The sequence below is a fragment of the Streptomyces sp. NPDC054842 genome, assembly GCF_053611025.1.
The window spans coordinates 1-115343 of the sequence record NZ_JBSGZN010000015.1 but is presented as its reverse complement, the minus strand read 5'-3'; the positions used below and the strand labels follow the sequence as shown (position 1 = coordinate 115343).

Genomic DNA, 115343 nt, shown 5'->3' with positions numbered 1-115343 from the left:
TCGGCAACTGGATCTTCGCGGTCGGCGGCGCCAAGGACGCGGCCCGCGCGGTCGGCGTCCCGGTCGACCGGACCAAGATCGGCCTCTACATGGGCGTCGCCTTCGCCGCCTGGATCTCCGGCCAGCACCTGCTGTTCTCGTTCGACGTCGTGCAGTCCGGCGAGGGCGTCGGCAAGGAACTGATCTACATCATCGCGGCCGTCATCGGCGGCTGCCTGATCACCGGCGGCTACGGCTCGGCGGTGGGCTCGGCGGTCGGCGCGTTCATCTTCGGCATGACCGACAAGGGCATCGTCTTCGCCGAGTGGAACCCCGACTGGTTCAAGTTCTTCCTCGGAGCGATGCTGCTCCTCGCGACCCTGCTCAACGCCTGGGTCCGCAAGCGCGCGGAGGCCACGAAGTGACCGACAAGACGGCAGTCGCGGAACGCACACCACTGGTGGAGCTGGCCGACGTCAGCAAGTACTACGGCAACGTCCGCGCCCTGGAGGGCGTGTCCCTGGAGGTCCACGCGGGCGAGATCTCCTGCGTGCTCGGCGACAACGGCGCGGGCAAGTCGACCCTGATCAAGATCATCGCGGGGCTGCACCAGCACGACTCCGGTGTCTTCCGCATCGAGGGCGAGGACACCCGGCTGTCCTCCCCGCGCGAGGCCCTCGACCTCGGCATCGCCACGGTCTACCAGGACCTCGCCGTCGTCCCGCTCATGCCGGTGTGGCGGAACTTCTTCCTCGGCTCCGAGCCGACGAAGGGCGCCGGACCCTTCAAGCGCCTGGACGTCGAGTTCATGCGCAGGACCACCCACGCGGAACTCCTGCGCATGGGCATCGACCTGCGCGACGTCGACCAGCCCATCGGCACCCTGTCGGGCGGCGAGCGGCAGTGCGTGGCGATCGCCCGCGCCGTCTACTTCGGCGCCAAGGTCCTCGTCCTGGACGAGCCCACCGCCGCCCTCGGCGTGAAGCAGTCCGGTGTGGTCCTCAAATATGTGGCTGCCGCACGGGACGCCGGACTGGGTGTTGTGTTGATCACCCACAACCCCCATCACGCCTACCTCGTGGGCGACCGCTTCGTGCTCCTCAAGCGCGGCGCCATGTTCGGCAGCAACACGCGGGACGAGATCACCCTCGACGAGCTGACCCGCCAGATGGCGGGCGGCAGCGAGCTGGACGATCTCCGCCACGAGCTGGAGCGCGCTCCGGTCCCGACCCACCTCGGCGGGCACTCCAGGAGCGACGTCCCCGGGGAGTGACGGACAGTTGTCAGGGCGCCGCCATGCGGGGCCGCGGAGGTGTGAGGCAGAATCGGCGCGATGAGCACCTACCGCGACCTCGCCCTGCCCCGGGCTCTCGGCTCCGCTCGAGCAGGGAACGCCCCCATCGGTTCCCGCCGGGCCACCGTCCTGACCGTGGGCACGCGTGAGCGCCGATCCCACCTGACGGCGCCCCGCGTCCCCACCGTGGGCATCGACATCGGCGGTACGAAGGTGATGGCGGGCGTCGTCGACGCCGACGGCAACATCCTGGAGAAGGTCCGCGCCGAGACGCCGGACAAGTCCAAGAGCCCCAGGGTCGTCGAGGACACCATCGTCGAGCTGGTGCTGGACCTCTCCGACCGGCACGACGTGCACGCCGTGGGCATCGGCGCGGCCGGCTGGGTCGACGCGGACCGCAACCGCATCCTGTTCGCGCCCCACCTGTCCTGGCGCAACGAGCCCCTCCGGGACCGCATCGCGGGGCGCCTCGCCGTCCCCGTCCTGGTCGACAACGACGCCAACACCGCCGCCTGGGCCGAGTGGCGCTTCGGAGCGGGCCGCGGCGAGGACCACCTCGTCATGATCACGCTCGGCACCGGCATCGGCGGCGCGATCCTGGAGGACGGCCAGGTCAAGCGCGGCAAGTTCGGCGTCGCCGGCGAGTTCGGCCACATGCAGGTCGTGCCCGGCGGACACCGCTGCCCCTGCGGCAACCGCGGCTGCTGGGAGCAGTACAGCTCCGGCAACGCGCTGGTCCGCGAGGCCCGCGAACTCGCCGCCGCGGACTCCCCGGTGGCGTACGGGATCGTGGAGCGCGTCAAGGGCAACATCCCCGACATCACCGGACCGCTCATCACCGAACTCGCCCGCGAGGGCGACGCGATGTGCATCGAGCTCCTCCAGGACATCGGCCAGTGGCTCGGCGTCGGCATCGCCAACCTGGCCGCCGCCCTGGACCCGTCCTGCTTCGTCATCGGCGGCGGCGTCTCGGCCGCCGACGACCTGCTGATCGGCCCCGCGCGCGACGCGTTCCGGCGGCACCTCACGGGCCGCGGCTACCGCCCCGAGGCCCGGATCGCCCGCGCCCAGCTCGGGCCCGAGGCAGGCATGGTCGGCGCCGCCGACCTCGCCCGGCTGGTCGCCCGCCGCTTCCGCCGCGCCAAGCGCCGCCGCGTGGAGCGCTACGAGCGCTACGAGCGGTTCACGGAGTCCCGCCGCACCACCACGGACTCGATGTGACCGCCTCGCTGCCGCGCCAGGCCACCCCGCCGGACGAGCCGCCGACGCCCCCCGAGGACCGGCGCCACGTCATCCGCAGGCGCGCCCTGACGTTGCTGATCATCGTGCTCCTGATCGGCGTGCCCGCCGGCTACCTGGTGATCTCGGCCGACCAGAGCCGCAACAGCGGCAAGGACAAGGAGGCCAAGTACTCCGCGACCGGCCTCACCGAGGGCTGGCCCTCCCGCGTCCAGCGCCGCCTCTACAAGGTGCCCGTCCCCGGCAACTCCACCGACGTCGCGTACTACGAGACGAACAACTGGAAGACCAGCCGGCTGTACGTCCAGTTCCGCACCAGCGACGCGGAGCTGACCGAGTTCTTCCAGAACATCGGGACCAGCCGCAGCGAGCTGGAACTGGACGACATCACCATCGGCGCACGCGACCGGCGCGTCACCGGCTGGGAGTTCACCGGCCCCGGCCCCTGGTCGGGACTCGTCCACAAGACGAAGAACCCCGCGCCCAACCACGACGTCGTCGTCAACCGCTCCGACCCCGAGCACCCCATGGTGTACGTGGTCTCCCGCACGACGCCTTGACGTCCTGGCGCCCCTGGGCCCGGAGGGCCCTGTCGGGCGCGGGCGGACGCCGTGACGGGCGGACGGCGGAGAGGCTGGGCGGGGGAGAGGCGGACGGCTGAAGGCGGGACGGGGGAGTGGGCCCGGAAGTCGGCTCGGCCCGCGCGGCGGGGGCCGACGGCGGCTCTCGTCGCGGCGGTCAGGGTGGCGGCTGACGCCCCGGCCGCCGGTACGCCGGTGAGCCGCCACGTCGGCTCCCCGCTTCCGGGCCCTCGGTGACCGCCCGGACCCCGGTGCCCGTGGCTGTGTGTACCGCCGGGTCCGGGCGAAGCGGCGTGTGTGGGGGCCCGTCTGATTCGGCCTGTACGTGTGCGGAAACCCGCTCTAGGGGTCCCCGAGTTCCTGCCGGTCCCGGGTCTGCAAGGGGCCGCATGCGTGTCGGTCCCGGGTTCGCGGGGTCCGCGAGTCCCGTCCGTCCCGGGTTCGCGGGGTCCGCGAGTCCCGTCCGTCCCGGTTCCGCGGGGTCCCGCGCATGCTCGTCCGACCCGGCGCATCGGGGTTCGCGGATGCCCGGACACCCCCGGGCCGGGGCCCGTCGGTGCTGGTGGCGGGGTCGGTTGTCAGAGGTCGCCCGTAGAGTCGAAGACATCGGAATCGACACGGGGCGGGAGGTGACCGGGCCTATGAGTGGTGGGGTGCTGTCGGCGGCCGTCGGCGCGGGCCCGGGCTCCCTGGGTGACGCCTCCGCGGGCGACACGGCCGGGAGCGGCCCCGCCGTGTCCGTACGCCTCGCCGCCGTCTTCCTGCCCGCGCCCCTGCCGCGCGACGGCCGCATCGCCTTCTGGGACCCGGACGAGGACGACACCGCGCGGACACCGGCCGGGCACGAGCCGGAAGGCGCCGGGGGACCGGCCGCCGAAGAGGCAACCGGCGCGGCCGGACGGGGCGCGCGGGAAGCAGTCGCGGACGCGCCCCCCGTCGGGCGGACCGAGCTGACGGTCGTACGGCGCCACGGCTCCGGAGTGCGGCGGGCGACCGTGCCCGCGCTGACGCTGGGGATCGCCGAAGCCCTGCCGCTGCTCACCGACGCCCGGCGCCACCCGGGCGCCCACCCCGCGACCGCCTGCTGGGGAGCCGCCGCACTGCACGCGCTGCGGCTGGTCGCGCGCGGGAGGCTGCTGCCCGGCCTGACGGCCGACGCCCACGACGCCTGGCGGGCCGGACCGCTGGACCCGGACGACATCGTCCACCTGAGGGCGGTCGCCGCGGCCCTTCCCCCCGAGGGCCACGCCGCGCCCCTCCCCGGCAAGGGCCCCCTCCGGCTGCCCGAGCCGGAGGCACTGATCCGTTCGTTCCTGGACGCGGTCGCCGACACCCTGCCCCGCACTCCCGCCGCGCCGTACGCGTCCGGCAGGCCCTTCGCCGCCCGCGGCCCCCAGCGCCTGACGGGCGCCCACGACTGGGCGGCCGAGGTCGCCGCGGGCATGGACGCGGGCGTGCGGATCTCGCTGCGCCTGGACCTGTCGGCCTACCAGCTGTTCGACGACAGCGAGGACGCGCGCCGCGCGGGTGCGGCCGTCGTCCAGGTGCACAGCCTCGCCGACCCGACGCTCGTCGTGGACGCGGCCGAGCTGTGGGCCGGCGCGGCCGACGCGACGTTCGGTCCACGCGCGCGCGTGGACGCCGCTCTCGCCGTCCGCCGCGCGGCCCGCGTCTGGCCGCCCCTGGACCGCCTGTCGGAGCAGGACACACCCGACGTCCTCGCCCTGTCCGAGCAGGAGCTGTCCGACCTGCTCGGCGTGGCGGCGACCCGGCTGGCCGCGGCGGGCGTCGCCGTCCACTGGCCCCGGGACCTGGCGCAGGACCTGACCGCGGCCGCCGTGGTGCGCCCGGCGCCCGGCTCGGCGACCGACGGCACGGGCTTCTTCGAGAGCGAGGACCTCCTCCAGTTCCGCTGGCAGCTGGCGCTCGGTGGCGATCCGCTCAGCGAGGCCGAGATGGACGTCCTGGCCGAGGCCCACCGCCCGGTGGTGCGGCTGCGGGACCAGTGGGTGCTCGTGGACCCGGCACTCGTCCGCAAGGCGCGCAAGCGGGAGCTGGGCCTGCTCGACCCGGTCGACGCCCTGTCCGTCGCCCTCAGCGGCAGCGCGGAGGTCGACGGCGAGACGGTCGAAGCGGTGCCCGTCGGCGCGCTCGCCGCCCTGCGCGACCGGCTCACGGCGGGCGTGCCGCCCGTGCCCCCGCCGCCCGGCCTCGCGGCCACCCTGCGCGACTACCAGCTCCGCGGCCTGGCCTGGCTGGACACCATGACCTCGCTCGGGCTCGGCGGCTGCCTCGCCGACGACATGGGCCTCGGCAAGACGATCACCCTGATCGCCCTCCACCTGCGACGCGCCCGCAGCGAGCCGACCCTCGTGGTCTGCCCCGCCTCCCTGCTCGGCAACTGGCAGCGCGAGATCACCCGTTTCGCCCCCGGTGTGCCCGTACGCCGCTACCACGGACCCGACCGCACCCTGGACGACCTCGGCGGAGGCTTCGTCCTGACGACCTACGGCACCATGCGCTCGGCCGCGACCCGGCTCGCCCAGCAGCAGTGGGGCATGGTCGTCGCGGACGAGGCCCAGCACGTCAAGAACCCGTACTCGGCGACCGCCAAGGCCCTGCGCACGATCCCGTCCCCCGCGCGCGTGGCACTCACGGGCACCCCCGTGGAGAACAACCTCTCCGAACTGTGGGCGCTCCTCGACTGGACCACCCCCGGACTCCTGGGCCCCCTCAAGTCGTTCCGCGCCCGCCACGCCCGCGCCGTGGAGAACGGCGAGGACGACGAGGCCGTGGCGCGGCTCGCCCGGCTCGTCCGGCCCTTCCTGCTGCGCCGCAAGAAGTCCGACCCCGGCATCGTCCCCGAGCTGCCGCCCAAGACGGAGACCGACCACCCTGTCCCGCTCACCAGGGAACAGGCCTCGCTCTACGAAGCCGTGGTGCGGGAGTCGATGCTCGCGATCGAGGACGCCCAGGGCATCGCCCGACGGGGCATGGTCCTCAAGCTCCTCACGTCCCTGAAGCAGATCTGCGACCATCCGGCGCTGTTCCTGAAGGAGGGCACGGCGGCTGCCGCCCAGGGTCTTGCCGCCCGGTCCGGGAAGCTGGCGCTGCTGGACGAGCTGCTGGACACGCTGCTCGCGGAGGACGGTTCCGCGCTGGTCTTCACGCAGTACGTGGGGATGGCCCGGCTCATCTCCTCCCACCTGGCCGCCCGCGCGATCCCCGCCGAGCTGCTGCACGGAGGCACACCGGTCCTGGAGCGCGAGCGCATGGTCGACCGTCTCCAGAGCGGTGCCACGCCGGTCCTCGTGCTCTCCCTCAAGGCGGCCGGTACCGGGCTGAACCTGACCCGCGCCGGGCACGTCGTGCACTTCGACCGCTGGTGGAACCCGGCCGTGGAGGAGCAGGCCACCGACCGCGCGTACCGCATCGGCCAGACCCAGCCCGTCCAGGTCCACCGCCTGATCACGGAGGGCACGGTCGAGGACCGCATCGCGGAGATGCTGGAGGCCAAGCGCGCCCTCGCCGACGCCATCCTGGGCACGGGCGAGGCCTCCCTCACCGAACTGACCGACCGGGAACTGTCCGACCTGGTCTCCCTGCGGAGGCCCGCATGAACGCCGCCACGGACGAGCCGGGCCCGGACCACGGCACGGAAAGGGACACCGCGAGCGACCCGCGCGCGGCGGAGGACGCCGGTCAGACGTCCGTGGCCAGTACGTCCGGTGCATCGTCGCTTGGGGCTGGGGCTGGGGCTGGGGCTGGGGCTGGGGCCGGCGCTCGGGCCCGGACTGGCGCAGTGTCAGGGGCAGAGGCGGAGACAGGGGCAGAGGCGGAGGCGGAGACAGGGGCAGGGGCAGAGGCAGGGAACGAGGACCAGCCGCCGGTCGTTCGCGAACCGGACGACAGGTCTTCGGCGCCCGAGGGTGTCCGGCCCGCCGACGAGGCTCGACGGGCTCTGCGGGCGGCCCGGGAGCGTGACACCCGCGCGTCCGAGGCGTTCGGTGACCGCCCGGACGCGCACCAGGCGCGGGCGACTCGGACCCCGGCGCCCGCCGAGGCGCCGGCACACGGCACCCGCCCGGGCGATGCGGCTCGTGAGGCCCTGCGCCGTGCCGCCGCGGTTGGTACGGCGGCCCCCGTCGCTCCCGAGGCGGCGGAGACGGGAGAGGACGGGGCCACCCCGGAGGACCCCGCGGGCGAGACGCCGACTCCTCAGGGCGGGACGGCCACGCCCTCGGAGGCACCGACCGGTGCCGACCAGACGGACGGGACCGACGGGACTGACGAACCCGTCGGCGGGCGTCCCGCTGACATCGCCCGGGAGGCCCTGCGTGCCGCACGCGGGGCGCAGGACCGTGAGCGGAAAGCGGCCTCCCGCCGAGACGTCGAGCGCGGGCGCCGGGCCGTCGGCGGAGCACGCGCCGGCGACCGGGAGCGCCGGCCGACCCCACATCCCGCGCCGGGGAACCGCGCCCAGGACCTGAGGGCCCTTCTGGCGGGAGCCTTCCAACTCCCCAGCGGAGAGCCCGAGTGGGAGGAGCGAAGCGGTACGGAGGAGCGGCCCGCTCCCGCCGACGGCCACGCCTCCGACGCCATGCCTGCCGAGGAACCGTCCTCGGGGCGGGCCCGGGCTCGCGCCTCCACAGAGCCCGCGGAAACCGAACCGACGGCGGGCGACGAGACACGCGGCGGAACCTCGCCCACGGACGCGGACACCTACGCGGGCACGGACGCGGACGCCTACTCGGGTACGGGTACGGGCACGTACGCGGACTCGTCCCCGAACGGCGACAGGGACCCGTACCCGAACGGGGGCAGGGACTCGTACCCGAACGGGGACCCGTACACGGACGCTGAGACGCCCGCCGACGTCGAGACGCCCGCTGACGCGGAGGCCCACGCCCGCGCGGAGTCGCCCGCCTTCACCGAGACGCCCGCTTACACCGATACGCCCGCCGACGTGGAGGCAGGGGTCGACGCTGCGAGCGTGGGACGGCGTGCCGGGCGGGTGTCCGCTCCGCGCACGCGGCAGGCGACGGCGCCCGTCGGTGAGTCGCCCGTCGGCGACGTCCGCGCCGCGCGACGCGGTGACGGCGACACGGATGCCGAGCCGGTGCCCGCGCGCCCGGCACGGCGGGGAAGCGACGGACAGGGCACGCACGCGGGGGCGGCGGGCCGGCGCTCGATGGCATCGCCGGGCCGGGACGGAGAGCTGCGCAGGACGTTCCCGGCGTTCCCGGCGCGGTCGGCGCCCGCGTCCGAGGCGTTCGCGGAGACGTGGTGGGGGAACGCGTGGGTGACGGCGCTGGAGGAGGGGGCGCTGGACCCGGCGCGGCTCGCCCGCGGGCGCGGTTACGCCGGACGGGGCCACGTGGACGCCATCACGGTCACCCCGGGAGTCGTCCTCGCCTACGTGCACGGCACGCGGGCGCGCCCCTATCGCGTCCAGGTGCGGCTGCGGACACTCACCGACGCCGACTGGGAACGCTTCCTGGACATCGCGGCCGAGCGGCCCGGGGACATCGCCGCGCTGCTCGACAAGGAGCTGCCCCAGTCCCTCGCCGACTGCGGCGTGGCCCTGCTCCCCGGCCCCGGGGACCTGCAACCGCAGTGCAGCTGCCCCGACTCCGGGCATCCCTGCAAGCACGCGGCGGCCCTCTGCTACCAGACCGCCCGCCTGCTGGACGAGGACCCCTTCGTGCTGCTCCTGCTGCGCGGCCGCGGGGAACGGGAACTGCTCGACGCGCTGTCCCGCCGCAACGCCGCACGCGCGGCCCGTGCGGCCCAGGACCGGGAACCGGCGCCGCTGCCGGGCGTACGGGCCCGCGACGCCCTCGCGCCCCGCTCGCTGCCTCCGCTGCCGGCGCCGTTGCCCGCGCCGCCGCATCCCGAGCAGCCGCCGACGTACCCGGGGGCGCCGGGCGGCCCCGACCCGTTCGCGCTCGACCAGCTGGCCACCGACGCGGCCGCCCGCGCACACGCGCTGCTCACGGCGGGACGCGATCCGGTCGGGGACCTGACGCTGTGGCAGGACGCGGTACGGCTCGCCGCCGCCCGCCCGGGTTCCGGGCTCACGGCGGGCACCCGCGCCCTGTACTCGTCGCTCGCGACCGCGACCCGGCGCACCCCGGCCGAGCTGGCGCGTGCGGTGGCCGCCTGGCGCCAGGGCGGCATCGAGGGGCTCGCGGTCCTCGAAGAGCCCTGGGACCCGCCCGCGGGCCGTTTCGACCGGGCCCGCCCGCTGCTCCTCGCCGCCGACCTGCCCGCCTTCCGGCCCTGGCGCAACCACCTCACGCACCCGCGCGGCCACGTGCAGCTCCGTCTCGGCAGGGACGGCCTCTGGTACGCGTACGAGTCAGAACCGGGCCACGACGACTGGTGGCCCCGCGGCACGCCCGACCTCGACCCGGTGGGCGCGCTCACCGGCCTGGGCACCCCGGACGACCTCTGAGCGTGAGGCGACGGGACATTCGACGCGTCCGGGCTCACCGAGCCTCTGTCACCGCCGAGTTGGTACGGGCATGGCCCGGTGCCCGTCGTCCCCGACCTCGACCCAGGTAGGCGCGCTCACCGGCCTGGGCACCCCGGACGACCTTTGAGCGTGCGGCCGTCCGGCTCGGCGGGTGTGGGCGTCCGGCTCGCCGACTCCGTACGCCCCGGCGAGTTCCGGGGTCCGGCCATCAGCTGTCCGGGGCGTCCACCCTGAGACGATCCGGGCCTCCGCCGACGAACGCCGCACGCGTCTCAACTCCACTCACCGCCAGCCGCCCTTTTCCCTCCTCGCCGCTGGACTCGGCCGTTTCCGCGCCGAGTTGACGCGTCGGCTCGTACCATGGCGCCCATGATTCTCAGCAGTCACCGCCTGGCTCCGCGGTCCCGCGCGCTTCTGTCGCGCGGCTGTTGTTGATCCTCCTCACCGGCGCGACGCGCGTGACGAACTCCGAAGTGGCCCCGTAGCAGGCGTACTTCGACGCGGTTGCAGGTGACCGGGCCCCCTGAGCCCGCCTCCGCTACCACCCGCTCGCCCCCGGCGGATTCGTCACGCGCCCCCCGCGCCCCGCGCCCCGCGCTCCCCGTCCCGGGAGCGACCCGGCGCGCCCGAAGCCGGAGCCGACCGAGCCGACCGGGCCGACCGAGACGGCCGCCCCGGACCGCTCCCGGCGTGCCCGACCGCTCCCACCGTGCCCCGCCACACCCCCGTCGCGTCCGTGGACAGTCACCGCCGCACCACCGCCCCGAAAGGCAGGTTGCCCATGTCAACATCCGAACTCGCCTACGACCGCCGCCGACTCCGCCAGTGGCTGGCCGGAGACGCCCGCGCCGACGGGGTCGCCCGGCGCGACATGCTGAGGCTGCTCGCGGCGGCCGGACTCACCGCCGCCGCCCCCGCCGCTCTGGCCTCGCCGGCGGCCGCTGCGGACGCGGCGAAGCCGGCGTCCGCCGTCGTGGACGGGACGGCCGGGGGCACACGCCTCGCGGCGACCGCGCCGGGCATCGTGAAGCCGCTGCCCGAGGAGTGGTTCACCGTCCGCGGCACCAACGCCGAGACCAGGTTCGCCGCCCTCGCTGGCACCGGCCTGCACACACCCCGGTCGAGCGCTTCTTCGTACGCAACCACACCTCCACCCCGGTCCTGGACGCGGACACCTGGACGCTCACCGTGCACGGGGACGGCCTCCACCGCGCCCGGCCGTCGGAGTTCACGCTGGACGACCTGAAACGGCTGCCGGTGACGACCCGGACCGCGTTCGTGGAGTGCGCGGGCAACGGCCGCAGCTACTTCGCCTCTCAGCAGGGGCAGACCGTCACCGGCACGGCGTGGACGCTCGGTGCCGTCGGCACGGCCGAGTGGCGCGGGGTCCGGCTCGCCGACGTGCTGCGCCGCGCCGGGCTGAGCCACCGTGCGGTGGACGTCATGCCCGTCGGCCTCGACGCCGAGTACGTGACCGCCGACGGGACGAACCTCGGGCACGTGCGGCGGCCCTTGCCGGTGTCGAAGGCCCTGGACGACGTCCTGCTCGCCTACGAGATGAACGGCGAGCCGTTGCCACCGGACCACGGCCACCCGGTGCGGGTGCTCGTGCCGTCGTGGGTCGGTATCGCCTCCGTCAAATGGGTCGGCGGCATCGAGGTGTCCGCGCGGCCCCTCTACTCGCCCTGGAACACCGACTTCTACCGTCTGTTCGGCACTGCCCACCCCGCCGAGGGCAGCGCGCCGCTCACCCGGCAGACACTCAAGAGCGCCTTCGAACTGCCGTGGGACGCGAGCGTTCCCGCCGGGGTCGAGCGGCGGCTGACCGGACGCTCCTGGTCGGGAGCGGGCGCCGTCACCCGGGTCGAGGTCAGCACCGACGGCGGCGCCCACTGGCGTCCGGCCCGGCTGCACGACACCCCCCGCCGCGCCTCGTGGGTCCGCTGGTCCACCGACTGGCGTCCGTCGGCACCGGGCCCGTACACGCTCCTGGCCAGAGCCACCGACACGACGGGCCGCACCCAGCCGGACACGACGGTCCCCAACACCCAGGGCTACCTCTTCGACGCGGTCGTCCGTCACCCGGTGACGGCGGTCTGAAACCCACCCCCGCGTCCCCTCCGCCGGACTGGGAGGGGACGTGCGGGGCCAACGTCCAATCCGTCGAACCCCACACAGGCCTTACACAGAGGCCCCCGCCCGAGCCCTCCACCCGAGCGCTGCACCTGAGCCTCGCACCCGCCCCTCCTCCGCCTGAGCCCCCTGCAACGCCCTCAACTCCCGGGCCACGCACCCGTTTCCCCGCATCCGCCCTCGCACGCGCCCCCCCGTGATCCCAGTTACCTGCAACGCCCCAAGTCCCTGGCCACGCGCCCCGACCGGCCCACGTCCGCGCGGCCCCCGTCATGGGGTCGCCGTGAGATGTGAGACCGTGCAGGGCGTGAGTGAGACACCGATGAACACCCTGCAATACCGCTTTGACGGGCCGGAAGACGCCCCTGTCCTGATCTTGGGTCCCTCACTGGGTACGACCTGGCACATGTGGGACCGGCAGATCCCGGAGCTCGTGAAGCACTGGCGGGTCTTCCGGTACGACCTGCCGGGACACGGCGGAGCGCCGGCCTACCCGTCCGGTTCCGTCGCCGAGTCGGCGGCCCGGCTGCTCGCCACCCTGGACGCGCTGGGCGTGCAGAGGTTCGGTTACGCCGGTTGCGCGTTCGGCGGTGCGGTCGGGGTCGAGCTGGCGCTGCGCCACCCCCAGCGACTGGCCTCTCTCGCGGTCATCGCCGCCTCGCCCCGGTTCGGCACGGCCGACGAGTTCCGCCAGCGCGGAGTCATCGTGCGGACCAACGGGCTGGAGCCGATCGCGCGTACGGCCCCCGAGCGGTGGTTCACGGGCGGGTTCGCCGCGGCCCAGCCGGCGATCACCGAATGGGCCGTCCAGATGGTGCGGACCACGGACCCCGGCTGCTACATCGCGGCCTGCGAGGCGCTCGCCGCGTTCGACGTACGGGCGGAGCTGGGCCGGATCGGTGTGCCGACCCTGGTTTTGGTCGGCTCCGAGGACCAGGTCACCGGGCCCGCCGAGGCACGCACCCTGGTCGCCGGCATCCCGGACGCCCGGCTCGCCGTCGTACCCGGCGCCTCGCACCTGGTCCCGGTGGAGCAGCCGGCGGCGGTCACGGACCTGCTCGTCCGCCATTTCTCCACGGCCTGGCAGACCACGTACGAACCGGGGAACGGCCAGCCGGCCGTCATCCCGGCGGCCCCGGTCAAGCCGGTGCTGACTCCGCCGCCGCCGGTGGCGCCCGTCGCCGAGATCGCGTCCGCCGTCGCACAGCCGCAGGCGCTCGGCCGTCCCGACCCGTACGACGCCGGGATCAAGGTCCGCCGCGAGGTGCTCGGGGACGCGCACGTGGACCGGGCGCTGGCCTCGGCGGACGCGTTCTCCGGGGACTTCCAGGAGTTGGTCACCCGGTACGCGTGGGGCGAGATCTGGGACCGCCCGGGGCTGGACCGGCGCTCGCGCAGCTGTGTCACGCTCACCGCGCTGGTGGCGGGCGGGCACCTCGACGAGCTGGCCTTCCACACCCGTGCGGCCCTGCGCAACGGCCTCACCCCGGACGAGATCAAGGAAGTGCTTCTCCAGGCGGCCGTGTACTGCGGCGTCCCGGCGGCCAACAGCGCCTTCAAGGTGGCGCAGGCCGTCATCCGGGAGGAGACCACACCCGAGGAGTGACGGCTGCGGTGCCGTCATCCCCGTGGCCGCACGGGCGGGGCAGGGGCGGGGTGGTCGGCGGACGCACCGGCTCCGGTCCCGCCTCCTCGTGGCCACCCGGGCGCACTGGACAGGGGCCGGGCGGGTGGCGAACACACCAGTTCCGGTACCGGGTCCGGGCGCCCTCCGCCATGCGCGCGGAGGCAGGATGGGACGCATGAAGCTCACGAAGAAGTCGCACTCCTGCATCCGACTCGAGAAGGACGGGCGGACGCTCGTCCTCGACCCGGGCGGGTTCACCGAGGAGGACGCCGCGGTCGGCGCCGACGCCATCCTCGTCACGCACGAGCACCCGGACCACTTCGACGAGGGCCGGCTGCGGGCCGCCATGGAGGCCGGCCCGGGCACCGAGATCTGGACCCTGCGGTCCGTCGCGGAGAAGATCTCGTCCGCGTTCCCGGGCCGGGTGCACACCGTCGGACACGGCGACACCTTCACCGCCGCCGGCTTCGACGTGCAGGTGCACGGCGAACTGCACGCGGTGATCCACCCGGACATCCCCCGCATCACCAACGTCGGCTACCTGATCGACGGCGGCCGGGTCTTCCACCCCGGCGACGCCCTCACCGTGCCCGGCCGGCCCGTGGAGACGCTGATGCTGCCCGTGATGGCCCCCTGGAACAAGATCTCCGAGGTGATCGACTACGTCCGCGAGGTCGAGCCGCAGCGCGCGTACGACATCCACGACGCGCTCCTGACCGATCTGGCCCGGCCGATCTACGACAACCAGATCGGCGGCCTGGGCGGCTCCGAGCACCTGCGGCTGGCGCCGGGGGCGTCGGCGGAGGTCTGAGCGACGGCGTTGTCGTACCCGGCCGGTAGGTTGGAGGGCATGCGCATCGCCACCTGGAACGTGAATTCGATCACCGCCCGACTCCCGCGGCTGCTGGCCTGGCTGGAGAGCAGCGGCACCGACGTGCTGTGCCTCCAGGAGGCCAAGGTCTCCGAGGAGCAGTTCCCGGTCGACCAGCTGCGTGAGCTGGGCTACGAGGCCGCGGTCCACGCGACCGGCCGGTGGAACGGCGTGGCGGTGCTCTCCCGCGTCGGCCTGGAGGACGTGGTCAAGGGCCTGCCGGGCGACGGGGGCTTCGACGGCGTCCAGGAGCCCCGCGCCGTCTCCGCGACCTGCGGCCCGGTCCGCGTCTGGTCGGTGTACGTGCCGAACGGGCGCGAGGTGGACCACCCCCACTACGCCTACAAGCTCCAGTGGTTCGAGGCGCTGAAGGCGGCGGTCGCCGGTGACGCGGCGGGCAGCCGCCCCTTCGCGGTGCTGGGGGACTACAACGTCGCGCCGACGGACGACGACGTCTTCGACGTCGCCGCGTTCGCGGGCGCCACCCACGTCACCCCCGCCGAGCGTGCCGCCCTCGCCTCCCTGCGCGAGGCGGGCCTCTCGGACGTGGTCCCGCGCCCCCTGAAGTACGAGCACCCGTTCACCTACTGGGACTACCGCCAGCTCGCGTTCCCCAAGAACCGCGGCATGCGCATCGACCTGGTCTACGGCAACGAGCCCTTCGCCAAGTCCGTGACGGACGCGTACGTGGACCGCGAGGAGCGCAAGGGCAAGGGCGCCTCGGACCACGCGCCCGTCGTGGTCGACCTGGACGTGTAACCGCCGGGCAGCGCCCGCCTGACCGTGCGCCTGCCCCACCGTGCGCCCGCCCCCCCCGTGCGTCCGGTGCCGTCCGTCCCCGCTCGCGCCCCGGGACGGGCGGCCCCCGGGTCCTACGGCTCCAGCAGCCCGAGGTTGGGTCCTACGGCTTCAGCAGCCCCAGGTCCACGGAATCGGCCAGCGCGGCCAGGCCCGCGTCCCCGGGATGCAGATGGTCCCCGCTGTCGTAGGCGGGAAGCAGCCGCGCGGGCCGTGCCGGGTCCCGCAGCACCGCGTCGAAGTCCAGGACGCCGTCGAAGTCCTGACCACCGCGGATCCACTCGTTCACCGCGACCCGCTGGGCGTCGGCCGCGCCGGTGCACAGCGACTCGCCCTCGCAGGGCGCGACCGTCGCGGCGAGGACCCGGATGCCGCGGGCGTGGGCCCGGCCGGCGATCTCCCGCAGCCCCGCGATCACCTGCTCGGCGGTGGCGCCCCAGCGCACGTCGTTCACGCCCTGGAAGACGACCGCCGTACGGACCGAGGTCTGGGCGAGGACGTCCCGGTCCAGGCGGTGCAGGGCGCTCACCCCGCCGCTGTCGGTGGACACCCCGTCGCCGGGATAGCGGTCGGTGACCACACGGTTCGCCGAGATACCGTGGTTGAGCACCCCGTAGTGCGGGATGCGGGATGAGGCCGCCACCCGGTCCGCGAGCAGGTCCGGCCAGCGCCGGCCGGCGTCCGTCGCCGACTTCTCGCCGTCCGTGATGGAGTCGCCCAGCACGACGACGGAACCCGGACCGCCCCCCACGTCGACCCCGGTCAGCAGTGGCCAGTTGGTGATCGTGGAGGTGTACGCGTCGGCCGTCCCGTCGCCGGCGTGGTCGCCCGGCTCGCTGACGTACGAGCGCTGCAGCGCGAGCCGGTGCACGGGCGCCGCGGTCACCGTCCCCGGCAGATGGAAGCTGACGAGCAGGTCGGCGTCCGCGGGCACGTCGAAGTCCAGGGCGTCGCTGACGGCCTGCGCGCCCGCGGGGACCGTCGTCCCGGCCGTGCCCCGGAAGGACAGCGGCACTGGTGCCGCGGCCGGTCGCGCCCCCGCCTCCCGCACCGCCACCGTCGCACTGCCGATGGTCACGGGCCCGGACGCGAACGTGTTGTCGAGCCGGATCCGCACCCGGGGACCGCCCGCGGAGGTGTGCACCGTCAGCCGCAGCGTCCGGTCCGTCCAGGGACCGACGGCCTGGTAGCCGGACGTCGAGGCGGCCCAACTGCCCGTCCAAACGCGCGTCGGCGGCCGTACCGCCAGGGCGAACACATGCAGCGCCCGGTCGCGGGGGAGCCGCACCGAGGCGACCTCGCGGCCCCGCACGAGCGGCACCGTCACCACGTACAGCCGTGCCTTCTCGGCGAGTTGGCCCTCCGGGGTGTTGACGTGCGGCAGCGCCACCGCCTTGGTGGCGAGCGGCCCGGTCCGCCAGTCCGGCGCGGTGAGCCGGTACGAGGAGACGGAGCCGTCGGTGTATCGGACCGTGCCCCCGCCGGTCACGTCGCCGCCGCCCGTGCCGGCGACGAGGAACGCGAGCGCGTCCCCGCGGCCCCGTACGCGCACGGCCTGTCCGTCGGCGCGCACGTTGTCGGGCTCGCCCGGTTCCCGTCGCGGCCATGCCAGCCGGGCCCCCTGGACGGTCAGGGCGCGCCCCGGGGTCCAGCCCGCGGCCGTCAGGTCCCGCGCGGACAACGAGCCGCCGGAGCCGTCGAAGTCGGCCTCACCGGGCCGCGTGTCGTCGCTGACCGCGGTGTTGTCGAAAAGCCGCTCCAAAGGGCGCGGCCCGGCTTTCGGGGCTGAAGGTACGGAGGCGGACTCGGCGTGGGCGACGGGTGCGCCGCCCAGCGTCAGGCCCAGCACCACGACCACTCCCCACAGACATCGGCGCACGCCCGGCTCCTCCCAGAGCGGTGACAGACGGGATGACAGGTGCCCCATGAAACTAGGGAGACCGCCGGGAGGCGTCAATGAGCCGCGGGTGAACGGGCGCCGAACTCACCACGCCCGCAGGCGATTCCAGCCGGCGGAGTCCGGCGGTTACGGCGTGCCCGCGCCCCGGCGGAACCACGTGATCCGGCGCACCGGTTCACCTCACCGGTTCCCGCGGCGCGCACTGCCCGCTCCCGGCGGTCGACCGCCCACCCGCGGTGCGCCCCGCCCGCTCCCGGCCGTCGCCCTCCCTCCCTGCGCCCGCCCGCAGCCGGCCGCCCACCCCTACGCCCGCAGGAACCGGGATCCGGTCATTTGGATGATTCCGTGATCAACTGCCGCAAGATACATTCGTGACACGCCGGGAACGCGGGCCCTTCGGCGATCGTTCCCTCATGGAGAGGCCGGTGATGAACATCCCCTTCTTGGACAAGTGGCGCAGACGGCACCTCGCGGGGCGCGGCCAGGTGCTCGCCGTGGCCTTCGAAAACGACCCCGAGGGCGTGACCGAACTGCTCTCGGAGTGCGAGCTGCTCCGCTCCCACGCCGCGATGGCAGGGCTCGAACTGGACGACACCCCCGCCTCGTTGACCGCGCTCGACCAGCTGCTGCCGCGCTGGCGGGACGACCCGGAGGCACTGCCCTGGCTCGCCAACGACGCGGGTCTCTACCTCGGCACGGTCGTCGTGCGCACCGTCCCCGGCGCCTCCTGGCACGTGTGGCCCGGCGGCAGCCCGGTGGTGCGCCTGACGTCGGGCCGCGAGATCCCGGTCGTCGAGGCGGGCCTGGACTGGGCCGTGCAGGGCGCCCCGCAGCTGTCGCAGGTCTACGCGGAGGCGGCGGAGGCGTAAGGCCGTCCCGTCGGGGCGCGGAAGGGCCGCGAGGGCGCGGAATCGGCGCCCGGCGCGGTGGTGCGCCCTCGTCGTGGCGCCTCAAATACGGTTAATCGCGGGCCTGGCGTGTCGTGGGGTGCGTCCCCTCCCGCGTGGATAGTTTGCGCTGACCGACACAGCTGAGAGTGGGCAGGTCCGGGATGGCCGTCGATCCGCTGATCGAACTGCGAGACGTCAACAAGTACTACGGCGAGCTGCATGTCCTGCAGGACATCGACCTCACCGTCGGCAAGGGGGAGGTGGTCGTGGTCATCGGCCCTTCGGGGTCGGGCAAGTCCACGCTGTGCAGGGCGATCAACCGGCTGGAGCCGATCCACTCCGGATCCATCCGGCTCGACGGTCAGCCGCTGCCCGAGGAGGGCAAGGACCTCGCCAGACTGCGCGCCGAGGTCGGCATGGTCTTCCAGTCGTTCAACCTCTTCGCCCACAAGACGGTCCTGCAGAACCTCTCGCTGGCCCAGGTCAAGGTCCGCGGCCGCAAGAAGGCCGAGGCCGACAAGCGCTCCCTGGAGCTCCTCGACCGCGTCGGGCTCGTCTCGCAGGCCGCCAAGTACCCGGCGCAGCTCTCCGGCGGACAGCAGCAGCGCGTGGCCATCGCCCGCGCCCTCGCCATGGACCCCAAGGCCCTGTTGTTCGACGAGCCGACCTCGGCCCTCGACCCGGAGATGATCAACGAGGTGCTGGAGGTCATGCGGCAACTCGCCCGGGAGGGGATGACGATGGTCGTCGTCACCCACGAGATGGGCTTCGCGCGTTCGGCCGCCAACCGCGTCGTCTTCATGTCGGACGGCCGCATCATCGAGGACCGCACCCCCGAGGAGTTCTTCACCGACCCGCGCAGCGACCGCGCCAAGGACTTCCTCTCCAAGATCCTCGAGCACTGAGCGGGGTGCTCGGCATGATCCGGAGGACACGTGCGTGCCGCGTGCCCGGCGGGCGCCGGATCCTGTCCGGTCCCCGCGAGCCGGTGCGGCGCGCCGTGCGCGCCCTACTGCCCGCCGTCGTGGGCCGGTTGACGGCCACCCTGACCGATCCCTCACCCGGCTCCCCGGTCAGCTGCGAGGAGTTCCTCCGCTCCGGGAGGCTGATCGTGTCGAGTCTCGACTACGATTTGCCGTTCATCCCGGTGGTGACGGTGATCCCGCCGCTCCGCACCGGGGTGTGCGTGCCGCTCCTCCGGTCCGCCCCTCGGGTGTACCGGCGCGAGCGGCGCAGTCCCAAGACCGAGGCCGTGGACGTGGCACCGGCCGAACCAGGGACGCTGCTGCCGGGTGTGCAGTAGCTGAGAGGGCCAGAACCCGCCCGGCAGCAGCCGGAGATCACTGCTCGCGCAGGGGCACCGACACGTACGACGGGTCGTGCTCCGGTGAGGAGAAGGTCAGCTGCGCGCCGGACGGGTTGTGCTCGATGTACAGCGGGTCGACCGTGTCGACGACCAGGGCGAGGCGATGCCCCGCCGGGACGTCGTAGGCCGTGGAGAACAGCTCCAGGTCGACGCCGAACGGCTTGCCGGGCGTCTGCCCGTGGAAGGTGTACGGCGCGTTGCTGACCAGCTTGCCGAGGCCGAGCGGGCCCACGTCGTAGAGGTACGCGACGAGGGTGCCGCTCTCCTTGGTGCCGGTGACCGTGGTGTGCAACTCGGCCGTCCCGCGCACCTGCTGGGCGGTGGAGTACCTCGGCGACTGCCACACGGCGGCCCAGCGGCGCGGCAGCAGCGGGATCGACGCGGTGGGCGGCAGCTGCGCGAGCTGGTCGAGGATGCTGGACAGGAAGATGGTCCCGCCGTTCGCGCCCGAGTCGACGTTCGTGTGGATGGTCGTCTCGCCCGCGAGGGAGATCTTCCTGCTGGTGGCGCTCACCGACTTCCAGTCGGGGTAGCCCTCGTAGCCGCCGGAGGAGCGGGGCTTGAGCCGGACCGGCTGCTCGCGGTCGACGCCGTTGTCCTCGCCCTTGAGGTAGTGGTCGAACCACCGTCCGGTGTCCGTCCACACGTCGTTCGGGAGTCCGAGCAGGCCGGTCGCCTCGGCGGTGGCGTGGTCGCCGGGGCGGAACTGCAGGCGCTTGGGGCCGGTCAGCCGCTCGTAGAAGTCGGCGTACTGGTTGGGCGCGAAGATGGTGTCGCCCCAGGCGTTGGCGAGCATGACGGCCGTGCCGTTGGCGTTGAACCGGTCGACGGCGTAAGCGGCGGAACGTTTCTTCCCCCACTCGATCATCTCCTGCTCCTTCGACAGGTCCGAGCCGAGGAAGTTCTTCAGGGTCTCCTGGAGTTCGGCGCTGGGCCGACCGGTGAGGTAGCCCGTGCCGCCCAGCATCGCGGCCGCCTGGACGTGCTGGGTGCGGCCCGAGTAGATCGAGTCGATGAGGTCGGCCCAGCCGCTGAGGGCGGCCACCGCCTTGACGCGCTTGTCCTGGGCGGCGGCGAGCAGGCTGATGCCCGCGCCGTACGACACGCCCGCCATGCCGACCTTCGCCGCGTCGGCCGGGGTGTTCGCCAGCGCCCAGTCGATCACCCGTGAGGCGTCGGCGGTGTCGGGCGGTCCGGCCACCTCGATCCGCCCGCCCGACTGCCAGAAGCCGCGGGAGTTGTAACTGACCACCACATAGCCGGAGTCGGCGAGCTTCCTGGCCTGCGCCAGGTACTCGATCTGCGGCAGGGACCAGCTCGTGGGCAGCACGATCAGCGGGTAGCGCCGGGTGCCGTCGGCGCCCGCGGGCGTCACGACGTTCGCCTTCAGCACCGTGCCGCCGTCCCCGGTGATGTCGACGAAGCGGATGCCCGCCGTGCCGCTCGCGACCGGCGCCGCCTGCGCGGTGGGGGCGAGGCCGAGGGCGGTGCCGGCGATCAGGGTCGCCGAGACGGCTCCTGCGGCGGTCGTTCGCAGTGCCTTGCGCGGGTGTCCCACGGGTCACTCCTCACTCGTGTCAGTGCAAAGTGACCCGACGGTAACCTCGGGTGCTTACTGACGGTAACCCGTCGGTAAGTTACGTGCGAGTAACGATTGTTGAAGTGTTCATTTCGGGTGCGCCGCGGTGGCCGAAGTGTGCGGTCCGCCTGCCCGGAACAGAGGTCCGGGGAGAGGGCGCCGGGGGCCGGCTCACTGCGCGCGGTGCGAGGTGCGGGCCGTCGTCACCGGCGCCGGGGACTGCGCGGCCCGGGTCACGTCCGCGACCAGTTCGACGACATCGGGGCCGTACGCCTGGGAGTTGACGACCTTCAGCAGCAGGACGAAGGAGTCGCCGCGGTACTTGCGGGCCAGCCGCTCGTGATGGCGCGCGAGATAGCGGGTCGCCGCCTGGTTGGTGATCGCGCGCTGCCCGCAGAACAGGAAGACGGGCCGCGCCGCCCGGCCGAGGTCCGCGGTGAGCCGCGCCAGGACCACGTACTCGCCCTTGCCGGACTCCAGGCGGTAGCGCTCGCTGCCGATCTGGAAGGCGCCGCGGTCCGGGCCCGGTTCGGCGTCGGTGTTCACCCGGATGCCCGGCAGCAGCGAGGACAGGTGGGCGGCCATGCGCCGGTTCGAGGCGGGCCCGCCGACACAGAACTCGGTGCGCTCGCCGAATCCCTGCTGCGCGGCGTCGTGGGCGACGACGTGGGCGTGCGCGCCGCAGTCCTTGATCAGGGCCGAGAGCTCCAGCAGGGCGAAGACGTCGTGGCGCATCACGGTCAGTTCGGGGCCGCCGGCCTCCCGGTTGACCACGAGCAGCGACTCGGAGTTGTCCGGCAGCCCGAAGAAGGCCTGTTTGCGGCGGAGTCTGCGTTTCCACAGGTAGGTGCGGGCCAGCCAGCCCAGGCAGGCGCTGATGCCGGCCGCGAGCACGCCCAGGACGATGTTGCGCACGTCGTCATTCATGGGCGCGCATGCTAGCGGTCGGACCGAACGGTGTTCGAGGGGTACCTGACGGGAGCGGGAAGGGAAGTTACGCTGCGCGGACGACTGTTGACTGGAGGTACGGATGCGTCGCCCTGTCCCGCGGAGTCTGGCGGTCCTGGCGGTCTCGGCCGCGATGGTGTCGGTGGGGGCGGCGGCGCCGCCCTCGGCCGGAGCCGTGAAGAAGGTGCCGGTCGCCGTCGGCTACGGCGGAGCCGTGGCGAGCGTCGACGCGGACGCCTCCGCCGCCGGGATCGAGGTGCTGAGGAAGGGTGGCAACGCGGTCGACGCGGCCATCGCCACGGCGGCGGCGCTCGGCGTCACGGAGCCGTACTCGGCGGGCATCGGCGGTGGCGGCTACTTCGTCCACTACGACGCCAAGTCCCGTACGGTGCGCACGATCGACGGGCGGGAGACGGCGCCGCTGACCGCCGACGAGAACCTGTTCGTGGAGGACGGCAAGCCGGTCCCGTTCGCCGACGCCGTCACCAGCGGACTCGGCGTGGGCACCCCCGGCACCCCGGCCACCTGGCAGGCCGCGCTGGACCGCTGGGGCAGCAAGCCCCTCGCGTCCCTGCTGAAGCCCGCCGAGCGGCTCGCGCGGGACGGGTTCACGGTCGACGGGACCTTCCGCTCGCAGACGGAGGCGAACCAGGCCCGCTTCAAGGACTTCCCGGACACCGCGGAACTCTTCCTGCCCGGCGGCTCGCTGCCGGTGGTCGGATCGACCTTCAAGAACCCCGACCTGGCGCGCACCTACCGGGAGTTGGGCCGCCACGGCGTCGACGGGATCTACCACGGCGACCTCGGCCGGGACATCGTCGACACCGTGAACGACCCGCCGGTGGACCCGGCGTCGGGGCGCGTGGCCCGTCCGGGAGAGCTGTCGCTCAAGGACCTGGCGGCCTACGAGGCGAAGTCCCAGGCGCCGACGAAGACGTCGTACCGCGATCTGAAGGTCTACTCGATCGCCCCCTCCTCCTCCGGCGGCACCACGGTCGGTGAGGCGCTCAACATCCTGGAGCGGACCGACCTCTCCCGGGCGAGCGAGGAGCGGTACCTGCACCGCTACATCGAGGCGAGCCGGATCGCGTTCGCCGACCGGGGCCGCTGGGTCGGCGACCCCGCCTTCGAGGACGTACCGACGAAGGACCTGCTGTCGCAGCGGTACGCCGACTCGCGGGAGTGCCTCATCGAGGACGACGCGGTGCTGACCAGCCCGCTCGCCCCGGGTGACCCGAGGCATCCGGCGGACTGCTCCACGGCGGGAGCGGCGGCGCCGACGACGTACGAGGGCGAGAACACCACCCATCTGACGGTGGCCGACAAGTGGGGCGACGTCGTCGCCTACACCCTGACCATCGAGCAGACCGGCGGCAGCGGCATCACGGTCCCCGGCCGCGGCTTCCTGCTCAACAACGAGCTGACGGACTTCTCCTTCACCCCGGCGAGCCCCGGCGTCCACGACCCGAACCTGCCGGGGCCGGGCAAGCGCCCGCGTTCCTCGATCGCGCCGACGATCGTGCTCGACCGGCACGACAGGCCGGTCGTGGCGCTCGGTTCGCCCGGCGGCGCGACCATCATCACCACGGTGCTGCAGACCCTCACCGGGTTCCTCGACCGCGGGCTGCCGCTGGTCGACGCCATCGCGGCACCCCGGGCCAGCCAGCGCAACCAGACCACGACGGAGCTCGAACCGGCGCTGTGGAACAGCCCGTTGCGGGCCCGGCTGGAGTCCCTGGGGCACGGCTTCCGGCTGAACCCCGAGATCGGCGCGGCGACGGCCGTCCAGCGGCTGCCCGACGGCAAGTGGCTCGCGGCGGCGGAGAGGGTACGCCGGGGCGGCGGCTCGGCGATGGTGGTGCGGCCGGCGAGGTAGCCGGCGGCCGGGCGCGACGGGCCCGCGTGGCGCGCGACCCCTCCTCGGGTCGCGCGCCACCGGGTTCCGCCCGGGCCGGGTCGACTCGGCCTCCTCGGGTGCCCCGGGCCGGTCCCCGAAACCGGCCGGGCACGGACGTGGCGCCGGGCACCGCGCTCCCGCCTGGTGCACGGTCGGTCCCGTACGGGGCGCGCGCCTCGTGACGTGCTCCGGCGGAGCGCACTGCGCACCGCCGGAAAACTCGCTGTAGCCGTCCCGTAACACGGCTGGTGTTCGCTACCGGGTCGGAGCACTCCAGTCAGGGCGGGGAGTTGGGTGATGGCTGTAGGACAACTCCCGCATGACGTACGGGAGTTCACTGCCTTTCTGAACGGGCTGCTGACGCGTCTCGACCAGGGCGCCGGCTGGTGCGCGGTCTTCTGGCAGCGCGATCCCGAGGGGATGCGGGCCTGCCTGGACGGCTGGGAGGTGCCGCCCTGGGACGTCATGGAGGCACTCCTTCAGGACCTCGCCGCCCAGTACGGTGCCGCGGTCGCCGCCGGTGAGGCGGAGCGGACCCGTGCCCTGCACGACGCCGCGCTCGCCGCCCACGACGCCCGGCCCGGAGGCCGCGACGCCCTCGGTGACCGCCTCGACGTGATGCTCCGCGAACAGCGCTACGCGGCCGAACGCCAAGCCGAACTCGGCCGCCTGGCGGACGCGTCGGCCTCCGCGGAGGAGGCCGACGCGGTCCGCCTCGACCTGGCCTGGGCCCGCGACGACCACGAGCGCGCCACGGCCCGCTGCGCCGAGCTGCGCCGGCGCATGGCACGGCTGGACCGCCGTGCGGCGGCCGGCCGGGCACGGGGCACGGCGGGCTTCACGGGCGGCGCGCGTGGAGGCGTCCTGCGGGCGGGCGAGCCGGCGGACGGCACGGGCACGCCCTGGTCGGCGTTCGCGGCACAGCGGGCGCCCGGCTCCCGGGGCGGGCCGGCGGGTCCGGCCGCCCGGGAAGCCGCCGGCCCCGCTCCCGGCGACGCCACCGCCGCCCTCAGCGCCGAGGCGCCCCACCGGGACGCGCCCGCCGGACGCCCCGCCCCTGCGGACCCGGCCGCCCCCGCGCCCGCCCTGCCCAAACAGCGCGCCAAACGGCGTCCGCGCGGCGGCGCCCGGTTCGCCGGGATGGTGGAGGCCGAGGAGGCTCCCGCCGCCCCCGCGGTGGCCCCCGTCGTACCGGAGCCCCGTGTCCAGGACCGCACCCCGCGCGGCGCCCGCTTCGCCGGCGCCGCCGAGGAGCCCGTACGGCCCCAGCCGCGCAGGCAGCCGCTGGACGACGAGGCGCGGCGGGACACCGTGGAGACCGTCGTGGCGCTGGTCCGGCTGCGTGGCGAGGGCCGCAGCGGCGAGGCGCACGCCCTGCTCGTGGAGGTGGCCCACTGGCCCGCCGCCCGCTTCCCGCTACTCGCCGCCGAACTGCACCGCGCCGGGCTGGACGCCGACTGGGCCACCCTGCTGTGGGAGGCGGCCTCCCTGCCCGCCGACCGGCTGGTCGCCGCGGCCGACGCCCTCGTCGCGGCGGGTCGCGTCGCGGACGGCAGGCAGATGCTGCGCCAGGGCGTCGCCCGGCCCGCCCCGGAGATCGGTGCCGCCGTACTCGGCCTGGAGGCGGCGGGCCGGCACCGCGACGTCCGCGTGCTCCTCGACGCCTACGTGCGCGTCCGCACCCCCGAGGAGGCCGCCCGGAGCGTGGAGGCGGACCCGCCCCACCTCGTCCCGCTCCTCCTGGAGTCCGCCCGCGGAGCCTCCGAGGAGCGGTACTGGGATGTCGTGCACGCCCTGCGGGTCGCCGGGTTCGCCGCGTGAACCCGGCGCCGGGCGGACCGCGCTCACCCACAGGAGTGTGAAACATGATCGACTCAGCGGGTTGACGACAATGGTCTTGGCAAGCCCGCGATAGAGGCTTAGTTTCAAGCCTCTACGGCCATCGTCTACGGGCGTAGAAGCTCTCTGACGTCCTGTCGAAGGAGCACCTCATGGCCAACGTCGTACGCGCCGCCCTGGTCCAGGCGACCTGGACCGGCGACACCGAATCCATGATCGCCAAACACGAGGAACACGCGCGCGAGGCGGCTCGCCGGGGCGCGAAGGTCATCGGATTCCAGGAAGTCTTCAACGCGCCCTACTTCTGCCAGGTGCAGGAGCCGGAGCACTACCGCTGGGCCGAACCCGTGCCGGACGGCCCGACCGTCCGCCGGATGCGGGACCTCGCCCGCGAGACCGGCATGGTGATCGTCGTGCCGGTCTTCGAAGTGGAGCAGTCCGGCTTCTACTACAACACCGCGGCCGTGATCGACTCCGACGGCAGCTACCTGGGCAAGTACCGCAAGCACCACATCCCCCAGGTGAAGGGCTTCTGGGAGAAGTACTACTTCAAACCCGGCAACCTCGGCTGGCCCGTCTTCGACACGGCGGTCGGCAGGGTCGGCGTCTACATCTGCTACGACCGGCACTTCCCGGAGGGCTGGCGCCAACTCGGCCTGAACGGCGCCCAGCTCGTCTTCAACCCCTCCGCCACCCACCGCGGCCTGTCCTCGCACCTGTGGCAGCTGGAGCAGCCCGCGGCGGCCGTCGCCAACGAGTACTTCATCGCCGCGATCAACCGCGTCGGCGTCGAGGAGTACGGCGACAACGACTTCTACGGCACCTCGTACTTCGTCGACCCCCGCGGGCAGTTCGTGGGCGACACCGCGAGTGACAAGACCGAGGAACTCCTCGTCCGGGACCTCGACTTCGACCTCATCGAGGACGTGCGGCAGCAGTGGGCGTTCTACCGCGACCGCCGCCCGGAGGCGTACGAGGGGCTGGTGCAGCCGTGACCGACCTGTACGCACGCCACCGGGCCGTCCTGCCCGACTGGCTCGCCCTCTACTACGCCGACCCCCTGGAGATCACCCACGGTGAGGGCCGCCACGTCTGGGACGCGGACGGCAACCGGTACCTCGACTTCTTCGGCGGCATCCTCACCACGATGACGGCGCACGCCCTGCCCGAGGTGACCAAGGCGGTCAGTGAGCAGGCCGGGCGGATCATCCACTCCTCGACGCTCTACCTGAACCGGCCGATGGTCGAACTCGCCGAGCGGGTCGCCCAGTTGTCCGGCATCCCGGACGCGCGGGTCTTCTTCACCACCTCGGGCACGGAGGCCAACGACACCGCCCTGCTGCTCGCCACCGCGTACCGGCGCAGCAACCAGATCCTGGCGATGCGCAACAGCTACCACGGGCGCTCGTTCAGCGCCGTCGGCATCACCGGGAACAAGGGCTGGTCGCCGACCTCGCTGTCGCCGCTCCAGACGCTGTACGTGCACGGCGGCGTCCGCACCCGCGGCCCGTACGCCCACCTGGGCGACGCCGAGTTCATCGCGGCCTGCGTCGCCGACCTGCGGGACCTGCTCGGGCACGTCCGTGCGCCCGCGGCCCTGATCGCCGAACCGGTCCAGGGCGTCGGCGGGTTCACGGCGCCGCCCGACGGGCTGTACGCGGCCTTCCGCGAGGTGCTGGCGGAGCACGGCGTCCTGTGGATCGCCGACGAGGTGCAGACCGGCTGGGGCAGGACGGGTGAGCACTTCTGGGGCTGGCAGGCGCACGCCGCCGCGGGCCCGCCGGACATGCTCACCTTCGCCAAGGGCATCGGCAACGGCATGTCCATCGGCGGGGTCGTCGCCCGCGCCGAGATCATGAACTGCCTGGACTCCAACAGCATCTCGACCTTTGGCGGCTCCCCGGTCACCATGGCGGCGGGCCTCGCGAACCTGACGTACCTCCTCGAACACGACCTCCAGGGCAACGCCCGGCGGGTCGGCGGCCTGCTCATCGAGCGGCTGCGGGCCGTCGCCGCGCAGGTCCCGGAGGTGCGGGAGGTGCGCGGACGCGGGCTGATGATCGGCGTCGAACTGGTCAAGCCGGCCACGGGCGAGGCGAATCCGGACGCCGCCGCGGCGGTCCTGGAGGCGGCCCGCCGGGAGGGCCTGCTGATCGGCAAGGGCGGCGGGCACGACACGAGCGTGCTCCGCATCGCCCCGCCGATGTCGCTGACCGTCGCCGAGGCGGAGGAGGGCGCCGCGATCCTGGACCGGGCGCTGAGGAGCGTCCTGTAGCGGTCACCGGCCGTGGGAGGGCGGCCCTTCGGCGGCCTCGCTCGTCCGTCCGGCGGCCGGCGGCCACCGCGGCCGACGACAGCTTCGTCGGCGCGACCGACCGGGCGGGCGTCGAGGAGCAGGGGGCGACGCCATCTTGTGGGAGGTCGTCGCTCGTGGACCCGGAGGCACGGTGCGTCGGGGAGGTGGCGAGCGGCAGGTGAGCGGACTCGGTGTCCGTGGTCCCGGCCCAGCCCGGCGAGGTCCGGGACCGCCGGTGGTCACCCCGCTACCGGACGCCGCCACCGAAACCGGCCGCGACGACGCGTCCCACGGCGGCCCCGTCCGGCGAGGGCAGCGGCCCCGGCGGTGTCCCGCCCGGAAGCAGCGCCGGCCCCGGCGATCAACAGCAGCGGCACCGACCCGGTGCGCACGGACCCAGCGGTCCCGGCGCACCCGGGCCAACCGGAAGGAGAGGGAGCATGAGCCGTACCGTCATCCGCGGTGGCCTCGTCATCACGGCCTCCGACGAGATCCACGCCGACGTCCTGATCGAGGACGGCCGTATCGTCGCCCTGGCCGCCTCGGGCACCGCCGCCGCCGAGGCGTGGACGGCCGAGCGGCAGATCGACGCCACGGGGAAGTACGTGATCCCGGGCGGCGTCGACGCCCACACCCACATGGAACTGCCCTTCGGCGGCACGTTCGCCTCCGACTCCTTCGAGACCGGCACCCGGGCCGCCGCCTGGGGCGGCACCACCACCATCATCGACTTCGCCGTGCAGAGCCCAGGCCACTCGCTGCGCGAGGGCCTGGACGCCTGGAACGCCAAGGCCGACGGCCGGTGCGCCGTCGACTACGGCTTCCACATGATCGTCTCCGACGTGAACCAGGACACGCTCAAGGAGATGGACCTGCTGGTCGAGGAGGGCGTCACCTCCTTCAAGCAGTTCATGGCCTACCCCGGCGTCTTCTACAGCGACGACGGCCAGATCCTGCGCGCCATGCAGCGCTCCGCCGAGAACGGCGGCCTGATCATGATGCACGCCGAGAACGGCATCGCGATCGACGTCCTCGTGGAACAGGCGCTGGCCCGCGGCGAGACCGACCCGCGCCACCACGGCGAGGTCCGCAAGGCCCTGCTGGAGGCCGAGGCCACCCACCGCGCCATCAAGCTGGCGCAGGTCGCCGGCGCCCCGCTGTACGTCGTCCACGTCTCCGCGCAGGAGGCGGTCGCCGAACTGGCCCGCGCGCGTGACGAGGGCCTGAACGTGTTCGGCGAGACCTGCCCGCAGTACCTGTTCCTGTCCACCGACAACCTCGCGGAGCCCGGCTTCGAGGGCGCCAAATACGTCTGCTCCACCCCGCTGCGGCCCAGGGAGCACCAGGCCGCCCTGTGGCGGGGACTGCGCACGAACGACCTCCAGGTGGTCTCCACCGACCACTGCCCGTTCTGCTTCACCGGCCAGAAGGACCTCGGCCGCGGTGACTTCTCGAAGATCCCCAACGGGCTGCCGGGGGTGGAGAACCGGATGGACCTGCTGCACCAGGCCGTCGTCGACGGGCACATCTCGCGCCGCCGCTGGATCGAGATCGCCTGCGCGACCCCGGCCAGGATGTTCGGCCTGTACCCCAAGAAGGGCACGATCGCCCCGGGCGCCGACGCCGACGTCGTCATCTACGACCCGCACGCCGAGCAGGTCATGTCCGTCGAGACGCACCACATGAACGTCGACTACTCGGCCTACGAGGGCAAGCACGTCACCGGCCGGGTGGAGACGGTGCTCTCGCGCGGCGAACTCGTCATCACCGAGCGGGAGTTCACCGGACGTGCCGGACACGGCGTCTACACCCCCCGCTCCACCTGTCAGTACCTGAACTAGGAGCGGCCACATGGACTTCGGACTCGTCCTGCAGACCGACCCGCCCGCCTCCCGGGTGGTCAGCCTCATGAAGCGGGCCGAGCGCAACGGCTTCAGCCACGGCTGGACCTTCGACTCGGCCGTGCTGTGGCAGGAACCCTTCGTCATCTACAGCCAGATCCTCGCGAACACCGACCGGCTCAAGGTCGGCCCGATGGTCACCAACCCGGGCACCCGCACGTGGGAGGTCACCGCCTCCACGTTCGCCACCCTCAACGACATGTACGGCAACCGCACGGTGTGCGGCATCGGCCGCGGCGACTCGGCGATGCGCGTCGCCGGACGCAAGCCGAACACCCTCGCCCGTATCAGCGGGGCGATGAAGGTCATCCGCGCCCTCGGCCGGGGCGACGAGGCCGACCTCGGCGGCACGGTCGTCCGGTTCCCGTGGGTGCGGCCCGGCGCCGAACTGCCCGTGTGGATGGCCGCGTACGGCCCCAAGGCCCTGAAGATGACGGGAGAGGAGGCCGACGGGTTCATCCTCCAGCTCGCCGACCTCTATCTCGCCGAGTACATGGTCAAGACCGTGAAGCAGGCCGCCGCCGACGCCGGACGCGACCCCGCCGAGGTGACGATCTGCGTCGCCGCGCCCGCGTACGTCACCGAGGACGACTCCCCGCAGGCCCTCGCCCACGCGCGGGAGCAGTGCCGGTGGTTCGGCGGCATGGTCGGCAACCACGTCGCCGACCTGGTCTCCCGATACGGCGACCACTCGGGCCTGATCCCGGAGGAACTGACCGCCTACATCAAGGCCCGCGAGGGCTACGACTACGCGCACCACGGGCGCAGCGGCAACCCCGACACCGCGTTCGTGCCCGACGAGATCGTCGACCGGTTCTGCCTGATCGGGCCGGTCGAGCGGCACATCGAGAAGCTGGGCGCCCTGCGCGACCTGGGCGTCGACCAGTTCGCCCTGTACGACATGCACGACGCGCAGGAAGCCGTCATCGACACCTACGGCACGAAGGTCATCCCCGCCGTCAACGGCCGCTAGACAGACGCCAGTTGCCAGTGCCCGGACGCCGGCCGGCGTCCGCACGGCAGCGGCGACGACCGGGCTGTCGAGCCCTCACCCCGAACTCCCCCTTCCCGCCGTCCCGGGAAGGGGGCCAGCGCGCTCCCCGCGCACCCCCGAGCCCGCACCCGCACGGCCTTTCCCGACACTCCTCACTGATGGGCCTGCTCATGACCGAAACCGTTCCCACCGACAGCCCGCCACCCGCCCAGATCACCCTCCCCGACGGCCGGGTGGCGATCGCGCCGGGCGCCCCCCGGCCGACCGGCCCCTACGCCAACGAGGACCTCCTGCCGGTCCCGATCGAGAAGCGCACCTGGACCACGTACAACTTCTCGGCGCTCTGGGTCGGCATGGCCCACAACACCGCCTCCTGGACCCTCGCCTCCGGGCTGATAGCCGTCGGCATGGACTGGAAGCAGGCCGTCCTCACGATCGCCCTGGCCAACCTGATCGTGCTGGTGCCGATGCTGCTCACCGGCCACGCCGGACCCAAGTACGGCATACCCTTCCCGGTCTTCGCCCGCGCCTCCTTCGGCATCCGGGGTGCCAACCTGCCCGCCGTCGTACGGGCGTTGGTCGCCTGCGGCTGGTTCGGCATCCAGACCTGGATCGGCGGCGAGGCGATCTACTTCCTCGCCGGCAAGCTCTTCGGCGACGGCTGGGCGGACGCGTCGCGGATCGGCGGTCACCCCTGGACGATGTGGCTGTCCTTCGCCGTCTTCTGGGTGCTCCAGATCGCCATCATCCTCCGCGGCATGGAGACGATCCGCCGCTTCGAGAACTGGGCCGCGCCCTTCGTCCTCGTCGGCGCCGGGGCGATGCTGTGGTGGATGAGCAGCAAGGCCGGCGGCTTCGGCCCGCTGCTCGACCAGCCGTCCCGGCTCGGCTGGGGCCCGGACTTCTGGAAGCTGTTCGCACCCGCCCTGATGGGCATGATCGGCTTTTGGTCGACGCTGTCGCTGAACATCCCGGACTTCACCCGCTACGGCAGGAGCCAGCGCGCCCAGACCCTCGGGCAGGCGCTCGGACTGCCCACCACCATGACGCTGTTCGCGTTCCTCTCCGTCATGGTCACCTCCGGTTCGCAGGCCGTGTACGGCGAGGCGGTGTGGGACCCGGTCCAGCTCGCCGCGAAGACCGACAACGTCTTCGGTCTCCTCTTCGCGCTCGTCACCGTGCTCGTCGCGACCCTGTCCGTGAACGTCGCGGCCAACCTCGTCTCCCCGGCCTTCGACTTCTCCAACATCGCGCCCCGCAGGATCAGTTTCCGCTCCGGGGCCCTCCTCACCTGCGTGCTCGGCGTGCTGATCTTCCCGTGGAAGCTGTACGCCGACCCGCAGGGCTACATCTTCACCTGGCTCGGTCTCGTCGGCGGTCTGCTGGGCACGGTCGCCGGCATCCTCATCGCCGACTACTGGATCCTGCGCCGCACGGGACTCGACCTCGCCGACCTGTACCGCGAGGGCGGCCGCTACTGGTACGACGCCGGCTGGAACTGGCGGGCGGTCGTCGCCTTCGTCACCGGCGGTGTCCTCGCCGTCGGCGGTGCAGACTTCCATCCGCTGATCGACGGCCGGCCCGTTCCGGCGCTGGAGCCGCTGGCGGACTACGGCTGGGCGGTGGGCCTCGGTACGTCGATGGTGCTGTACCTGGTGCTGATGCGGCTGCGGGGACGGGAGCCCGGGAACGCCTGACCGTCGGCGGTGGGCCGCGCGGGAGCCCGCTCCCGGGTGCGTCGTCCGGATCGGCGAACCCGTACGACAGCCCTAGCGAGCGGCCTTCAGCGCGGCCACCGCCTCCTTCGCGGCCTTGATGGCGCCCTTGTTGATCACATCGGTGGAGGGCGCCTTCTTCGTCTCGAAGTCGCTGCCGTTGTACGTGACGATCACCAGGGCGTTGGACGCGCGGACGACCACCACGCCCTCCCGGGTCTGCTGCTTGTCCTTGGTGGTGAGGTCGACGACGGAGTAGGCCGTGTCGCCGAGTCCGGGAACCGCCCCGCCGCCGCTCTTCTCCGTCGTGCGCTGCTCGTACGCGTTCTCGGCCACCTGGTCCGACTTCTTGATCTCGAAGGAGATGTCGAGCCAGCGGTAGTCGAACTCCTTCAGCGCGTTCCAGGAGCAGGTGCGGCGCACGGACTTGTCCGTCGAGGCGATCTCCTGGCCCGCCGTCTTGGCGCCCGGCACCAGGGACTTGACGGTCTTCACGCTCACGCCCCGGCACGGTTCGGGCGTCGTGGTGTACGTCCTGGCGGCGGCCGAGGCGGAGGCCGAGGGCGCGGACGCCGTGCCGGTTCCGGTCTTCTGCGCCGGCTTGTGGTCGGCCGTCGGCGTCGCGGCCAGCGGGCCGGACGTCAGGGCCCAGCCCGCCGAGGCGAGCACGGCGACGGGCAGCAGACGCGCGGTCAGGGCGAGCGGCAGAGGAAGAGAACGCACGGCGCACTTCTCGTGGGGGACGGTGCGGAAGGAGTCCGCACTGCGGACGGGACGACAGTGTCACATGAGTCCCTGTGAGGCGGAAGGGCGAACTCGCTCCGTGCCCGCGCGGTGACAGTGACTCCCTGGCGACGGTCCGTGGTCCACCGAGGTCGCACGGCCGGCCGCCCGTCCCGCCGTCCCCTGGGCGCGTGGAGCCGCCTGGCCGCCGTACGGGGCACACCGGCGCCGGCGTCACGCGGTCTCCTCCCGGAGGCGCGGCGGAAGCGCGCCCGGCGCGGTCGGCCGGAGGCGAACGCCGGTGGCCGACCCGCCTGCGGACCGGGGCCCGTGACGACGCGCGGGACCGGCGTCCGACGCCCGACCGTGACGGGATCGGTGGCGCGTGACCGAGCGGGCTGCGCCTGCCATGATCGGCGGGTGATCGCGATACGTGCGAGGTGGTCCCGCGGAGCGGCCGTCGTCTGTCTGCTGGTGCTGGGGGCGAGCGGCTGCGGACTCTCCGCCGAACTCGACCGGGAGCGCAACCCCGAGCGGAGCCCCACACCCACGCCGTCGGTGCCCTTCGAGGTACCGCCGGCGATGTCCGCCACCCCCGAGCGACCGCACGCCGTACCGGTGCAGCCGGACGCCGGCTGCCCGCGGTCCGGCGTCCGCTTCCGCACCGGGCCCGTGAACGCCGCCATGGGGCTGCGGGCCACCACCCTCACCCTCACCAACTGCGGCACGCGCCCGTACGCGTTGGACGGGTACCCCGTCGTCCGCGTCCTCGACGAGGAGGGCGCCCCGATGGCGGGCGTGCGCACCGTCGCGGGCACCGACGAGGTACCCATGGCACCGCGGGAGCCGGGCCCCCGGCCGCTCACCCTCGCCCCGGGCGAGAGCGCGGAGGCCGGCCTGTACTGGCGGATGGCGGCGGAGAAGAGCACGTATCTCCGCGTGGGCTCACGGCGGGACCGCGACCTCGTGACCATTCGTCCCGGTGACTACCTCGACATCGGACCGGTCAACGTCCTCGGTACGACACCCTGGGTCGCGTCGACGCCGTAGCGGCCCCGCGAGGGCGTCGCCCGGCCGCCGGACGGGCATGCCTGTGATCGTCCAACGCTTGCCCCGCAGCGAGGAGTTCGCCCGTGTTCACCACCCGACCCACCCTCCAGGGCACCTTCGGCATGGTGTCCTCCACGCACTGGCTCGCCTCGCAGTCGGCGATGGCCGTCCTGGAGGAGGGCGGGAACGCCTTCGACGCCGCGGTGGCCGCCGGTTTCGTCCTGCACGTCGTCGAACCGCACCTCAACGGCCCGGCGGGCGAGGTCCCCGTCGTCCTCGCCCCCGCGGGCGGCGAGGTGCGGGTGCTGTGCGGGCAGGGCGTCGCACCGGCCGGAGCGACGGTCGCCCACTACCGGTCCCTCGGCCTGGACCTCGTCCCCGGCACCGGCCCCCTCGCCGCCGCGGTGCCCGGCGCCTTCGACGCGTGGATGCTGCTCCTGCGCGATCACGGCACCCGCGCCCTCGCCGACGTCCTCAAGTACGCGATCGGCTACGCCGAGGACGGTCACCCGCCCGTCGAGCGGGTCACGGAGACCGTGGAGACGGTGCGCGGCCTCTTCGAGACGGAGTGGACGTCGTCCGCCGAGGTGTACCTGCCCGGCGGCCGTGCCCCGCGCCCCGGGGAGCTGCTGCGCAACCCCGCCCTCGCGGCGACCTGGCGCCGGCTGCTCGCCGAGGTCGCGGACGCCGGGGACCGCGAGGCGCAGATCGAGGCCGCCCGCGGTGTGTGGCGCTCCGGGTTCATCGCCGAGGCACTGGTGCGCCAGTCGGAGCGGCCCACCCTGGACACCAGCGGTGAGCGCCACACCGGCACCCTGACCGCCGCCGACCTGGCCTCCTGGTCCGCGACCTACGAGGACCCGGCGACGTACGACTGGCGGGGCTGGACCCTGTGCAAGGCGGGCCCCTGGAGCCAGGGCCCGGTCATGCTCCAGCAGCTCGCCCTGCTGCCCGAGGAGCTGCCCGAGCCCGGGTCCGCCGACTACGTGCACCTCCTGGTCGAGGGCTGCAAGCTCGCGATGGCCGACCGGGAGGCCTGGTACGGCGACGCGGCCGAAGTGCCCCTGCGTGAACTGCTGTCGGAGCCGTACAACGCGTCGAGGCGCGCCCTCGTCGGCGACACGGCCTCCTGCGACCTGCGGCCCGGCAGCCCCGGGGGACGCGGCCCGCGGCTCAGCCGCCACGCGCTCGACGCGGCCGCCGGGGAGGCCGTCTTCGACCCGCTCGGCGTGCCGGGGGCCGGCGAGCCCACCGTCGCCGGGAGCCCGCTGTCCCCGGTGCCGGGGGAGCCGGACGTCGCGGCGGACGGGGGCACCCGCGGCGACACCTGCCACATCGACGTCGTGGACCGCTGGGGCAACATGGTGGCCGCCACCCCGAGCGGCGGCTGGCTCCAGTCCAACCCCGTCGTGCCGGAACTCGGCTTCCCGCTCGGCACCCGGCTCCAGATGACCTGGCTGGAGGAGGGGCTGCCGAACTCCCTCACCCCGGGCCGCCGGCCCCGTACCACCCTCACGCCCTCCCTCGCCCTGCGCGACGGCGTGCCCGTGATGGCGTTCGGCACCCCCGGCGGCGACCAGCAGGACCAGTGGCAGACGCACTTCTTCCTGGCCGTCGCCCTGCGCCCCGAGGTGCGCGGCGGCCTCGACCTCCAGGGCGCCGTGGACGCCCCGAACTGGCACACCGACAGCTTCCCCGGCTCCTTCTACCCCCGCGGCATGCGCCCCGGCAGTGTCACCGTCGAGTCCCGCACGGACCCGGAGGTCGTGGAGGAACTGCGGCGCCGGGGCCACGACGTGCTGGTGGGCGGGGCGTGGACCGAGGGGCGCCTGTGCGCGGTCGCCCGGGACCCGCGCACCGGCGTGCTGTCCGCGGCGGCGAACCCGCGGGGGATGCAGGGGTACGCCGTGGGCCGCTGAGCGGCGCACCCCCGACGGCCGTCCCCGCGGCCGGGCACCGGTGTTTCATGGCGATTCCACCCGGCGTACACCGGGCAGGACGGGATTGTCAGAGGTCCGTGCTGTCATGGAGGCATGATCGAAGAGTTTCTCGCACAGCGCGTGGCAGACGTCGAAGAGGCGGTCCGCAAGGCGGCCGCCGCCGAGATCATGCCGCGTTTCCGGCAGCTCGCAGCGCACGAGGTCGACCAGAAGACGGGCCCGCACGACCTGGTGACCGACGCCGACCGCAAGGCCGAGGAGTACCTGACGGGAGCGCTCACCGCGCTGCTGCCCGGCTCGGTCGTCGTCGGCGAGGAGGCGGTGCACGCCAACCCGGCGACGTACGAGGCCATACGCGGCGACGCCCCGGTCTGGATCGTCGACCCGGTCGACGGCACCCGGCAGTTCGTGCACGGGGACCCCGGGTTCTGCACGCTGGTCGCGCTCGCACTGGACGGAGTCGTGCACGCCTCCTGGACGTTCGCCCCCGTCCGCGAGGAGTTCGCCACCGCGGTCCGCGGACGGGGTGCCGTGCTCGACGGCACGCCGCTGCGCTCCGGCTCGCCCGCTCCCGGCAGCGACCTGCGCGTCGCCATGTCCCACCCCGACTACACCACCGACGAGCAGAAGCGCGCCCTGCTCGGTCTGCGCGCCGAGGGCGTCCGCCCGCGCCCCTGCGGCTCCGCCGGACTGGAGTATCTCGCCATCGCCCGGGGCGAGTTGGACGCCACCGCCTTCAGCTGGGAGGCCGCGTGGGATCACGCGGCCGGCCTGCTGCTGGTCGAGGAGGCGGGCGGCGCCCATCTGACGTTCGCGAGAGAACCGTTCCGCGTCACCGGCGGGAACGCCCTTCCCTTCACGGCCGCCCGGGACGCCGCCACGGCGCACCGCGTGGTGGACCTGCTGGAGCGCGGCGCCTGACCGCGCCGCCACGGATGCGCCGCGCCGCGAGTACGTCTCGTCGCGGGCCGTGGGCGGGGCGGGCAGCGTGAGCCGGTGCGACGCCTCGGCCGTGGACCCGTCCGGACCGGCGGGAGGCCGCGTCCGCGGAACGCCTGGACCATCGCGAGGTCTTGCCCGAGACGTGCCTGGACTGTCTGCGACGGCTCGTTCGCAGGTGCGCTTGAACCATCGGGACGTCTTGCCCGCGGGACGCTCGGACCGTTGCGGCGCGAGCCGGTGAGCGCCCGCCCCGTCGGGGCCGGCGAGCCCCGGCATATCCTGATCCTCAGTGGCCATCGGCTGACAAAGGAGTCCGAAGGTGCCGTCGATGCTCGATGCCGTCGTGGTGGGTGCGGGACCGAACGGACTGACGGCTGCCGTGGAGCTGGCCCGCCGTGGTTTCTCGGTGGCGGTGTTCGAGGCGCACGGCACCGTGGGCGGTGGCGCCCGCACCGAGGAGCTGACCCTCCCCGGATTCCGGCACGACCCGTGCTCCGCCGCGCACCCCCTGGGGATCAACTCGCCCGCGTTCCGCGCGATGCCCCTGAAGCGGTACGGGCTGGAGTGGCTGCACGCCGAGCTGCCGATGGCGCACCCGTTCCCCGACGGCACGGCCGCGGTGCTGTCCCGTTCGGTCGCGGAGACGGCCGCCTCCTTCGGCCCGCGTGACGCCGGCGCCTACCGCAGACTGGTCGAGCCCTTCCTGCCCCGATGGGACACGCTGGCCCGGGACTTCATGTCCCTGCCGCTCACCTCGCTGCCCCGCGACCCGGTCACCCTCGCCCGCTTCGGCCTGGCCGGACTGCCCCCGTCGACGTGGCTGATGCGCCGCTTCCGCGACGAGCGGGCCCAGGCGCTCTTCGCCGGCCTGGTGGCCCACGTCATCGCCCCGCTCAGCGGCATCGGCACCGGCGCCGTGGGCCTCGTCTTCGCCCTCGCCGCGCACGCCCGCGGCTGGCCGGTGGCCCGCGGCGGCTCGCAGTCCCTGTCAGACGCGCTCGCCGCCTACCTGAAGGACCTCGGTGGCGTCGTCCACACGGACTACGAGGTCAAGCACTTCGACGACCTCCCGCCCGCCCGGGCCTACGTCTTCGACACCTCACCGGCCGCCCTGGCCCGGATCGCCGGATTCGGCCGCCACTACGACGGCTACCGGTACGGAGCGGGAGTCTTCAAGATCGACTACGCGCTGGACGGGCCCGTGCCCTGGACGGCGGACGAGGCGCGCCGGGCGGGGACCGTGCAGGTCGGCGCGAGCCGCGCCGAGATCGGCACCGCCCTGCACGCGGCCTCCCGCGCGGGCCGGGCACCCGACGTGCCCTTCCTGATCACCGTGCAGCCCAGCGTCGCCGACCCGTCCCGCGCACCCGACGGCAAGCACGTCTTCTGGGCGTACGGCCACGTCCCGAACGGCTGGAGCGGCGACCTCACCGACGCCGTCGAGCGCCAGCTGGAGCGTTTCGCGCCCGGCTTCCGCGACCGCGTCCTCGCCCGCGCGACCGCCGGCCCGCCCCAGCTCGCCGCCCGGAACGCCAACTACGTGGGCGGTGACATCGCCTGTGGCGCGGCGGCCGGCATCCAGCTCCTGCTGCGACCGAGGCCCACCCTGTTCCCGTACGGCACCCCGCACCCGGCCGTCTTCATCTGCTCGTCGGCCACCCCGCCCGGACCCGGCGTGCACGGCATGTCGGGGCACAACGCGGCCAAGGCCGTCTGGAGGAGGCTGCGCAGCTCGTGACCACCCTCACGCTCGTCCAGGGCGACATCACCCGCCAGAGCGTCGACGCCGTCGTGAACGCGGCCAACTCCTCGCTGCTCGGCGGGGGAGGCGTCGACGGCGCCATCCACCGGCGCGGCGGCCCCGCGATCCTCGCCGACTGCCGCCGGCTCCGCGCCTCGCACTACGGCAAGGGCCTGCCCACCGGCCGGGCCGTCGCCACCACGGCGGGCGAGCTGGACGCGCGCTGGGTGATCCACACGGTGGGCCCGGTGTGGTCGGCCGACGAGGACCGCGGTGAGCTGCTCGCCTCCTGCTACCGCGAGTCCCTGCGGATCGCCGCCGAGCTGGGCGCGCGGACCGTGGCCTTCCCGGCGATCTCCACGGGCATCTTCGGCTGGCCGATGGACGACGGCGCGCGGATCGCCGTCGAGACCGTCCGCGAGGCCGCGGCCGAGTCCGTCGAGGAGGTGCGGTTCGTGCTGTTCGACGAGCGCGCCTACGCGGCTTTCGCCGACCGGCTGGACTGAGGCGGGGCGGGCGGGACTGGGCGGAACTCGATGCGGGTGCCCGGCTTGACCGGCCGGTCACAGGCCGCAGGCCGCCGGTGGCGGGTGCGCGGGCTCGGCGTACGTGCCCGGGGCGGCTGCGCGGGCTCGGAGTACGTGCCCGGCGGCTCCGGACGCCCGCTAGTCGGCTGCCGAGTCGCTGATCCCGAGTCGCAGGTGCTCGACGTGGTAGACGGCCTGGTCGAGGAGCTCGGCGACGTGGTGGTCGTGCAGCGCGTAGACGACCGAGCGTCCGTTGCGCTCGCCGACGACCAGGCCCAGATTGCGCAGCAGCCGCAGCTGGTGCGAGCACGCCGACTGTTCCATGCCCACCTCGGCGGCCAACTCCGTGGCGGGCAGCGGTCCTTCGCGCAACCGCGCCAGGATGAGCAGCCGGGAGGGCGTGGACAGGGCCTGGAGGGTGGTCGCCACCTTCGCGGCGTTGGCCGCGTCGAGACGTACGCGCCCACTGGCGTCCTGCGCGGCGGTGACGGCTCCATGACCCATGCCGGTCATCCTACTCGGCACGTCGTAAGACATGAATGTCTCTTCATGTGTCTCTTCCCGGGTGGGACGGGATGGAGCGGGGTGCGGGTGGAGCCCTCACCGGTGAGGGGGTCGGGTGCGGGCGGGATGCCGCGGATGTGCCCCGGCATCCCACTGCCGGCTGAATTCCCGCTCGGGTCTGTTCCCCGCCCCTACCGGAACGGGCCCGGCTCCCAGAAGGCACATGTCGGATTCTCGCGAGCCCTCGCACCGGCGGTGCCGGATCCTTGAGGCATGCGGAATGGGATGCACATCGACACCGAGGGCTGCGTGCGCGCCGTCCAGTCCAAGGACGCGCGCTTCGACGGCTGGTTCTTCACGGCCGTCCTGACCACCCGGATCTACTGCCGGCCCAGCTGTCCGGTGGTGCCGCCCAAGCCGGAGAACATGACGTTCCACCCGAGCGCGGCCGCCTGCCAGCAGGCCGGGTTCCGCGCCTGCAAGCGGTGCCGCCCGGACACCAGCCCCGGCTCGCCGGAGTGGAACCAGCGCGCCGACCTCGTCGCCCGCGCCATGCGCCTGATCGGCGACGGGATCGTGGACCGCGAGGGCGTGCCCGGTCTCGCCGCCCGCCTCGGCTACAGCACCCGCCAGGTCGAACGCCAGCTCCTCGCCGAACTGGGCGCCGGGCCCCTCGCGCTCGCCCGGGCCCAGCGCGCCCAGACCGCCCGGCTGCTCATCGAGACGACCACGCTGCCCATGGCCGAGGTCGCCTTCGCGGCCGGTTTCGCCTCCATCCGCACCTTCAACGACACCGTGCGCGAGGTCTTCGCGCTGTCCCCGAGCGAGCTGCGCACCCGGGTCCCGCGGAAGGCGGCGCCCGCACCCGGCGCGCTGAGCCTGCGCCTGCCCTTCCGCGCCCCGCTGAACCCCGACAACCTCTTCGGGCACCTCGCGGCGACCGCGGTGCCCGGGGTGGAGGAGTGGCGCGACGGAGCCTACCGGCGCACACTGCGCCTGCCCTACGGACACGGTGTCGCCGCGCTCACCCCCGAGCCCGACCACATCGGCTGCCGCCTCACCCTCAGCGACCTGCGGGACCTGCCCGTCGCCATCAGCCGCTGCCGCCGCCTGCTCGACCTGGACGCCGATCCGGTGGCCGTCGACGACCAGCTGCGCACCGATCCGCTGCTCGCCCCGCTCGTCGACAAGGCCCCCGGCCGCCGGGTCCCGCGCACGGTCGACGAGGCCGAGTTCGCCGTACGGGCCGTGCTCGGGCAGCAGGTCTCCACGGCCGCCGCCCGCACCCACGCGGCCCGCCTGGTCCGCGCGCACGGCGAACCGGTGGACGACCCGGAAGGCGGCCTGACCCACCTCTTCCCGACACCCGAGGCGCTCGCCGCGGTCGACCCCGACTCACTCGCGATGCCCCGCACCCGCCGCACCACGCTCACCACCCTGGTCCGTCAACTCGCCGACGGAGAACTGCAACTGGGCGTCGAGAGCGACTGGGAGGAGAGCCGCGCCCGGCTCCTGGCGCTGCCCGGCTTCGGCCCCTGGACCGTCGACGTCATCGCCATGCGCGCCCTCGGCGACCCGGACGCCTTCCTCCCCACCGATCTGGGGATCCGGAAGGCGGCGAAAGAGCTGGGCCTGCCGGCCACGCCGTCCGCGCTCACCGCACGCGCCGCCGCTTGGCGTCCGTGGCGGGCCTACGCCGTGCAGTACCTGTGGGCGACCGACAGCCACCCCATCAACTTCCTTCCGGTATGAGCGACTTGACGACACGGACGACCCTGAGGACCCGACTGTGAAACAGCACACCGTCATCGACAGCCCCTACGGCCCCCTCACCCTCGTCGCCACCGACGGGGTCCTGTCGGGCCTCTACATGGTGGGCCAGCGCCACCGTCCGCCCGAGGAGCACTTCGGCGACCCCGACGACACGCCGTTCGGCGAGACGCGGGAGCAGCTGGCGGCCTACTTCGCGGGCGAGTCGAAGGACTTCGACCTCCCGCTGCACCTCGACGGCACCCCGTTCCAGCGCAGGGTCTGGGAGCAACTGCGGCTGATCCCCTACGGCGAGACCCGCACGTACGGCCAACTGGCCGAGGTCCTGGGCAACTCGGGAGCCTCCCGGGCGGTCGGACTCGCCAACGGCAAGAACCCCGTCGGCATCATCGTGCCCTGCCACCGCGTGGTGGGCGCCGACGGCAGCCTCACCGGCTACGGCGGCGGCCTCGACCGCAAACGGCGTCTCCTCGACTTCGAACGCGGAGCCGCCCTCTTCGACTGACGCGCGTCCGCCTCCCGCCGGCCCGTCCGCCGGAGGTACGTGGGTGACTCACCGCCACGCCCGTTCCTCCACGGCAGGTGGGTGACTTACCGCCGCGCCCGCCCGCCGCCCGAGGCGCGTGGTGACTCACCGGAGACCGCGCAGCAGCTCGGGCAGGGCCGTGCCGATCGGCTCCCGTACGACCTGGTCGGCCCGGTCGTCGTACGGGGTCGGTTCGGCGTTGACGACGACGAGCCGGGCGCCCCGGTCGGCGGCGACACCGGCGAGGCCCGCCGCGGGATGCACCTGGAGGGTGGTGCCGACCGCGATGAACACCTGGCACGCCTTGGTGACGGCCAGCGCTTCACCCAGGACCACCGGGTCGAGATGCTCGCCGAACATGACGGTCGCCGGTTTGAGGATGCTGCCGCAGCGCAGGCACGGCGGGTCGTCGTCACCGGCGTCGAGACGCGCGAGGGCCTCCTCCATCGGGCCGCGCATGTGGCACCCCGTGCACACGAACTCCCGTGCCGTGCCGTGCAGTTCCAGGACCTTGCGGGCGGGCATCCCGGCGAGCTGGTGCAGCCCGTCCACGTTCTGCGTGATCACCCGCACCGGCACCCCGGACCGCTCCAGTTCGGCCACGGCCCGGTGCGCCGCGTTCGGCTCGGCCCCCAGGGCCCCCGTCTCGCGCCGCATCCGCCAGGAGCGCCGCCGGATCTCCGGGTCGCCCATGTAGTACTCGTACGTGACCAGCTTCTCGGCGTCGGGATCCCGCCGCCACAGCCCGTCGGGCCCCCGGTAGTCCGGGATGCCCGAGTCCGTGGAGATCCCCGCACCGCTCAGGATCGCGACAAGAGGCTTGTTCATGCTGCCGAGGGTAGGAGCCCGGCCCGGGTGCGGCGAACGAATATGTCCCGGGGCGGCGGGGCCGGGCGGTCGGCCGGTGTCGCCGCCCCTGCATCCGACCGCCGTCAGCTCACCCCGCAAGCGCCCGCCGTCAGCTCACCCCGCAAGCGCCCGGCGTCAGCCACCGGGTGTCCGCCCGCCCCTCAGCCCACTGACATCCGCTCCCCGGTCAGCCACCCGAGCATCCGCCCGCCGCCGGCTCACCCGGCATCCGCCCGCCGTCAGCGCACCCGGTGGCCGTTCTCCAGTTCCGCCGTGCCCGTGCCTTCCGCCAGGGTGTCGAGGGCGGCCAGTACGCGGCGGCCCAGGGCGCCCGGCAGGTGGTCGGTCAGGTCCTCGCGGGGGACCAGGCGCCAGGACAGGAGTTCCGCCTCCTGGAGCCGGATCGCCGCGAAGTCGTCCGCGCCGAGGACCCCGCCGTCGTACAGGTACGCCACCAGCGGCGGCCTGTCCGTCCCCGGCACCCAGTCGACCGCGAGCAGCCGTCCCAGGCTCACGTCGAGCCCGATCTCCTCGGCCGTCTCGCGGCGCGCCCCCTGCCGCGGGGTCTCGCCGTCGTCCGACTCGACGGTGCCGCCGGGCAGGGCCCAGCCCTCCCGGTAGTTCGGCTCGACGAGCAGTACGCGTCCCCCGGCGTCCCGGAAGAGCGCGGCCGCCCCGACGATGACGCGGGGCAGACCGGCGATGTACGTGGCGAAGTCCGCGGCGGTCTGTGAAGAGGTCATCCGGAAAGGGTAGCCGCCGGTGCCGGACCGCCCCCGGACCCTGACCGGCCCGTCCCGCGCCGGTCAGGGTCCCTTCTCCTCCTGCTCCGCCTTCGCCGCCAGCCGCACCGTCCGCTCGGCCAGCTCGCTGATCCGCACCCCGTCGAAGCCGAACACCGCGCTGCGCACCGTGTCCTCCAGAGGGTCCCGCCACTGAGCCGGGATCGCCGCCGCCCCGCACAGGACGCCCGCGACCGAGCCCGCCGTCGCGCCGTTCGAGTCGGTGTCCAGGCCGCCGCGGACGGTCAGCGTCACGGTGCGGGTGAAGTCGCCGTCGCCGTACAGGAGCCCGGCGGTCAGCACGGCGGCGTTCGGGACGGTGTGGATCCAGCCGAGCCCGGCGGTCTCCTCGGCCAGCGTGAGCAGCGTGTCCTCCCAGCTCAGCCGCGTCTCGTGCAGCGTCATCACCCGGCGTACGGTCCGGGACAGGCGGCTGCCGGCCGGGATCACCGTCAGCGCCGTGTCGAGGGCGTGCCGCACCCCGGGCGCCGTGAACGCCGCCGAGATCAGTGCCGCCGCCCACATCGCCCCGTACACCCCATTCCCGGTGTGCGACAGGACGGCGTCCCGGCGGGCCAGCGAGGCCGCGCGCCGGGGCCGGCCCGGGTGGGTCCAGCCGTGGACGTCGGCGCGGATGAGGGCGCCGATCCACTCCTGGTACGGGTTGTCGTAGGTCGCCGTCAGCGGCGGCTTGAGGCCGTTGGCGAGGTTCCGGTAGGCCGCCCGCTCCGCGGTGAACGTCTGGAGGAACGGCAGCCGCAGCAGCCACAGGTCGCCGACCTGCTCGGTGCTGAACCCGAAGCCGTACGTCTCCAGCAGGTCCAGGCCGAGGATCGCGTAGTCCACGTCGTCGTCGCGGCAGCTGCCGTGGATCCGGCCCCGGACGCACTGCCGCCACTCGGGCCGCAGCGCGAGAGCGGTGCCCTCGTCGGCGGGCTCGGGAAGGTAGTCGGTGAGCGGCAGGGCGCCCGCCTGCCGCAGATAGCGGTCGATGCGTTCGCGCGTCCAGTGGTCGCCCTGCTCGACCGGCTTGCCGAGCATGTTGCCCGCGATCCGGCCCAGCCAGCCCCCGAGGACGCGGTCGTCGAGGTCGTTGCCCACAGGCGTCATAGCTCCGGTGTACCCGCTGAGGGGCCGCGCCGCGCGGGTTCCGAGGGGCGGCCCGTCAGCGGGTACATGACGGGGCACCCCTCCTGCGGTTAAGGTCGCAGCGGCGCGACTGCCTTGACGTGAGCAAGGCGCGAAAGCAAGGGGAATGCAAGGTGGCGGACGCTGTGAATCGGACTCCGCGGGCGGCGCGCGTGCTCATCGCCGCGGACAAGTTCAAGGGATCGCTGACGGCCGTGCAGGTCGCGGAGCGGGTGACGGCCGGGCTCCACCGGGTCGCCCCGCACGCGGAAATCGAGGCGCTGCCCGTGGCCGACGGCGGCGACGGCACCGTGGACGCGGCGGTCGCGGCCGGGTTCGAGCGCCGTACGGTCCGGGTCGCCGGGCCGCTGGGCGACGAGGTCGAGGCGGCGTTCGCGCTGCGCGGGGACACGGCCGTCGTGGAGATGGCGGAGGCGAGCGGCCTCCAGCGGCTGCCCGCGGGCGTCTTCGCGCCGCTCACCGCCTCGACGTACGGATCGGGCGAGCTGCTGCGCGCGGCCCTGGACGCGGGAGCGCGGACCATCGTGTTCGGTGTGGGCGGCAGCGCCACCACCGACGGCGGCGCCGGCATGCTGTCCGCCCTCGGTGCCCGCTTCCTGGACGCCGACGGCGAGCCCGTCGCCCCCGGCGGCGGCTCCCTGGCCGGCCTGGCGACCGCCGACCTGTCGGACCTCGACCCGCGGATCTCCGCGGTCGACCTCGTCCTGGCCAGCGACGTGGACAACCCGCTCACCGGCCCCAAGGGCGCGCCCGCCGTGTACGGGCCCCAGAAGGGCGCGAGCACCGACGACGTGGCGGCCCTGGACGCCGCTCTCGCCCACTTCGCCACCGTGCTCGAGAAGTCGGTCGGCACCGAGGCGGCCGAGTACGCCCAGGCGCCCGGCGCCGGCGCGGCGGGCGGCATCGGCTACGGGGCCCTGGTCCTGGGCGCCCGGTTCCGCCCCGGCATCGAGGTCATGCTCGACGTCCTCGGCTTCGCGCCCGCCCTGGAGCGCGCCACGCTGGTGATCACCGGCGAGGGGTCCCTGGACGAGCAGACCCTGCACGGCAAGGCACCGGCGGGCGTCGCCACGGCGGCCCGGGCGGCGGGCAAGGAGGTCGTCGCGGTCTGCGGCCGGCTGGCCCTTCCCCCGGAGGCGCTCGGCAAGGCGGGCATCCGCCGCGCGTACGCCCTCACCGAGGTCGAGCCCGACATCAGCAAGTGCATCGCGGACGCGGGCCCCATCCTGGAGCGGGTCGCCGAGAACATCGGACGGGACTTCCTGATCTGACGCCTGCCGCCCGGCCGGACCGACCCGAGCGTCTGCCTCCCCGGCTGGGGGGGAACAGGCCCCGCCCCTCCCGCCCCGCGGGGAACAGGCACGCACACCGGTCCGTCCGGCCGAGACGCCGGGCGGTCACGTCCGAGCGGGGGTGCGGGCCGCATGCAGCGACCCGCGCGGAGGCGGAGGACGGCCGGCGCGTGCCCTGAGCGGGAGGGCCGCCGCCAGGCACGGCCGCACCTCCGCGGCCTCCGCGGCCTCCGCGGCCTCCGCGGGGAACCGCCACCGCCCGGCACCCTCACCCTCGCACCCCGGCACCGCCACCGGCCTCCGCGTGGGAGGGCTGCTGTCCGGCGCCACCGCACCCCACGCCCCGGTGGGGGAGGCCGCCGCCCGGCCGTTCACCGGCCTCGGCGGCCTCGGACCGAGGGCCACCGCCCGGCGCCCCCGGACTCCCGCGGCCTTCCGCACGGGAGGGCCGCCGCCCGGCGCTTCCGGACCCCATGGCCCCGGCGCGGGAGGGCCACCGCCCCGCACCCCGGCAACTCCACCGGCCTCCGCGTGGGAGGGCTGCTGTCCGGCGCCACCGCACCCCACGCCCCCGCTGGGGGAGGCCGCCGCCCGGCACTTCACCGGCCTCGGCGGCCTCGGACCGAGGGCCACCGCCCGGCGCCCCCGGACTCCCGCGGCGCTCCGCACGGGAGGGCCGCCGCCCGGCGCTTCCGGACCTCCATGGCCCCGGCGCGAGAGGGCCACCGCCCCGCACCCCGGCAACTCCACGGGCCCCGTGCAGGAGGGCCGATCGCCACACCGCGCACCCCGCCCGGGAGGCCGCGCCGCCTCCCGTCTCACCCCCGCGCCCCCGACAACCGGTACGCGTCCAGGGCCAGGGTCATTTCGATCAGGTCGCGGGGCCGGGCCAGTGAGCGGTCGGTCAGTTGCTCCAGGCGGCGCAGGCGGTTGAAGACCGTGTTGCGGTGGCAGTACAGGCGGCCCGCGGCCCGCCCGGCCGACCCCTCGCAGGCCAGCCACACGTCCAGCGTCTCCAGCAGTACCGCCCGGTCAGCCGGCTCCAGGGTGAGCAGCTCGCCGAAGACGTCGGAGACCAGCCGCCCCGCCAGCTCCGGCTGGCTCACCACGAGCGCGGTCGGCATCCGCTGGTCCAGCCGTACGACCTCGCTCGCGTCCGGCGGGCACGTCCGCAGCGCCAGTTCCGCCAGGCGCCGGGCCCGGCCCAGTTCGGCGAGGCCCGCCACGACGGGACTGATCCCGCCGGGCCCGGCACAGCGCCCCGCGAGCACCCGCGCCACCCCGTCCAGATCCTGCCCCGGCCCCAGCGCGACCACGCCGACCTCGCAGTCCGCCCGCATCCGCCAGACGAACCGGAAGCCCGCGCCCTGCACCGGGCGGTGGAAGGCCTCCCGGCCGTCCCGCCGCTCCGACCGCAGCACCACCACGGCATAGGGCCCCCGCTCCGGCAGATCGAGGCCGGCCGCCGCCCGCGCCGCGAGCCCCGGGGCCTCCTGGCCCTCCAGCAGCGCGTCGAGCAGGGCCTGCAACTGCTCGTCGGTACGCCGCCGCAGCTCCATCTCCGTCGCCCGGTACGCCTCCGAGGCCGCCGCTGCCTGCGCGTCCACCGCCGACCACACCATGGTCGCCGACCGCATCAGCGCCCCGAGCCGCTCCGGCTCCTTGCCCGTGACGCCCTCCAGCAACGCGTCCCACACCAGATAGCCCGCGCTGCGGTAGGAGTGCACCAGCAGCTCCAGCGGCAGCCCCTGCTGGGCGCGCCGCCGCCCCGCGTCCTCCGCGTACTCCAGGTCGCGGCGCGGGGAGGCCCGCGGCGCGGAGATCGTCTCGATCCCGATCCGCATCGCCTCCTCCGCCTCCCGCCACTGCTGGTCGTAGGCGAGCACCTGCCCGTAGACGGGGGAGTGCTCCGCGAGTTGCCGCACGTGCTCGTCGACCAGCTCCGGCAGCCGTTCCAGCAGCGCGGTGCAGGCCGCCGCGAGCAGTTTCCAGTCATGACCGGTACGCCTTCTGCGCGCTCCCATGGCCGCAGCTTGCCACCGCTGGGGCGCCCTCGGCAGGCCCCTGACACGCGGTGTTGTGCGCGCGCACAACGGGTGGCCGCGCTCACTGGTCACCCGCAGCGTTTCGCCACGGGGGCGTGGACGGGGAGCTTCGCCGGTGCTGGGGTGAGCGCCACCGAGCGAGGTCGGCGAGCGAGGACGACAGGAGGGAGAAGCCATGGACGGTTCCGGTCTGGTCGTACGGGACCTGTCGGTCGGATACGGCCCGGTGCGCGCACTGCGCCGGGTGTCCCTGGAGGTGCCCGAGGGCGCCGTGGTGACGGTGCTGGGCGGCAACGGAGCGGGCAAGTCGACGCTGTTGCGGGCGGTGTGCCGGACGCTGTCGTTCCACGGAGGGGCGGTGACCGAGGGCACGGTGACCCTCGGCGGCCGGCGCCTGGACGGCGTCTCGCCGGACCGGGTGGTGGCCGCGGGGGTGTCCCAGGTGCCCGAGGGACGGCGGGTGTTCGCCCGGATGACGGTCGCCGACAACCTGCGGGCCGGAGCGCTCGGCGCGACCGGCGGGCGCACGGACCGGGCCGCCGCCCTGCGCCGCGTCCACGAGCTCTTCCCGGTGCTCGCCGACCGCGCCCAGCAGCGCGCCGGGCTGCTGTCGGGCGGTGAGCAGCAGATGCTCGCCGTCGGCCGCGCGCTGATGGCGGCGCCCAGCGTGCTGCTCCTGGACGAGCCCTCGCTCGGTCTCGCCCCGCTGATGGCCGCCCGCATCGCGGACACCGTCCGTGAGATCAACGCCCAGGGCACCTCCGTGCTGCTGGTCGAACAGAACGCCGCGCTCGCGCTGCGCCTCGCCTCCCGCGCCTACGTCCTGGAGGTCGGCGAGGTCACCCTCTCCGGCCCCGCGGAAGAACTCGCCGCCTCCGACGAGGTGCGCCGGCGCTACCTGGGCGTGGTCGACGAGGACGCGGCCGCCGACGCCTCGCGGGCCGGCGGCGCGCCGCCGGCCCTGACCCGATGGAAGGGGTGACGCGCCGCGTGGACACCAAGACCGCCGCTGCCGCCGACACCGGTACCACCGACGTCCCCGCTCTGGAGGTGAGCGGGCTGACGGTGCGCTTCTCCGGGCTGCTCGCCCTGGACGACGTCAGCTTCACCGTCCGCCCCGGCACCGTGCACGCCCTCATCGGGCCGAACGGCGCGGGCAAGTCGACCTGCTTCAACGTCCTGTCCGGCGTCTACCGGGCCACCGCGGGCAGCGTCCGCTTCGGCGAGCACGAACTGACCGGGCTGCCGCCGCACCGCATCGCCGGACTCGGCGTGGCCCGCATCTTCCAGAACCTCGCCCTGCCGCCGCTCGCCACCGTCGAGGACAGCCTGCTGCTCGGCCGGCACCGGCTGACCACGTCCGGTTTCGTCGCCGCCGGGCTGCGCCTGCCGGCGGCGGCCCGCGAGGAGCGCCGGCACCGTGAACGCGTCCGGGAGATCGCCGACTTCGTCGGTCTCGGCGACTGCCTGGACCGCCCGGCCGGCTCCCTGCCGTACGGGCAGCAGAAGCTCGCCGAACTGGCGCGGGCGCTGTGCATGGAGCCGCGGCTGCTGCTCCTCGACGAACCGGTCGCCGGCATGACCGGCGACGAACGGCGCCGCACCGCCGCGGTGATCGCGGGTGTCCGCGACAGCCTCGGCATCTCGATCGTCCTGGTGGAACACGACATGGGGGTGGTGATGCGGCTCGCGGACGCGGTGACCGTACTCGACTTCGGGCGCCGGATCGCGGACGGCGCCCCCGCGGACGTCCAGAACGACCCGGCCGTGGTCCGCGCCTACCTTGGGGAGGAGACCGCTTCATGAGCACCTTCGCCGAACTCCTGCTCAACGGCGTCTCGATGGGCTCCGTCTACGCCCTCATCGCACTCGGCTTCGTGGTCATCTTCCGGGCCACCGAGGTCGTCAACTTCGCCCACGCCTCACTGCTGCTGGCGGGCGGCTACGTCACCGCCGTCCTCCACGACGACATCGGCTTCTGGCCCGCGCTGCTCGTGGGCATCCTGGGTGCCGCGCTGGTCGGCGCGGCGGTCGAGTTCCTGGTGATGCGCCGCTACCGGGGCTCCGACCACAGCGTCCTGGCGATCGTCACCATCGGCGTCGACATCCTGCTCACCACCGAGCTGACCCGCCGTATCGGCACCGACGTCCTCTCGCTCGGCGACCCCTGGGGCGACGCCGTCCTCAGCATCGGGCCGATCTCGCTCGCCCACACCAGGATCGCCGCGTTCGTCGCCGCCGCGCTGCTCATCACGGTGTTCCTGCTCGCCTTCCGCTACACCTCCTGGGGCGTGGCGATGCGGGCGGCGGCCGAGAGCTCCGAGACGGCCGCGCTGATGGGCGTACGGCTCGGCAGGGTCTCCCTGGGCGCCTGGGCCGTGGCGGGCGGTCTCGCGGCCGTGGCCGCGCTGTTCCTGACGGTCTTCCCGACCCCGGGTCTGGAACGCGCCACCTCGCTGGCCGCGCTGAAGGCCTTCCCGGCGGCGATCCTCGGCGGCCTGGACTCGACCACGGGGGCGCTGGTCGGCGGCCTGCTCGTCGGCATCACCGAGTCGCTGGCCACCGGCTACCAGAGCGATCTGACCTTCCTCGGCCGGGGCCTCGGCGACCTCGCCCCCTACCTGGTGATGGTCGCGATCCTCCTCGTCCGGCCCGCCGGACTGTTCGGCACGAAGGAGCTGGCCCGTGTCTGAGGTCCTCACCCGCACCGAGACGGCCCCGGTGCGCCGCCGTCCGGCCCGGCTCACCCGCCCGCGGCCCTACGTCCTGGCCGCCGGAGCGGTCCTGCTCCTGGCGTTCCCGTTCTACCTGGACCGCTTCTGGCTCCAGGCCGGGCTGTTCGCCATGGCCGCGGCGATCGGCGCCATCGGCATCAACCTGCTGACCGGCGCCACCGGCCAGCTGTCGATGGGCCACGCCTTCTTCCTCGCGATCGGCGCCTACGGCTACTGCGTGTTCGCCGGGGACGGCTCCGACGGGCTGACCGGGCTCGGTCTGCCGACCTGGCTGGCGGTGATCCTCGCCGTCCTGGTGTCGGGCGCGGCGGGCGGGCTGTTCAGCCCCATCGCGGGCCGGCTGCGCGGTGCCTACCTGGGCATCGCCACCCTCGCGCTGATCTTCATCGGCCAGCACGTGCTGTTCAACGCGAAGGACCTCACGGGCGGCTTCAACGGCCGGGACGTACCGGCCCTGAACCTGTTCGGCCTCACCTTCGACGACCAGGAGACCATGGTCGCCGCCGTGCCCTTCGGCTCGGCCGAGAAGCTCTGGTACTTCGGTCTCGTACTGCTGCTGGCCGGCGCGCTGTTCGCCCGAGGGGTCCTGCGGGGCCGCCCGGGGCGCGCCATGAACGCGATCCGGGACCACCGGATCGCGGCCGGGGTGATCGGCGTGCCGGTGGCCCGCTACCGCGCCGCCGTGTTCGTCCTGTCCTCGATGTACGCGGGCCTCGCCGGTGTGCTGCTGGCCCTGATCTTCCAGCGGACCGTGCCCGACTACTTCGGCATCACTCTCTCGCTCGAGTACCTCGCCATGATCGTCATCGGCGGGCTCGGCTCGGTCTCCGGGGCGGTGGTCGGCGCGGCGTTCGTCTCGCTGCTGCCGCAGCTGCTGACCCGGTACAGCGACGCACTCCCGCTGGTCTCCGCGCCGGGCATGGGCGGGATCACACCGGGCGAGGCGTCCCGGTACCTGTACGGCGCCGCCGTCGTGGCGGTGGTGCTCTTTCTGCCGGGCGGCCTGGTCAGGGTGGCCGCGCGGCGTCGCGTCAGGACGACTTCTGTGGAGGAACGATGACTACGGGTACCAATGGCAGGTCACGGGTGTACGCGACCCGGGCCGCCGCGGGCGCGCTGGCCGCGCTGATCGTGCTGTCGGGCTGCAGCTCCAAGGCCAAGGACGACGAGGGCGGCAAGGGGAACGCGAGCGGGGTGAAGACCGGCGAGGGCATCTCCGGCAAGACCATCACGCTGGGCGTCCTCACCGACATGACCGGCGTCTACGCCACCCTCGGCAAGAGCGTCACCCAGGCCCAGCAGCTGTACGTGAAGCAGCTCAACGCGGACGGCGGGGTCTGCGGCTACAAGGTCGACCTCACCATCCGCGACCACGGCTACGACCCGCAGAAGGCGGTCGCCGGCTACACCGAGCTGGAGCCGAAGGTGCTGGGCTTCGCCCAGTTCATCGGCTCCCCGTTCGTCGCCGCCGTCAAGAAGCGCATCGACGGCCAGGACAAGGGCCTGGTGCTCCCGCAGGCGTGGTCCAACTCGCTGCTCGGCAGCCCCTACATCCGGGTCATCGGCTCGACCTACGACGTCGAGACGATCAACGCCATCGACTTCCTGATGAAGGAGAAGGGCGTCAAGAAGGGCGACAAGATCGGTCACGTGTACTTCGAGGGCGACTACGGCGAGAGCGCCCTGGCCGGCGCCAAGCACATGGCGAAGGAGTCCGGTCTCAAGATCGTCGAGCAGAAGATCAAGCCGACCGACAACGACATGACCGCGCAGGTCGCCGCCCTGAAGAAGGCGGGCGTCAAGGGAATCGTGGTCAGCGCGGGCCCGCGGCAGGCGGCCTCGCTCGTGGGCGTCGCGGCGGCCGGCGGCTTCGGCGTCCCGGTGATCGGCAACAACTCGGCGTTCTCCCCGCAGCTGCTCGCCACCCAGGCGGGCCCGGCCCTGGAGAAGAACTACTACGTGGCCTCGCCGGCCCTGCCGATCGGTGGCGACACCCCGGCAGCCAAGAAGCTGGTGAAGGACTACAAGGCCGCCTACCCGAAGGACTCGCTCGACAACGGCGTGGTGGCCGGCTGGACCGCCGCGTCCGTGTTCGGCGAGGCGCTGAAGACGGCCTGCAAGAGCAAGGACCTCACCCGGGAGGGCGTCGACAAGGCCCTGCTGACCCTCGACAACGTCGACACGGGCTTCGGGATCTCGCAGAACTTCTCGGACCCGGCGGCACCGTCCTCCAAGGAGAGCGTCATCCTGCAGCCCGACAAGTCCGCGGTGGGAGGCACGAAGGTCGTGCGCGAGCCCGAGGCGGCCTCGGTGGCCGAGGGCTACACACCGGCCGGCTGACGCCCGCACCCCTCTGAAGCCGTGGGGCCCCGCACCGAGTCCGGTGCGGGGCCCCACGGCTGTGCGCGCGCCGGACGGCCGCGGGGGCCGACGCTCCGGGGCGACGGAATCGCCCCCGCCGCCCCGGATCGGCTGCCCGGACGGCCGTGGGGCAGGGCGGCCGCACCGCCCTTGCCGCCCCGGAACGGGACCGGATGACACGAGATCCCCGGGAAAGCCCTGTATGCCCCACTGGGCGCCCGGAAGGCCGGGAATGGCGCCGGGGGCCCGGAAAGGCCCGTGAGGGCGTCCTGAGCCGCTCCAGTGCACGCACAGAGGTCACCCTGTGGGCCGCGCAGATCGCTCGACGGAAGCGAATCGCGGAGCGACCTCACGACGGACCGGACGCGGCAAGGCGGGCGTCGGAGGCGGCGAGGCGGGCCCTGGACGGCGGCGGGGCGGGCGCGGTACGCGGCGAGGCGGGCCTGGACGGCGGGCGGAGGCGCAGGACGGGGCGGGGCGGGCGTCGTACGGCGGCGACGGGGGCGTCCGGCCGGGAAGGGCACGGCAAGGGCCCGGGACGGACGAAGGGCCCCGAACCGACCGGTTCGGGGCCCTTCGCTCACGTACAGGGGTTACGGCAGCTGCGCCGCGCGCGCCTCGCGCCGGTTGTCCCGGAAGGTGTTCACCCGTCGCGCCGTCGCGAAGAGGGGGATCACCGCGCCCAGGACCAGCTGGAGCGCACAGCCCGTCTGGAGCAGGAGCTGACCGCCGGGCGCCTCGAACGCCCAGGCCGCCAGCAGCCCCATCGCGGCGACGATCCAGGACAGCATTGCGACCGCCAGGGGACCGCGCGGCTTCGGGTACTCGACCCGGCTCACCATCAGCCAGGCCGTGCCGATGATCGCGAGGAGCGTGGCCACGAAGGGCAGCTCCAGGAGCACGATCGAGACCACCGTCAGCGCGCCGAAGGGGCTCGGCATGCCCTGGAACGTGCCGTCCTTGACCGTCACGCAGGAGAACCGCGCGAGTCTGAGGACGACCGCAAGCAGGACCACGATGGCGCCCACCGCGGCCACCCGCTGGTGCGCGTCGTCCGCGACCATCCCGTAGACCAGCACGAAGTACGCCGGGGCGAGGCCGAAGCTGATCAGGTCGGAGAGGTTGTCCAGCTCCGCGCCCATCGGGGACGAGCGCAGCTTGCGGGCGACCAGGCCGTCGAACAGGTCGAAGACGGCCGCGCAGAGCATCAGGATGACGGCCGTGGCGGCGCTGTGCCGCGCCATGCCCGTCTCCTGGCTGCCCGTGAGGTGCGGGATCAGGATGCCGGTGGTGGTGAAGTACACCGCCATGAAGCCGCACGTGGCGTTACCGAGGGTGAGCGTGTCCGCTATCGAGAGGCGGAGGGACAGCGGCATCTCCTCCGCGTCGTCCAGCTCGTCGGCCTCCGGCACCCAGCCGGCCTGTGTCTCGGGATCAATCACGGTCAATGCGAGTCACCCCAGCCACGGTCTTCTGACCGACCTCCACGTCCACCTCGACACCCTCGGGGAGATAGATGTCGACACGCGAGCCGAAGCGGATCAGGCCGATCCGCTCGCCCTGCTCGACCTTGGTGCCCTGCGGGATGTAGGGCACGATGCGGCGGGCCACGGCACCGGCGATCTGGATCATCTCGATGTCACCGAGTTCGGTGTCGAAGTGCCAGACGACGCGCTCGTTGTTCTCGCTCTCCTTGTTGAACGCCGGGACGAACCCGCCGGGGATGTGCTCCACGGACGTCACCGTGCCGGCCAGCGGCGCGCGGTTGACGTGGACGTTCAGCGGGCTCATGAAGATCGCGACGCGGGTGCGCCCGTCCTTCCACGGCATGATGCTCTGCACCACACCGTCGGCCGGCGAGATGACCCGGCCCTGGGTGATCTCGCGCTCGGGGTCGCGGAAGAACCACAGCATGCCCGCCGCGAGCGCGGTGACGGGTACGGCCACGGCCTTGGCGGCGCCGGAGCGGCGCGCGCGGGCCAGGCTGAGTGCTGCGGTGGCGACGGTCGGGAGAAGCCACGGCGATGCTCCGCGCGCGAGGCGTACGCCGACTCGGCTGTCGCGAGGTGCAGAGGTTTGGCTGTGGGGCATGGATGACCTTCGTAGCGGATGATGCCGCGCTGAACGGGGGACGGCGGCTTTCCCGGGATCGTACCGGTCGCGGGCCACAACTGGGCAAGCCAAGAAGCTGAGTCGGCGGCTGAAGAGTGTTGACGGGGTGTGATCTTCTTCTCGAAGAAAACACCCCGAATCAGGACATCTAGCCCTGCAGTCGATACTCTTCGAGCAACCGGCGCCCGATGATCATTTTCTGGATTTCGGCGGTACCCTCGCCGATCAGCAGCATGGGCGCCTCACGGTAGAGACGCTCGATCTCGTACTCCTTGGAGAAGCCGTAGCCGCCGTGGATCCGGAAGGCGTCTTCCACGACTTCCTTGCAGTATTCGGAGGCGAGGTACTTCGCCATCCCTGCTTCGAGGTCGTTTCGCTCACCGGAGTCCTTTTTGCGTGCTGCGTTCACCATCATGGCATGCGCGGCCTCGACCTTGGTAGCCATCTCGGCCAGCTTGAACTGGATCGCCTGGTGCTGGGCGATCTGCTTGCCGAAGGTGTGCCGCTGCTGCGCGTAGGAAACGCCCAGCTCGAAGGCGCGCTGGGCGACGCCGCAGCCACGGGCCGCCACGTTCACGCGGCCGACCTCCACGCCGTCCATCATTTGGTAAAACCCTCGGCCCGTGGTCCCGCCGAGCACCCGATTGGCCGGAATGCGCAGTCCGTCCATAATCAGCTCGGTGGTGTCGACGCCCTTGTACCCCATCTTGTCGATCTTCCCGGGGATGGTGAGACCGGGGCGGACCTCGCCGAAGCCGGGCTCCTTCTCCACCAGGAAGGTCGTCATCGACTTGTGGGGCGCGGTGCCCTCGGGGTGTCCTTCGTCACTCCGGACGAGAACGGCCACCAGAGTCGACGTGCCGCCGTTCGTCAGCCACATCTTCTGGCCGTTGAGGACGTACTCGTCGCCGTCCTTCACCGCCTTCGACGTGATGGCCGACACGTCCGAGCCGAGCGCCGGCTCCGACATGGAGAACGCGCCGCGCACCTCGCCCGCCGCCATGCGCGGCAGGAAGTGGTCCTTCTGCTCCTGCGTGCCGTGCTGCTTGAGCATGTACGCCACGATGAAGTGCGTGTTGATGATGCCGGACACCGACATCCAGCCGCGCGCGATCTCCTCCACGCACAGCGCGTAGGTGAGCAGCGACTCACCCAGACCCCCGTACTCCTCGGGGATCATGAGCCCGAAGAGGCCCAACTCCTTGAGACCGTCGACGATCGCCTGCGGGTACTCGTCGCGGTGCTCCAGCTCGGTCGCGACCGGGATGATCTCCTTGTCCACGAAGTCGCGGACGGTGGAGAGGATCTCCCGCTGGATGTCGGTGAGACCGGCGGTCTGGGCAAGTCGCGCCATGGCTACTTCTCCTGTGCCTTCAGCTCCGGGCGGCCGGGCTGCTCGCCGCCGCGCTCCTTGATGTACGTCTCGGTGGGGACCATCACCTTGCGGCGGAACACGCACACCAGCGTGCCGTCCTGCTTGTAGCCCTTGGTCTCGACGTACACGATCCCGCGGTCGGTCTTGGACCGCGACGGGGTCTTGTCGAGGACCGTCGTCTCGCCGTAGATCGTGTCGCCGTGGAAGGTCGGCGCCACGTGCTTGAGCGACTCGACCTCCAGGTTGGCGATCGCCTTGCCCGAGACGTCGGGGACCGACATGCCGAGCAGCAGCGAGTAGATGTAGTTCCCGACGACGACGTTCTTGCCGAAGTCGGTCGTGTGCTCCGCGTAGTTGCTGTCCATGTGGAGCGGGTGGTGGTTCATCGTCAGGAGACAGAAGAGGTGGTCGTCGTACTCCGTGACGGTCTTCCCGGGCCAGTGCTTGTAGACCGCGCCGACCTCGAACTCCTCGTAGGTGCGTCCGAACTGCATGCTGCTCAGGCCTCCGGGGCTTCGAACTTGCTGGTGCGCTGCATGCCGGCGGCCCGGCCCTTGCCCGAGATGACGAGCGCCATCTTGCGGCTGGCCTCGTCGATCATCTCGTCGCCGAGCATCGCGGAGCCCTTCTTGCCGCCCGCCTCGGACGTGTAGAAGTCGTAGGCGTCCAGGATCAGTTCGGCGTGGTCGTAGTCCTCCTGGGAGGGCGAGAAGATCTCGTTGGACGCCTCGACCTGGCCCGGGTGCAGCACCCACTTGCCGTCGAACCCGAGGGCCGCGGCGCGCTGGGCGACCTCGCGGTAGCCGTCGATGTTGCGGATCTGCAGGTAGGGGCCGTCGATCGCCTGGAGGTTGTTGGCGCGGGCGGCCATCAGGATCTTCATGAGGATGTAGTGGTAGGCGTCCGCCGGATAGCCGGGCGGCTGCTCGCCCACGACGAGCGACTTCATGTTGATCGACGCCATGAAGTCGGCCGGGCCGAAGATGATCGTCTCGACGCGCTGGGAGGCGGTCGCGATCTCGTTGACGTTGTTCAGGCCCTGGGCGTTCTCGATCTGCGCCTCGATGCCGATCTTGCCGACCTCGAAGCCCATCGTCTTCTCGATCTGCGTCAGGAGCAGGTCCAGCGCGACGATCTGCTGGGCGTCCTGGACCTTCGGCAGCATGATGCAGTCGAGGTTCGGGCCCGCGCCCTCGACGACCGTGACGACGTCGCGGTACGTCCACTCGGTGGTCCAGTCGTTCACGCGCACGACCCGCGTCTTGCCGGTCCAGTCGCCCTCGTTGAGGAACTTGACGATGGTGTGCCGCGCCTCGGGCTTGGCGAGCGGCGCGCACGCGTCCTCCAGGTCGAGGAAGACCTGGTCGGCCGGGAGGCCCTGGGCCTTCTCCAGGAAGCGCGGGTTCGAGCCGGGCACGGCCAGGCAGGAACGCCGCGGACGCAGGCGGTTCACCTGGGGAACGGGGCTGGTCATGCGGGGACCTCCAGGGGGTCGAGCTTGTTCGCTTTGCGGATCTCGTCGACGATACGGCCGATGATTCCGGTGATGTCGAAGTCCTTCGGGGTGAAGACGGCGGCCACTCCGGCGGCCCGCAGCTGTTCCGCGTCGGCGTTCGGGATGATCCCACCGGCGATCACCGGAATATCGGCAGCGCCCGCCTCGCGCAGCCGGTCCAGCACGTCCGGCACCAACTGGGCGTGCGAACCGGACAGGATGGACAGGCCGACGCCGTGCACGTCCTCCGCGAGGGCCGCGGCCACGATCTCCTCGGGCGTCAGCCTGATGCCCTGGTAGACCACCTCGAACCCGGCGTCGCGGGCCCGCACGGCGATCTGTTCGGCGCCGTTGGAGTGCCCGTCAAGGCCCGGCTTGCCCACCAGGAACCGCAGCTTGCCGACGCCCATGTCCCGCGCCGTCAGCTCCACCTTGCGGCGGACCAGCGCGAGCGCGGTGCCCTCCTCGGCGGCGACCGCGACGGGCGCGGAGGAGACGCCGGTGGGGGCGCGGAACTCGCCGAACACCTCGCGCAGGGCCCCGGCCCACTCACCGGTGGTGACGCCGGCGCGGGCGCACTCCAGGGTGGCCTCCATGAGGTTCTCGGTGCCCTTGGCGGCCTCCTTCAGCCGCTCCAGCGCCTTGCACGGACGCGGGTGGTTGAAGGGCGGCTGGTAGCGGTTGTCGCGCCAGTCCGTGAGCGCGGCCACCACACCGGCCTCGACGGCGGGGTCGACCGTCATGATCGCCGCGTCCAGGTCGGCGGTGAGCGGGTTGGGCTCGGTCGACTCGAAGACGTTGACGCCGACGATCTTCTCGGTGCCGCCCTCGATCCGGGCCCGTCGCTCGGCGTGCGAGGAGACGAGCTGCGACTTCAGGTAGCCCGACTCGACCGCGGCCATGGCGCCGCCCATCTCCTGGATGCGGTCGATCTCCGCGAAGGACTCCTCGACCAGCTCCGTCACCTTCGCCTCGATGACGTGCGAGCCCTCGAAGATGTCCTCGTACTCCAGCAGGTCGCTCTCGTGGGCCAGTACCTGCTGGATGCGCAGCGACCACTGCTGGTCCCAGGGCCGGGGCAGGCCCAGCGCCTCGTTCCACGCCGGGAGCTGCACGGCACGCGCGCGTGCGTCCTTGGAGAGCGTCACCGCCAGCATCTCCAGGACGATCCGCTGGACGTTGTTCTCCGGCTGCGCCTCGGTCAGACCGAGGGAGTTGACCTGGACGCCGTACCGGAAGCGGCGCTGCTTGGGGTCCTCGATGCCGTACCGCTCCCGCGTGATGCGGTCCCAGATCCGGCCGAACGCCCGCATCTTGCACATCTCCTCGATGAAGCGGACGCCCGCGTTCACGAAGAAGGAGATGCGGGCGACGACGTCACCGCGGCGCTCCTCGGGGATCTGGCCGGAGGCGAACACCGCGTCGAGCACGGCGATCGCGGTGGACATCGCGTAGGCGATCTCCTGGACCGGGGTGGCCCCCGCCTCCTGCAGGTGGTAGCTGCAGATGTTGATCGGGTTCCACTTCGGGATGTGGTTCACCGTGTAGGTGATCATGTCCGTCGTCAGGCGCAGCGACGGACCCGGCGGGAAGACGTGCGTCCCGCGCGACAGGTACTCCTTCACGATGTCGTTCTGGGTCGTCCCCTGGAGCTTGGTGATGTCCGCACCCTGCTCCTCCGCGACGACCTGATAGAGCGCCAGCAGCCACATGGCGGTGGCGTTGATGGTCATCGAGGTGTTCATCTGCTCCAGGGGGATGTCCTGGAACAGCCGGCGCATGTCACCGAGGTGCGAGACCGGCACCCCGACCCGGCCGACCTCGCCGCGGGCGAGGACGTGGTCCGGGTCGTAGCCGGTCTGGGTCGGCAGGTCGAACGCGACCGACAGACCGGTCTGCCCCTTGGCGAGGTTGCGCCGGTACAGCTCGTTGGACGCCTCGGCGGTGGAGTGACCGGCGTACGTGCGCATCAGCCACGGCCGGTCCTTCTGGCGCTCTGTCATCGGGGGACCTCAGACGTTCCGGAAGCGGTTGATGGCGTCGATGTGCTTCGCGCGCTTCTCCTCGTCGCGCACACCGAGGCCCTCGCGGGGGGCGAGCGCCAGCACACCGACCTTGCCCTGATGGAGGTTGCGGTGCACGTCGTACGCGGCCTGCCCGGTCTCCTCCAGGGAGTACACCTTCGACAGCGTCGGGTGGATCTTGCCCTTGGCGATGAGGCGGTTCGCCTCCCAGGCCTCGCGGTAGTTGGCGAAGTGCGAGCCGATGATCCGCTTCAGGGACATCCACAGGTAGCGGTTGTCGTACTCGTGCATGTAGCCCGAGGTGGAGGCACAGGTGGTGATGGTGCCGCCCTTGCGGGTGACGTAGACGCTCGCGCCGAAGGTCTCGCGGCCGGGGTGCTCGAAGACGATGTCGATGTCCTCGCCGCCGGTCAGCTCGCGGATGCGCTTGCCGAAGCGCTTCCACTCCTTCGGGTCCTGGGTGTGCTCGTCCTTCCAGAACTTGTAGCCCTCGGCGTTGCGGTCGATGATCGCCTCGGCGCCCATCGCGCGGCAGATGTCCGCCTTCTGCGGCGAGGAGACGACACAGATCGGGTTGGCGCCGCCGGCGAGCGCGAACTGGGTGGCGTACGAGCCGAGTCCGCCGCTCGCGCCCCAGATCAGGACGTTGTCGCCCTGCTTCATGCCGGCGCCGTTGCGGGAGACCAGCTGCCGGTAGGCGGTGGAGTTCACCAGGCCGGGGGAGGCCGCCTCCTCCCAGCTGAGGTGGTCGGGCTTCGGCATGAGCTGGTTGGACTTCACCAGCGCGATCTCGGCGAGGCCGCCGAAGTTCGTCTCGAAGCCCCAGATGCGCTGCTCGGGGTCGAGCATCGTGTCGTTGTGGCCGTCGGAGGACTCCAGCTCGACCGAGAGGCAGTGCGCGACGACCTCGTCACCGGGCTTCCAGGAGTTGACGCCCGGACCGGTCCGCAGGACGACGCCGGCGAGGTCGGAGCCGATGATGTGGTACGGCAGGTCGTGTCGCTTGCTGAGCTCGCTGAGCCTGCCGTAGCGCTCCAGGAAGCTGAACGTCGACACCGGCTCGAAGATCGAGGTCCACACCGAGTTGTAGTTGACCGAGGAGGCCATGACGGCCACCAGGGCCTCGCCCGGGCCGAGCTCCGGCACGGGCACGTCGTCCAGGTGGATCGACTTGCGGGGGTCCTTGTCGCGCGTGGCGAGCCCGGAGAACATCTCCGTCTCGTCCTTGTGCACGGTGATCGCGCGGTACGACTCGGGGAGCGGCAGAGCGGCGAAGTCGGCGGAAGTCGACTCCGGCGACTGGATCGCGTCCAGGATTTCCTTCACTGTGTTGCCTCCGGCGAATGGCGTCTTGAGGGGAGACGCTGGGGGTCACGTCGGTGCTGCTGCTGTGGATGTGAGGGTGCCGTCGGTTCGGCGTACGTGCTGCTGGCAGCGCTTTGTGGCGCAGAAGGTTGCCTGTGACGCAGGCGTCCGGGCGCGCTTGCCGGGGTACCTCCGAGCGGTGCCCGGAGGAGGCTTGCGGGGACAGCCGGCGTACGTGAGGTCTCTGCACGCCGGCCGCCCGGACAACTTCAACGTATGGCACGCCGTGTCACCTGACAAGGCACGGAGTGCCAGAAGTTGCGCTCAGGTGAAATCTTTACGTAACACCTGAGCGATGATCGATCAGGTTGGCCATGAAAATGGGTACGAAAACGCCGGACGGGCCCAAAGTGAGCCCGTCCGGCGCTGTGGAGGCGGGGCGGAGACGGAAGGCGCGCGAGCGCGCTACGACCGCTCCTTGAGTGCCTGCTCGATGGTGCGCATCACCTGGTCCAGCGGCGCGTCGACCCGGGCGACGGTCACCAGCACGTCGCCCTCGGTGAAGGAGGAGGCCGGCGCCGCCTGCGGGGCGGTCTCGCGGCCCGCCCCGATGCCCGAGCCGAACGTCTTGCGGACGATCGCGAAGGCGTGGTCCAGCTGGGCCTCCACGTCGCCCTGGCCGCCCGCCCGCAGCCACCGGCGCAGCACGTGGTTGTGCGCGGTGACCACGGCCGACGCCGCGACCTCCGCCAGCAGCGGATCGTCGTTGGCGTCGTCGTCGTGCGCGTGCTCGTCGAAGTGGCCGAGGAGGTACCGGGTGAACAGCCGCTCGTAGCGCGCCACGGAGGCGATCTCGGCCTCGCGCAGCGTCGGCACCTCACGCGTCAGCTTGTAGCGCGAGACGGAGATCTCGGGCCGCGCGGCGTACATCTTCATGACTTCCTTGATGCCGCGGCACACCGTGTCCAGCGGGTGCTCGTGGGCCGGTGCCGCGTTCAGCACCGCCTCCGCGCGGATCAGGGTGTCGTCGTGGTCCGGGAAGATCGCCTCTTCCTTGGAACGGAAGTGGCGGAAGAACGTACGCCGTGCCACCCCGGCCTGCGCCGCGATCTCGTCGACGGTCGTCGCCTCGTACCCCTTGGTGGCGAACAGCTCCATGGCCGCCGCCGCCAGTTCGCGGCGCATCTTGAGCCGTTGCGCGGCCGCGCGGCCGCCCGCGGCGCTCTCCGGCGCGTCGGGCGTGGCTGTCGTACGGGAGGACTTGGCGGGCTGGGACATGACCCGAACGTACTGCATCTGCGCAGGGGAGTGCGCCGATGCCGGGATCCCCCCGCCGTCCACGGGCAGGGGGCCTCCCGCCTGGCCGAGGAGCCCGCCCCAGTCGGCGGACTCCCCGTACCGGTCCTCGCGCGCCTCAGCGCCGGGCATATTCGCGGAAGCCGCGGCCCGTCTTGCGGCCGAGGCAGCCCGCGGCCACCAGGTGCTCCAGCAGCGGCGCCGGGGCCAGACCCGGGTCGCGGAACTCGCTGTGCAGGACCTTCTCGATGGCCAGGGACACGTCGAGCCCGACCACGTCGAGCAGTTCGAACGGGCCCATCGGGTAGCCGCCGCCGAGCTTCATCGCGGCGTCGATGTCGTCCAGCGTCGCGTAGTGCTCCTGGACCATCTTGATCGCGTTGTTCAGGTACGGGAAGAGCAGCGCGTTCACGATGAAACCGGCCCGGTCGCCGCAGTCCACCGGGTGCTTGCGGATCTTCGCGCAGACCTCCCGGACGGTCGCGTGCACGTCGTCCGCGGTCAGCACCGTGCGGACCACCTCGACGAGCTTCATGGCCGGGGCCGGGTTGAAGAAGTGCAGGCCGATCACGTCCTGCGGGCGCGAGGTGGCGCGGGCGCAGGCGACGACGGGCAGCGAGGAGGTCGTGGTGGCGAGCACCGCGCCCGGCTTGCAGACCTTGTCGAACGCGGCGAACAGCTGCTGCTTGACCTCCAGGTCCTCGGCGACGGCCTCGACGGCCAGGTCCACCTCGGCGAAGGCGTCGTACGAGCCGGCCGGGGTGATCCGGTCCAGGGCCCCCGCGGCGGCCTCGGCCGTCATCCGGCCCTTGTCGACGGAGCGCGCGAGCGACTTGCCGATCCGGGCCTTCGCGGCCTGCGCCTTCTCCTCGCTGCGGGCCGCCAGGACGACGTCGTACCCGGCCTTGGCGAAGACCTCCGCGATCCCCGAGGCCATGGTGCCCGAGCCCGCGACGCCGACCGAGCGCACGGCACGGCCCGCCGTCCCCGACTGCTCGGACCCCGGCGTGAGCGCGTCCGGCACGACCGTGGCGCTGCCGGGCGCCTCGTACGAGTAGAAGCCGCGCCCCGACTTGCGGCCGGTCAGGCCCGCCTCGCTGAGCTGCTTGAGAATCGGGGCCGGGGCGTGCAGCCGGTCGTGGGACTCCGTGTACATGGCCTCCAGGACCGTGCGGGCGGTGTCGATGCCGATCAGGTCGAGCAGCGCGAGCGGGCCCATGGGCAGCCCGCAGCCGAGCCGCATCGCCGCGTCGATGTCCTCGCGGGAGGCGTACTTCGCCTCGTACATCGAGGCCGCCTGGTTGAGGTAGCCGAACAGCAGGCCGTCCGCGACGAATCCGGGACGGTCGCCGACCGCGACGGGCTCCTTGCCGAGCTGGACGGCCAGGTCGGTGACGGCGGCCACGGCCTGCGGCGCCGTCAGCACCGAGGAGACCACCTCGACCAGCTTCATGGCCGGGGCCGGGTTGAAGAAGTGCAGGCCGAGCACGCGCTCCGGACGGGCCGAGTCGGCCGCCAGACGCGTCACCGACAGGGCGTTGGTGCCGGTCGCGAGGATGGTGTCCGGGCGCACCACGGCGTCCAGCGCCCGGAAGACCTGCTGCTTGATGTCGTACGACTCCGGGGTCACCTCGATGACCAGGTCGGCGTCGGCCGCCGCCTGGAGGTCGGTGAAGGTGCGGAAGCGGGTGAGGACGTCGCCGCGCTCCTGCTCCGTGAGGCGTCCGCGCTGCACGGCGCGGGCGGTGGAGGCTTCGAGCGCGGTGACGGCCTGGGCGGCCGCGGCCTCGCTGATGTCGATGCCGACGACCTCGCGGCCGGCCCGGGCGAGGACCTCGGCGATGCCGGTGCCCATCGTGCCGAGGCCGACGACGGCGACGGTCTTCAGCGGGGACAGAGGGGTGTCGGACAGGGGAGTGGCCATCGCGGGACTCCAGGAAGAGGGTGACGACTGGGGAGCACGCGGGTGCGCCGGTGAGGCGCACACGGTGCGAGGGATGCGGGTGTTGCCGGGCTGACGAGCGCACACGCCCGGTGCCGTCCAGGGGCCGATGCACGGGCGCCCCGAGAGCGGTGAAGGACCGACCGGCTCTGTCCCGGAGCCGGGTCGAACTGCGGTACCTGAGGTACCGAACCGACTGGCACTCGCGGCGGCTGCGTCACCAGGCCGCCGCAAGCAGAACGCGAGTGGGTAACTCGCTCGTCTGAGCTTAACCGGGCGGTAACGAGCGCGCCAGCCCTCAGTTTGTGATGTAGGTCCCGGTGTCCCGGGCGCCCCTCTAGGCTCGCCTTCATGGACGAGGAGTTGCGATCACTCACGGAGCGCTTACGGACCGAGGCGGGAGCCTCCACCGCGTACGACCGGCTGGCGACGACCGAGGACCTCGACGAACTGGCGGCGGCGCTGACCGAACCCGGACAGCCGCTCTGGGCGCGGGAGTTGGTGGCCTTCCGGCTCGGGACCGCCGGTGACCGGCGGGCCTTCGAGGCCCTCGTCCTGCTGCTCAACCACCGCGACCCCCAGCGCTGCGCGTCCGCCGCCCACGCGCTGGCCGCGCTCGGCGACCCGCGCACCGCCCGCGCCGCCGCCGCGCTCGCCACCAACGAACTGCGCGTCGCCTACGCGCTGCAACCGGTCCGGCTCCTGACGGCCCTGCGCGCGCCCGAGTCGGTGCCCGCCCTGATCACCACGCTGCGGCGCAGGCTGCGGCCCCACGACCCCTACCGCAGGGTCGCCCTCGCCTGCGTGGAGGGCCTCGGCACGCTCGGCGACGAGCGCGCCCGCCCGGTCCTCACCGACTGCCTGGCCCACCCGCCCCTGGCGGAGGCGGCCGTCCACGCGCTCGCGCGCCTGGACAAACGGTGACCGGGGCGGTCCGCCCGGAGCGACGGTGACCCGGCCGGCCCTCCCGCGGAACCGGTGACCTGTCCGGCCCGCCGGACCTCAGGACCCGGTGCCCCAATGGCTTCCGGTCATCTCCCGGAGGTCCGGGCCGCTCACTCGGCGAGCACCGCGTAGGCCTCGATCTCCATCAGGAACTCCGGGCGGACCAGTGCGGCGACCTGGACGGCCGACGCGGCCGGGAGACGGTCGGCCGGTATGTGGGCCTCGCGGGCCGCGCGGACGGCGGGCATGTGGGCCATGTCCGTGACGAAGTAGGTGAGTTTCACGACGTCGCCGAACGTGGCGCCGGCGGCGGCCAGGCAGCGGCGCAGGTTCTCGAAGACCTGGCGGGCCTGTGCGGCCGGATCGCCCGGGCCGACGAGCTCGCCGTCCTCGTCCAGGGGGAGCTGGCCCGAGACGGCCACGAATCGCCCCGTCCCCATGACGACATGCGTGTACGCGGCGGCGGGGGCGACCCCGGCGGGGGCGGGGATGCGCGTCGGCTCGGTCATGCGTCCATGGTGGACCACGGGTCGGACAACATCCCCGCCGGCCGGTGCCGTCGGGGGCGTTGCCCATGGTCGGCGGCACCGTTCCGGCGCCGCCGACACGTCGTCAGGGCCGGTCAGCCGCGGAAGCCGAGGAGCCCGTGCAGCGTCGAACCGCGCGAGGAGCCCTTCTTCTTGGCGCTCAGCGGCTCGGGGTCCGGGAGCGCCTTGCACACCGCGTCCGCCCCGCCGTCACCGCGCGGCACCTCGCCGCTCGTCAGATAGGCCGCCAAGTGCTTGTCCAGGCAGGCGTTCCCGCTCAGCGTGATGCCGTGGTTGCCGCCCTTCTCCTCGACCACCAGGCTGGAGCCGCGCAGTTGCTCGTGGACGGCGACCGCGCCCGGGTACGGAGTGGCCGCGTCGTCCGTCGCCTGGAAGAGCAGCGCCGGGGGCAGCTCGTCGTTCGAGACGTCCACGGGCCGCAGCCGCTCGACCGGCCAGAAGGCGCAGGGGCGCGTTGTACCAGGCGTTGCTCCACGCCATGAACGGCGCTTCCTCGTGCACCGCCCAGGTGTCCTTGCGCCACTGCTCCCAGTCCCGGGGCCAGCGCGCGTCACGGCACTGCACCGAGGTGTAGACGCTGTAGCCGTTGTCGCCCGCGGCGTCGACCGCGCCGAAGTTCTCGTACGCCTCGACCAGCGGGCCGGTGTCCTTGCGGTTCACGTAGGCGGCGAACGCCTCGGCCAGGTAGGGCCAGTAGCCGTTGAAGTACCCGCCGGGGATGTAGGTGTCCTCCAGTTCGGAGGCGCCGACCTTCTTCCGCGCGGGCTTCTTCGCCAAAGCCCCGCGCATGCCGTACCACTTGGCCTCCACCGCGGCGGGGTCGGTGCCGAGCCGGTAGCTCTTGTGGTGCCGGGCGACCCACTTCATGAACGCCATGTGCCGGTCGTTGAAGGCGTAGTCCTGCTGGACGTTGTCGTCGTACCAGACCCCGGTGGGATCGACGACGGAGTCCAGCACCAGGCGGCGCACCCGCTCCGGGTAGAGCCTCGCGTACACGGCGCCGAGGTAGGTTCCGTAGGAGTAGCCGAAGTAGTTGATCCGCTCGGCGCCCAGCGCCCGCCGCACGGCGTCCATGTCACGGACCGCGCTGACCGTGTCGATGTACGGCAGCACGTCCGCGTACTTGGTGCCGCAGCTCTCGGCGAACGCCCGCACCCGGTCGAGGTTCGCCTCCTCCACGGCGGGCGTGAGCGGCACGGTGTCGGGCCGCACCGGCGCGAAGTGCTTCGGCCGGCAGTTCAGGGCGGGCCTGCTCGCGCCGACCCCGCGCGGGTCGAAGCCGACGACGTCGTACTGCGCCGCCACCTTCTTCGGCAGCGTGGAGGCCACGAAGCCGGCCAGCTTGCGCCCGCTGCCGCCGGGGCCGCCCGGGTTCACCAGCAGGGGCCCCTGGTACGTCTTCGCGGTGTGCGGGACCCGCGACAGCGCGATCGTGATGCGCCGGCCGTGCGGGTTGGAGTGGTCCAGAAGCACCTTCAGGGACGCGCACTGGAGCGTCGGGTAGGCGCTGGTGCCGCACTTCTTCCAGGCGGGCCCCGCCGCGGCGGGCGGGGCGGACGCGGCGTCGGCGTCCGCGTCGGCGGGCACCGACGTGATCATCGTGGCCATTACGGCGGCGGCGCCGCACAGAGCGGCTGCGCGTTTCCTCATGGGGCCTCCCGGGACGGAGGAACTGAGCCGTGCACCTCACGGCCTCCGCCGTATCGTCCCGGAAAGGGCGCCCGGAAGAACGCGTTCTGCGCCGTCTTGACCCGATTGAGCAGCGGGATGCGCTCGGATGCCGCCGGGTCGCGCCCGCCGCCTCAGAGCAGCGTGAGCTGCGTCGGTACCGGCGCGGCCGGCACCGGCTCGGGGGCGGTGATCCTGCGTGCCGCGCCCGCGCGCGCGGGTCCGATGCCGTACTCCTGCGCCAGTTCGTGGACCTGGCGGGTGATCCGGCGCTGGTACCACTTCGGCGCGTAGGCACCCTCCGCGTACAGCCGTTCGTAGCGGCGCACCAGATGCGGGTGGTGGTGCCCGAGCCAGGCCATGAACCACTCCCGGGCGCCGGGCCGCAGATGCAGCACCAGGGGGGTCACCGAGGTGGCGCCGGAGGCGGCGATCGCCCGCACCGTGGCCCGGAGTTGGTCCGGACCGTCGCCGAGGAAGGGGATCACCGGGGCCATCAGGACCCCGCAGGCGATGCCGCGTTCGCCGAGGGCGCGCACCACGTCGAGGCGCCGCTCGGGAGCGGGTGTGCCGGGCTCGACGGTGCGCCACAGTTCGCGGTCGGTGAAGCCCACCGAGACGGAGATCCCGACGTCGGTGACCTCGGCCGCCTGCGTCAGCAGATCGAGGTCGCGCAGGATCAGCGTCCCTTTGGTGAGGATCGAGAAGGGGTTCGCGTGGTCGCGCAGGGCGGCGATGATGCCCGGCATCAGCCGGTAGCGGCCCTCGGCCCGCTGGTAGCAGTCCACGTTGGTGCCCATGGCGATGTGCTCGCCGTGCCAGCGCCGCGAGCCGAGCTGGCGGCGCAGCAGCTCGGGCGCGTTCACCTTGACCACGATCTGGGAGTCGAAGCCGAGGCCGGTGTCGAGGTCCAGATAGCTGTGCGTCTTGCGCGCGAAGCAGTACACACACGCGTGCGTGCAGCCGCGGTAGGGGTTGACGGTCCACTCGAAGGGCATGCGCGAGGCGCCCGGCACCCGGTTCACGATCGAGCGGGCCCGGATCTCGTGAAAGGTGATCCCCCGGAACTCCGGGCTGTCGAAGGTGCGGGTGGTCACCGCGTCCGCGCCGAACAGTGCGGCGTCCCGGGCGCGGTCCGCTTCGGGGTCCGCCGTGAGGTTCTCCCAGCGCATGAGTCCTCCTAGGTAGCACTGACCCCAGAATAGAACACATGTTCCCTTGATCGTGCGACCCGGTTTCCCGGCCCCCGCCCGGCCCCGATTTGGGCGGCCCGCCCGCCGGGTGGTTGGCTGACCGCACACCCCGTAAAACCAAGTGCTGGAGGAAGTCAATGGCGCAGGTCGAGGCCACCACGGAACGGGTCATCGCGGCGGATGCGGAGGCGGTCTTCGACGCCCTGGCCGACTACAGCGGCACGCGCCCGAAGCTGCTGCCCGAGCACTTCAGCGAGTACGAGGTGCGCGAGGGCGGCGACGGCGAGGGCACCCTCGTGCACTGGAAGCTCCAGGCCACCAGCAAGCGCGTCCGCGACTGCCTGCTCGAGGTCAGTGAGCCGACCGACGGCGAGCTGGTCGAGAAGGACCGCAACTCCTCGATGGTCACCACCTGGCGGGTCACCCCGGCCGGCGAGGGCCGGGCGCGCGTCGTCGTCACCTCCGTCTGGAACGGCGCCGGCGGCATCGGCGGCTTCTTCGAGCGGACCTTCGCGCCCAAGGGCCTCGCCCGGATCTACGACGCGGAGCTCGCCAACCTCGCCGCCGAGGTCGAGAAGTAGCCGGGAGCTGACTCGGAACTGATGTCGCGGGGCCCGGAGTTGACCGCTCGGGGCCCCGGCGGAACTCACCGTTTCGAGTGGTTTTCGGTACGGCTCTCCCGTACGCCGTAGGGCTCCGACCGGCGGTTACGTCCTCCGGGCCGGGGTGCGGGGCGACTCGTCGCGCTTGCTCCCAGTTGTCGCGTAATGCGAGAAATGGGCGGCGCAGGCGCGACGAGGGGAGCGGTACGTGGGTGGCACGACGCTGGTGAAGACCGAGCGGGAGACGGCTCCCGCCGTCGACGCGCCACCCCGGGAACCGGCACCCGGCACGCCGGACCTCAGCCCGCGCCGGGTGCGCCTGGTCTTCGTCGGGCTCATGCTCGCGCTGCTGCTCGCGGCGCTGGAGCAGATGATCGTGGCCACCGCCCTGCCGAAGATCGTCGGCGAGCTGCACGGCCTCGACAAGATGTCCTGGGCCATCACCGCCTACCTCCTCACCTCGACCGTCGGACTGCCCGTCTACGGCAAGCTCGGCGACCTCTTCGGCCGCAAGGGCGTCTTCCAGTTCGCCATCGTCGTCTTCGTCGTCGGCTCCGCGCTGGCCGGCCGGGCGCAGAGCATGGACCAGCTCATCGCCTTCCGCGCCGTGCAGGGCGTCGGGGCCGGCGGGCTCATGATCGGCGTGCAGGCGATCATCGCGGACATCGTGCCGCCGCGCCGGCGGGGCCGCTTCATGGGGCTGATCGGCGCCGCGTTCGGCCTCGCCTCGGTCGCCGGACCGCTGCTCGGCGGCTACTTCACCGACCACCTGTCCTGGCGGTGGTGCTTCTACATCAACGTGCCGTTCGGCCTGCTCACGCTGGCCGTCGTCACCGTCGTACTGAAGCTCCCGAAGCCCGCCGCCAGGGGACGCCTGGACGTCCTCGGCACGCTGCTGCTCGCCGCCGCCTCGACCTGCCTGGTCCTGCTGACCAGTTGGGGCGGCACCGAGTACGCCTGGGGCTCCCGCGTCATCCTCGGCCTCACCGCCGGAGCCGTCGCGGCGGCGGCGCTGTTCCTCGTCGCCGAGCGTCTCGCGCCCGAACCCCTCATCCCGCTGCGGCTGTTCAGGGACGCCGTCTTCAACGTCACCGCCCTCGTGGGGCTGGTCATCGGCATCGCGCTGTTCGGCGCGGCCAGTTACCTGCCGACCTACCTCCAGATGGTCGACGGCGCCACCGCCACCGAGTCCGGCCTGCTCATGCTGCCCATGATGGGCGGCATCGTCGGCGCCTCGGTGATCTCCGGGCAGCTCATCAGCCACACCGGCCGCTACAAGGTCTACCCCGTGCTGGGCGGCGCCCTCTCGGCCCTCGGCATGTGGCTGCTGTCGCGGCTGGAGGTGGACACGCCCCGGCTGCACTACAGCGTCTGGATGGCCGTGCTCGGCGCCGGGATCGGCATGGTGATGCCGGTCCTCGTGCTCGCCGTGCAGAACTCCGTGCGCCCCGCCGACCTCGGCACCGCCACCAGTGCCAACAACTACTTCCGGCAGATCGGCGGCAGCGTCGGCGCCGCCGTCTTCGGCACCCTCTTCGCGAACCGGCTCGCCGACGCGCTCGCCGAACGCCTTCCCGCGCGCGCGGACGGCCCGGACCCCGAGTCCATCACCCCGCAGCTCGTCCACGCGATGCCCCCCGCGCTGCGCGACGAGTACATCCGGGCGTACGCCGACGCGATGCCGCGGATCTTCCTCTACCTGGTGCCGGTGCTCGTCCTCGGCCTGCTGATCGCCTTCTTCCTCAAGGAGAAACCGCTGGTGTCGTACAACGCCCCCGCCGAGACCGCCCCCCTCGCCCAGGTCCCGCAGTCGCGCACCCACACCGCCGGGGTGCCGGTGTGCGGCACGGTGCAGCACCACGACGGCACCGTCGTGCCGCGGGCCGCCCTCACCCTCATCGACGTCGTGGGACGGCAGATCGGGCGGGGCGCCAGCGGCGAGGACGGGCGGTACGCGCTCTCCACGCCCGGCTCCGGCTCGTACGTCCTGATCGCCGCGGCCGGGGGCCACCAGCCGCAGGCGGTGTCGGTGACCGTCGGCGAGCGCCCGGTGGAGCTGGACGTGGTGCTCGGCGGCGCCGGTCGCCTGGCCGGCAGCGTGCTCACCGCCGACGGCACACCGGTGCGCGAGGCGACCGTCACGCTCACCAACGTCCAGGGCGAGGTGGTGGCCACCACCCGCAGCGGCCCCGAGGGCGGTTACCTCATCACCGAGCTGGTCGCCGGCGAGTACACCCTGGCCGCCGGCGCGCCCGCGTTCCGCCCGACCGCCCTGCCGGTCACCGTGCAGGCCGCCCGGGAGACCCGCCAGAACGTCGAACTCGCGGGCGGGGCCGTCCTGCGCGGGACCGTGCGGGCGGGCGGCGGACGGCCCGTCGAGGACGCGCGCGTCACGCTGCTCGACGCGGCGGGCAACGTCGTCGACACCCTCACCACCGGCGCCGACGGCACGTTCCGGTTCGTCGACCTGTCCTCGGGGGAGTACACGGTGATCGCGGCCGGGTACCCGCCGGTGGCCACGGTGCTCCGGATGGCGGGCGGCGGCAGCACCGAGCGGGACCTCCAACTGGGCCACGAGGACTGACCGTTGCGCGTCCCGGACGGCCCGCCCGCGCCGGAGCCGCCCCCGGCGCGGGCAATTCCGGAGTTGGCGCACATCCCGGCCGGTCGCCGCCGTACCGTGGTGAGGACGACGCAGATCTTGCGGATCCGTGGGGAGAAAGGGCCTGGCCATGGACCGTGGCACGGAAGTGGGCGCACATCCCGGTGCGGGAGCCCACGAGAGCCCCGCGGCGCGGTACGCCGCCGAGGGGCGCATCCCGCTGGCCGTGGTCGTCGTGGACCGCGACGGCCTGGTCTCGCACTGGAGCACGGGCGCGCGGCGCCTCTTCGGTGCCACCCGGGAGGAGGCGCTCGGCCGCCCCGCCGCCGACCTGCTCCCCGTCTCCGGCGCCCTCCCCGACGTCCTCGACGCCGAGCCGCTCACCGACGCCTACGGGCCCTACGAGACGTACGACGGACTGGGCCCCGACCTGGAGGCGTCCCTCGGCGGCCGCAGCTCCTACCCCGCGGCGGGGCGGGCCCGGCTCACCGGACCGGACCGGGGACGGCTCGACATCCTGTGGTGGGGCTACCCGCTGATCGGACCGGGCCCCGCCCGGCTCCTGGTGCTCGCGGCGGACGCCGAACGCCTGAAGGCCGAGCGGGGCTACGACGACGAGGTCGTCGAGCGCATCGCCCCCGGCTTCGCCCCGTACACCGAGCTCCCGGCCCCGGACGACCTCGCGAAGAGGCTGCCCGAGGTCCTGCCGAACATGGGGCCGGAGCTGAGCGGCCGCATCGTGGCGCAGGTCCTCGAACTCGGTTACCCCATCCTGGAGTTCAGCCAGTACGAGCGGGTGCCGGTGACCCCCGACTGGGGCGTGCCGCGCCGCGCGGGCAGGCAGTGGGCCGCCGCCGGGACCGAGACGCCGGGCCGGGTGCTCGTGCCCTCCGGGGCCGAGCACGACCTGGAGTACGCCGCCGTCCGCGAGCGGCTGGAGTTCCTGAACGAGGTGAGCACCGGCATCGGCTCCTCGCTCGACCTGGGCGAGACGATCCGCGAGGTCACCAGCGCCGCCGTGCCCCGCTTCGCGGACTTCGCCGGTACGCACCTGCGGGCGGCGGTCCTCGCCGGCGAGAGCTTCCCGGACGGCGCCCCGGACGTGACGACCGTGTGGCACCGGGTCTGGGTCGAGCACAACGACGAACCGGGCCGCTGGGACGACACCGTGCCGGTCGGCGAGGCCATCGCCTTCCCCGAGCACACGCCGTTCTTCCAGTGCATGAGCACCGGGGAGCCGGTGCTGATCCCGCGCATCGGCGAGGAGCTGGCCGACCGCATCTCGGGGCAGTTCGAGAAGCGCGACCTGCGGCCCCTCATCACCGGCCGCTCCCTGCTCGTCGTCCCGCTCAAGGCGCGCAACGTGGTTCTCGGGTTCATGGTGCTCATGCGCCGCGCGGACCGCGAGGTGTTCGACGACATGGACCGCACGACGGGCGCCGAACTCGCCGCCCGGGCCGGCCTCGTGCTCGACAACGCCCGCATGTACACCTACCAGGAGAACGTCGCCGACACGCTGCAGGACAGCATGCTGCCGCAGGTCTCGCCGCGCATGGCGGGCTGCGACGTCGCGACGCGCTACCTCCCGGGCACCCGCCTCGGCCGGGTCGGCGGCGACTGGTTCGACACCATCAAGCTGCCCGGCTCGCGCACCGCGCTGGTGGTCGGTGACGTCATGGGCCACGGCCTCAACTCGGCCGCGATGATGGGCCAGTTGCGCACCGCCGTGCAGACCATGGCCACCATGGGGACACCGCCCGCCCAACTGCTGCGCGGCCTGGACGACCTGGCGCGGCGGCTCGGCGAGAACTACCTCGCCACCTGCCTGTACGCGGTGTACGACCCGATCCGCGGGGAGCTGGAGCTCTCCAACGCCGGTCACATCCCGCCCGTCCTGGTGCGTGCCGAAAACGGCCGCAGCGAACTGCTGCACCTGCCGACCGGCGCGCCCGTCGGGGTCGGCGGGGTGCCCTTCGAGACCGCCGTCGTCCGGGTCTCGCCGGGGGACCGGCTCGTACTGTGCACGGACGGCCTGGTGGAGGTGCGGGGCGGCGACATCGGTGAGGGCCTCGCCGCGCTCTGCGAGTCGGCGGCCCATCCCGCCGCCTCGATGGACGACGCCTGCGACACCATCATCCGCGCGCTCAACACCCACGGCGGACGCAAGGACGACGTGGCGCTCCTCATGGCCCGGCTGAACGGCATCCCGGACGACCACGTCGCCGAGTGGCAGCTCCCGCGTGAGGCCCGCGAGGTGTCCCGGGCCCGGCGGCTCGTCCGTGAGCGGCTGGCGGAGTGGGGCCTCACCGACGCGATCGAGACCGCGGAACTGCTGGTCAGCGAGGTCGTCGGCAACGCCGTGCGGCACGGCGCGGGCGCCGAGGTCGGGCTGCGGCTGGTCCGCACCGACGCCCTGCTGTGCGAGGTCCTCGACGACGAGCCGGCGCTGCCCGAACTCCTGAGCGCGGGACCGGACGGCGAGCGCGGCCGGGGTCTCAGGGTGGTCAGCAGGCTCGCCCGGGAGTGGGGCACGAGCGCCTCAGGGCACCGCAAGACGGTCTGGTTCGAGCAGGCCCTCACACCCCGTCCGCGCCACCCCTGACACCTCGGGGCGCGCGCGAGGAGTCCGTGCGCGCCCAGGCGTGCGCGGGCTCGAATTTCCGGTGAAGGAACGGCACTTGCCCCTTGCCCCACGCCCGGCGGTCGCGATACTCCGATCATGACGCCGACCCTGGGGAGCACACATGAACGTCTCGGAGGACTACCGCAATGCCTGGGAGAGTTACTGGAGGGACACCTCCGACGCGCCGGGTGACGCGATCTGGGACGCCGACCCGGCACTGACCTCCGTGCCCCACAGCGCCCTGCTCCTGCCCCACGCCGACGCCACCCGCACCATCGTCGACCTCGGCTGCGGCAACGGCACCCAGACGCGCTACCTCGCCACCCGGTTCGCGCGCGCCCTCGGTGTCGACCTGTCCCACGCCGCCGTCGAGCACGCCCGGCGCGCGAGCCGGGACGACGACACCGGCGTCGAGTTCCAGCAGCTCGACCTGACCGACGGCGAGGCCGTACGCGCCCTGCACGCCCGCCTCGGCGACAGCCACGTCTACATGCGCGCCGTCATCCACCAGAGCGAACCCGGCGCCCGGGCCGCGGTGGCCGCCGCCGTCGCCGAGATCACCGGTGCCGAGGGGCGCGCCTTCGTGGTGGAACTGACGGCCGCTTCGCGCCAGGTGCTCCAGCGGGCCGCGTCCGGACCGGACGGGCCCCCGCCCAAGCTGCGCCGGGTCTTCCACCACGGGCTGAAGCCGGCCGACGCGGCCGACGACGAGGTCCCGAGGATGCTGCGGGAGGCCGGCCTGGAGATCCTCGCCGAGGGCGACACGACGCTGCCGCAGACGGAGTACATGGCGGACGGCACCCGCATCGACCTGCCCGCACGCTGGTTCGTCCTCGCCGGGCGCCGCGCCGACGGCTGAGGAAACGCCCGCGGGCGGCGGGGTGAGGAGCCGTCCGCGGGCGGACGGGTGAGGAGTTGTCCACAGGGCTGTCCGCCGCTCGGTGAAGGCGCGTACGGTTTCGAGGCATGAAGATCCTCATCAGCGCCGACATGGAGGGCGCCACGGGCGTGACCTGGCCGGCCGACGTGCTGCCGGGCACCCCGCAGTGGGAGCGCTGCCGCTCGATGTTCACCTCGGACGTCAACGCGGCGGTGCTCGGCTTCTTCGACGGCGGCGCCGACGAGGTCCTCGTCAACGAGGCCCACTGGACGATGCGGAACCTGCTCCTGGAGCGGCTGGACGAGCGGGCGCGGCTGCTCACCGGGCGGCACAAGTCGCTCTCCATGGTGGAAGGCGTCCAGCACGGCGACGTGGACGGCGTCGCCTTCGTCGGCTACCACGCCGGCGCCGGCATGGAAGGCGTCCTCGCGCACACCTACCTCGCCAACTCGGTCACCGGGGTCTGGGTGAACGGTGTCCGCGCCAGCGAGGGCCTGCTCAACGCCCACGTCGTCGCCGAGTTCGGGGTGCCGGTCGTCCTGGTCACCGGCGACGACGTGGCCTGCGAGGACGCCCTGGGCTACGCGCCGGGGGCGCTCAAGGTCGCCGTCAAGGACCACGTGTCGCGGTACGCGGCGGTGTGCCGGACCCCGGCGCGCACGGCGGCCGACATCCGCGCCGCGGCCAAGGAGGCGGCGGCGCTGGCCGTGCGGCACGCACCGGTCACCGGTGAGCCGTTCACCGTGGCGCTGGAGTTCGACGCCGAGCACCTGGCGATGGCCGCCACCGTCGTGCCCGGCGTGGCGCGCACCGGGGAGCGCAAGGTGGAGTACACCAGCGGGACGATGTACGAGGGCATCCGCACGTTCAAGGCGGTCACGACGATCGTGTCCGCCGCGGTGGAGGAGCAGTATGGCTGAGCACACGGCAGCGAGCGCGGCGCCGGAGCGGGCCGGTCAGGTCGACGGGCGCGCCCTCGACGAGGTCGTCCGCTTCACCTCCGAACTCATCCGCGTCGACACCACCAACCGCGGCGGCGGTGACTGCCGGGAGCGCCCCGCCGCCGAGTACGCCGCGGCCCTGCTGGCCGAAGCGGGCCTGGAACCGGCGCTCCTGGAGCGCGCCCCGGGCCGTACGAACGTCGTCGCCCGCATCGAGGGCACCGACCCCTCGGCGGACGCGCTCCTCGTGCACGGCCATCTGGACGTGGTGCCCGCACAGGCCGAGGACTGGAGCGTGCACCCGTTCTCGGGCGAGATCCGGGACGGAGTGGTCTGGGGCCGCGGTGCGGTCGACATGAAGAACATGGACGCGATGATCCTCGCGGTCGTCCGGCACTGGGCCCGGCACGGCGTACGGCCCCGGCGGGACCTGGTGATCGCGTTCACCGCGGACGAGGAGGCCAGCGCCGAGGACGGGTCGGGGTTCCTCGCCGACCGGCATCCGGAACTCTTCGAGGGCTGCACCGAGGGCGTCGGCGAGTCGGGGGCGTTCACCTTCCACGACGGCGCCGGCCGGCAGCTCTACCCGATCGCGGCGGGCGAGCGCGGCACCGGCTGGCTCAAGCTGACCGCCCGCGGCCGGGCCGGGCACGGCTCCAAGGTCAACGACAGCAACGCGGTCACCCGCCTGGCCGCCGCGATCACCCGCATCGGCGCCCACGAGTGGCCGGTGCGGCTCACCCCGACCGTCCGCGCGTCCCTGACCGAACTGGCGGCGCTCTACGGCATCGACACCGGCCTGGAGGACGTCGAAACCCTCCTGGAGAAGCTGGGCCCGGCCGCCGCCCTCGTCGAGGCGACCGTCCGCAACAGCGCCAACCCGACCATGCTGTCCGCGGGCTACAAGGTCAACGTCATCCCGGGGGAGGCGGTGGCCCATGTCGACGGCCGTTTTCTGCCAGGCGGCGAGGACGAGTTCCGCACGACCCTTGACCGGCTCACCGGACCCGACGTGGAGTGGGAGTTCCACCACCGCGAGGTGGCCCTCCAGGCACCGGTGGACTCGGCGACGTACGCGCGGATGCGGGCCGCCGTCGAGGAGTTCGCGCCCGAAGGACATGTGGTGCCGTACTGCATGTCGGGCGGCACGGACGCCAAGCAGTTCTCGCGCCTGGGGATCACGGGATACGGCTTCGCGCCGCTGAAGCTGCCGGAGGGTCTCGACTACCAGGCCCTCTTCCACGGCGTCGACGAACGTGTCCCGGTCGAGGCGCTGCACTTCGGCGTCCGCGTCCTCGACCGCTTTCTGCGAACGGCCTGACGAAGTGGGGGACATGGTGCAGACCCTGGCGTACGGAGCGTGGCCGTCGCCCATCGACGCGGCGCTCGCCGCCGCGCACGACGGGCGGCCCGAGTTCGTGGGTTTCGTCGGCGAGGAGGCCTGGTGGACCGAGCCACGGCCCGGCGAGGGCGGCCGGCGCACTCTCGTCCGCCGCGCGGCCGACGGCACGGAGCGCTCCGTGCTGCCCGCCCCGTGGAACGTGCGCAGCCGCGTCATCGAGTACGGCGGCCTCCCCTGGACCGGGATCATGCGCGCCGAGGGGCCTCTGGTGGTCTTCGTCGACTTCGCCGACCAGCGGCTCTACCGCTACGAGCCGGACACGCCGGGCAGCGAGCCGATGCCGCTGACGCCGGTGTCGTCGGTGGGCGGCGGACTGCGCTGGGCCGACCCTCAGGTGCGGCCCGAGCTGGGCGAGGTGTGGTGCGTCCTGGAGGAGTTCACCGGGGACGGGCCCGCGGACCTGCGCCGGCTGGTGGCCGCGGTGCCGCTGGACGGATCGGCCGCCGGGAACAGGGGCGCGGTGCGCGAACTCACCGACGACGCGCACCGGTTCGTCACCGGCCCCCGGCTCTCGCCCGACGGACGGCGCGCGGCCTGGCTCGCCTGGGACCACCCGCGGATGCCCTGGGACGGCACGGAGCTGATCGTCGCGGATGTCACCGGCGCCGGCACGCTGCACGGCGCCCGGACCGTCGCGGGCGGCCCCGAGGAGTCCGTCGCCCAGGCCGACTGGGCGGGTGACGGAAGCCTGCTGTTCTCCAGCGACCGCACCGGCTGGTGGAACCTGTACCGCGTCGGCCCCGACGGCGGGGAGAAGGCGCTGTGCCCCCGCGAGGAGGAGTTCGGCGGCCCGCTGTGGACGATCGGGCAGAGCTGGTTCGCGCCACTCGACAGCGGGCTGGTCGCCGTCGTGCACGGGCGCGGCGCCACCGCCCTCGGCATACTCGACCCGGAGACCGGCGAAGTGGTCGACGCGGCGGGCCCGTGGACCGAGTTCGCGCCGACGCTCGCGGCGCACGGCACCCGGGTCGTCGCCGTCGGGGCCAGTCCGCGCAGCGCCCACGAGGTCGTCGAGCTGGACGCCCGCACCGGCCGCGCCCGGGTGATCGGCGCCCCGCACGACGACCCGGTCGACCCGGCCTACTACCCCGAGCCCCAGATCCGCACCTTCACCGGTCCCGCCGGCCGTGAGATCCACGCGCACGTGTACCCGCCCCACAACCCCGGCCACGTGGCGCCCGGCGAGGAGCTGCCGCCGTACGTGGTGCGGGCGCACGGCGGCCCGACGAGCCGCGCACCGCTGGTCCTCGACCTGGAGATCGCCTACTTCACCTCGCGCGGCATCGGGGTCGCCGAGGTCGACTACGGGGGGTCCACCGGGTACGGGCGGGAGTACCGCAACCGGCTGCGCGAGCAGTGGGGCGTGGTCGACGTCGAGGACTGCGCGGCCGTCGCCCTCGCCCTCGCCGAGGAGGGCACCGCGGACCGCGCCCGGCTCGCCATCCGCGGCGGCAGCGCGGGCGGCTGGACGACGGCCGCCTCGCTGGCCTCCACCGACGTCTACGCCTGCGGCACGATCCTCTACCCGGTCCTCGACCTCGCGGCCTGGGGGGCGGGGGAGACCCACGACTTCGAGTCGCAGTACCTGGAGACGCTGGTCGGGCCGCTCGCCGAGGTGCCGGGCCGGTACGCCGAGCGGTCGCCCGCCGAGCACGCCGACCGCATCACCGCGCCCTTCCTGCTGCTCCAGGGCCTGGACGACGTCATCTGCCCGCCCGCCCAGTGCGAACGGTTCCTGGCCAGGCTGGAGGGGGAGGGCCGACGGGTCGCGCACGCCTACATCGCCTTCGAGGGAGAGGGCCACGGCTTCCGGCGCGCGGACACGACGGTGCGCGTCCTGGAGGCCGAACTCTCGCTGTACGCCCAGGTCTTCGGCCTGAACCCGCCGGGTGTCCCCATTTTGGAGCTGCTCAAGTGAAGCCCCTGACCCGTGCCGCACGCCTGGTCCCCGGGGCCCGGGTGGCCGTCGTCGCGCCCAGCGGCCCGGTCCCCGAGGAACGCCTGGAGGCCGGCCTGGACCTGCTGCGCGGCTGGGATCTCGACCCCGTCGTCGCCCCCCACGTGCGGGACCGGCACGGGGAGTTCGACTACCTGGCGGGGACCGACGCCGACCGGGCCGCCGACTTCCAGGCCGCCTGGTGCGACCCGGACGTGGCCGCCGTGCTGTGCGCCCGCGGCGGGTACGGGGCCCAGCGCATGACCGACCTGCTCGACTGGAGCGCGATCGCGGCGGCGGGCCCCAAGGTGTTCGTCGGCTACAGCGACATCACCGCGCTGCACGAGGCGTTCGCCACCCGGGTGGGCCTGGCCACCCTGCACGGCCCCATGGTCGCCGGCGTCGACTTCGTCAAGAACGCGCGGGCGCAGGAGCATCTGCGCGCGACGCTCTTCGCGCCGGAGACGGTCCGCACCGTCGCCGCGCCGGGGCAGAGCACCGCTCTCGTCCCGGGACGGGCCAGGGGAGTGCTCCTCGGCGGCTGCCTGAGCCTCCTCGCCGCGGACCTCGGCACGCCGTACGCCCGGCCCTCGGCGCGCGGCGGCCTGCTGTGCCTGGAGGACGTGGGCGAGGAGACGTACCGGCTCGACCGCTACCTGACCCAGCTGCTGCGCGCCGGATGGCTGGACGGCGTCGCCGGGATCCTGCTCGGCTCCTGGGTGGAGTGCTCGCCCTACTCCGAGGTGCGGGCACTGCTGGCCGACCGGCTCGGTGGCCTCGGCGTGCCGGTGGTGGAGGAGTTCGGGTTCGGGCACGGCGAGGGCGCGCTGACGATCCCCTTCGGTGTGACGGCCGAGCTGGACGCGGCGGCCGGGACGCTGACACTGGACGAGCCCGCCCTGCGCTGAGCCCCGGACCGCCGCGTGGCTGGACGAGCCCGCCCTGCGCCGAGCCCCGGACCGCCGCGTGGACGTGCCGTGCCCCCGGCGGGGTCGCCGGGCGCCCCTGCCCCCGAAAAATGCGGCTGGAGGCCGCCGTGCCCGCGCGCATCGCCGGTCGCGTCGCTGAGGGGCCGTGCCCTCACCACGGCGCGCCGGTCCGCCGCCGCCTCCGACGTGCCGGGACGGTCCGACGCTCGGGGAAGGGGCGCCGGCGACGGACGCCGGGGGTGGGCGGCTGCTCGCGTACTGTGGCCGGATGCCCGAGAACACCCGTCACCTCGCCGAGGGCCCCCGGGTCGGCATCCGGCACTACACCCCGGACGACGGCCCGGAGTTCACCGCGCGGGCCCGGGAGAGCAAGGACCTGCACCACCCCTGGCTCTTCCCGCCCACCGGCGCCGAGGCGTACGCCTCCTACGCCCAGCGGCTGACCGAGGACCCGACCAAGGCCGGTTTCCTGGTCTGCGAGCGGGACACGGGGGCCATCGCCGGGTTCGTGAACATCAACAACATCGTCGAGGGCGGCTTCCTCAGCGGCGCGCTCGGATACGGGGCGTTCGCGCACGCCGCCGGGCGCGGACTGATGAGTGAAGGACTCGCCCTCGTCGTCTCCCACGCCTTCGGGCGCATGGGGCTCCACCGGCTGGAGATCAACGTGCAGCCGGGCAACGCCGCGTCGATCGCGCTGGCCCGGCGCCACGGGTTCCGGCTGGAGGGTTTCTCCCCGGACTTCCTGTACATCGACGGTGCCTGGCGGGACCACGAGCGGTGGGCGCTCACCGTCGAGATGACGCGGAGGAGACCGCCGCGGAGGTGACGCGGGACTCGCGGCGGCGAAACGCCTCCGCCTCCGCGCCCCGGGCGCCCAACGACCCCGTACAGCCCGCAGCCTCGTGCCCTCGGCGGGCGACGCCACCCGCCGCGCTCCCGGCGTCGCCCCGGACCGGACGGAGCCGCCGCCGCACCGCCCGGCCGTGTCGCCGACGGGCGCCTTTGCGCAATCCTGACGAGCCGCGCCCCTGGTCAGGTCCGCGAAGACGCTGTTCCATGGTCGTCGTGACGACGATCCGACGTGACGTACTGACGCTGCCCGCAGCCGAGTTGGGCCCCGACAACCCCCTGCCGCCGCTGCGCACGCTCGACGAGACGCACCGCGTCGAGGAGCGGGACCGCGTGGGCCTGCCCCGCGGGATGGCCCGCCAGATCGGTTACGAGCCGCTGGTCAGCCTGCTGCCCGAGCGCGTCCGGGACGGCTACGGCAGAACGCGCGCGCCGCGCGATATCGACACGATCGTGATCGAGAACGAGCGACTGCGGGCCGTCGTGCTGCCCGGCCTCGGCGGCCGTGTCGCGTCGCTGTTCCACAAGCCCTCGGGACGCGAACTGCTCTACCGCAACCCGGTGTTCCAGCCCGCCTGCTTCGCCCTCAACGGTGCCTGGTTCTCCGGCGGCATCGAGTGGAACATCGGCGCGACCGGCCACACCGCCCTCTCGTGCGCGCCCGTGCACGCCGCCCGCGTCACCGCCCCCGACGGCGGCGAGATGCTGCGCCTCTGGGAGTGGGAGCGGCTGCGCGACCTGCCGTTCCAGGTCGACCTGTGGCTGCCCCGGGACTCGGACTTCCTGTACGTCGGCGTGCGCGTCCGCAACCCGCACGAGAAGCCCGCGCCCACCTACTGGTGGTCGAACATCGCCGTGCCCGAGGAACGCCGGGTGCTCGCCCCGGCCGAGGAGGCCTGGCACTTCGGCTACGAGCGACGGCTGCGCCGGGTGCCCGTCCCCGCGTACGACGGCGTCGACCGCACGTACCCGCTCAACAGCACGTTCCCCGCCGACTACTTCTACGAGGTGCCCGACGGGCGGCGCCGGTGGATCGCCGCCCTGGACGACGAGGGGCACGGGCTCGTGCAGACGTCCACCGACGTCCTGCGCGGCCGCAAGCTGTTCGTCTGGGGCTCCGGCACCGGCGGGCGGCGCTGGCAGGAGTGGCTGACCGAGCCCGGCACCGGCGGGTACTGCGAGATCCAGGCCGGGCTCGCCCGGACCCAGCTGGAGCACGTCCGGCTGGACGCGGAGAGCGAGGTGTCCTGGCTGGAGGCGTACGGGCCGCTGAGCGCCGACGCCGCGACCGCGCACGGCGCCGACTGGGACGCGGCGCGCGCCGAGACGGAGGACCGCCTGGAGGCGGCCCTCCCGCGCGCCGAGGTGGACGCGGCCTACCGGGCCTGGCTGCCGTCCGCCGACACCGAGCCGGGCGAGACACTCGCCGCCGGCTCCGGCTGGGGCGCCCTCGAAGTACTGCGCGCCTCCCACAAGCTGCCGGGCACGCCCTTCGAGGAGAGCACCCTCGGCGAGGAACAGGCGCCGTGGGCGGAACTGCTGAGGTCCGGGGCCTTCCCGGAGCCGCGCCGGGCCGGCCCGCTCGGGCCGACGCTCGTCGCCCGGCACTGGCGCGACATGCTGGAGACGGCGCCCGCCCGGCCGCTCACCGAGTACCACCTCGGCGTCGCCCAGTGGCACGCGGGCGACCAGGCCCAGGCCGTGCGCAGCTGGGAGCGCGGACTGCGGCTGGCGCCGTCCGAGTGGCCGTTGCTGCGCTGCCTCGCCGTCGCCGACCAGGTGGCCGGGCACCACGAGCGGGCCGCCGACCGGTACGCGGACGCCTTCGACGACCTGTGCCAGGAGCGGCGCGACGCCGGGGAGGCGTGGACGGCGGCCACGGCCGCGCTCGGCCGGGAGGCGATCGAGGCGCTGCTGGCGGTGCGGCGGGTCGCGGACGCGCGCGCCGTGTGGGACCGGCTGCGGGACGCCACGCGGGCGCGGGGGCGGTTCCGGCTGATCGAGGCACAGCTGCTGCTCGCCGAGGGGGACCGCGCGGGCGCGCGGGCCGTCTTCGACGAGGGCTTCGAGGTGGCGGACCTGCGGGAGGGGGCGGAGGTCGTCAGCGAGCTGTGGGCCCGCATCACCGACGAGCCGCTGCCGGCCCGGTACGAGTTCCGCATGCGGCCGCCCGCGCGGTGAGGACCGGCGGCTTCCCGGGGCGACCGGGGAGCCGCCGGTCGCCGTCAGACGCCGGCCGGGCTCTCCGCGCGGCGGTCCACGTACTCGTAGACCATGCCGTCAGGATGCATCGCGATCAGGTTCCGGCCGACCGGTGTCGCGACCGGGCCCGCCAGCACCCGGGCACCGGAGTCGCTGAGCACCCGGTGCGCCTCGTCGACGTCCGTGACGGCGATGGTGGCGGCCACCTTGCGCAGGATCTCCAGCTCGGCCTCGGGCCCGCTCATCAGCAGGAAGCAGCCGACCGCGGCGACCGAGACGCCGCCGCGCTCGAAACGCAGGGCGCGCCCGCCCGCCAGTCTCTCGTAGAACGGGACCGAACCCTCCAGGTCGTCGACGCAGATACGCAGCGTGGCTCCCAGAATCTCCATGCCCCCGAGCCTAGAGCCTGGGGTCCGGATCGGGCCGGGGGTCCCGGGATCGTCCGGCACACACATTCGCGGCCAGGGCGGCGGACGTGGCGGCTCCCGGCGCCACCGGCGCTCCGGGTGCTTCGTCAGCCGGCGCTCCCCTGGAGCTGCGGCAGCACCTTCGTGCGGTAGAAGTCGAAGAAGCCGCGCTGGTCCTGCCCGATCTGGTTGACGTACACGTGGTCGAAGCCCGCGTCCGCGAAGGCGGTCAGCGCCGAGACGTGCTCGTCGACGTCGTCGCCGCACACCGTGTTCTCGCGGACCATGTCCTCGGTGACCAGCGGCTGAAGCTGCTCGAAGTGGCGCGGGGTGGGCAGGATCTGGCCCATCTCGCCCGGCAGCAGCTGGTTGGACCACAGCCGGTGCACGGTGCGGACGGCCTCGTCGCGGTCCTGCCCGTAGCAGACCTTCGTGCCGCCGCTCACCGGCTTGGCGCCCCCGCCGCCCTTGCGGAACTGCGAGACCATCGACTCCTCGGGCATCATCGTGATGTAGCCGTCGCCCACCCGGGCCGCCAGCGAGGTCGCCTGCGGGCCGAAGCCGGAGATGTCGATCGGGACCGGCTCGTCGGGAACCGTGTAGAGGCGGGCGTTCTCCACCGTGTAGTACGTGCCGTGATGGTTGACCTCCTCGCCCGTGAAGAGGTTGCGCATCACCTGGATCGCCTCCTCCAGCATCTCCAGGCGTACGTGCGCGGGCGGCCAGGCGTCACCGAGGATGTGCTCGTTCAGCGCCTCCCCGGAGCCCACGCCGAGCCGGAAGCGGCCGTTCGTCATCACCGCGGTCGTCGCCGCAGCCTGCGCCAGCACCGCCGGGTGGATCCGCACGGTGGGGCAGGTGACCGCCGTCTGGATCGGCAGGGACACCGCTTCGGAGAGCGCGCCGATCACCGACCACACGAAGGGACTCTGCCCCTGCGCGTCGTTCCACGGGTGGTAGTGGTCCGAGATCCACAGGGATCGGAATCCGGCCTGTTCCGCCATCCGCGCCTGCTCGACGAGTTCCGCGGGACCGAATTCCTCGGTCGACAGGAAGTAGCCGTACTCGGCCATGGGGGGCACCTCCGCGACGGGCTGCTCAGGGCACGGCCCGGGTAACCCCGCCCGTCCCCGCGAAACGCCGCCCGCGCGCCCGGCCCCGCAGGCGCCCCGGACCCGGCACGAGCCCGGGGACGCCGGGGGCGACCGGCCGATACGCGTACGCCGGGCCCGCGCCGCCCGCCGCCCCGACGTTTGGCCGGTCCGCCCAGGGGGACGCGGTAAGCCCGTACGAGCGACCCGCCGGAGGCGAACCGTGGCGCGACCCCGCATCGTGACCGCCGGAGCCGTCACCCGCGGTCACCACCTCGCCGCGGTGCCCGGCAAGCGCGTCCGGGTCGCCGCCGACCGGCTCCTCGAAGCCGCGCTGCCCCGCCAGGGCGTCCAGCCGGCCCCGGCCAGACCGTGGCCGGTGCCGCCGGACGCCTCGCCGCCCGAGCCGGCACCGATGCCGGGCGGCGCCTCCGCCACGAGCGACAGCCGACCGATAGGAGACTCATGAACACCCGCCAACTCGCCGAACTGGGACAGCAGTTGCGCGTCGACAGCGTGCGCGCCTCGGCCGCCGCGGGCTCCGGCCACCCCACGTCCTCGATGTCCGCGGCCGACCTGATGGCCGTGCTGCTGGCCAAGCACCTGCGCTACGACTTCGAGCGCCCCCAGCACCCCGGCAACGACCGGTTCATCCTCTCCAAGGGGCACGCCTCACCGCTGCTGTACTCCGCCTACAAGGCGGCCGGCGCGGTCAACGACACCGAACTGCTCACCTTCCGCAAGCTCGGCAGCCGCCTCGAAGGGCACCCCACCCCCCGCCGGCTGCCCTGGGTCGAGACGGCCACCGGCTCGCTCGGCCAGGGACTCCCCGTCGGCGTGGGCATCGCGCTCGCCGGCAAGCGGCTGGACCGTACCGGCTACCGCGTCTGGGTGCTGTGCGGCGACAGCGAACTCGCCGAGGGCTCCGTCTGGGAGGCCGCCGAGCACGCCGCATACGAGCACCTCGACAACCTGACCGCGATCGTCGACGTCAACCGGCTCGGCCAGCGCGGCCCGACCCGGCACGGCCACGACCTGGACGCCTACGCCCGCCGCTTCCACGCCTTCGGCTGGCACACCGTCGAGGTCGACGGACACGACGTCGAGGACATCGACCGCGCCTACGCGGAGGCGCGCTCCACCAGCGGACAGCCCACCGTGATCCTCGCCCGCACCCTGAAGGGCAAGGGCGTCGCGGCCGTCCAGGACCGCGAGGGACTGCACGGCAAGCCGCTGCCTGACGCCGACGAGGCGATCGCCGAACTCGGCGGCGTCCGCGACCTGCGCGTACAGGTGCAGGAGCCGCCGGCCACCCGGATGCTGCACGCCGTACGGACCGGGCACCTCGAACTGCCCCGCTTCGAGGTCGGCGACGAGGTCGCCACCCGCGACGCGTACGGCCAGGCGCTCGCCGCGCTCGGCAGCGCCCGCGGCGACGTCGTCGCCCTGGACGGCGAGGTCGGCGACTCGACGCGCGCCGAGTTCTTCGCCAAGGAGCACCCCGACCGCTACTTCGAGTGCTACATCGCCGAACAGCAGCTGATCGCCGCCGCCGTCGGCCTCGCCGCCCGTGACCGGACGCCCTACGCCTCCACCTTCGCCGCGTTCCTCACCCGCGCCTACGACTTCGTGCGGATGGCCTCCATCAGCGGCGCGGGCATCAACGTGGTCGGCTCCCACGCGGGAGCCTCCATCGGCCAGGACGGACCCTCGCAGATGGGCCTGGAGGACCTGGCGATGTTCCGCGCGGTGCACGACTCGACCGTCCTCTACCCGTGCGACGCCAACCAGACGGCGAAGCTCGTCGCCGCCATGGCCGACCTGGACGGCATCCGCTACCTGCGCACCTCCCGCGGCGACAGCCCCGTCCTCTACGAGCCCCACGAGGACTTCCCGGTCGGCGGCAGCAAGGTGCTGCGCGCCTCCGCCGACGACCGGCTGACGCTCGTCGCGGCCGGCGTCACCGTCCACGAGGCGCTGAAGGCGGCCGAGGCGCTCGACGCCGAGGGCATCCAGGTCCGGGTCGTCGACCTCTACTCGGTCAAGCCCGTCGACCGGGCCACCCTGCGTGAGGCCGCCGAGGAGACCGGCTGCCTGATCACCGTCGAGGACCACCGCGAGGAGGGCGGCCTGGGGGACGCGGTCCTCGACGCCTTCATGGACGGCCGGCCCGTGCCGCGCCTGGTCCGTCTCGCGGTCCGTACGATGCCGGGCTCGGCGAGCCCGGACGAGCAGCTGCACGCCGCCGGCATCGACGCCGAGTCGATCGCGGCCGCCGCCCGGCTGCTGGTGGAGACCGCCGTCGTGCGCTGAGGACACCGAGGGCCTTTCGGCCGGAGAGGAACGACCATGAGCAGCGCACGGACGGTGCGGGCCGGCCGCCGCACCGTGGAGATCCACCGCCCGGAGAAGGTGCTGTTCCCGGCCGACGGGGGCGGCAAGGAGTACACGAAGGACGACCTGATCGGGTACTACCGGTCCGTCGCCCCCTTCATGCTGCCCCACCTGCGGGGCCGCCCGCTGATGGTCGAGCGCCATCCCGACGGGCTCGCAGGACCCGCGTTCATGCAGAAGAACACCCCGGACCACTACCCGGAGTGGATCCGCCGGGTCGAGGTGGCGAAGGAGGGCGGCACGGTCCTGCACCCCGTGTGCGACGACGCCGCCACCCTCGTCTACCTCGCCGACCAGGCCGGCATCACCCTGCACCGCTGGCTGTCCCGCGCCGACTCCGTCGACCGGCCCGACCGGATGGTCTTCGACCTGGACCCCTCCACCGACGACTTCGCCGTGGTGCGTGAAGCCGCCCAACTGCTGGGCGAGTTGCTCGACGAGCTGAAGCTGCCGTCCGCGCTGATGACCACCGGCTCGCGCGGCCTCCACATCGTGGTCCCCCTGAACGGGCGTCACGACTTCGACGAGGTACGCGCGTTCGCCAGGGACACCGCCGACGCGCTCGCCGACCGGCACTCCGACCGGTTCACCACGGCGGCCCGCAAGAAGGAGCGCGGCGACAGGCTCTACCTCGACGTCCAGCGCAACGCGTACGCCCAGACAGCCGTCGCCCCCTTCACCGTCCGCGCCCTGCCCGGCGCGCCCGTCGCCGTCCCCATCTCGTGGGGGCAGCTCGACGACCCGCGCCTGCACGCCCGCCGCTGGACCGTCGCCGACGCCGTCGAGCAGGCCCGCACCAACCCCTGGGCGGGGCTGCTGAACCACGGACGCGCCCTCGGCCCGGCCAGGCGCCGTCTGGACGCCCTGCGCGGCTGAGTCCCGCCGTCCGTGAGGTTTGGCCAACGAACGAGCGAGCACCCGGTGTTCGAGGTGGCCATGTCGAACACATCCAACACATCCAGATCACAGAGTTCACAGAACTCCTCCGAGAGCAAGGGAAACAGCTCACGGAGTTCACAGAACTCCTCCCCGGAAAAGGGAGACAGCAAGGAGAACACCGCGGCGGACAGCCAGCCCAAGCCGATGGAGGTGCTGCGCCACGCGCGCGCCCAGCTCCAGGAGCTCACGGGCATGGCGGCCGAGTCCGTCTCGTCCTTCGAACGCACCGAGGACGGTTGGGCGTTGGAGGTCGAGGTCCTGGAACTCGCCAAGATTCCGGACACGATGAGCCTGCTGGCGACCTATCAGGTGGAGCTCGACAACGACGGAGAGCTCACCGGGTACCGCCGGGTCCGCCGCTACGAACGCGGGCGGGCCGAGCGCAGGCCCGGCGGCCGGTAGGCCCCGCCCTTTTCCGCGCGGAGACACCCACAGACTAGGAGGACCGGACGGTATGACCGTTGTCCCGGCACAGCAAGGCGGCGGATCGGGGGGCACCAGTGGCCTCTACGACGTCCTCGAACTCGTTCTTGACCGAGGAATCGTCATTGACGCGTTTGTACGGGTCTCCCTCGTAGGCATCGAGATTCTGAAGATCGACGTACGTGTCGTCATCGCGAGCGTCGACACCTACCTCCGCTTCGCCGAGGCGTGCAACCGCCTCGACCTCGAAGCGGGACCGCACAAGAACCCCGGACTGCCCGACCTCATGGGCGAGCTCACCGAGTCCGGTGCGCGCGGCAAGTCCAAGGGCGCCCTGTCCGGCGCCGCCGAGACCATATCGGACGCGTTCAAGCAGGCACGCGAGGACGGCCAGTCCGAGTCCCGGCCCCGTACCCGTAAGACCGCGGCCTCGCGCCGGAAGGAGGAGCAGGAGTGAGCACGTACGTCTACGGCATCGCCGAGGGCACGCACCCCTCGCTTCCCGACGGCATCGACGGGGTCGGTGAACCGGCGCGGTCCGTACGCATCTTGAAGGAGGGCGACCTGGCGGCCATCGTCAGCGACGCCCCCGAGGGACTGCGGCCCAAGCGCAGGGACCTGCTCGCCCACCAGAACGTGCTGAGCGAGGCGGGTGAGGGCGGCACGGTGCTGCCCATGCGCTTCGGCAGCATCGCGGCCGACGACCAGACCGTCGTCTCCGTGCTCGCCGAGCGTGCGGCGCACTACCAGGAGCGCCTCAAGGCGCTGGCCGGCAAGGTCGAGTACAACGTCAAGGCCAGCCACGACGAAGAGGCCGTGCTGCACCGCGTGATGGGGGAGAACCCCGAGATCCGCGCCCTGACCGAGGCCAACCGGCAGGCGGGCGGCGGCACGCACGAGGACAAGATGCGGCTCGGCGAGATGGTCGTGGCCGCGCTCCAGGCCCGCGAGGCCGAGGACGCCCAGGGGATCCGGCGCACGCTCGAACCGGCCGCCGAGGCCGTGAGCGAGGGCCCGGAGTCCACCGGCTGGCTGGCCAACCTGTCGTTCCTTGTGGACCGCAGGTCGGCCGACGAATTCCTCAGCACGGTCGAGCAGATCCGCGGCGGCCAGCCGCACCTGGAGCTGCGCGTGAACGGGCCGCTGCCGCCCTACAGCTTCGTCGAGCCCGGCCCCTCCGAGCCCGCCACCGGCATCTCCTCGGGCGCCCGGACGGGCGGCGAGTAGCCCCATGGGACTCATCGGCGAGGTGCTGATGCTGCCGCTCGCCCCGGTGCGCGGCAGCCTCTGGGCGATGAAACAGGTGGTGGCCGAGGCCGAGCGCCAGTACTACGACCCGTCAGCGATCCGCGCCGAACTCGCCCAGCTCGAAGCCAGGTTGGAGGCCGGAGAGATCACCGACGAGGAGTTCGACCAGCAGGAGGACGTCCTGCTGGACCGGCTGGAAGCCACCCTGCGCACAGACGCGGGACCCAACTACGGGACGACATGATGAACAGACTAGGACTGGGCCTCGCCGTAGGGGCCGGATACGTCCTCGGACGTACCAAGAAGATGAAGCTGGCCTTCGCGGTCGGCACCATGGTCGCGGGCAAGCGGATGCAACTCAGTCCGAAGGCCATCGGCGACCTGGTGTCCAACCAGCTGATGAACAACCCGGCGTTCAAGGAGATCAACGACCAGCTCCGCCAGGATCTGCGCGGGGTCGGCAAGGCCGCCTCCGGCGCACTGGTCGAGCGGCAGATCGAGGGCCTCGCCAAGCGGCTGCACGGCCGCACCGCGGACGTCCGCAACCAGCTCGCCGGAGTGACCCCGGACGTGCCCGGACGCCACCAGGACGAGGACGACGAGCCGGACGACCGGTACGACGACGAGTCCGACGAAGAGGACGACGACAGCCGGGACGAGGCCGTCGAGCAGGAGTCCTCCGAGGAGAAGCCGCGTCCGCGCAGGAAGGCCCCCGAGAAGAAGGCCACGGCCAGGAAGGCGGCCGAGAAGCAGGGCGCCGCCAAGAAGGCCCCGGCCAAGAAGACCGCGGCGGCGGCCAGGAAGGCGCCGGCCAAGAAGACGGCCGCGACGAAGACCGCCGCCCGCCGCGTCCCGCGGTCCCGGCAGTCGGAGGGAGGCCGCGACGATGGCTGACGTTCTCGGTTCCGCCACCAAGAAGGCGAAGGACAACCCGGTCACGTCGGTCGTCAAGAGCGAGGCGGCCGACCGGCTGAAGTCGGAGGTCCAGGAGTATCTGGCCGCGCAGGCCCAGCGGATGCTGGTCGGCGTCGGGCAGAAGCTCGGGCAGACGACCGTCAAGCTCAACGACATAGCCGAGGGCAACAGCCCCGGGTTCGCCAAGCTCGCCCTCGACGGCGGCCGCAAGCTGGCCGAGGGCAAGGGCCCGCTGCGGTCCGCGGTGGAGCTCGGCGCCGGCCGGGCCAAGGACAACGTCGTCGGCGCGTTCAAGAACATGTTCGGCGGCAAGGGAAAGGGCAAGCGCAAGGGCGGCGCAGGTCAGAAGCCCACGGTCATCATGGAGTTCATCGACGTCGGCGTGCCGCTGCGCGACGCGTACGACCAGTGGACCCAGTTCCAGGACTTCAGCACCTTCGCGAAGGGCGTCAAGAGCGCGAACCGCGCCGACGACACCACGTCCGACTGGCAGATGAAGGTGTTCTGGTCCAGCCGCAGCTGGAAGGCGCACACCACCGAGCAGGTGCCGGACCAGCGCATCTCCTGGACGTCCGAGGGCGCCAAGGGCACGACGAAGGGCGTCGTCACCTTCCACGAACTCGCGGACAGCCTGACCCGCGTCCTGCTGGTCATCGAGTACTACCCCAAGGGCCTGTTCGAGAAGACCGGCAACATCTGGCGCGCCCAGGGCCGCCGGGCCCGGCTCGACCTGAAGAACTACGCCCGCTTCATCACGCTCAAGGGCGAGGCGGAGGACGGCTGGCGCGGTGAGATCCGCGACGGCGAGGTCGTCCGCAGCCACGAGGACGCGGTCGAGGAGGAGCAGGCCGAGCAGGAGCGGGCCGAGTCCGAGGACGCTCCCGAGGGCGAGTACGAGGGCGACGAGGAAGCCGCGGACCACGAGGACGACGGCACCGCAGCCGAGGCCGAGGAGGCCGAGGAGACGGACGAGCCGGAGGAGTCCTACGAGGACGAGGACGAACTCGAGCCCGAGGAGGAGCCGGAGGGCGAGTACGCCGACGAGGACGAGCCCGAGGCCGAGTACGCCGACGAGGAGGAGCCGGAGGGCGAGTACGCCGAGCCCGCCGGTGACGAGGAAGCGGAGTACGAGGAAGAGGAAGAGCCGGCCGCCAGCGGGAGTCGCCGATGACGACGCCCGGTCGGATCCCTGAGCCGTACGGACAGGGCGGCAGCGCGAACCTCGCCGACATCCTGGAGCGGGTGCTCGACAAGGGCATCGTGATCGCCGGTGACATCCGGATCAACCTGCTCGACATCGAGCTGCTCACCATCAAGCTCCGGCTCATCGTCGCCTCCGTCGACAAGGCGAAGGAGATGGGGATCGACTGGTGGGAGGACGACCCCGCGCTGTCCTCCCGGGCGCACCACAACCAGCTGGCCCGCGAGAACGCCGAGCTGCGCGCCCATCTCGCGGAGATGGAACAGTTGGAGCAGGGACGGGCCCGGCCCAAGGAGGAGGAAGCACCATGAGCGGACTGCGGTACGTCTACGCCGTCTGCCGCCCCTTCGGCGCGCCTCTGCAGGCCGATGTGACCGGGGTGGCGGGCGCGCCCCCCGGTCTGCTGACCCATCACGGCCTGGTCGCCGTGGTCAGCACGGTGCCGGAGCGGGACTTCGCCGAGGAGCCGCTCCGGCGCCATCTGGAGGACCTGGACTGGCTGAGCGACACCGCGCGCGCTCACCAGACCGTGATCGACGCGCTCACGGTCGTGACGACGCCGCTGCCGCTGCGGCTCGCCACGGTGTTCCGGGACGACAGCGGCCTGCGGACCATGATGGAGGCCCGGGAGGACGCGTTCCGGCGCACGCTCGACCGGCTCGACGGCCGGGTGGAGTGGGGCGTCAAGGTCTACGCCGACTCCGGGCAGGGCGAGCCGGCCGAGCCGGCGAAGCCCGCGTCCGGGCGCGACTATTTGCGCCAGCGGCGGATGCGCTCACGGTCGCAGGACGCGATGTGGGAGAAGGCGGAGAACTTCTCGCGCCGGCTGCACGACAGTCTGGCCGCGCACGCGGAGGACGCCCGGCTGCACGCCCCGCAGAACGCCGCGATCTCCCGGCAGAGCGGCCGCAACGTCCTCAACGCCGCCTACCTGGTGCCGCGTGCGGACTCGGAGGCGTTCGTCGAGCTCGTCGACCGTACGAAGGACGACGAGCCGGGGCTGCGGGTGGAACTCACCGGGCCCTGGGCCGCGTACTCCTTCGCCGGCCTGGAGGACGACGCGGACGGGCCGGGGGAGGCGGGGCTGTGACCGTCGTGGAACGGCGTGAGGTCGCGCTGGTCGACCTGCTCGACCGGCTGCTCGCGGGCGGGGTCGTCATCACCGGGGACATCACCCTGCGGATCGCCGATGTCGACCTCGTCCGCATCGACCTGAACGCCCTCATCAGCTCGGTGAACGAGCAGGTGCCCTCGCCCTTCCGGGACTCCCTGTGAGCGGCCGGGCGCCGGGCGCCGAGCGGGCCTTCGACGACGACTACGTGTGGTTCGCCGGGAGTGGGCGCGAGCGGGGACCGGCCCCACAGGAACCGGCATCGCAGGAACCGGCCCCACAGGAGCCGGGAACCGCGGACGAGCGGGTTCCCGGCGGCGGGTCGACCCCGTCCGCGAACGAGTCGGTCCCGTCCGCGCGGGAGACCGCGCCGGAGGAGGACGTGGCGGAGTCCGGGAGCAGGCCGGCCGGCCGGAAGCGGCTGGACCTCGAACCGGACACCGTGGAGCGCGACCTCGTCAAGCTGGTGCTGACCGTCGTGGAGCTGCTGCGCCAGCTCATGGAGCGGCAGGCCGTACGGCGGTTCGACACGGGTGACCTGTCCGAGGACCAGGAGGAGCGGATCGGGCTCACCCTGATGCTCCTCGACGAGCGGATGGCCGAGCTGCGCGACCGCTACGGCCTGCGGCCCGAGGATCTGAACCTGGACCTCGGCCCGCTGGGACCGCTCCTGCCCAGGGACTAGCCCCCCGGTCATCCGGATCAGGCCGGCGTCGCCCGGGGACGACCCCGAGGCCGCGACCGGCCTGATCCGTATCCGCATTGCCGGCCACGTCCGGCCCGACGCGAAACCGCGGGCCACGTCCGGCCTGACCGAACAGCAGGCCACGAATGGCCTAATCCGAACCGGGCAGCCCGGGCGGCCCGGGTTCCAGCGGCCCCGGGTCGGCCCCGGCCCGGCTTCCGCCCCCCGCGCGTCAGGCGTTCTTCCGGCAGAGGATCTCGCCGTGCAGCACGGCGAACCACCCGTCCTCCCGCTCGCCCCACGCGCGCCACGCCTCCGAGACCGCGCGCAGTTCGTCCCAGGTCGCGTGACCGCCCTCGACGGCGCGGTCCGCGTAGGCCGAGGCGAGGGTGCGGTCGGCCCACAGGCCGCTCCACCATTGCCGCTCGGCGTCCGTGGAGAAGGTCCAGGTGCTCGATGTCGCCGTGATGTCCTCCAGCCCCGCCCGTAGCGCCCAGCTCTTGAGACGGCGGCCCGCGTCCGGCTCACCGCCGTTGGCGCGGGCCACCCGCAGGTACAGGTCCAGCCAGTCGGTCATGCCGGGGGACCGCGGATACCAGGTCATCGCCGAGTAGTCGGAGTCCCGGACCGCGATGACACCGCCCGGCCGGGTGACCCGGACCATCTCCCGCAGCGCGCCCACCGGGTCCCCGACGTGCTGGAGCACCTGGTGCGCGTGCACCACGCAGAACGTGTCGTCGGGGTAGTCCAGCGCGTGCACGTCCGCGACCGCGAAGTCGACGTTCGGCAGGCCCCGTTCCGCCGCCGTCGCCCGCGCCGGCTCCAGGACGTCCGGAGCGCGGTCGACGCCCGTGACCCGGCCCTCGGGCACCAGGGCCGCCAGGTCGGCGGTGATGGTGCCGGGGCCGCAGCCGATGTCCAGGATCCGCATGTGGGGCTTCAGCGAGCCGAGGAGGTAGCCCGCCGAGTTGGCGGCGGTGCGCCAGGTGTGCGAGCGCAGTACGGACTCGTGGTGGCCGTGCGTGTAGACGGCGCTCTCCTGCGGCTTCGGCATGACCGTTCCCCTTCGCGGCGTACGGGCCCGCGGAGCCGCTGCTCCGCGGGGCGATGTGCGCCACCGTACGCGCCCGTGCCGCATGGTGAGATCCAAATCTCACCATGCGGTCTGACGATGCGTCAGGAACTGAGGGCCGGGCGGTAGACCGTCAGGGACTCGCGGGCCTTGTCGAGGGTCAGCTCGCCCGCGGCCTCCGTGACCTCCCCGTCGTACGCCAGCGGGGTACCGGGCGGGACACCGTCCACCCGCAGCCGGCCCACCCGCACCGCGGCGTGCGCGGGGGAGCGGGTCAGCGGTCCCGCGAGGGCCGCCGCGAGCAGGCGCAGCCCGGGCCGACGGCCGCCGTGCACCACCCGGACGTCCAGCCGGCCGTCCGCCAGATCGAAGCGGCGGGCCGGGGCCAGGCCCACCCGGTGGTACGTGCCGTTGCCCGCGAACAGCAGCCACAGCGGGTGCTCGCGGCCGTCGAACCCGGTCCGCAGCGGCCGGCGGTCGGCACGCAGCACGCGCAGCGCCCCCAGCACCCCGGCGGGCCAGCCGCCGACCACCCGGGACCAGCGCTCCCGCTCGCGCACCAGCTCCGGATAGACGCCCAGGCTGCAGGTGTTCAGGAAGCAGCCCTCGCCGGTGTCCGAGGAGAACAGCCCGACGTCCACCCGCACGGCCTCGCCCCGCCGCAGGGCGCCGGCCAGCCCCCGGGCGTCCTCGACACCGAGGTCGCGCGCGAAGTGGTTCAGCGTGCCGCCGGGCAGCACCGCGAGCGGCAGACCGTGGCGCAGCGCCACCTCCGCCGCCGCGTTCACCGTGCCGTCGCCGCCGCACACGCCGAGGACCCGGGCGTGCGCCGCCGCCTTCTCCAACTCGGCGCGCACGTCGGCCGGTTCGCACTCCACGAGTTCCGCGCTCGGCAGGGCGTCCAGCAGCGCGCGGGCCCGGTCCGCGGTACCGGCACCCTTGTTGGTCACCATGACCAGGCCCTCGCCCTCGGGCAGCGCGGGAGCCTCCGCGGCCGTCCGGCCGGGCGGCGGCAGCCGGTCCCGGTCCCCGGCCGGGACGAGTCCGCGCACCGCGTACGCGGCGCCCGCCCCGAGCGCCGCGCCGACGAGCACGTCACTGGGGAAGTGGACGCCCGTGTAGACGCGGGAGAAGGCCACCGCGGCGGCCACGGGCGCCACCGCGGCTCCCCAGCCACGGGACTCCATGGCCACCCCGGTCGCGAAGGCCGCGGCGGACGCCGAGTGCCCGGAGGGGAACGAGGTGGTGATCGGCTGCCGCTTCAGCCGGCGGACCAGCGGCACGGGGTCCAGCGTCGGCCGGGCACGGCGCACCGAGCGCTTGCCGACGGTGTTGATGGCGGCGGACGCCAGGGTGAGCGAGGCCAGTCCGCGGGCGGCGGCACGGCGGGCCCCGGGGCTCCGGGTCGCGGCGAGCGCGGCCGCCGCGGCGAACCACAGCACACCGTGGTTCGCGCTCCGGCTCAGCCTCGGCAGCACGCGGTCGCCGCCCGGCCAGTGCCGTGCCGCGACCGCCTCGAAGAGCCGGAAGTCGGCGGCCGACAGTCGGTCCCGCAGGACGCGATGGCCCGGCGGGCGGACGGTGAGGTCGACGTCTGGGGTCGCAGTCATGGGGGTTCGGGTACCCAAGGGCGCCGCATTCCTGCCGCCGCCGCACCGGGCGCGAGGACGGGCGGGGGTGACGCGGGCCACGTCGGGCGGAGTCCGCCGATATGCGTTTGCCCGGCGAGGGCGCCGCCCCGGACAATGCCTGACCATGGGACACCTCGAAGCCGCGCATCTTGAGTACTACCTCCCCGACGGGAGGGCGTTGCTCGGCGACGTGTCGTTCCGGGTGGGAGAAGGGTCCGTCGTGGCCCTCGTCGGGCCGAACGGCGCCGGGAAGACCACCCTGCTGCGCCTGATCTCCGGAGAGCTCAAACCGCACGGCGGCACGGTCAACGTCGGCGGCGGTCTCGGCGTCATGCGCCAGTTCGTCGGCTCCGTACGGGACGAGACGACCGTCCGCGAACTGCTGGTGTCCGTGGCACCGCCGCGGATCCGCGAGGCCGCGCGGGCCGTCGACGTCGCCGAGCACGGGATCATGACCGTCGACGACGAGGCCGCCCAGCTCAGGTACGCGCAGGCGCTCTCCGACTGGGCGGAGGTGCGGGGGTACGAGTCCGAGACGCTCTGGGACATCTGCACCATGGCGGCGCTGGGTGTGCCGTACGAGAAGGCGCAGTGGCGTCAGGTGCGGACGCTGTCCGGAGGCGAGCAGAAGCGGCTGGTGCTGGAGGCGCTGCTGCGCGGCGGCGACGAGGTGCTGCTGCTGGACGAGCCGGACAACTACCTCGACGTCCCCGGCAAGCGCTGGCTGGAGGAGAGGCTCAAGGAGACCCGCAAGACCGTCCTGTTCGTCTCCCACGACCGGGAGCTGCTCGCCCGCGCCGCCGAGAAGATCGTGAGCGTCGAGCCCAGCCCGACCGGCGCGGACGCCTGGGTGCACGGCGGCGGTTTCGCCACGTACCACGAGGCACGGCGCGAGCGTTTCGCGCGCTTCGAGGAACTGCGGCGCCGCTGGGACGAGAAGCACGCCCAGCTGAAGAAGCTGGTGCTGAGTCTGCGTCAGGCGGCCTCCATCAGCCATGAGCTGGCGTCCCGCTACGCGGCGGCGCAGACCCGGCTGCGGAAGTTCGAGGAGGCCGGGCCGCCGCCCGAGCCGCCCCGCGAGCAGGACATCAGGATGCGGCTGCACGGCGGCCGCACCGGCGTCCGGGCCGTCACCTGCAAGGGCCTCGAACTCACCGGTCTGATGAAGCCCTTCGACCTGGAGGTCTTCTACGGGGAGCGGGTCGCCGTGCTGGGATCCAACGGCTCGGGCAAGTCGCACTTCCTGCGGCTGCTCGCCGGCGGCGACGTGGCGCACACCGGGGAGTTCAAGCTCGGCGCGCGCGTCGTGCCCGGCCACTTCGCGCAGACGCACGCCCACCCCGAGCTGGAGGGGCGCAGGCTGCTCGACATCCTGTGGACCGAGCACGCGCAGGACCGCGGCGCCGCCATGTCCAGGCTGCGCCGCTACGAGCTGACCGCGCAGGCCGAGCAGCGCTTCGAGAAGCTGTCCGGCGGCCAGCAGGCCCGGTTCCAGATCCTCCTGCTGGAGCTGGAGGGGTCCACGGCGCTGCTCCTGGACGAGCCCACCGACAACCTCGACCTGGAGTCGGCGGAGGCCCTCCAGGAAGGCCTGGAGGCGTACGAGGGGACGGTCCTGTCGGTCACCCACGACCGCTGGTTCGCCCGCTCCTTCGACCGCTATCTGGTCTTCGGGTCGGACGGCCGGGTGCGCGAGACGACCGAGCCCGTCTGGGACGAGCGCCGGGTCGAGCGGGCCCGGTAGGCCGGCCGGACCCTCCCGGCGTGGAGGGAGGCCGGCTCCCGGTGCGCGGGCCCGGGGCCCCGGATGTTCGTAGAGTGGAGGCAGCGATCCCACGGCCTCCTCCGGGAGGCCGCCCGGGGGAGGCCGTGCCGGGTGGGTACCCGGACCGCAGAGGACCACGACGATCGGGGTACCGCGATGACCGGAGTCGACCCGGACCGGCTGGACGACCAGCAGCTGATGCGCGAGCTGGAGACGATCCACCGCACCCGCCACGACACGCTCCTGCACGGATCCAACGACGCGCTGCGGATCCACAACGAGCGCATGGCCCAGCTGGAGGGCGAGTACCTGCGCCGCCACCCGCGCCGCCCGGTCGTGGCGGGCCGCACCCGCGAGGGCGCCCGCGAGCGCTGACACGCCGGTGCCCGGGCCCCACGGGGACCCGGGCACGGACTCGGTGCCCGCCGCCGCGCGCGTCAGGCGCTCTGGCGCGCCTTCGCGAACTCGGCGAGAAGGGCCTCGTCGAACGCCTTGAGGTCGTCCGGCTTGCGGCTCGTGACGAGGGTGTTCGGGCCGTGGTCGCAGACCTTCACCTGCTCGTCCACCCAGGTGCCGCCCGCGTTGGTGACGTCCGTGCGCAGGCTCGGCCACGAGGTGAGGACCCGGCCCGAGACGACGTCCGCCTCCACGAGCGTCCACGGCGCGTGGCAGATCGCGGCGACGGGACGCCCCGAGTCGAAGAAGCCGCGGACGAAGGACACGGCCTTCTCGTCGGTCCGCAGGAAGTCCGGGTTCGCGACGCCACCCGGAAGGACCAGTCCGTCGAAGGAGTCCGCCGACACGTCTGGGACCACCTGGTCCACGGGGAACGTGTCAGCCTTGTCGAGATGGTTGAAGGCCTGGATCTCCCCGGACTGCGTCGACACGAGGACGGGCTCGTGGCCCGCGTCGGTCACCGCCTGCCAGGGATCGGTCAGCTCGATCTGCTCGACGCCCTCCGGCGCCACCAGGAACGCGATGCGCATGGTTCTTCTCCTTTCCCGGCGTCCGGCGGGCCGCCTCCGCGGCCCGCCCGCCGGTCGTCCGCCGCCCTCGGGCGGCACGGTCTCTCCTCGCCGTTCCCCGGCCGCCGGGTCAGGACGGCCCGGTGCGCACGACCGCCTCGGCCAGTTCCCCGGCCGTGCCGTAGTGCGCCTCGCGCGGCAGCCGCTCCACGGCCTCCACGAGAGCGTCCGGCGCGTGCTTCTCCCGCAGGACGCCGCTCAGCTCGCGCGGGCCCGCCGGGAACGAGGTGCGGCCCAGGATCCGGGCCATCTCCAGGCGCACCGTCTCCAGGGAGGCGGGCCCCCGGCCGGGCACCGCGGGACCGCCCGCGAGCACCGGGTCGTCATCGGCCGCGGGCTCCGGATCGTGCCACTCCTCGGCCCGGGTCGGGTGCCCTGACCGGAGCAGTCCCTGAAGCTCGTGCTTCATCTCGTCGTCCCGGTGGACGCTCAGCCGGTCACTGCCTCGCTGCATGTTTCCCTCCAGAGGTTCGGGAGTCCTCGACGCGTACCCGAGCGCCCGGGGCCGACACGTCCGCCCGGACCTCACTTCCCGCGCTTGGCGCGGCCCGGCAGCAACTCCTGGACCTTGGCCTTCAGCCCCTGGCGGACCACCGCGCCCCGCTCGGCGTCGCCCTTGAGGATCGACGCCGCGGTGGCCTCCATCTGCTCCCAGGTGGCGTGCGGCGGCACCGGCGGGACCGCCGGATCGGTCAGGAACTCGATCACCGCCGGGCCGTCCGCCGCCAGCCCCGCGCGCCAGGCGTCCTCGACCTCCTCCGGCTTCTCGACCCGGATGCCGGTCAGCCCCAGCGAGCGGGCGAAGGCGGCGTACTGCACGTCGGGCAGCTCCTGCGAGGGCAGGAACGAGGGGGCGCCGCCCATCGCGCGCAGCTCCCAGGTGACCTGGTTCAGGTCCCGGTTGTTCCAGACCCCCACGACCAGCCGCGGGTCCTCCCAGCGGTCCCGGTACTTCGCCGCGGTGATCATCTCCGCGAGCCCGTTCATCTGCATCGCCCCGTCCCCGGCGAGCGCGATCACGGGCCGGTCCGGGTGGGCGAACTTGGCGCCGAGCGCGTACGGGACCGCGCAGCCCATCGTCGCCAGCGTGCCGGAGAGGGACGACCGCATGCCGGCCCGCATGGTGAGGTGCCGGGCGTACCAGTTCGACGTCGACCCGGAGTCGGACGTGACGATCGCGTCGTCGGGCAGCAGCGGGTCCAGCGCCCGGGCGACGTACTCCGGGTTGATCGGGTCCGCCGACACCTCCGCCCGCCGCCGCATCACCTCGTGCCAGCGCGCGACGTTCCCGCAGACGGTGTCGTACCACTCCCGCCCGCGGTCCCCGTCGAGCAGCGGGATGAGCCGTCGCAGCGTCGCCTTCGCGTCGCCGACCAGGTTCACCTCGTACGGGTAGCGCATCCCGATCATGTGCGGGTCGAGGTCGATCTGCACCGCCCGCGCCTTGCCGAACTCGGGCAGGAACTGCGAGTACGGGAAGGACGAGCCGATGGTGAGCAGGGTGTCGCAGTCGCGCATCAGCTCGTACGAGGGACGCGTGCCGAGCAGCCCGATCGATCCGGTGACGTAGGGGAGTTCGTCGCTCAGCGCGTCCTTGCCGAGCAGCGCCTTGGCGACGCCCGCGCCGAGCAGCTCCGCCGTCCGCTGCACCTCCTCGCGCGCGCCCGCCGCGCCCTGGCCGATCAGGATCGCCGTGCGCTCACCGGAGTTGAGGACCTCGGCGGCGCGTTCCAGCGACTCCTGGGAGGGAGTCGTCGTCCAGGAGCCCAGGTCGAGGCTGGAGGGGACCATCTTGAACTCGTGCGTGGGCGGCTCGTAGTCCAGCTCCTGCACGTCGCCGGGGATGATCACGGCGGTCGGCGCCCGGCGCGCGTACGCGGTGCGGATCGCGCGGTCCAGGACGTTCGGCAGCTGCTCGGGGACGGTCACCGTCTCCACGAAGTCGGACGCGACGTCCTTGAACAGGGTGTGGAGGTCGACCTCCTGCTGGTACGAGCCGCCCATCGCCGTGCGGTGCGTCTGGCCGACGATCGCCAGCACCGGGACGTGGTCGAGCTTGGCGTCGTACAGCCCGTTGAGCAGGTGGATCGCGCCCGGCCCCGAGGTGGCCGCGCAGACGCCGAGACGGCCGCTGAACTTGGCGTATCCGACCGCCTGGAAGGCGGACATCTCCTCATGCCGGGACTGGACGAACCGCGGCCGGTCCTCGGCCCTGCCCCAGGCCGCCAGCAGCCCGTTGATGCCGTCCCCGGGATAGCCGAAGACCTGCTCCACACCCCATTCGCGCAGGCGCTGCAGGACGTGATCGGCGACCTTGGCGTTCATGAAGGAACCTCCAGGAGGCAGGGGGACGGACACGACGCCTACCGAGTCACCACCGGCGGCGCGGGAAAACCTCGGGGTGTTTGCCCCGCATGACTCGGGGCAGGCGCGTGAGAGTGCTTCGGACAGGAGGCACGTCCGTGGGAGCGGAGGAACCGCGCCCCGGGTGTACCCGTCCGGCGCGCGGGCGCGCTCCCACGGTGACTGTCCATCTCAGGCACCCCCCGAGGGAGTTGCACGCACCATGCGAACCCAAGCGAGCGTGAAGCACCACCCGCACGACGACGCCCCCGACACGGCGGAGGCGTTCCGCAGGCTCGCCGAGCTTCCCGCGGGTCACGAGCGGGACGCACTCCGGGACCGGATCGTGGAGTCCTGGCTGCCCATGGCCGAACGTCTCGCGGGCCGCTTCCGCAGCCGCGGCGAGAGCTACGAGGACCTGCGGCAGGTCGCGGCGCTCGGGCTGGTCAAGGCCGTCGACCGGTACGACCCCGAACTCGGCAACGCCTTCGAGAGCTACGCGGTGCCGACCATCACCGGCGAGATCAAGCGCCACTTCCGCGACCACATGTGGACCCTGCACGTGCCCCGGCGCGTCCAGGACCTGCGCAACCGGGTGCGCTTCGCCAGCCAGGACCTGTCGCAGACCATCACCGGCCGCAGGCCCACCGTCGCGGAGATCGCCCAGCACGCCCGGATGAGCGAGGAGGACGTGCTGACCGGCCTGGAGGCACTGGAGAGCTTCACCGCGCTCTCCCTCGACGCCGAGCTGCCGGGCAGTGAGGACGGCTACTCGCTGAGCGACGCCCTCGGCTCGGCCGACCCGGCGCTGGACACGGTCATCGACCGCGAGGCCGTCAAGCCCCGGCTCCAGGCACTCCCGGAGCGGGAGCGCGCCATCCTCTACATGCGGTTCTTCGACGACATGACGCAGAGCCGCATCGCCGACGAGCTGGGCATCTCCCAGATGCACGTCTCGCGGCTGATCAGCCGTTGCTGCAGCAGGCTCCGCGACCAGGTGATGCGCGACGCCGCGTAGGCGTTCCGCCGGGTGAACCGGCACAGCATGGCGAGGGGGCCGGACGCGCGCGAGCGTCCGGCCCCCTCGCGGTGGTGTGCACGCCTGTCGTGCACGCGGCTTGACGTGCATACGGGCACGTCGTGCACGCGGACATGTCGTGCACGCGGGCATGTCGTCCACGCGGGCACGTCGCGCACGCGTGCGTGTCGTTCCTGCGGGCACGTCGTCCACACGGACATGTTCCTCGGCGGGCCGGTGCCGGGCGTCCTCACCCGGGGCCGTCTCCGCGGCCGCGTTCCGGGCTCCCGGCGGGCTCCGGGGTCCCCCGTCCGGCGGCCCGGGTAGCGCGAATGGTGCCCGGCGGCGCGCGCCCGGCCGCCGCCGGGGCTGTGATGGGCTCCGGGGGCACGACGGCCGTGCCCTCATCGCAGAGCCGGCCGAAGGAGCCCCTCCCATGCGCCGTACCGCTCGTGTCCTGTCCGCCACCGCCCTGGCCAGTGCCGCCCTGGGCGCGACCGCCTCGGCCGCGTTCGCGGACCGGGCCGCGGAGGCCGGCTCCCGCGCCGTCGACCCCGGCGGCACCGTGAGCGTCTCCGCGTTCCGCGACGGGACCGGCGCGCACGTGCCCGCGCGCACCGTCCGGGCCCTCGGACCACTCGGCCCGCGCAGCGTGGACCCGGAGCTCCACGAGGACGGGGGAGCGGAGCAGTCCGGGGCCGACGGCACCGGTGACGGCGACGGGCGCGTCCTGGCACCGGACGGCCTGGAGTCGGACGACGCCGCCCTGCGGGCCCTGGGCCCCGAGGCCGCCGGGCCCGGGGACACGCTCCCGGACGCCCTGGACCCCGGAGACGGCGGCGCCGACGGGACGAGCCCCGACGACCTCGGACCCGACGCCGTCCCCGAGGACCTGGGACCTGACAGCGTCCCCGAGGGGGTGGGCCCCGACGGCGTCCCGGAAGGTGTGCCCCCGGAACCGTTCGGGCCGGACCGCGCGCCCCCGGAGGTGGCCCCGGACGCGCTGCAACCCGTACCCGGCGAGAAGCACGCCCCCCGCGACGGCACGGCCCACGACGGCACCGCGCCCCACGAGCCGCGGGACCACTCCGGCACCGGCAGCCGGCAGGGTGTGCGCGCCGGACAGGGCGGCGCCTTCACCGACTCCCTGCCGGCCCTGATCACCGGCGGCGTCCTGATCGCTGCCGCGGTCGGCGCGGCCGTCTACCGGCTGCGCCGCGGGGGACCGGCCCGCCGCCGCTACTGAGGCTGTGACCGGCGCGACCCGGTGTCCGGCCATGGTCCCGTGGTCCGGGGGTAGGGAGACGCCTGTGGGGCGAGGGACGGCACGCGACCGGCCACCGGCCACGGACGGCACGGCGGCGACACGGCACCACGGACTGCGCGGAGGTCACGGATGGGGCGGACGTATCCGGAGGGGCACGGGCCCGTTCGCTACGGCCCGCCCCTTCCCGACCAGGGACTGCCCGTGCTGCCCGGCCTCCGCGAGGCCCTCGCCCGGTCCGCGGGCCGGGCCGGCGCCGAGCCCGCGGGCGGCGGCCCGGCACTGCTCGACGCCGCCTGCGGCTACTGGGCCCGCCGCGGACTGCCCGCCACCGCCGACCGGGTGGCCGCCGCCCCCGGCGCCGCCTCCCTGCTGCTCGCGCTGACCGCCGCGGTCGGCGGCGACGTCCTGCTCCCGAGGCCGTGCGCCGCCTGGTGGGCGCCGCAGACCCGCCTGCTGGGGCGCGGCGCGTTCCACGTGGCCACCCCCGCCGAATGCGGCGGCGTCCCCGACCCGTACGCGCTCCTGGAGACCGTGCGCAGGGTCCGCGCCGAGGGCGGCGACCCGCGGCTGCTCCTGCTCTCCGTCGCCGACGACCCCACGGCCACGGTCGCGCCGCCCGAGATCGTCCACGAGACCGTGGAGGCCGCCGTCGCCGAGGGCCTGCACGTGGTCAGCGACGAGACCTGGCGGGACACCCTGCACCGGCCCCTGGACACCGTGTTCCTCAGCCCCGCCGAGATGCTGCCCGACGAGGTCACCGTCCTCACGGACCTCTCCGGCCCGTTCCTGCCGCTCGGCTGGCCCGCCGCCGTCGCCCGGTTCCCGGCCACCCCGCACGGCTCCGCCCTTCGCGCCCGCGTCCTCGACGTGCTCACCGCGCTCGGCGCCCGCCCGGCCGACCCGGTCGCCGCGGCCGCCGCGTACGCCCTGGAGGAGCCCGCCGACGTCGACGAGCGGCTCACCGCCTCGTCCCGCCTGCACGCGGCCGTCGCGGACGCCGTGCACCGCACCGTGGTCGCCGCGGGCGCCCTCGCCAGGCCCCCGCGGGCCGGCCGGCACCTCTACGTGGACCTCGGGCCGCCGCACGCCGAACTCACCGCCCGGGGTGTCGGCGACGCCCAGGAGCTGGAGGACTTCCTCACCGCCCGCCTCGGCTACCCGGCACCGGGCGGCCACCGCTTCGGCGACGACCTGGCGGCACCGCGGGTACGGGTGTCCACCGCCCCGCTGCTCGGCACGACGGACGCGGAGCGCGAGGAATGCCTCGCGTCCCCCACGCCGTTGGAACTGCCGCACGTGCAACGCGCGTTGACCCACCTGGGGTCGGCCTTCGACGAACTACGCGACGACGCTCAGCGATGGGAGCATCCTCGATGACGCAGCAGTCCGAGTCGACCACGACGACGCAGCAGGACGCGCCGGCGCCGGAGTCCGTGACGGCTCCCGTGCCCGGGACACCGGCCGTACTGGGCCCCCACGATTCCCTCGTCCTGCACGAACCACGGGACGCGCCCGCCCCCTCCGCCCCGTCCGCGCCCCCCGCCGAGCCCCGCCCGCTCGGTGAACAGCGCGTCTGGCCGCGGTCGTTCACCGACCGGCTCACCGCACCGCTGCCCGGCCTGCGGGCCTTCGCGCGGTTCGCCCGCGAGGGCGCCCTGCGGCCCGACGCCGCGGGCCTCGCCGACGTCCCGCGACTGCCCTTCGCACCGGGCCCGCTGCCCGAGGTCGACGCCCGCACGGTCGCCGTCTCCTGGGCGGGGCACGCCAGTTGGGTGATCCGGATAGGCGGCCTCACCGTGCTCACCGACCCGGTCTGGTCCCGCAGGATCCTCGGCACCCCGGCCCGCGTCACGCCCGTGGGCGTGGCCTGGAGCGCCCTGCCCCGGATCGACGCCGTCGTCATCAGCCACAACCACTACGACCACCTGGACGCCCCGACCCTGCGCCGCCTGCCGCGCGACACCCCGGTCTTCGTGCCGGCCGGGCTCGGCCGCTGGTTCCGCCGCCGCAGGTTCACCGCGGTCACCGAGCTGGACTGGTGGGAGGCGGCCGAACTGGGCGGCGTCCGCTTCGACTTCGTCCCGTCCCACCACTGGTCCAAGCGCAGCCTGATCGACACCTGCCGCACGCTGTGGGGCGGCTGGGTCCTGACGTCCGGCGAGGGGCAGCGCGTGTACTTCGCGGGCGACACCGGATACGGGCACTGGTTCTCCCGCATCGGTCGGCGGCACCCCGGCATCGACCTCGCGCTGCTCCCCATCGGCGCCTACGAGCCCCGCTGGTGGCTGAGGGACGTGCACTGCGACCCGGAGGAGGCGGTACGGGCCGCCGTCGACCTCGGCGCGCGCCGGATGGCCCCCATGCACTGGGGCACGTTCGTCCTGTCCGCGGAGCCCGTCCTCGAACCGCTCACCCGGGTGCGGGCCGCGTGGGAGAAGGCCGGCCTGGACCGGGACGACCTGTGGGACCTGCCGGTGGGCGGCTCCCGCGTCCTGGACTGAACCGCGGCCCCGGCGGGCGCCGTTCACGGCACCCCGGCACCCCGGGGACGGCCTTCGGCGCACCCGGAATTCCCGGGACGCCGTACGACCTTCGGCGCACCCTCCACCACAGTCCGGACGCCCTACGACCCCCCGCGCACCCGGCGCCACAGTCCCGGAGCCGCGCCGACCAGCAGGGTCAGGACGACGGCGGCGGCCACGCCCTCCCAGGGCTCCTCGAACAGGGAGCCGCCCAGGATGCCGATGAGCTGGTAGGTGAAGGTCCAGGCGAGGCAGGCCGGGACGTCGCCGCGCGCGAAGGTGCGCAGCGGCATCTTCGCCAGCAGGCAGGCGAGCATCACCGGGATGCGCCCGGCGGGGACCAGCCGGGACAGGACCAGTACGGCGACACCGTGGTCGTCCAGCTTCTGCCGGGCCTGGGCCAGGCGGTCCTCGGGGGCGCGGTCGCGGATCGCCGCCAGCCAGCGCGAGCCGTTCTTCGAGTGCATGCCCCGTCGGCCGAGCCAGTACAGCGAGATGTCGCCGAGGAACGCCGCGAGCGACGCCACCCCGAAGACCAGTGCCAGCGAGAACGGCGCCGTCTGGTGGAAGGCCACCACCGCCGCCGAGCTGACCAGCGCCCCCGTCGGCACCACCGGCACCAGCGCGCCGATCAGCACCAGCAGGAACAGCGACGGATAGCCGAGCGCCTGCTGCGTGGACTCGGGCGGGATCGTCGCCCCGGCCGTACCCGCCGCGGACAGCACGACCGCGGACCGCAGGATCACCGGGCGACCTCCGGACGTATGCTCTCGCCCTGCCCCAGCCGGTGCACCGCGACGTCCGGCGCCCATCGCGCGGCCCGGCGCACGAACTCATCACCCGGCGTGTGGAATTCGTGGGGGCGCACGGCGTCCATCCCGATCGGCCAGTACGTGCCGTAGTGCACCGGCACGGCGCTGCGCGGCGCCAGGCCGGCCAGCGCCCGCGCGGCGCGCTCCGGGTCCAGGTGCCCCTCACCCAGGTACGGCCCCCAGCCGCCCACCGGCAGCAGCGCCACGTCGACCTCCCCGACCTCCTCGGCCATCGAGTCGAACAGCCCGGTGTCCCCGGCGAAGTACGTACGGGCCTCGCCCTCGACGACGTAACCGAGCGCGGGCGCGCGATGCGGTCCGAACGGCAGCCTGCGCCCGTCGTGCGCCGCGCGCACCACCCGCACGCTCAGCTCGTCCAGCGTCACGCTGTCACCCGGTTCCACCTCGGTCAGCCGCAGGTGACGGAGCCTGCGCAGCCCCCCGACCGCCCGCGGAGCGCCCCGCGGCACCAGCAGCCGCGTACCCGGCTCCAGGCGTGCCAGCGAGGGAACATGCAGGTGGTCGGCGTGCAGATGCGAGACGAGCACCACGTCCGCGACCGCCGCCAGCGAGGGCGGCGGGGGTCCGCCCCGGCGCCGCAGATGCGCGAGCCGGCGCGCGAACAGCGGATCCGTCAGCACGCGTGTTCCCGAGTCCTCCACCGTGCAGGTGGCGTGACCCCACCAGGTGATCTCCACCGGCACTCCCTTTGCCTCCTTCGTGCGACTCCCCCCGACCCTACGGGCAGGAGTAGGGTCGGCGGCGAAACCGGGAGGTGAGGGGACGCAGGGGAGAAGCGGGCGCCGCCTCCGGCGTGCCCCGGCCCACGTTCTCCGCTTCGTACGAGCAGGGGGGAGACGCCTTGGTGCGTGTCACGGCGATCGCGAGTCTGACGCCGCTGGAGGAACTGGACGCCGATCCCTTCCTCGTCGACTCCCGCAGCCAGCACGCGATGTGCGCCCGCTGGGCCGCGGAGCGCGGCTACGTCGTCACCCGGGAACTCCTCGTCGGCGGACTGCGCTCCGACCACTGCGCCCTGTGGGACGACGTCGAGGCCGGACTCGTCGACCTGTTCGTCGCGCCGAGCCGCCGCGTCCTGGAACGCGCGCTCGCCTCCGTCGACGAGTTCACCGCCGAGTGCGCGCGGCGCGGGGTGCGGGTGGAGACGGTCGGCCGCGCCGAACCGTCCTACGACGCCCAGATGAAGGCGCGCGTGCACCGACGCCTGTCCATGCCGACCGCCGGGTACGACGGCCGCTGAGCCGCGCCACCCCTGCCGGCGGGCCGATCGCGGGCTCGTCCCCGGGTGACATCCGGGCCCTCCCGGCCGTTGTGACAGGCTGGGAGACGGTCCGCGCACCGGGCGGGCCGTGAGGGCTCGCGTTCCGGCGGGTCGGGACGTGAGGTGGCTGGGCGTGGGCGGCGGGCGTTGGCGGAGCGTGCTGAGCGGGGTGTGGCGGAGCATCACCGTGTGGGCCGCGTCGACGGTCACGATGCTCGTGCTCGCCGGGGCGCTGCCCGACTTCCAGCTCCAGTCGGACACCGGGGACAGCGCGACCCGGATCGCCCTCACCGCGGCCGCCGGCGCCGGGGTCTTCGGACTGCTGTCGTCGCTGGTCTGGCCGCTCCTCGTGCGGGCGCTGCTCCTCGTGCCCGCCCTCGTGCTGGGGCTGCTCGTCTTCTTCCTCAACGGCTCCCTGCTGCTGATCGCCCTGCGCATCAACCCCTCCGGGCGGGGCGAGGCCGCACCCGAGACCGCCGTGGTCGTGGCCGCCGTCATGTCGGCCGTCGCCTCGGCCACCGGCGGTGCCCTCGCGGTGCGGGACGACGACGCGTACCGGCGCAGGCTCTACCGCCTCGCGGACCGGCGGCGGCGCGCGGCGGGCGGGCCGGGGCCCGCCGGCCCCGGCACCCTCTTCCTCCAGCTCGACGGCGTCGGCCACGACGTGCTGTGCGAGGCCGTCGCCAAGGGGCTGATGCCGACCGTCGCCGAGTGGCTCGGCGCGGGCCCCGGCACCGCGCGCGGGACCCTGCCGAGGGCCGGCCGCGGGCCCACCCACCGGCTGACCGCCTGGCGCACCGACTGGTCCAGCCAGACCGGCGCCAGTCAGCTCGGCATCCTGCACGGCACCAACCACGACGTGCCCGCCTTCCGGTGGTACGAGAAGGACAGCGGCGAGGTGATGGTGTGCAACCGCCCCTCCAGCGCCGCCGAACTCCAGCGCCGCGCGGTCGAGCGCACCCGTGAGGGCGGACTGCTCGCCTTCGACGGCGCCAGCCGGGGCAACCTCTTCAGCGGCGGCGCCGAGCAGCTCGCCCTGGTGCTGTCCATGGCCGCCAGGCGCGGCCGGGACAACCGCTCCCGGGCGGGCTACTTCGCGTACTTCAGCGACCCCGCCAACGCCGTGCGCACCGCCATGTCCTTCGTCGCCGAGGTGTTCCGGGAGGTCGGCCAGTCCACCCGGGCCCGCGTCGGCAAGTGCCGGCCGCGCGTCAAGCGCGGCGGCCTGTACCCGTTCATCCGGGCCTTCGCGACCGTCGTCGAGCGGGACGTGGTGGTCGCCGCGGTCATCGGCGACCTGCTCGCCGGCCGCGCGGCCGTCTACGCGGACCTGGTGGCGTACGACGAGGTGGCGCACCACTCCGGCCCGCGCAGCCGGGACGCCGAGCGGGTCCTGGAGCGGCTCGACCGCTCGCTCGCGCTGATCGCGAAGGTCGCCGAGCACGCCCCGCGGCCGTACCGGATCGTGCTGCTGTCCGACCACGGCCAGAGTCCGGGGGAGACCTTCCTGACCCGCTACGGACTGACGCTGGGCGATCTCGTACGGGCCGGCTGCGGACTGCCCGTGCCGCGCCGGGTGCGGCGCACCCACAGCGGCGCCGAGGCCCGGTCGGCCGTACGGGCCGCGCTGCGCCGCCCCGTGGAGGAGGGCGACGGGCACCGGCCCTCGCACCGTCCCGCGGAGCCGCTCGTGCTGGCCTCCGGGAACCTGGGCCTCGTCTCGTTCCCCGACGTGCCGCACCGGATGAGCCGGGAGGAGATCGACCGCCGCCACCCGGCGCTGCTGTCCACCCTCGCCAACCACCCCGGCGTCGGCTTCGTGCTGGTCCGCAGCGACGAGCACGGCGGGCTCGTGCTCGGCGCGCACGGCGCGGAGGCGCCCGTGGACGAGCTGAGCGACGAACACCCGGGCCCGCTGGCCGACTTCGGGCCCGGCGCCGCCGACGCCGTACGGCGCACCCACGGGTTCCCGCACACCGCGGACCTCATGGTCAACTCCTGGTACGACCCGGACGAGGGCGAGGTCCTCGCCTTCGAGGAGCAGATCGGTTCGCACGGCGGGCTCGGCGGGGCCCAGGGGCGCCCCTTCCTGATGTCCCCGGTGGCGCTGTCCGCGCCCGTGGAGGACGGCGGCGAACTGGTCGGCGCCGAGCGGGTCCACCAGGTGCTGCGGCGCTGGCTGCGCGAGTCCGACGGCCCCCAGGTACCGCTGACGGTCCGCCGCAAGGACCGGCGGGCCGCCTGACCGCCTCCACCGGGCGGCTGCGACGACCGGTCGCCGGCGCGTCCTGAACGTCGCTCCGCCGACGGCGGCCGGCGCCGCCCGATAAATGGGCTGCGGCGGGGGCGCGTTGCCGCCCACACTGTCCGTCTCGGACACCGCGCACCCAGGGCCTGTCGTTCGGATCATGCCGACGTCGGCCGCGACGAACCGTCCGCCACGGCCGGCCCGATCCGGACGACTTACCCTGCGCGCCCCCCAAACCCCTGATCAGGAGCCTCGCGTGCAGGCAGCCGCCACCGTCACCCCCTCCCGGATACCCGAACTGCTGCTGGGCCTCGCGACCGTGCGGCCGGTCTTCCTCTGGGGTGCCCCCGGCATCGGAAAGTCCTCCCTGGTCAGGGAGTTCGCCGAGTCGCTGGGGCTGGAGTGCGTGAGCCTGCTCGGCACCCAGCTGGCGCCCGAGGACCTCATCGGCGTCCCGCAGATCCGCGACGGACGCTCGGTGTTCTGCCCGCCGGAGGCCATCGCCCGCGACGAGCCGTACTGCCTGTTCCTCGACGAGCTGAACGCGGCCACGCCCGACGTGCAGAAGGCCTTCTACTCGCTGATCCTGGACCGCCGCATCGGCGCCTACGAACTGCCCGCCGGGTCGATCGTGATCGGCGCCGGCAACCGGGCCACCGACAACGCGCTGGCCCGCCCGATCGCCTCGGCGCTGGTCAACCGCCTGGCCCACGTGCACCTGGAGGCCTCGCCGAAGGACTGGCTCGCCTGGGCCGCCGCCAACGGCATCCACCCGTGGATCCTGGACCACCTCACCGACCGCCCCGACCACCTCTGGTCCAAGCCGCCGAAGACGGAGGAGCCGTTCTCCACGCCCCGTTCGTGGCACATGCTCTCCGACGCGCTGCACTCCTTCGGGCCGGACCTCGGCGAGGACACCCTCAAGGTCGTCGCGCACGGCACGCTCACCCCCGCCCACGCCGTCGCCTTCTGCGGCTACGTCAAGGTCGTGCGCAGCCGGTTCGGCATCGACGCCGTCATCCGCGGCGACGCCCGCTGGCCGGGCCGCCTGGAGGACCGGGACCTGCTCTACTACCTCGCCGAGTCCTTCCGCGGCCGTCTGATCAAGGAGCTGCCCGCGAGCAAGGAACACCTCTCGGCGAACGGACGCCAGACGGCGTACCGGGCCAAGTCGCTGCTCGTGCAGCTCGCCGAGATCTCCGTGGAGGTCGCCCAGAGCGTCATCGCCTCCGACGCCGACGGCAACCCCGTCCTGCCCGCCTGGTTCCTGGTGGAGGCGGCCCGCGACCTGCCGCGCCTGGTGGAGGCGCGCCGGTGAGCCGTGCCGCCAAGCGGGCGCCGAAGAAGCCGGACCGGGCCGCGGAGGCGTTCGCCGCCGGACTGCGGCTCGTCCGGGCCAACCCGGCGCTGGCCGCCCTGAACGTCACCGTCTGCCGCGAGGAGAGCTGTACCGTCACCCCGCACGACGGCCTCGTCCGCGTCGACTCCAACAGCACCCTGCACGCCCACCCCGTACGACCCCTGGACCCCCGCCGTCCGAACAGCGGCGCGCCCGTCGTCGAACCCGCGGAGTGGGCCTGGACCATCGCGCACGGGCTCATCCACGTCGGCTTCGGCCACGTGCCCGCGGCGACCGGCGAGCGCGAGCAGCCCGACCGCTTCGACCTCGCCGCGCGGTGCGCCGTCGTCAACCGCTTCCTGCTCACCTTCTCCGTCGGCCTCACCCCCGAGCACCTGCCCGCCGCCTACCCGGACGGCGACGAGGAACAGCTCGCCGCCCGCTGGCGCCGCGACGGCATCCCGCCCGCCTACGAGCGCTGCGGCACCGCGGGCGGCGCCCCCGACCAGCTCCTCCTGCCGTGGAACAGCGGGGACGGGCAGGTGCCGGACTGGCAGCTCGCCTTCGCGCACGCCCTGACCCGCACCATGGCCACCGCGATGGACCTGGCGGGCGGCCGGCGCGACTCGATGACCGGCGGCCCCACCCGGCTCCAGCCCTGGGAGCGGGCGCTCGGCTGGTTCGTCTCCTCGTACCCGCTGCTCGGCGGGATCGCGGCCGGCATCACCCTCGTCGCCGACGCCGAACTCGCCCGCGCGCACGGCATCTCCGTCGCCGCGGTCGACGCCGAGGCGGCCGAGATCTACGTCAACCCGCTGCTGCGGCTGGACGACGAGGAATGGCGGTTCGTCCTCGCCCACGAGATGCTGCACGCCGCGCTGCGCCACGGCGACCGCTGCGGCCCACGCGACCCGTTCCTCTTCAACGTCGCCTGCGACTACGTCGTCAACGCCTGGCTGCTGGAGATGCAGATCGGCACGATGCCCGAAGGGCTGCTGTACGACCCGGAGCTGAAGGACCTCTCGGCCGAGGAGGTGTACGACCGCATCGTGGGCGACCTGCGCCGGATGCGGCGCCGGTCCACCCTGTGCGGGAAGGGCCGGCCGGACATCCTCGGCGGCCCCCTCGGCCCGCCCCGCGACGTCGTCGACCTCGACGAGTTCTACCGCCGCGGGCTGGCCCGGGGCCTCGACCTGCACCAGCAGCTGGAGCGCGGCTTCCTGCCCGCCGGACTGGTCCAGGAGATCCGTACGCTCAGCCACCCGCCCCTGCCCTGGGACGCCCGGCTGGCGCGCTGGTTCGACGAGTTCGTGCCGCGGCCCGAGCCCGTCCGCACGTACGCCCGCCCCGCCCGCCGGCAGGCCGCCACTCCCGACATCCCGCGCGCGGGGCGCCACTTCCCGCCCGAGGAGGTCGCCCGCTGCACCTTCGGCGTCGTCCTGGACACCTCGGGCTCCATGAACAGCACCCTGCTCGGCAAGGCCCTGGGTGCGATCGCCTCGTACGCCGAGGCCCGCGACGTACCGGCCGCCCGCGTCGTGTTCTGCGACGCGGCACCCCACGACGCCGGTTACCTCCCGGTCACCGAGATCGCCGGCCGGGTGCGGGTCCACGGCCGCGGCGGCACGGTGCTCCAGCCCGGCGTCGACCTGCTGCACCGGGCCGACGACTTCCCGCCGGGCGCGCCCGTCCTGGTGATCACGGACGGGTACTGCGACGTGCTGCGGGTGCGGCGCGAGCACGCGTACCTGATCCCCCGCGGCGCACGCCTGCCGTTCACCCCGCGTGGGCCGGTCTTTCGCGTGACCTGAGCCGGAGTGTGATCGGATAGGGGGCACCAACACCCGGGTACGGGACCCCATCCGAAAGGACTCATCGTGGCAACCACGCGCTCCGCCCACACTGTGTGGGAAGGCAACCTGTTCAAGGGCAACGGCGTCGTCACCTTCGACTCCTCCGGCAGCATCGGCGAGCAGCCGGTGTCGTGGGCGTCGCGCGCCGAGGAGGCCAACGGCAAGACCAGCCCGGAGGAGCTGATCGCGGCCGCCCACTCCAGCTGCTTCTCGATGGCCTTCTCGAACATCCTCGACAAGGCGGGCACGCCGCCCACCAAGCTGGTCACCTCCGCCGACGTCAGCTTCCAGCCCGGCGAGGGCATCACCGGCATCCACCTCACCGTCGAGGGCACGGTGCCGGGGATCGACGAGGAGGCGTTCGCCGCCGCCGCCGAGGACGCCAAGGTCAACTGCCCGGTCAGCCAGGCGCTCACCGGCACGACGATCACGCTGTCGGCCAAGCTCACCTGAGCCCGCGCACGCACGACGGCGATGCCGCGCCCCTCGCGGAGGGGCGCGGCTGCTGTGGGTGCAGCAGGGCGGGGCGGTGATCTTCGACCCGGTCACCATCCGCTCCGGCCAGCCGACGATGGAGACCCGCACCGGCACGTACCGGATCTACCGCCGCAGCAGGAAC

Annotated in this window: 96 protein-coding genes and 2 pseudogenes (1 of these 98 running past the window's edge); 68 read left to right on the top strand and 30 right to left on the bottom strand. The window is 73.3% G+C overall.

Annotated elements, in window-relative coordinates; all coding sequences use genetic code 11:
• The 10 genes and pseudogenes from ACWGIS_RS14720 to ACWGIS_RS14675 all read left to right on the top strand — a co-directional run.
• Window positions 1-404, top strand: the end of a protein-coding gene (locus tag ACWGIS_RS14720) for an ABC transporter permease (protein ID WP_453362774.1). It extends 652 nt beyond the left edge of the window; 404 of the gene's 1056 nt are visible here — the last part of the coding sequence; the start codon falls outside the window, past its left edge; it ends in the stop codon at window positions 402-404.
• Window positions 401-1252 carry an ATP-binding cassette domain-containing protein gene (locus ACWGIS_RS14715; RefSeq protein WP_453362773.1) on the top strand — a complete coding sequence of 284 codons (852 nt, stop codon included), beginning with the start codon at window positions 401-403 and terminating at the stop codon, window positions 1250-1252. The genes ACWGIS_RS14720 and ACWGIS_RS14715 overlap by 4 nt, the downstream gene beginning before the upstream one ends.
• Window positions 1253-1312: 60 nt before the next feature.
• On the top strand, window positions 1313-2494 hold the full coding sequence (locus tag ACWGIS_RS14710; RefSeq protein ID WP_453362772.1) for an ROK family glucokinase: 1182 nt from the start codon (window positions 1313-1315) through the stop codon (window positions 2492-2494).
• Complete coding sequence (locus ACWGIS_RS14705) at window positions 2491-3072, top strand: sugar kinase (RefSeq protein WP_453362771.1); 582 nt, start codon at window positions 2491-2493, stop codon at window positions 3070-3072. The genes ACWGIS_RS14710 and ACWGIS_RS14705 overlap by 4 nt, the downstream gene beginning before the upstream one ends.
• A gap of 662 nt (window positions 3073-3734) precedes the next feature.
• Entirely contained in the window at window positions 3735-6713 is a 2979-nt protein-coding gene (locus ACWGIS_RS14700; RefSeq protein WP_453362770.1) for a DEAD/DEAH box helicase, read from the top strand.
• A 980-nt stretch (window positions 6714-7693) separates the two neighbouring features.
• Window positions 7694-9550, top strand: coding sequence for an SWIM zinc finger family protein (locus tag ACWGIS_RS14695; protein ID WP_453362769.1), 1857 nt, complete (start codon window positions 7694-7696; stop codon window positions 9548-9550).
• An 802-nt stretch (window positions 9551-10352) separates the two neighbouring features.
• Window positions 10353-11671: pseudogene (locus ACWGIS_RS14690) on the top strand (sulfite oxidase).
• A 340-nt stretch (window positions 11672-12011) separates the two neighbouring features.
• Entirely contained in the window at window positions 12012-13310 is a 1299-nt protein-coding gene (pcaDC, locus tag ACWGIS_RS14685) for a bifunctional 3-oxoadipate enol-lactonase/4-carboxymuconolactone decarboxylase PcaDC (protein WP_453362768.1), read from the top strand.
• A gap of 196 nt (window positions 13311-13506) precedes the next feature.
• A complete protein-coding gene (locus ACWGIS_RS14680) occupies window positions 13507-14142 on the top strand; it encodes an MBL fold metallo-hydrolase (protein ID WP_453362767.1) in 636 nt (211 codons plus the stop codon).
• A 39-nt stretch (window positions 14143-14181) separates the two neighbouring features.
• Window positions 14182-14961 (top strand): exodeoxyribonuclease III, encoded by a 780-nt coding sequence (locus ACWGIS_RS14675; protein WP_453362766.1) that lies wholly within the window; start codon window positions 14182-14184, stop codon window positions 14959-14961.
• Window positions 14962-15103: 142 nt separating this feature from the next.
• Here the strand turns inward: ACWGIS_RS14675 and ACWGIS_RS14670 are convergent, their stop codons facing one another.
• Window positions 15104-16879 (bottom strand): SGNH/GDSL hydrolase family protein, encoded by a 1776-nt coding sequence (locus tag ACWGIS_RS14670; protein ID WP_453362765.1) that lies wholly within the window; start codon window positions 16877-16879, stop codon window positions 15104-15106.
• 449 nt (window positions 16880-17328) lie between these two features.
• Here ACWGIS_RS14670 and ACWGIS_RS14665 point away from each other — a divergent pair, with 449 nt between their 5' ends.
• The 3 genes from ACWGIS_RS14665 to ACWGIS_RS14655 all read left to right on the top strand — a co-directional run bounded on the left by ACWGIS_RS14665 (window position 17329) and on the right by ACWGIS_RS14655 (window position 19093).
• Window positions 17329-17769 carry a DUF6278 family protein gene (locus ACWGIS_RS14665; RefSeq protein WP_453362764.1) on the top strand — a complete coding sequence of 147 codons (441 nt, stop codon included), beginning with the start codon at window positions 17329-17331 and terminating at the stop codon, window positions 17767-17769.
• A gap of 182 nt (window positions 17770-17951) precedes the next feature.
• Window positions 17952-18695 carry an amino acid ABC transporter ATP-binding protein gene (locus ACWGIS_RS14660; RefSeq protein WP_453362824.1) on the top strand — a complete coding sequence of 248 codons (744 nt, stop codon included), beginning with the start codon at window positions 17952-17954 and terminating at the stop codon, window positions 18693-18695.
• Window positions 18696-18709: 14 nt separating this feature from the next.
• Window positions 18710-19093 carry a hypothetical protein gene (locus ACWGIS_RS14655; protein WP_453362763.1) on the top strand — a complete coding sequence of 128 codons (384 nt, stop codon included), beginning with the start codon at window positions 18710-18712 and terminating at the stop codon, window positions 19091-19093.
• Between the two features lie 37 nt (window positions 19094-19130).
• On the opposite strand, the gene ACWGIS_RS14650 is transcribed toward ACWGIS_RS14655, so the two are convergent.
• Together ACWGIS_RS14650 and ACWGIS_RS14645 are read right to left on the bottom strand one after the other, a co-directional pair.
• Window positions 19131-20714: an alpha/beta fold hydrolase gene (locus ACWGIS_RS14650; RefSeq protein WP_453362762.1), complete on the bottom strand. Its 1584-nt coding sequence runs from the start codon at window positions 20712-20714 to the stop codon at window positions 19131-19133.
• A gap of 192 nt (window positions 20715-20906) precedes the next feature.
• The gene (locus tag ACWGIS_RS14645) at window positions 20907-21662 is read right to left on the bottom strand and encodes a hypothetical protein (protein ID WP_453362761.1); all 756 of its coding nucleotides are present in this window, start codon (window positions 21660-21662) and stop codon (window positions 20907-20909) included.
• A gap of 103 nt (window positions 21663-21765) precedes the next feature.
• Between ACWGIS_RS14645 and ggt the strand changes: the two genes are divergently transcribed.
• From ggt to ACWGIS_RS14610, 7 genes are all read left to right on the top strand, one after another.
• Window positions 21766-23559, top strand: a complete 1794-nt coding sequence (gene ggt / locus ACWGIS_RS14640) for a gamma-glutamyltransferase (RefSeq protein WP_453362760.1) — start codon at window positions 21766-21768, stop codon at window positions 23557-23559.
• Window positions 23560-23877: 318 nt separating this feature from the next.
• Window positions 23878-25401 carry a hypothetical protein gene (locus ACWGIS_RS14635; protein ID WP_453362759.1) on the top strand — a complete coding sequence of 508 codons (1524 nt, stop codon included), beginning with the start codon at window positions 23878-23880 and terminating at the stop codon, window positions 25399-25401.
• Between the two features lie 170 nt (window positions 25402-25571).
• A complete protein-coding gene (locus ACWGIS_RS14630) occupies window positions 25572-26414 on the top strand; it encodes a nitrilase-related carbon-nitrogen hydrolase (protein WP_453362758.1) in 843 nt (280 codons plus the stop codon).
• Window positions 26411-27694, top strand: a complete 1284-nt coding sequence (locus ACWGIS_RS14625) for an aspartate aminotransferase family protein (RefSeq protein ID WP_453362757.1) — start codon at window positions 26411-26413, stop codon at window positions 27692-27694. The genes ACWGIS_RS14630 and ACWGIS_RS14625 overlap by 4 nt, the downstream gene beginning before the upstream one ends.
• Before the next feature lie 461 nt (window positions 27695-28155).
• Window positions 28156-29556: a dihydropyrimidinase gene (gene hydA, locus ACWGIS_RS14620; RefSeq protein WP_453362756.1), complete on the top strand. Its 1401-nt coding sequence runs from the start codon at window positions 28156-28158 to the stop codon at window positions 29554-29556.
• 10 nt (window positions 29557-29566) lie between these two features.
• Window positions 29567-30589, top strand: coding sequence for a TIGR03842 family LLM class F420-dependent oxidoreductase (locus tag ACWGIS_RS14615; protein ID WP_453362755.1), 1023 nt, complete (start codon window positions 29567-29569; stop codon window positions 30587-30589).
• 191 nt (window positions 30590-30780) lie between these two features.
• On the top strand, window positions 30781-32307 hold the full coding sequence (locus tag ACWGIS_RS14610; protein ID WP_453362754.1) for an NCS1 family nucleobase:cation symporter-1: 1527 nt from the start codon (window positions 30781-30783) through the stop codon (window positions 32305-32307).
• A gap of 72 nt (window positions 32308-32379) precedes the next feature.
• On the opposite strand, the gene ACWGIS_RS14605 is transcribed toward ACWGIS_RS14610, so the two are convergent.
• Window positions 32380-33048 (bottom strand): hypothetical protein, encoded by a 669-nt coding sequence (locus ACWGIS_RS14605; RefSeq protein ID WP_453362753.1) that lies wholly within the window; start codon window positions 33046-33048, stop codon window positions 32380-32382.
• A gap of 420 nt (window positions 33049-33468) precedes the next feature.
• On the opposite strand from ACWGIS_RS14605, the gene ACWGIS_RS14600 reads away from it, so the two are divergent.
• From ACWGIS_RS14600 to ACWGIS_RS14580, 5 genes are all read left to right on the top strand, one after another.
• The gene (locus tag ACWGIS_RS14600) at window positions 33469-34098 is read left to right on the top strand and encodes a DUF4232 domain-containing protein (protein ID WP_453362752.1); all 630 of its coding nucleotides are present in this window, start codon (window positions 33469-33471) and stop codon (window positions 34096-34098) included.
• Window positions 34099-34181: 83 nt separating this feature from the next.
• Window positions 34182-36017: a gamma-glutamyltransferase family protein gene (locus ACWGIS_RS14595; protein ID WP_453362751.1), complete on the top strand. Its 1836-nt coding sequence runs from the start codon at window positions 34182-34184 to the stop codon at window positions 36015-36017.
• Window positions 36018-36131: 114 nt separating this feature from the next.
• On the top strand, window positions 36132-36959 hold the full coding sequence (locus tag ACWGIS_RS14590; protein ID WP_453362750.1) for an inositol monophosphatase family protein: 828 nt from the start codon (window positions 36132-36134) through the stop codon (window positions 36957-36959).
• A gap of 349 nt (window positions 36960-37308) precedes the next feature.
• Window positions 37309-38718, top strand: coding sequence for a phytoene desaturase family protein (locus tag ACWGIS_RS14585; RefSeq protein WP_453362749.1), 1410 nt, complete (start codon window positions 37309-37311; stop codon window positions 38716-38718).
• The gene (locus tag ACWGIS_RS14580; RefSeq protein WP_453362748.1) at window positions 38715-39227 is read left to right on the top strand and encodes an O-acetyl-ADP-ribose deacetylase; all 513 of its coding nucleotides are present in this window, start codon (window positions 38715-38717) and stop codon (window positions 39225-39227) included. The genes ACWGIS_RS14585 and ACWGIS_RS14580 overlap by 4 nt, the downstream gene beginning before the upstream one ends.
• Window positions 39228-39386: 159 nt before the next feature.
• On the opposite strand, the gene ACWGIS_RS14575 is transcribed toward ACWGIS_RS14580, so the two are convergent.
• A complete protein-coding gene (locus tag ACWGIS_RS14575) occupies window positions 39387-39752 on the bottom strand; it encodes an ArsR/SmtB family transcription factor (RefSeq protein WP_453362747.1) in 366 nt (121 codons plus the stop codon).
• 285 nt (window positions 39753-40037) lie between these two features.
• On the opposite strand from ACWGIS_RS14575, the gene ACWGIS_RS14570 reads away from it, so the two are divergent.
• The gene (locus ACWGIS_RS14570) at window positions 40038-41504 is read left to right on the top strand and encodes an AlkA N-terminal domain-containing protein (RefSeq protein ID WP_453362823.1); all 1467 of its coding nucleotides are present in this window, start codon (window positions 40038-40040) and stop codon (window positions 41502-41504) included.
• 37 nt (window positions 41505-41541) lie between these two features.
• Window positions 41542-42027, top strand: a complete 486-nt coding sequence (locus ACWGIS_RS14565) for a methylated-DNA--[protein]-cysteine S-methyltransferase (protein WP_453362746.1) — start codon at window positions 41542-41544, stop codon at window positions 42025-42027.
• 126 nt (window positions 42028-42153) lie between these two features.
• Here the strand turns inward: ACWGIS_RS14565 and ACWGIS_RS14560 are convergent, their stop codons facing one another.
• From ACWGIS_RS14560 to ACWGIS_RS14550, 3 genes are all read right to left on the bottom strand, one after another.
• A complete protein-coding gene (locus ACWGIS_RS14560) occupies window positions 42154-42876 on the bottom strand; it encodes an SIR2 family NAD-dependent protein deacylase (RefSeq protein WP_453362745.1) in 723 nt (240 codons plus the stop codon).
• Window positions 42877-43136: 260 nt separating this feature from the next.
• Window positions 43137-43640, bottom strand: a complete 504-nt coding sequence (locus tag ACWGIS_RS14555; RefSeq protein ID WP_453362744.1) for an NUDIX domain-containing protein — start codon at window positions 43638-43640, stop codon at window positions 43137-43139.
• Between the two features lie 63 nt (window positions 43641-43703).
• Window positions 43704-44789, bottom strand: a complete 1086-nt coding sequence (locus ACWGIS_RS14550) for an ADP-ribosylglycohydrolase family protein (RefSeq protein ID WP_453362743.1) — start codon at window positions 44787-44789, stop codon at window positions 43704-43706.
• Window positions 44790-44980: 191 nt separating this feature from the next.
• On the opposite strand from ACWGIS_RS14550, the gene ACWGIS_RS14545 reads away from it, so the two are divergent.
• A complete protein-coding gene (locus ACWGIS_RS14545) occupies window positions 44981-46099 on the top strand; it encodes a glycerate kinase (RefSeq protein WP_453362822.1) in 1119 nt (372 codons plus the stop codon).
• A gap of 839 nt (window positions 46100-46938) precedes the next feature.
• Here ACWGIS_RS14545 and ACWGIS_RS14540 read toward each other — a convergent pair.
• Window positions 46939-48144 carry a PucR family transcriptional regulator gene (locus ACWGIS_RS14540; protein WP_453362742.1) on the bottom strand — a complete coding sequence of 402 codons (1206 nt, stop codon included), beginning with the start codon at window positions 48142-48144 and terminating at the stop codon, window positions 46939-46941.
• A gap of 196 nt (window positions 48145-48340) precedes the next feature.
• Between ACWGIS_RS14540 and ACWGIS_RS14535 the strand changes: the two genes are divergently transcribed.
• The 5 genes from ACWGIS_RS14535 to ACWGIS_RS14515 are packed head-to-tail and all read left to right on the top strand — an operon-like array spanning window position 48341 to window position 53240.
• Window positions 48341-49147 (top strand): ABC transporter ATP-binding protein, encoded by an 807-nt coding sequence (locus ACWGIS_RS14535; protein WP_453362741.1) that lies wholly within the window; start codon window positions 48341-48343, stop codon window positions 49145-49147.
• Window positions 49135-49971, top strand: coding sequence for an ABC transporter ATP-binding protein (locus ACWGIS_RS14530; RefSeq protein ID WP_453362740.1), 837 nt, complete (start codon window positions 49135-49137; stop codon window positions 49969-49971). Before ACWGIS_RS14535 ends, ACWGIS_RS14530 begins: the two co-directional genes overlap by 13 nt.
• Window positions 49968-50858, top strand: coding sequence for a branched-chain amino acid ABC transporter permease (locus ACWGIS_RS14525; RefSeq protein WP_453362739.1), 891 nt, complete (start codon window positions 49968-49970; stop codon window positions 50856-50858). Before ACWGIS_RS14530 ends, ACWGIS_RS14525 begins: the two co-directional genes overlap by 4 nt.
• Window positions 50851-51960, top strand: a complete 1110-nt coding sequence (locus ACWGIS_RS14520; RefSeq protein WP_453362738.1) for a branched-chain amino acid ABC transporter permease — start codon at window positions 50851-50853, stop codon at window positions 51958-51960. Before ACWGIS_RS14525 ends, ACWGIS_RS14520 begins: the two co-directional genes overlap by 8 nt.
• The gene (locus ACWGIS_RS14515; RefSeq protein WP_453362737.1) at window positions 51957-53240 is read left to right on the top strand and encodes an ABC transporter substrate-binding protein; all 1284 of its coding nucleotides are present in this window, start codon (window positions 51957-51959) and stop codon (window positions 53238-53240) included. The genes ACWGIS_RS14520 and ACWGIS_RS14515 overlap by 4 nt, the downstream gene beginning before the upstream one ends.
• 614 nt (window positions 53241-53854) lie before the next feature.
• Here ACWGIS_RS14515 and pssA read toward each other — a convergent pair.
• The 9 genes from pssA to ACWGIS_RS14470 form a co-directional block, all read right to left on the bottom strand.
• Entirely contained in the window at window positions 53855-54709 is an 855-nt protein-coding gene (gene pssA / locus ACWGIS_RS14510; protein ID WP_453362736.1) for a CDP-diacylglycerol--serine O-phosphatidyltransferase, read from the bottom strand.
• A complete protein-coding gene (locus ACWGIS_RS14505; RefSeq protein ID WP_453362735.1) occupies window positions 54696-55352 on the bottom strand; it encodes a phosphatidylserine decarboxylase in 657 nt (218 codons plus the stop codon). The genes pssA and ACWGIS_RS14505 overlap by 14 nt, the downstream gene beginning before the upstream one ends.
• Before the next feature lie 169 nt (window positions 55353-55521).
• Window positions 55522-56727 carry an acyl-CoA dehydrogenase family protein gene (locus tag ACWGIS_RS14500; RefSeq protein WP_453362734.1) on the bottom strand — a complete coding sequence of 402 codons (1206 nt, stop codon included), beginning with the start codon at window positions 56725-56727 and terminating at the stop codon, window positions 55522-55524.
• A gap of 2 nt (window positions 56728-56729) precedes the next feature.
• Window positions 56730-57242 carry a MaoC family dehydratase gene (locus ACWGIS_RS14495; protein ID WP_453362733.1) on the bottom strand — a complete coding sequence of 171 codons (513 nt, stop codon included), beginning with the start codon at window positions 57240-57242 and terminating at the stop codon, window positions 56730-56732.
• 5 nt (window positions 57243-57247) lie between these two features.
• A complete protein-coding gene (locus ACWGIS_RS14490; protein WP_453362732.1) occupies window positions 57248-58222 on the bottom strand; it encodes an HpcH/HpaI aldolase/citrate lyase family protein in 975 nt (324 codons plus the stop codon).
• A complete protein-coding gene (locus tag ACWGIS_RS14485) occupies window positions 58219-60246 on the bottom strand; it encodes a protein meaA (protein WP_453362731.1) in 2028 nt (675 codons plus the stop codon). The genes ACWGIS_RS14490 and ACWGIS_RS14485 overlap by 4 nt, the downstream gene beginning before the upstream one ends.
• Before the next feature lie 9 nt (window positions 60247-60255).
• A complete protein-coding gene (gene ccrA / locus ACWGIS_RS14480) occupies window positions 60256-61593 on the bottom strand; it encodes a crotonyl-CoA carboxylase/reductase (protein WP_453362730.1) in 1338 nt (445 codons plus the stop codon).
• Window positions 61594-62037: 444 nt separating this feature from the next.
• Window positions 62038-62850 (bottom strand): TetR family transcriptional regulator, encoded by an 813-nt coding sequence (locus ACWGIS_RS14475; protein WP_453362729.1) that lies wholly within the window; start codon window positions 62848-62850, stop codon window positions 62038-62040.
• Between the two features lie 136 nt (window positions 62851-62986).
• Entirely contained in the window at window positions 62987-64792 is a 1806-nt protein-coding gene (locus tag ACWGIS_RS14470; protein WP_453362728.1) for a 3-hydroxyacyl-CoA dehydrogenase family protein, read from the bottom strand.
• Window positions 64793-65161: 369 nt separating this feature from the next.
• On the opposite strand from ACWGIS_RS14470, the gene ACWGIS_RS14465 reads away from it, so the two are divergent.
• Window positions 65162-65734, top strand: a complete 573-nt coding sequence (locus tag ACWGIS_RS14465) for an adenylosuccinate lyase (protein ID WP_453362727.1) — start codon at window positions 65162-65164, stop codon at window positions 65732-65734.
• A 131-nt stretch (window positions 65735-65865) separates the two neighbouring features.
• Here the strand turns inward: ACWGIS_RS14465 and ACWGIS_RS14460 are convergent, their stop codons facing one another.
• From ACWGIS_RS14460 to ACWGIS_RS14450, 3 genes and pseudogenes are all read right to left on the bottom strand, one after another.
• Window positions 65866-66264 carry a RidA family protein gene (locus ACWGIS_RS14460; protein WP_453362726.1) on the bottom strand — a complete coding sequence of 133 codons (399 nt, stop codon included), beginning with the start codon at window positions 66262-66264 and terminating at the stop codon, window positions 65866-65868.
• 113 nt (window positions 66265-66377) lie between these two features.
• Window positions 66378-67953, bottom strand: a pseudogene (locus tag ACWGIS_RS14455) (alpha/beta hydrolase).
• A 152-nt stretch (window positions 67954-68105) separates the two neighbouring features.
• Window positions 68106-69143, bottom strand: coding sequence for an Rv2578c family radical SAM protein (locus ACWGIS_RS14450; protein WP_453362725.1), 1038 nt, complete (start codon window positions 69141-69143; stop codon window positions 68106-68108).
• Between the two features lie 158 nt (window positions 69144-69301).
• Between ACWGIS_RS14450 and ACWGIS_RS14445 the strand changes: the two genes are divergently transcribed.
• From ACWGIS_RS14445 to ACWGIS_RS14400, 10 genes are all read left to right on the top strand, one after another.
• Window positions 69302-69745, top strand: coding sequence for an SRPBCC family protein (locus ACWGIS_RS14445; RefSeq protein WP_453362724.1), 444 nt, complete (start codon window positions 69302-69304; stop codon window positions 69743-69745).
• A gap of 229 nt (window positions 69746-69974) precedes the next feature.
• Window positions 69975-72350: an MFS transporter gene (locus tag ACWGIS_RS14440; RefSeq protein WP_453362723.1), complete on the top strand. Its 2376-nt coding sequence runs from the start codon at window positions 69975-69977 to the stop codon at window positions 72348-72350.
• Window positions 72351-72498: 148 nt separating this feature from the next.
• On the top strand, window positions 72499-74970 hold the full coding sequence (locus ACWGIS_RS14435) for a SpoIIE family protein phosphatase (protein ID WP_453362722.1): 2472 nt from the start codon (window positions 72499-72501) through the stop codon (window positions 74968-74970).
• 142 nt (window positions 74971-75112) lie between these two features.
• Window positions 75113-75850 (top strand): class I SAM-dependent methyltransferase, encoded by a 738-nt coding sequence (locus ACWGIS_RS14430; RefSeq protein ID WP_453362721.1) that lies wholly within the window; start codon window positions 75113-75115, stop codon window positions 75848-75850.
• A 107-nt stretch (window positions 75851-75957) separates the two neighbouring features.
• Window positions 75958-76791: a M55 family metallopeptidase gene (locus ACWGIS_RS14425; RefSeq protein WP_453362720.1), complete on the top strand. Its 834-nt coding sequence runs from the start codon at window positions 75958-75960 to the stop codon at window positions 76789-76791.
• The gene (locus ACWGIS_RS14420) at window positions 76784-78133 is read left to right on the top strand and encodes a M20/M25/M40 family metallo-hydrolase (RefSeq protein ID WP_453362719.1); all 1350 of its coding nucleotides are present in this window, start codon (window positions 76784-76786) and stop codon (window positions 78131-78133) included. Before ACWGIS_RS14425 ends, ACWGIS_RS14420 begins: the two co-directional genes overlap by 8 nt.
• A 13-nt stretch (window positions 78134-78146) precedes the next feature.
• Window positions 78147-80132, top strand: a complete 1986-nt coding sequence (locus ACWGIS_RS14415; protein WP_453362718.1) for a prolyl oligopeptidase family serine peptidase — start codon at window positions 78147-78149, stop codon at window positions 80130-80132.
• Window positions 80129-81058 carry a S66 peptidase family protein gene (locus ACWGIS_RS14410; protein ID WP_453362717.1) on the top strand — a complete coding sequence of 310 codons (930 nt, stop codon included), beginning with the start codon at window positions 80129-80131 and terminating at the stop codon, window positions 81056-81058. The genes ACWGIS_RS14415 and ACWGIS_RS14410 overlap by 4 nt, the downstream gene beginning before the upstream one ends.
• A 289-nt stretch (window positions 81059-81347) precedes the next feature.
• Window positions 81348-81908 (top strand): GNAT family N-acetyltransferase, encoded by a 561-nt coding sequence (locus ACWGIS_RS14405; protein WP_453362716.1) that lies wholly within the window; start codon window positions 81348-81350, stop codon window positions 81906-81908.
• A gap of 230 nt (window positions 81909-82138) precedes the next feature.
• Window positions 82139-84112 carry a DUF5107 domain-containing protein gene (locus ACWGIS_RS14400; protein ID WP_453362715.1) on the top strand — a complete coding sequence of 658 codons (1974 nt, stop codon included), beginning with the start codon at window positions 82139-82141 and terminating at the stop codon, window positions 84110-84112.
• A gap of 44 nt (window positions 84113-84156) precedes the next feature.
• Here ACWGIS_RS14400 and ACWGIS_RS14395 read toward each other — a convergent pair whose 3' ends face one another.
• Together ACWGIS_RS14395 and ACWGIS_RS14390 are read right to left on the bottom strand one after the other, a co-directional pair.
• On the bottom strand, window positions 84157-84522 hold the full coding sequence (locus ACWGIS_RS14395) for a VOC family protein (protein ID WP_453362714.1): 366 nt from the start codon (window positions 84520-84522) through the stop codon (window positions 84157-84159).
• 125 nt (window positions 84523-84647) lie between these two features.
• Window positions 84648-85613 carry an LLM class F420-dependent oxidoreductase gene (locus ACWGIS_RS14390; RefSeq protein ID WP_453362713.1) on the bottom strand — a complete coding sequence of 322 codons (966 nt, stop codon included), beginning with the start codon at window positions 85611-85613 and terminating at the stop codon, window positions 84648-84650.
• Between the two features lie 241 nt (window positions 85614-85854).
• On the opposite strand from ACWGIS_RS14390, the gene ACWGIS_RS14385 reads away from it, so the two are divergent.
• From ACWGIS_RS14385 to ACWGIS_RS14325, 13 genes are all read left to right on the top strand, one after another.
• Window positions 85855-86100 carry a hypothetical protein gene (locus ACWGIS_RS14385; protein WP_453362712.1) on the top strand — a complete coding sequence of 82 codons (246 nt, stop codon included), beginning with the start codon at window positions 85855-85857 and terminating at the stop codon, window positions 86098-86100.
• A complete protein-coding gene (locus ACWGIS_RS14380; RefSeq protein WP_453362711.1) occupies window positions 86097-87944 on the top strand; it encodes a transketolase in 1848 nt (615 codons plus the stop codon). The genes ACWGIS_RS14385 and ACWGIS_RS14380 overlap by 4 nt, the downstream gene beginning before the upstream one ends.
• A gap of 36 nt (window positions 87945-87980) precedes the next feature.
• Window positions 87981-88901, top strand: coding sequence for a non-homologous end-joining DNA ligase (gene ligD / locus ACWGIS_RS14375; RefSeq protein WP_453362710.1), 921 nt, complete (start codon window positions 87981-87983; stop codon window positions 88899-88901).
• A gap of 60 nt (window positions 88902-88961) precedes the next feature.
• Window positions 88962-89366, top strand: coding sequence for a gas vesicle protein GvpO (locus ACWGIS_RS14370; protein WP_453362709.1), 405 nt, complete (start codon window positions 88962-88964; stop codon window positions 89364-89366).
• A gap of 52 nt (window positions 89367-89418) precedes the next feature.
• Complete coding sequence (locus ACWGIS_RS14365; protein ID WP_355789046.1) at window positions 89419-89844, top strand: gas vesicle structural protein GvpA; 426 nt, start codon at window positions 89419-89421, stop codon at window positions 89842-89844.
• Window positions 89841-90614, top strand: coding sequence for a GvpL/GvpF family gas vesicle protein (locus ACWGIS_RS14360; RefSeq protein WP_453362708.1), 774 nt, complete (start codon window positions 89841-89843; stop codon window positions 90612-90614). Before ACWGIS_RS14365 ends, ACWGIS_RS14360 begins: the two co-directional genes overlap by 4 nt.
• A gap of 4 nt (window positions 90615-90618) precedes the next feature.
• A complete protein-coding gene (locus ACWGIS_RS14355) occupies window positions 90619-90879 on the top strand; it encodes a gas vesicle protein GvpG (RefSeq protein WP_453362707.1) in 261 nt (86 codons plus the stop codon).
• Window positions 90879-91529, top strand: coding sequence for a DNA primase (locus tag ACWGIS_RS14350; RefSeq protein WP_453362821.1), 651 nt, complete (start codon window positions 90879-90881; stop codon window positions 91527-91529). The genes ACWGIS_RS14355 and ACWGIS_RS14350 overlap by 1 nt, the downstream gene beginning before the upstream one ends.
• Window positions 91522-92721, top strand: coding sequence for an SRPBCC family protein (locus ACWGIS_RS14345; RefSeq protein WP_453362706.1), 1200 nt, complete (start codon window positions 91522-91524; stop codon window positions 92719-92721). The genes ACWGIS_RS14350 and ACWGIS_RS14345 overlap by 8 nt, the downstream gene beginning before the upstream one ends.
• Complete coding sequence (locus ACWGIS_RS14340) at window positions 92718-93062, top strand: gas vesicle protein (protein WP_453362705.1); 345 nt, start codon at window positions 92718-92720, stop codon at window positions 93060-93062. Before ACWGIS_RS14345 ends, ACWGIS_RS14340 begins: the two co-directional genes overlap by 4 nt.
• The gene (locus ACWGIS_RS14335) at window positions 93059-93841 is read left to right on the top strand and encodes a GvpL/GvpF family gas vesicle protein (RefSeq protein ID WP_453362704.1); all 783 of its coding nucleotides are present in this window, start codon (window positions 93059-93061) and stop codon (window positions 93839-93841) included. Before ACWGIS_RS14340 ends, ACWGIS_RS14335 begins: the two co-directional genes overlap by 4 nt.
• Window positions 93838-94026: a gas vesicle protein gene (locus tag ACWGIS_RS14330; RefSeq protein ID WP_121407056.1), complete on the top strand. Its 189-nt coding sequence runs from the start codon at window positions 93838-93840 to the stop codon at window positions 94024-94026. The genes ACWGIS_RS14335 and ACWGIS_RS14330 overlap by 4 nt, the downstream gene beginning before the upstream one ends.
• Before the next feature lie 218 nt (window positions 94027-94244).
• Window positions 94245-94547 carry a gas vesicle protein K gene (locus tag ACWGIS_RS14325; RefSeq protein WP_453362820.1) on the top strand — a complete coding sequence of 101 codons (303 nt, stop codon included), beginning with the start codon at window positions 94245-94247 and terminating at the stop codon, window positions 94545-94547.
• 232 nt (window positions 94548-94779) lie between these two features.
• Here ACWGIS_RS14325 and ACWGIS_RS14320 read toward each other — a convergent pair whose 3' ends face one another.
• Both ACWGIS_RS14320 and ACWGIS_RS14315 read right to left on the bottom strand, forming a co-directional pair.
• The gene (locus ACWGIS_RS14320; RefSeq protein WP_453362703.1) at window positions 94780-95601 is read right to left on the bottom strand and encodes a methyltransferase domain-containing protein; all 822 of its coding nucleotides are present in this window, start codon (window positions 95599-95601) and stop codon (window positions 94780-94782) included.
• Between the two features lie 122 nt (window positions 95602-95723).
• The gene (locus tag ACWGIS_RS14315; protein ID WP_453362702.1) at window positions 95724-97229 is read right to left on the bottom strand and encodes a phosphatase PAP2 family protein; all 1506 of its coding nucleotides are present in this window, start codon (window positions 97227-97229) and stop codon (window positions 95724-95726) included.
• A 145-nt stretch (window positions 97230-97374) separates the two neighbouring features.
• On the opposite strand from ACWGIS_RS14315, the gene ACWGIS_RS14310 reads away from it, so the two are divergent.
• Window positions 97375-98994, top strand: coding sequence for an ABC-F family ATP-binding cassette domain-containing protein (locus ACWGIS_RS14310; protein ID WP_453362701.1), 1620 nt, complete (start codon window positions 97375-97377; stop codon window positions 98992-98994).
• Window positions 98995-99171: 177 nt separating this feature from the next.
• Window positions 99172-99390 carry a DUF6158 family protein gene (locus ACWGIS_RS14305; protein WP_453362700.1) on the top strand — a complete coding sequence of 73 codons (219 nt, stop codon included), beginning with the start codon at window positions 99172-99174 and terminating at the stop codon, window positions 99388-99390.
• 62 nt (window positions 99391-99452) lie between these two features.
• Here ACWGIS_RS14305 and ACWGIS_RS14300 read toward each other — a convergent pair whose 3' ends face one another.
• From ACWGIS_RS14300 to ACWGIS_RS14290, 3 genes are all read right to left on the bottom strand, one after another.
• Window positions 99453-100001: a type 1 glutamine amidotransferase domain-containing protein gene (locus ACWGIS_RS14300; protein WP_453362699.1), complete on the bottom strand. Its 549-nt coding sequence runs from the start codon at window positions 99999-100001 to the stop codon at window positions 99453-99455.
• A 109-nt stretch (window positions 100002-100110) separates the two neighbouring features.
• A complete protein-coding gene (locus tag ACWGIS_RS14295) occupies window positions 100111-100494 on the bottom strand; it encodes a DUF2795 domain-containing protein (RefSeq protein WP_453362698.1) in 384 nt (127 codons plus the stop codon).
• Between the two features lie 71 nt (window positions 100495-100565).
• On the bottom strand, window positions 100566-102365 hold the full coding sequence (locus tag ACWGIS_RS14290; RefSeq protein WP_453362697.1) for a thiamine pyrophosphate-requiring protein: 1800 nt from the start codon (window positions 102363-102365) through the stop codon (window positions 100566-100568).
• 241 nt (window positions 102366-102606) lie between these two features.
• Between ACWGIS_RS14290 and ACWGIS_RS14285 the strand changes: the two genes are divergently transcribed.
• From ACWGIS_RS14285 to ACWGIS_RS14270, 4 genes are all read left to right on the top strand, one after another.
• Window positions 102607-103401, top strand: a complete 795-nt coding sequence (locus ACWGIS_RS14285) for an RNA polymerase sigma factor SigF (protein WP_453362696.1) — start codon at window positions 102607-102609, stop codon at window positions 103399-103401.
• 436 nt (window positions 103402-103837) lie between these two features.
• The gene (locus ACWGIS_RS14280; protein WP_453362695.1) at window positions 103838-104647 is read left to right on the top strand and encodes a hypothetical protein; all 810 of its coding nucleotides are present in this window, start codon (window positions 103838-103840) and stop codon (window positions 104645-104647) included.
• Window positions 104648-104797: 150 nt separating this feature from the next.
• Window positions 104798-106045, top strand: coding sequence for an aminotransferase class I/II-fold pyridoxal phosphate-dependent enzyme (locus tag ACWGIS_RS14275; RefSeq protein ID WP_453362694.1), 1248 nt, complete (start codon window positions 104798-104800; stop codon window positions 106043-106045).
• The gene (locus ACWGIS_RS14270) at window positions 106042-107169 is read left to right on the top strand and encodes an MBL fold metallo-hydrolase (RefSeq protein WP_453362693.1); all 1128 of its coding nucleotides are present in this window, start codon (window positions 106042-106044) and stop codon (window positions 107167-107169) included. Before ACWGIS_RS14275 ends, ACWGIS_RS14270 begins: the two co-directional genes overlap by 4 nt.
• A gap of 122 nt (window positions 107170-107291) precedes the next feature.
• On the opposite strand, the gene ACWGIS_RS14265 is transcribed toward ACWGIS_RS14270, so the two are convergent.
• Both ACWGIS_RS14265 and ACWGIS_RS14260 read right to left on the bottom strand, forming a co-directional pair.
• On the bottom strand, window positions 107292-107933 hold the full coding sequence (locus ACWGIS_RS14265) for a DedA family protein (RefSeq protein ID WP_453362819.1): 642 nt from the start codon (window positions 107931-107933) through the stop codon (window positions 107292-107294).
• A complete protein-coding gene (locus ACWGIS_RS14260) occupies window positions 107933-108706 on the bottom strand; it encodes an MBL fold metallo-hydrolase (RefSeq protein ID WP_453362692.1) in 774 nt (257 codons plus the stop codon). The genes ACWGIS_RS14265 and ACWGIS_RS14260 overlap by 1 nt, the downstream gene beginning before the upstream one ends.
• A 110-nt stretch (window positions 108707-108816) precedes the next feature.
• Here ACWGIS_RS14260 and ACWGIS_RS14255 point away from each other — a divergent pair, with 110 nt between their 5' ends.
• The 5 genes from ACWGIS_RS14255 to ACWGIS_RS14235 all read left to right on the top strand — a co-directional run bounded on the left by ACWGIS_RS14255 (window position 108817) and on the right by ACWGIS_RS14235 (window position 115177).
• Window positions 108817-109263, top strand: coding sequence for a hypothetical protein (locus ACWGIS_RS14255; RefSeq protein ID WP_453362818.1), 447 nt, complete (start codon window positions 108817-108819; stop codon window positions 109261-109263).
• A gap of 154 nt (window positions 109264-109417) precedes the next feature.
• Complete coding sequence (locus tag ACWGIS_RS14250) at window positions 109418-111529, top strand: phage holin family protein (RefSeq protein WP_453362691.1); 2112 nt, start codon at window positions 109418-109420, stop codon at window positions 111527-111529.
• A 259-nt stretch (window positions 111530-111788) separates the two neighbouring features.
• Window positions 111789-112850 (top strand): ATP-binding protein, encoded by a 1062-nt coding sequence (locus ACWGIS_RS14245; RefSeq protein WP_453362690.1) that lies wholly within the window; start codon window positions 111789-111791, stop codon window positions 112848-112850.
• A complete protein-coding gene (locus tag ACWGIS_RS14240; protein WP_453362689.1) occupies window positions 112847-114682 on the top strand; it encodes a vWA domain-containing protein in 1836 nt (611 codons plus the stop codon). Before ACWGIS_RS14245 ends, ACWGIS_RS14240 begins: the two co-directional genes overlap by 4 nt.
• Window positions 114683-114748: 66 nt before the next feature.
• The gene (locus tag ACWGIS_RS14235) at window positions 114749-115177 is read left to right on the top strand and encodes an OsmC family peroxiredoxin (RefSeq protein WP_453362688.1); all 429 of its coding nucleotides are present in this window, start codon (window positions 114749-114751) and stop codon (window positions 115175-115177) included.
• The last annotated feature ends 166 nt before the right edge of the window (window positions 115178-115343 follow it).

What these genes read in the sequence shown, in the direction of transcription:
- ACWGIS_RS14710 (WP_453362772.1), top strand. Translation starts at nt 1,313, where the DNA reads ATGAGCACCTACCGCGACCTCGCCCTGCCCCGGGCTCTCGGCTCCGCT.
- ACWGIS_RS14700 (WP_453362770.1), top strand. Translation starts at nt 3,735, where the DNA reads ATGAGTGGTGGGGTGCTGTCGGCGGCCGTCGGCGCGGGCCCGGGCTCC.
- ACWGIS_RS14695 (WP_453362769.1), top strand. Translation starts at nt 7,694, where the DNA reads ATGCCTGCCGAGGAACCGTCCTCGGGGCGGGCCCGGGCTCGCGCCTCC.
- ACWGIS_RS14680 (WP_453362767.1), top strand. Translation starts at nt 13,507, where the DNA reads ATGAAGCTCACGAAGAAGTCGCACTCCTGCATCCGACTCGAGAAGGAC.
- ACWGIS_RS14675 (WP_453362766.1), top strand. Translation starts at nt 14,182, where the DNA reads ATGCGCATCGCCACCTGGAACGTGAATTCGATCACCGCCCGACTCCCG.
- ACWGIS_RS14665 (WP_453362764.1), top strand. Translation starts at nt 17,329, where the DNA reads ATGAACATCCCCTTCTTGGACAAGTGGCGCAGACGGCACCTCGCGGGG.
- ACWGIS_RS14660 (WP_453362824.1), top strand. Translation starts at nt 17,952, where the DNA reads ATGGCCGTCGATCCGCTGATCGAACTGCGAGACGTCAACAAGTACTAC.
- ACWGIS_RS14655 (WP_453362763.1), top strand. Translation starts at nt 18,710, where the DNA reads ATGATCCGGAGGACACGTGCGTGCCGCGTGCCCGGCGGGCGCCGGATC.
- ACWGIS_RS14645 (WP_453362761.1), bottom strand. Translation starts at nt 21,662, where the DNA reads ATGAATGACGACGTGCGCAACATCGTCCTGGGCGTGCTCGCGGCCGGC.
- ggt (WP_453362760.1), top strand. Translation starts at nt 21,766, where the DNA reads ATGCGTCGCCCTGTCCCGCGGAGTCTGGCGGTCCTGGCGGTCTCGGCC.
- ACWGIS_RS14635 (WP_453362759.1), top strand. Translation starts at nt 23,878, where the DNA reads ATGGCTGTAGGACAACTCCCGCATGACGTACGGGAGTTCACTGCCTTT.
- ACWGIS_RS14630 (WP_453362758.1), top strand. Translation starts at nt 25,572, where the DNA reads ATGGCCAACGTCGTACGCGCCGCCCTGGTCCAGGCGACCTGGACCGGC.
- hydA (WP_453362756.1), top strand. Translation starts at nt 28,156, where the DNA reads ATGAGCCGTACCGTCATCCGCGGTGGCCTCGTCATCACGGCCTCCGAC.
- ACWGIS_RS14615 (WP_453362755.1), top strand. Translation starts at nt 29,567, where the DNA reads ATGGACTTCGGACTCGTCCTGCAGACCGACCCGCCCGCCTCCCGGGTG.
- ACWGIS_RS14610 (WP_453362754.1), top strand. Translation starts at nt 30,781, where the DNA reads ATGACCGAAACCGTTCCCACCGACAGCCCGCCACCCGCCCAGATCACC.
- ACWGIS_RS14590 (WP_453362750.1), top strand. Translation starts at nt 36,132, where the DNA reads ATGATCGAAGAGTTTCTCGCACAGCGCGTGGCAGACGTCGAAGAGGCG.
- ACWGIS_RS14585 (WP_453362749.1), top strand. Translation starts at nt 37,309, where the DNA reads ATGCTCGATGCCGTCGTGGTGGGTGCGGGACCGAACGGACTGACGGCT.
- ACWGIS_RS14575 (WP_453362747.1), bottom strand. Translation starts at nt 39,752, where the DNA reads ATGGGTCATGGAGCCGTCACCGCCGCGCAGGACGCCAGTGGGCGCGTA.
- ACWGIS_RS14570 (WP_453362823.1), top strand. Translation starts at nt 40,038, where the DNA reads ATGCACATCGACACCGAGGGCTGCGTGCGCGCCGTCCAGTCCAAGGAC.
- ACWGIS_RS14560 (WP_453362745.1), bottom strand. Translation starts at nt 42,876, where the DNA reads ATGAACAAGCCTCTTGTCGCGATCCTGAGCGGTGCGGGGATCTCCACG.
- ACWGIS_RS14555 (WP_453362744.1), bottom strand. Translation starts at nt 43,640, where the DNA reads ATGACCTCTTCACAGACCGCCGCGGACTTCGCCACGTACATCGCCGGT.
- ACWGIS_RS14550 (WP_453362743.1), bottom strand. Translation starts at nt 44,789, where the DNA reads ATGACGCCTGTGGGCAACGACCTCGACGACCGCGTCCTCGGGGGCTGG.
- ACWGIS_RS14540 (WP_453362742.1), bottom strand. Translation starts at nt 48,144, where the DNA reads ATGGGAGCGCGCAGAAGGCGTACCGGTCATGACTGGAAACTGCTCGCG.
- ACWGIS_RS14535 (WP_453362741.1), top strand. Translation starts at nt 48,341, where the DNA reads ATGGACGGTTCCGGTCTGGTCGTACGGGACCTGTCGGTCGGATACGGC.
- ACWGIS_RS14530 (WP_453362740.1), top strand. Translation starts at nt 49,135, where the DNA reads ATGGAAGGGGTGACGCGCCGCGTGGACACCAAGACCGCCGCTGCCGCC.
- ACWGIS_RS14525 (WP_453362739.1), top strand. Translation starts at nt 49,968, where the DNA reads ATGAGCACCTTCGCCGAACTCCTGCTCAACGGCGTCTCGATGGGCTCC.
- ACWGIS_RS14515 (WP_453362737.1), top strand. Translation starts at nt 51,957, where the DNA reads ATGACTACGGGTACCAATGGCAGGTCACGGGTGTACGCGACCCGGGCC.
- ACWGIS_RS14505 (WP_453362735.1), bottom strand. Translation starts at nt 55,352, where the DNA reads ATGCCCCACAGCCAAACCTCTGCACCTCGCGACAGCCGAGTCGGCGTA.
- ACWGIS_RS14500 (WP_453362734.1), bottom strand. Translation starts at nt 56,727, where the DNA reads ATGGCGCGACTTGCCCAGACCGCCGGTCTCACCGACATCCAGCGGGAG.
- ACWGIS_RS14495 (WP_453362733.1), bottom strand. Translation starts at nt 57,242, where the DNA reads ATGCAGTTCGGACGCACCTACGAGGAGTTCGAGGTCGGCGCGGTCTAC.
- ACWGIS_RS14490 (WP_453362732.1), bottom strand. Translation starts at nt 58,222, where the DNA reads ATGACCAGCCCCGTTCCCCAGGTGAACCGCCTGCGTCCGCGGCGTTCC.
- ACWGIS_RS14485 (WP_453362731.1), bottom strand. Translation starts at nt 60,246, where the DNA reads ATGACAGAGCGCCAGAAGGACCGGCCGTGGCTGATGCGCACGTACGCC.
- ACWGIS_RS14475 (WP_453362729.1), bottom strand. Translation starts at nt 62,850, where the DNA reads ATGTCCCAGCCCGCCAAGTCCTCCCGTACGACAGCCACGCCCGACGCG.
- ACWGIS_RS14470 (WP_453362728.1), bottom strand. Translation starts at nt 64,792, where the DNA reads ATGGCCACTCCCCTGTCCGACACCCCTCTGTCCCCGCTGAAGACCGTC.
- ACWGIS_RS14465 (WP_453362727.1), top strand. Translation starts at nt 65,162, where the DNA reads ATGGACGAGGAGTTGCGATCACTCACGGAGCGCTTACGGACCGAGGCG.
- ACWGIS_RS14460 (WP_453362726.1), bottom strand. Translation starts at nt 66,264, where the DNA reads ATGACCGAGCCGACGCGCATCCCCGCCCCCGCCGGGGTCGCCCCCGCC.
- ACWGIS_RS14450 (WP_453362725.1), bottom strand. Translation starts at nt 69,143, where the DNA reads ATGCGCTGGGAGAACCTCACGGCGGACCCCGAAGCGGACCGCGCCCGG.
- ACWGIS_RS14445 (WP_453362724.1), top strand. Translation starts at nt 69,302, where the DNA reads ATGGCGCAGGTCGAGGCCACCACGGAACGGGTCATCGCGGCGGATGCG.
- ACWGIS_RS14435 (WP_453362722.1), top strand. Translation starts at nt 72,499, where the DNA reads ATGGACCGTGGCACGGAAGTGGGCGCACATCCCGGTGCGGGAGCCCAC.
- ACWGIS_RS14430 (WP_453362721.1), top strand. Translation starts at nt 75,113, where the DNA reads ATGAACGTCTCGGAGGACTACCGCAATGCCTGGGAGAGTTACTGGAGG.
- ACWGIS_RS14425 (WP_453362720.1), top strand. Translation starts at nt 75,958, where the DNA reads ATGAAGATCCTCATCAGCGCCGACATGGAGGGCGCCACGGGCGTGACC.
- ACWGIS_RS14420 (WP_453362719.1), top strand. Translation starts at nt 76,784, where the DNA reads ATGGCTGAGCACACGGCAGCGAGCGCGGCGCCGGAGCGGGCCGGTCAG.
- ACWGIS_RS14415 (WP_453362718.1), top strand. Translation starts at nt 78,147, where the DNA reads ATGGTGCAGACCCTGGCGTACGGAGCGTGGCCGTCGCCCATCGACGCG.
- ACWGIS_RS14405 (WP_453362716.1), top strand. Translation starts at nt 81,348, where the DNA reads ATGCCCGAGAACACCCGTCACCTCGCCGAGGGCCCCCGGGTCGGCATC.
- ACWGIS_RS14400 (WP_453362715.1), top strand. Translation starts at nt 82,139, where the DNA reads ATGGTCGTCGTGACGACGATCCGACGTGACGTACTGACGCTGCCCGCA.
- ACWGIS_RS14395 (WP_453362714.1), bottom strand. Translation starts at nt 84,522, where the DNA reads ATGGAGATTCTGGGAGCCACGCTGCGTATCTGCGTCGACGACCTGGAG.
- ACWGIS_RS14390 (WP_453362713.1), bottom strand. Translation starts at nt 85,613, where the DNA reads ATGGCCGAGTACGGCTACTTCCTGTCGACCGAGGAATTCGGTCCCGCG.
- ACWGIS_RS14380 (WP_453362711.1), top strand. Translation starts at nt 86,097, where the DNA reads ATGAACACCCGCCAACTCGCCGAACTGGGACAGCAGTTGCGCGTCGAC.
- ligD (WP_453362710.1), top strand. Translation starts at nt 87,981, where the DNA reads ATGAGCAGCGCACGGACGGTGCGGGCCGGCCGCCGCACCGTGGAGATC.
- ACWGIS_RS14370 (WP_453362709.1), top strand. Translation starts at nt 88,962, where the DNA reads ATGTCGAACACATCCAACACATCCAGATCACAGAGTTCACAGAACTCC.
- ACWGIS_RS14365 (WP_355789046.1), top strand. Translation starts at nt 89,419, where the DNA reads ATGACCGTTGTCCCGGCACAGCAAGGCGGCGGATCGGGGGGCACCAGT.
- ACWGIS_RS14355 (WP_453362707.1), top strand. Translation starts at nt 90,619, where the DNA reads ATGGGACTCATCGGCGAGGTGCTGATGCTGCCGCTCGCCCCGGTGCGC.
- ACWGIS_RS14350 (WP_453362821.1), top strand. Translation starts at nt 90,879, where the DNA reads ATGAACAGACTAGGACTGGGCCTCGCCGTAGGGGCCGGATACGTCCTC.
- ACWGIS_RS14345 (WP_453362706.1), top strand. Translation starts at nt 91,522, where the DNA reads ATGGCTGACGTTCTCGGTTCCGCCACCAAGAAGGCGAAGGACAACCCG.
- ACWGIS_RS14340 (WP_453362705.1), top strand. Translation starts at nt 92,718, where the DNA reads ATGACGACGCCCGGTCGGATCCCTGAGCCGTACGGACAGGGCGGCAGC.
- ACWGIS_RS14335 (WP_453362704.1), top strand. Translation starts at nt 93,059, where the DNA reads ATGAGCGGACTGCGGTACGTCTACGCCGTCTGCCGCCCCTTCGGCGCG.
- ACWGIS_RS14320 (WP_453362703.1), bottom strand. Translation starts at nt 95,601, where the DNA reads ATGCCGAAGCCGCAGGAGAGCGCCGTCTACACGCACGGCCACCACGAG.
- ACWGIS_RS14315 (WP_453362702.1), bottom strand. Translation starts at nt 97,229, where the DNA reads ATGACTGCGACCCCAGACGTCGACCTCACCGTCCGCCCGCCGGGCCAT.
- ACWGIS_RS14310 (WP_453362701.1), top strand. Translation starts at nt 97,375, where the DNA reads ATGGGACACCTCGAAGCCGCGCATCTTGAGTACTACCTCCCCGACGGG.
- ACWGIS_RS14305 (WP_453362700.1), top strand. Translation starts at nt 99,172, where the DNA reads ATGACCGGAGTCGACCCGGACCGGCTGGACGACCAGCAGCTGATGCGC.
- ACWGIS_RS14300 (WP_453362699.1), bottom strand. Translation starts at nt 100,001, where the DNA reads ATGCGCATCGCGTTCCTGGTGGCGCCGGAGGGCGTCGAGCAGATCGAG.
- ACWGIS_RS14295 (WP_453362698.1), bottom strand. Translation starts at nt 100,494, where the DNA reads ATGCAGCGAGGCAGTGACCGGCTGAGCGTCCACCGGGACGACGAGATG.
- ACWGIS_RS14290 (WP_453362697.1), bottom strand. Translation starts at nt 102,365, where the DNA reads ATGAACGCCAAGGTCGCCGATCACGTCCTGCAGCGCCTGCGCGAATGG.
- ACWGIS_RS14285 (WP_453362696.1), top strand. Translation starts at nt 102,607, where the DNA reads ATGCGAACCCAAGCGAGCGTGAAGCACCACCCGCACGACGACGCCCCC.
- ACWGIS_RS14280 (WP_453362695.1), top strand. Translation starts at nt 103,838, where the DNA reads ATGCGCCGTACCGCTCGTGTCCTGTCCGCCACCGCCCTGGCCAGTGCC.
- ACWGIS_RS14275 (WP_453362694.1), top strand. Translation starts at nt 104,798, where the DNA reads ATGGGGCGGACGTATCCGGAGGGGCACGGGCCCGTTCGCTACGGCCCG.
- ACWGIS_RS14270 (WP_453362693.1), top strand. Translation starts at nt 106,042, where the DNA reads ATGACGCAGCAGTCCGAGTCGACCACGACGACGCAGCAGGACGCGCCG.